The organism is Flavobacterium johnsoniae (genome assembly GCF_030388325.1).
Lineage (GTDB): Bacteria > Bacteroidota > Bacteroidia > Flavobacteriales > Flavobacteriaceae > Flavobacterium > Flavobacterium johnsoniae_C.
Window position 1 is genome coordinate 5,190,434 of sequence record NZ_CP103794.1, and the last position, 115,343, is coordinate 5,305,776.

Consider the following 115,343-nt stretch of genomic DNA (forward strand, 5'->3'; position numbering starts at 1 on the left):
CTTTGGGCAATTGAAAATATAGGTCAAATGCCAGATTATAGTATTTCTATTTTTGATCGCTATGGAAAACTATTAAAACAAATGAATCAAAATAGTTCTGGCTGGAATGGAGTATTCAACGGACAAGAATTACCTTCAGACGATTATTGGTTTACGCTTTTATTTGTAAACGGGAAAATTGTTAAAGGTCATTTCTCATTAAAAAGATAAAAATTTAAACTCTAAAATTTAAATTCCAAATTCTAAAATACGGTAAAAAAAGAATCCCAAACTCCATTCCCGAGGCTTCGGGAGGAATTTGGGATTTTTTATATTGAAAGAAAAACTAATTAGATTTTATATCTTTTTCTATCAGTTTCACTTAAGTAAATCTTTCTTAAACGAAGAGATTTTGGAGTAACTTCAACATACTCATCTTTTTGAATGTACTCTAAAGCTTCTTCTAAAGAGAATTTGATAGCTGGAATAATTCTAGCTTTATCATCAGCTCCAGAAGAACGTACGTTAGAAAGTTTTTTCGTTTTAGTAACGTTAACAGTCATATCGTCGCTACGAGTGTTTTCTCCAATAACCTGACCTTCATAAATATCCTCATTTGGATCAACGAAGAATTTACCACGATCTTGTAATTTATCGATAGAGTAAGGAATAGCTTTTCCGTTTTCCATTGAGATTAATGAACCGTTGTTACGTCCAGGAATTTCTCCTTTGTATGGTTCGTAACCTATGAAACGGTGTGCCATAATAGCCTCACCAGCTGTAGCAGTAAGTAATTGATTTCTTAAACCGATAATTCCACGAGATGGAATATTGAATTTAATAATCATACGCTCACCTTTACCTTCCATAGAAAGCATTTCACCTTTACGGATTGTAACGAATTCAACCGCTCTACCTGAAAGATTTTCTGGTAAGTCGATAGTTAATTCCTCAATTGGCTCACATTTAACGCCATCAACTTCTTTGATGATAACCTGTGGCTGACCAATTTGAAGCTCATATCCTTCTCTTCTCATTGTTTCAATAAGAACAGATAAGTGAAGTACACCACGACCAAAAACCATGAATTTATCAGCAGAATCAGTTTCTCCAACTTTCATTGCTAAGTTTTTTTCAAGCTCTTTCGTTAATCTTTCACGGATATGACGAGAAGTAACAAATTTACCTTCTTTACCAAAGAAAGGAGAATCGTTAATTGTAAACAACATACTCATTGTTGGTTCATCGATAGCAATCGTTTGTAAAGCTTCTGGATTTTCAAAGTCAGCAATTGTATCACCAATTTCAAAACCTTCAACACCTACAACAGCACAAATATCACCAGCAACTACTTCTTCAACTTTTCTACGGCCTAAACCTTCGAAAGTGTGTAATTCTTTAATTCTTGATTTGATAACTTTACCATCTCTTTTTACTAAAGAAATTGGCATTCCTTCTTTTAAAGTTCCTCTTTCAAGACGACCAATAGCGATACGACCTGTAAATGAAGAGAAATCCAAAGATGTAATTAACATTTGAGGAGTACCTTCAGAAACTTTAGGAGCTGGAACATTAGCAATAACCATGTCTAATAATGGCTCAATGTTTTCTGTTTGATTTTTCCAATCATCAGACATCCAGTTGTTTTTAGCAGAACCGTAAACAGCTGGGAAATCTAATTGTTCTTCAGTAGCACCTAACTCAAACATTAAGTCGAAAACTTTTTCGTGAACTTCTTCTGGAGTACAGTTTTCTTTATCAACTTTGTTAATAACCACGCATGGTTTTAAACCTAAGTCAATAGCTTTTTGTAGCACGAAACGCGTTTGTGGCATTGGTCCTTCAAAAGCATCTACTAGTAAGCATACACCATCGGCCATGTTCAATACACGTTCAACTTCACCTCCAAAATCCGCGTGGCCTGGAGTGTCAATAATATTGATTTTTGTTCCTTTATATTGAACTGATACGTTTTTAGAAGTAATTGTAATACCTCTCTCACGCTCTAAATCGTTATTATCTAGGATTAAATCACCTGTGTTCTCGTTTTCACGAAATAATTGACAGTGATACATAATTTTATCAACCAAAGTGGTTTTACCGTGATCGACGTGGGCAATAATTGCAATGTTTCTAATAGATTCCATCTGTGATTTTTAATGGGCGCAAAGGTACACTTTATTTTGATAAAAAAAACGTTTCTAATATAGTTTACGTATATACAATCAATTAGTTAATATAATTCATCAAAATATAGCCCTTAAATTGACATTAACATATGTTTAGTTATAGTTAATTTAACTATATTTGGAGTAATGAAAAGTAAAACTCTCCAAATTACTCTTATTTACACCATCATAACGATAATTATGGCAATTATTTGTCATCAATTACTAACAACCTACTTTTCACTTTCTCAATACCCGCTTTTATCGCTCTTGAAGGATATTTCATTCATTTTAATAACGGGAATAGTTTTTAGCTTCATACTTTCAAAAAACGAAAAAAAGAATATTAGCATTTTCGAAAAGTTAAACAAAACTAATGAAGACATAAAGGAATCTAACGAGAAATATGACATTGTAGCAAAAGCAACAAGCGACACAATTTGGGATTGGAAAATTCAAGAAGACAGCATCAATTGGAACAAAGGAATCGAAAGCGTTTTTGGTTACAACCCAGAAGAAGTGGGCAAAACTTCAAAATGGTGGTTTGATAAAATTCACCCTGAAGACAGCATCCGAATGTCAATAAAACTCTACTCTTTTATTGAACAAAAAACACAAAATTGGCAGGATCAATATCGTTTTAGATGCGCAGATGACACTTACAAATATGTTTTAGACAGGGGTTTTTTATTAAAGGATGAAAAAGGAAGAGCCATCAGAATGATTGGAGCCATTCAGGATATCACTAAACAAAAAGAAGAAGAACAACGTTTAAAACTTCTGGAAACGGTAATTACACAATCTAAAGATTCTATTTTAATTACAGAAGCCAATTCGCCAGACGGTAAAATTCCAAAAATCGTTTATGTTAACCCAGCGTTTTCACAAATGTCAGGTTATCAGTCTAATGAAATAATTGGAAAATCAGCCAATATTTTTAAAGGCCCAAAATCTGATTCTGACGAATTAAAAAAATTATTAAAGGCAATAAAAAACGAAGAAGAATGCCTAATCGAAACTATTACTTATACCAAAAACAAGGAAGAATACTGGGTACGTTTCTCTATGATTCCGATTTTTAATAATGATGAAGTTATTACCCACTGGATTTCTATACAGCGAGATATTACAGACGAAAAAAAATTAGAAACAGAAAAAGAACATCTTATTCGAGAACTTACTCAAAACAACAAAGATCTTAAGCAGTTCTCTTACATAACTTCTCACAACCTTCGAGCTCCATTATCTAATCTAATTGGACTTCTAAACTTAACTGAAGATATTCCGATTGAGAATGAAGAACTCCAAGAAATCTTAGCAGGATTTACAAAATCTACCCATTTGCTTAACGAAACAATTAATGATTTAGTGAAAGTCATTATTATTAAAGACAATCCTTCAATGCAAAAAGAAGAAGTTTCTTTAAAAGAAGTTTTTGAAAATGTTTTTAGCCAATTATCCTTCCAAATTGAATTACACAAACCCATTATCAAACTTAAGTTTGACAAACTGCCACAGCTAATAATAAATAAAGCGTATATTGAAAGCATTTTACTTAATCTGCTAACCAATTCAATAAAATACAAATCTGAAAACAGAAAACTAAAAATAGCTATTATAGCCGAACAAGTAGACAATAAGGCAATAATCACCTTTAAGGACAACGGAATAGGAATCGATTTAGAAAGAAATCGAGATAAAGTTTTTGGGCTATATCAAAGATTCCACAATTATCCAGACAGCAAAGGATTAGGGCTTTATCTTGTAAAATCGCAAGTAGAAACGATGGGAGGAACAATTGCCATAGATAGTGAAGTTAACAAAGGCACCACATTTACAATAACATTTAAAAACTAATTATTATGCTTGAGCAGATTTTATGCATAGACGATGATCCAATCACATTAATGCTATGCAAAAAAGTAATTTCAAAATCTTCATTTTCGCATGAAGTTATTACAGCTCAAAACGGTGAAGAAGCACTTCATCATTTCAACACCTTAAAATACACCAATGATAAAAATAAAAAAAAACCAGAATTAATATTTTTAGATCTAAACATGCCTATCATGGGTGGCTGGGAATTTTTAGATCATTTTACTTCTTCTGCTTATAATGAATTTAATTCTGCTCCAGTAATTGTTTTATCCTCAACGATTGATCCCGAAGATCTTGCTAAAGCAAAAAAATACCCAATTATCATTGATTTTCTTTCAAAACCGGTTACACAACAGATGTTAGAATATCTTAAAAAGAAAATTGATTTATAAAATTTTCAAAACTCCAAATATTTAAAATCCAAATTCCAATCTTTACATAGATTTGAATTTGGATTTTATTTTTTGTTTGAATTTCTATTGGAGTTAAAGCAAAAAAAAGTCCTCTAAAAGAGGACTTTAATATCTTTAGCAAATTGTATTAATTACAATTTAGCAACATGTTTAGTTAATTTAGACTTCAAGTTAGAAGCTTTATTATCATGAATGATGTTCTTTTTAGCTAATTTATCAATCATAGAGATTACAGTAGATAACTTAGCAGCAGCATCAGACTTATCAGTAGCTAATCTTAACGCTTTAATAGCATTACGAGTAGTTTTGTGTTGGTATCTGTTAAGTACTCTTTTCTTTTCGTTACTTCTGATTCTTTTTAATGCTGACTTATGATTTGCCATTTTCTTTCAATTTTAGATGTAATAATTATTATAAATACTAGTTAAAAAAGAAAAACCTCCCACAATTGCAAAGCAATCACTTTGGTTTTAACTAATAAAATAAAAACCGAGACACCAATTCTTATTTTACAAAACTTATTTACAACTAATTTTGTAGTCCGTAGGGGAATCGAACCCCTGTTACCAGGATGAAAACCTGGCGTCCTAACCCCTAGACGAACGGACCTAAATTCTCCTAGTTTGGAAACTTTTCAATATGTAATATAACTTGTAGTCCGTGGGGGAATCGAACCCCCCTTACCAGGATGAAAACCTGGCGTCCTAACCGATAGACGAACGGACCGTGCTTCTCTAATGCGGATGCAAAGATACATCTATTTTTTAGTTGCACAATAGCTGATGCTAATTTTTTTATTTTTTTTTAATAAGCCTTTGCAAACAGCACTCTTTTCGAAGAAGGACCACCAGTAAACACACAGGTTCCCGCCTCTTCAACAGCGTCCAAAGGAATACAACGAATCGTAGCTTTTGTCAAGTCTTTTATCTTTTCTTCGGTAGCCGCAGTTCCATCCCAATGTGCTGAAACAAAACCTCCTTTACCTTCTAAAACCTCTTTAAATTCCTCAAAGCTATTTACTTCTGTAATATGTGTATTACGATAATTCAAAGCTCTATCAAACAAATCTTTCTGAATCTGCTCTAACAAATCATTTACATAATCAACAATTTTCTCTGAAGCCACAACTTCTTTTGACAAATTATCGCGTCTTGCCACTTCAAAAGTTCCGTTTTCTAAATCTTTCGGACCAACAGCAATTCTAACAGGAACACCTTTTAATTCCCATTCAGCAAATTTAAATCCTGGCTTTTGAGTCGTCCTGTCATCATATTTTACAGAAATCTTTAGTTTTTTCAATTTTGCAGTCAATTCATTAACCGCAGCAGTGATTTGCGCTAACTGCTCATCTGTTTTATGAATAGGAACAATTACCACCTGAATTGGCGCCAAATTAGGAGGCAGAACCAAACCTTGATCATCTGAATGCGTCATAATCAAAGCCCCCATCAAACGAGTTGATACTCCCCAAGAAGTTCCCCAAACATGTTCTTGTTTTCCTTCCGCATTAGCAAACTTAACGTCAAATGCTTTTGCAAAATTTTGACCTAAAAAGTGAGAAGTTCCAGCCTGCAAAGCTTTTCCATCCTGCATCAAAGCTTCAATACAATAAGTTTCATCAGCACCTGCAAAACGTTCTGTTTCTGTTTTAAATCCTTTCACTACAGGAATTGCCATAAAGTTTTCAGCAAAATCTGCATATACATTCATCATTTTCTCAGATTCCTCAATAGCTTCTGCTTTTGTAGCGTGAGCTGTATGCCCTTCCTGCCATAAAAACTCTGCAGTTCTTAAAAACAAACGCGTACGCATTTCCCAACGAACCACATTAGCCCATTGATTAATCAACAAAGGCAAATCTCTATATGACTGTACCCATCCTTTATATGTAGACCAAATAATTGCTTCACTTGTCGGACGAACAATAAGCTCTTCTTCTAGTTTTGCATTTGGATCAACCATTAATTTTCCGGGCCTATCTTCATCATTTTTTAATCTATAATGCGTCACAACGGCACATTCTTTTGCAAATCCCTCAGCATTCGTTTCTTCAGCCTCAAACATGCTCTTCGGCACGAATAAAGGAAAATAAGCATTTTGATGTCCTGTTTCTTTAAACATTCGATCTAACTCAGCCTGCATTTTTTCCCAAATAGCATATCCGTACGGTTTAATAACCATACATCCTCTAACTCCTGAATTTTCAGCTAGATCTGCTTTTACAACCAGCTCGTTATACCATTTCGAATAATCTTCTGATCTTGTAGTGAGGTTCTTACTCATATTATATAGTTTGGCACAAATTTTGTTTTAATAATTTTAACTAAATAGTTTGACAAAACTAACTATTTTTGTAATGTGCAACAATAAAAAACACCACAGATATGAAAACTAACATTTCTATTCGCCAAAACTCTAATCATTTTTACTTAATCGGATTATTGAGTTTATTGCTAACTTCGTGTGGTTCTTACCAAAATTCATCTTATCATGATAATGACGGTGTATATGGTAACTCATCAAACAGCTACGTGCAGTCTAATTCAAACGGCACGAACAATCAATACAAAGAATATTTCAGATCTATGCAAGATGACAATCAGCCAACTGAAATATTTACAGACGTAGACAATTACACTAATTACGCAGAAAACGACACCACTCAGACTGCATCTGTAGGCTATCCGGCTTGGGGAAGCAGTAATTCTGAAGTTTCCGTAAATGTATACTCAGATCCAATGTGGTCATTCGGATTCGGAATGGGATATCCATACTACGGATGGGGTTACGGTGGTGGCTGGGGCTGGGGATACCCAGGAGGCTACTGGGGAGGTGGCTGGGGTTATCCAGGCTACTGGGGACCAGGCTGGGGATGGGGTTATCCAGGATATTGGGGCGGCGGTTATTACGGCTACAACAATTACAACTACACCTACGGAAGAAGAGGTTCTGCAGCTTATTATGGCAACAGAAACTACAGCTCAGACAGAGGAGGATATATGTCAAGCAGAGGTTATGCTTCTAACAGAAGTTACAACTCTAATAGAAACTACACCACTAACAGAAGTAGCTATACTACAAATAGAAATTACACAACTAACAGGTCTAGCAACGGTTACACCGATTTCAGAAGAACTTCTACAGTAAACGGAAGAACATCAACTCCAACATTTACAAATAGAAGATCCACTTCAAATGGTTCAGACTACAGCACTTATAGCAACAGAAGATCTTACAACAACAATAATAGTAGCGGAACTACAAACAGAAGTTACACTCCTAGCAGCAACAGCAACTCATCTAGAAGCTACAGCCCTAGCCCATCACGTTCAATGAACAATAGCGGAGGCGGAAGCATGAGATCGTCTGGCGGCGGAGGCGGCGGTGGAGGAATGAGATCTGGCGGCGGTGGAGGAAGAAGATAATTTTTTCTCCCAATAATTTCGAACTAAAACTTATCAAAATGAAAAAAATACTATTCCTATTTATAACAGGACTAACTGTCAGCGCCTCATATTCTCAAGACGTTTCAGACGCGTTACGTTATGCTCAAGACAATATAACAGGAACGGCTAGATATAGAGCAATGAGTGGTGCTTTCGGCGCAGTTGGAGGAGATTTATCTGCTTTAAGCGTAAATCCAGCAGGTTCAGCAATATTCAACACAAACCAAGTTGGTGTATCTTTCAGCAATCAGAATATTAAAAACAATTCTAATTATTTTGGCACTCAGACTTCTGAGAAAGAAAACTCATTTATATTAAACCAAGCTGGAGGTGTTTTTGTTTTTAAAGATCGTAATCCTAATAATGGATGGAATAAAATTGCAATTGGCGCAATGTACGAGAATACAAACAATTTCAACAATAGTGTTTTTTCTGCCGGAACAAATCCAACTAATTCAGTTGACGGTTATTTCTTAGCTTATGCAAATGGCATTCCATTAGGAAGAATCACCAATAATCCTTATGAAGATTTGACTTATAGAGAACAGCAAGCGTTTTTTGGTTTTGATGGGTACGTAATTAATCCCGTTGCAGACAACCCAAATAACACCGCTTATATCTCTAACGTTCCTGCAGGTGGAAATTATCACCAAGAAAACGAAATTTATACGAGAGGCTACAACAGTAAAGCAAGTTTCAATATTTCAACTTCTTACAAAGAGAGACTTTATTTTGGAGCGAATCTTAATGTTCACGTGACAGATTATAGAAGAACTTCAAGTTTTTACGAATACAACAATAATCCTTTAGAAACTTACGAAACAATTTCAAATTTACGTTTCAATAATGAGCTTTACACTTACGGAAACGGATTCTCTTTTCAACTGGGAGCAATAGGAAAAGTAACAGAAGCTCTTAGATTAGGTTTATCTTACGAATCAAATACTTGGTACACTCTTTACGATGAAGTTTCACAAAGCTTATTCACAACAACTGAAACTAGTGCTGGTGACACATTTGACAATCCTGTTAATCCAAATGTTGTAAACGTATACGATTCATACACTTTACAAACTCCTGACAAATGGACTCTTAGTGCAGCTTATGTTTTTGGAAAATCAGGTTTAATAAGCATTGACTATTCTACAAAAAACTACGGAAACAGCAAATTCAAACCAACTAACGATGATGGATTTAGAGGCGTAAACGCTGACATAAGCAGCGCTTTAAAAAGAAACGATGAACTTAGAATTGGTGCAGAATACAAAATCAACCAATTAAGTTTACGCGGCGGATATCGTTTTGAAGGAAGTCCATACAAAAATAAAAATACAATAGGAGATTTAAACAGCTTTTCTGGCGGTTTAGGATATGATTTTGGAGGAACAAAATTAGATCTAGCTTATTCTTACGCTCATAGAAAATCAAATCAAGGATTTTTCTCAACAGGTTTTACAGACGGCGCAAACATTAATTCTAAATTGAACAATGTAACGCTTACCTTATTATTCGCATTGTAATTAAAATTAAATAGATTAATGAAAATTTCCGTCAGGTTTTTTACTTGGCGGATTTTTTTTAATCATTATTAAAGCTTTTTCCACACACTAACTTCATAAAAAACAGCTAAAACAACTTTAAAACTAGTGCTGTTTGAATAAAAAAAGTGTAATTTTGCACTCCAATTTATAAAAGTATGAGAACCAAGTCTTTAAAAAAGAACAAAATTAACGTAATCACTCTTGGGTGTTCAAAAAATGTTTATGACAGTGAAGTCCTTATGGGACAGCTGCGTGCTAATGGAAAAGAAGTTGAACATGAAGCTCCTGCAGAAAAAGAAGGAAACATTATTGTAATCAACACTTGTGGTTTTATTGACAATGCAAAAGCAGAATCAGTAAATATGATTTTGGAATATGCTGACAAAAAAGACAGAGGACTTGTTGACAAAGTTTTCGTTACAGGATGTTTATCTGAACGTTACAGACCAGATTTGGAAAAAGAAATTCCAAATGTGGATCAATATTTTGGAACTACAGAATTACCTCAATTATTAAAAGCACTTGGAGCAGATTATAAACATGAATTACTTGGAGAACGTTTAACAACAACTCCAAAAAATTATGCTTATTTAAAAATTGCTGAAGGTTGCGACAGACCTTGCAGTTTCTGTGCAATTCCTTTAATGAGAGGCTCTCACGTTTCGCAACCTATTGAAAAACTGGTAAAAGAAGCACAAGGTTTAGCAAAAAATGGCGTAAAAGAATTAATCTTAATCGCTCAAGATTTAACTTATTACGGACTTGATCTTTATAAAAAAAGAAATCTTGCCGAACTTTTAGAAGAACTGGCAAAAGTTGAAGGTATTGAATGGATTCGTTTGCATTACGCCTACCCTACTGGTTTCCCGATGGATGTTTTAGAATTAATGAAACGCGAGCCAAAAATCTGTAATTATATTGATATTCCGTTACAGCATATTTCAGATTCTATTTTGAAATCAATGCGTCGTGGAACTACTCAAGCTAAAACGACTCAATTATTGAAAGATTTCCGTGCAGCAGTTCCAGGAATGGCAATTAGAACAACTCTTATTGTTGGTTATCCGGGAGAAACTCAAGAAGACTTTGAAATTTTGAAAGATTTTGTTCAAGAAATGAAATTTGACAGAATGGGATGTTTCGCTTATTCTCATGAAGAAAATACTCATGCTTATTTATTGGAAGATAATGTTCCAGATGACGTAAAACAAGCGAGAGCAAATGAGATTATGGAATTGCAATCTCAAATTTCTTGGGATTTAAATCAGGAAAAAGTTGGCAAAGTATTCAGATGTATTATAGACAGAAAAGAAGGCGCACATTTTGTTGGAAGAACAGAATTTGATAGTCCAGATGTTGATAATGAAGTTTTAATCGATGCCTCTAAACATTACGTAAAAACTGGAGAATTTGTTAATATCAAGATAATAGAAGCAACAGAATTTGATTTATACGGAGAACCTGCTTAAATTTACACTAAACAATTGTTAATCTTAGATAAAATACTTTTATGAAACCAATTCAAACTTTATTTATTTTAGTTTTTAGCTTATTCTGTTTCTCCGCTTCTGCTCAGTATGGAGGTTACAACAATGGCTATGGTAATGGTTATGGAAACGGCTACGGAAGAGGTGGCGGAATGGGAATGGACAGAAGTATGATGGGAGGACAACAGCAAGGTACTCCAAGCAAACCTAAAGAAACTCCTCCTGAAGAAACTGCAGCTATAGTTGTTGAACAAATGAAACCTCAAGTAAATCTTGATGAGCTACAAGCAATTGCAATTACAAATGTTTTAGCAGAAAGCATTAGAGAACAAGGTATTTTACTAAAAAACGAAAGCAGTAGTCAAGATCAAAAAATTGAGCAAATAAAAGCTTTACGAGAAAGTACAGATAAAAAAATTAACGCATTCTTAAATCCAGATCAAGTTGAGAAATACAAGACTTTTATGGATACTTTGAAAGAAGTTAAGAAAACTAAATCTAAAAAGAAAAAAGATAAAGATTCAAAAGACTCAAAAGATTCTAAAGAAGTAAAAGAAATTACAGATACGAAAATCTCTGAATAATCGTTTAAACTTATAAAACAACGTATTATGACAAAAAAGCTTTTTTGTTATCTGCTTTTGGCTGCCATTATCAGCTCTTGCTCTACAAATCCGTATAAAAACACGGAAAAAGCATATGACCAGCAATTAAAGACCTTAGAGAATCAAATTACAAATAAAGAAGCAAAACCAATTCCTGCCACTACAGTTGTGATTGACACTTCATATGCGCAACAGTTGAGAATTGTAAAAGATACTTTATCTAAAACAAACTCAACTTATTTACAAAACGGAATTAACACTGAATGGATCGGAACTGTAAATTTCAACTTAAGAAAACCAAGTTTTGTTATCATTCATCATACTGCTCAAGATTCTCTTCAGCAGACAATTAATACTTTTACAAAAACAAAAACACAAGTAAGCGCACATTATGTGATTTCTGAAAATGGAAAAGTGGTACAAATGCTTAATGATTATCTGAGAGCATGGCATGCAGGAAATTCTACTTGGGGAAAAACAACCGATTTAAACTCTTGCTCTATCGGAATTGAATTGGACAATAACGGTTTTAAGCCTTTTACAGAAGCACAAATTAGCAGTTTAGTTGCTTTGTTAACCAAATTAAAAAAGGATTACAACATTCCGACTCAAAACTTTTTAGGTCATGCTGACATTGCTCCGGGTAGAAAACAAGACCCAAGTGCTTTATTTCCTTGGAAAACACTTGCAGAAAAAGGATTTGGAATTTGGCCAGACGAAGTTTTAGAACCAGCACCATTCGATTTTAAAATTGAACCAGCACTTAGAATTATCGGCTATAACACCAAAAATTTGACCGCAGCAATTCAAGCTTTCAAATTACATTATATTCAAACTGATGCAACGTCAGTTTTAGATAGAAAAACAATTGACACGATTTATTCGATTTACAAAAAACAGGTTCAATAAATAAAATTGATTCAAAATATAAAAACGCATTTCTACAAAAATAGAAATGCGTTTTTTTTAAATCTTATTCTATTTTGCTTTCTATATATCTATTAATAATAAACTATAAATCCTCTTATGATTTTCATTATTTGAAGTAGATGCACTGCGGTGCGCCTCTACAGATAGATATTTGAACTGAAAATACAAGAATAACATCCGAAGCAAATCTTCAATATATATACAATATAACTAGACTTTTATAGCCATTAAAGCCCAAACAACTAACAACTAACAACTAACAACTAACAACTAACAACTAACAACTAACAACTAACAACTAACAACTAACAACTAACAACTAACAACTAACAACTAGAAATAAAAAAGCTGCCAAAACATTAGTATGTTTCGACAGCTCCAAAAAAAAAAAAAATATCAATCTTTATCTCTAGAAAGAGTATGTTGTAGCAATTAATCCGTAGAAGTTTCCTCCTGTTGGCATTACATCTTTATCTACGAAAATATCTTCAGATGCAGCGTCGTATCTTAACTCTGGGATGATTGTCAGTTTTCCAACTTTAAAGTTTAAAGAAACAGTATTTGCAAAAACACTTGATCCAGCTAATGTTCCAAGACTTGGAGCAGCATCTTTAGCATCAAAGTACTCCATTCTGTAAGCCAAAAGCAATGACGGACTGAAAGAGTAGTTTGCATATCCTACGATAGAAAACCATTCTCCATCTAAAGTGCTGTCAAAATCATTTTTAGTTTTAGCGTAAGTTGCATTTAAACCAAGTGCAAAACTATCGCTGATTGTTTTAGATGCTGTTAAATCAAACTGTGTTTTGTTTTCATCTGAAACTGGAATTATACTTCCTGGAATCGGATTAGTACTTCCTGTTGTAAAGTTCAGGTAAGCACTTCCTGTATCTCCAATATACCCAACTTGTCCGATAAATGTTTTTTGATAAGATCCCGCATCCATTGCAGATTTGAAATCTGTTGGATTTGTAAGTCCTAACATCGCAGTAAATTTACCAGAAGTATATTGCGCTTTCAAACCAGTATTAAAAAATGGTCCGTAAGAGAAAGCGTAAGACATACTGTAGTTTTTGTTATCTACTGCATCTAACACTTCATATCCAATATGAGTTCCGAAACTACCTGCTACAAATTTGAATTCGTCTGTCACATTATATGTAAAATATAATTGTTTAATTAAAAATTTTGCACTTGCATCTTTATCCGGTGTTTCATTATATGAAAACTCTGCTGCTCTTTTTCCGAAACCTAAATCTACAAATACAGATGCTTTTCCGAAAGTATGACCTGCTTCAATAGATGCCATTCCTAATTCAAATGAATTCTGAGAGTTGGTAAAGCTCGTTAATCCATTCATTTGTTTTGAAAAATCATATTTATAATACGCATCAGCAGAACCTCCCCAAGTGGTTGCAGGTGGAGCGGCAGCTTCATCTTCTTGGGCAAAGGCAAAAAAACTTGTTAACATGGCGGTTAAAATGTAAAATGCTTTTTTCATGTTTTAAATTGGTTTTTAGTTATTAAATTGATTCTGGTTAGTTAATCTTTTATATATCTATTCAATAGTATAAGTCATTTCTAAGAACTTTCATTCGCCTCAAATCATCATCATTTTCATTAGCGAATTTATTAACTTTTGCATCATCAGAATAATTCAAAACTACTTTTTTGGCGTTTTGAGTAAAGAATTACGGATTACAAAAATTAATCTTCCAATAATCATTATTTCATATTTATCGATAATTGTTTTTGAAAATTCAATAACAAAATTTTAAGAGTTTTTTCAAAAATAACAGGGTAAAAAGCAAATTTTACTACAAAAACAAACATTAAACAACTAAAAAAAGACGACAAAAAATAAATACCCCATAAAAAATAGGGGTACATTAAAAAATAAAAACAAAAACCCAGAAACACAGAATAATCTAATCAAGGAAAAATAAAAAATATTCATCAAACACAATTCTTACAAAAATAGCTTTAGAAACTTACTTTTTTGGCTTGCTTTGAAAGTGCTTTTTCTCTAAAGGAAACACACTTGCAAAACAAAAAAAGCCTACTCAATAACTGAACAGGCTTTTAAAAAAAATTAAACCAACTTTTATTCCTTATTATACTTTCTCAAGTATTCTCGAACTTTAATTCCTGAGTCTTTTAAATCTTCCTCTTTCCATTTTCCTTCAGAATTGGCAGATTTCTTCAAAATAGAACATGTTTCATCTTTATCGGAAACTGACCAAGTTATCCAGCTGAGTTTTTTAGATTCCATCCAATCGATATAATCTTGCCAAGCTTTATAATCTAAAGGACCATCACCAGAAGCTTCCATTCCAGCCGATTCTGAAATAAAAACAGGTAAACCGCTTTTTATGGCTTCGTCTGTTCTATCTCTTAAATATTTCCCGTGAGTTGCTGCATAAAAATGCATCGTATACATTATATTAGTATAGCCAGTTATCGGATCTTCGGCAGGACGATCAATATCCTGATCCCAATGCGGACAGCCGACCAAAATAATGTTCTTAGGATCGTTTTCTCTTATAACTCTAATTATTTCTTCCGAATATGCATTTACCTCCTGCCAAGTTTCATAATCTGGCTCATTAAAAACCTCATATATAATATTAGGATACTTGGCATACTTTTTTGACATCTCGTCGAAAAACTTTTTAGCTTCTTTCAAATTGACATTATGACTGTGCCAATCGATAATTACATATATATCAGATTTAATAGCACCGTTTATAACCGCTTCTATTTTCTGTTTAGAAAATTCTGGATCTTTTATATAAGAATGATCCCCAAGTTCAATTCCCATTGCGGCGCGAACTACATTGCAATTAAAATCCTTTTTCAACCAGCTTACTGCTTTTTCGTTATAAAATCTTGGCCACAAACTATGCCAGCCAAAACTTAATCCGCGAAGAACAATAGGATTGCTATTTTTATCCACCAACTGCGTTCCTTGAACACTTAATTGTCCATGCTTTTTTACGAATTGTGCTTTGCAAACATTCGCAATCAGCAAAAAAGAAAAAGCAGCAAACCAAATTTTTGATTTCATAATGACAACTTTTTAAGGAATTAATTTTAATGTTATAACATCATGTGAAGCAATTTCTGAAGCAAAAACCTTTTTAGTATTTCCGACTTCTTTATTCTTCCACAGATCTTTTATTTTGAAAATTGTTTTAGAAAAATCCGCTTCATAACCAAAATCAACATCTTTAATGGTATTTTTCTTCCAATCAAAATTAATTTTTTTCGAAGTTTCAGTTCTATTTACAAAACTTACTGCCCAAGCTCCATCAGAAAGTGGTTTTACCCAAACTTCTACTCCATCTAAAATAGCATATTTAAAACCTTGAACTCCAAGTTTATCCTGATTTACAGCAAGCAATTCTTTATTTGTTAAAATTGCCAACGTTTCCTTAGACATTTTTCTATAATCATTTCCTGTAAACAAAGGAGAAGAAAGCATACACCACATCGCAAAATGGGTTTTATCTTCTGTATCATTCATTTCGTTTCCAACTTCCATCATATCAAAATCATTCCAATGATCTGGACCTGAATATTTACGAATATCTTTTCTCATATCAGCAATTTTCATAAATCCCCAAGACGACCAATTTTCCGGATGTTTAAATTCACAATCAAAACAAGGATAAATATCGCCTGAAATTCTCCAAAGATTTCCAATAGGTTTTCCCCATTCCCAAGGCTGATTATCTCCCCATTCGCAAAGGCTGAAAACAATTGGTCTTCCAGCAGTTTTTAGCGCATTACTCATTGTTGCGTAAGCTTCTTTTGCTGTAATTCCTTCTGTATTACACCAATCGTATTTTAGAAAATCGATTCCCAATTTCGCATAAAATCTTGCATCTTGATATTCATAACCTCTTGTTCCAGGATAACCAGCGCAAGTTTTTGTTCCTGCACAATTATATAAACCGAATTTTAAACCTTTACTATGAACATAATCAATTACCGCTTTCATTCCGCTAGGAAATTTTTCAGGATCTGGAACCAAATCACCATTTGCGTCGCGTTCGTGTGTCATCCAACCGTCATCTAATACTATATAATTGTAGCCCGCAGCAGCCAAACCAGAAGAAACCATTATATCTGCAGTTTCTTTTACCAGTTTCTCATCAATATTAGTTGCGAAAGTATTCCACGAATTCCATCCCATTGGCGGTGTCATAGCTAGGCCTTCAAATTTTCCAGCTTGCCGTTTATGTGTATTTCCTTGACTGAAACCTAAACTAGACAAACTTAAAGCGAGCAACAAAGCGATTTTTTTCATTTTACAAAAACTTAAATTATTATAAAAAGATGTTCCCTAATTTTTCAACTAGGGAACATCTCACAAACTAACTCAAAACAGAATCTTATTTTAATACAAATCCTAAATCATCAAACATCACAACATTTCCGCCGTCGTTATTAGATTCTTGAAAAGTAATCATACTTAAAGTTGTAGGATTTCCTAATTTATCAAATGGAATTTCCATGTAAACCCACGTTGTTGTTACCGGAATTACATAATTTGCACCTCCATTCATACTGAAATTTACCTGACCATTTTTAGCACCTTTCACTGCAATTCTGAAGGCCTTGTATTTAGACAAATCAACATTAAAGCCCCAGTTACCACCATCCCAAGCACCAAAAGTCCATTGCCAAGATTTTTCTCCTTGATAAGAATCTCCATCAAAATCAAAATTAACTCCTTTTCCTGCCCAAGGTCCACCCCATTGCATTCCATATAATTTATCATCGTATAAGGCAGTTCCAATTGCTTCTTTTGAAACCGCAGTACCAGAAATATTAGTTACGGCAAGATTTCTATAATCAGCATTTGCTGGAATTTTTACCACAATCTGTTCTAAAGTTGAAGAAACAATGGTAACCGGAACTTCTGGCAACGTAGCTGTTTTCGCTAACGTAACAACTGGATTCAAGAAATATTTACCTTTAATAATCACCTCATCGCCTGCTGCACAATTGATATAATTAAATCCTGAAAAAGTTGGAACTGGAGGCGCAACCGTAAAAGGCATTGTAACCGAACCATATTTAGTAACGATTTTTAACTCATTTGATGCATTTGCGTACGGCGTATTTTCGTCAATTAAAACAACTATATCTGTGTCTGTTACAAATGTTGGACGGAAATAAGTATCATAATCATTAAAGTAAATCTTCTCGGTAGTCAAAAAACCTTTTCCGTGAATGATATAATAATTCTTTGGATCTCCCACCGTTACAGGAGTAGACGGAAACATTTTTCCATCTTCATCGTAACCTGAACGTACAACGCTTTCTATAACTGGCGCTCCTCCCGAAGAAGATGCACTATCATCACTAGAGCATGAAGTAAAAAACATTAAAGAAAGCATTAATGCTATGCACGCTGCTAACGAAACAATTTTTAGATTTTTCATATTTATATTTTTAAAAATTATTTAAAAGTATATGGTGCTACTTCTTTTAATTTTGGATTTTTAATTAAATCATCAGCTGGATAAGGCAACAATAAATTTGTGGCAGATATCGTGATGTGTTTCTCATTTTGTTTATCACCTCTATTTTGAGCTTCTAAAATTGCTTTAGCTTGAGCAAACGGAAGACGTCCTAAATCAAAATAATAATCTCCTTCGCAAGCCAATTCCGCACGTCTTTCTTTAAAAATATCATTAAAAGAAATTGATGCTTTTTCAGATAAACCGGCTCTTTTACGAACTGCATTGTATGATTTTAGCGCATTTGCATCTGTTGTGCTTCCTGATTGAGATCCTAGCGTAGCTTCGGCATGAATTAATAATAATTCTGCATAACGCATCATGTAGCTATTCATACTGCTTTCTCCATTAAAAGGCGCGTTGAAAGGACCTGTTATTGGAAGATTTTCTTTTCCGATTACATATTTTTTCAAACCAGCTCCAGAATTTTGAGCTTCATTTGCTAATTCAAAAGTATAGCCTAAAAGCTTTGGCGAATCTACTGCCAAAGTCTGAGCGTAAGTTAAGTTTGGATAATAATCTCCTGGAAGCATAAAAGTTTCAATTCTTCTTCTATCTCCGTTCTCAAAAACATTCTTAATTAAATCTTGAGATGGCGCAATCTGACCAGAATAAGTAGTTTCTACCAATCTGTTTTCTGGAGCAAATAAAGTATTCGAAAAGTTTCCTTCAAAATAAGTTCCTGCACCTGTCCATTGCCAAGAAAAAATAGATTCTTCGTTGTTATTATTCTTTTGAAGCCATAAATCTGCAAATGATTTTGTTGGTAAAGCCTCACCTCCAAGTAATTTAAACTCTCCGCTATTAATTACTTCTTGAGCCATTGCTTTTGCTAAATCGTATTTCTTTTGATACAAATAAACTTTAGCTAAAAATGCTTTTGCAGATCCGCTAGAAACGTGTGCGTTAGCAGCATAATCAGATCCTCTGTTTTTTTGTCTCAAATTTGCAATTGCATATTTTAAGTCGTTTTCAATGAATTTGTAAACGTCTTCAATTGGATTACTAGGAATCACAAAATTCTTAGAATAATCTGCATTGTTCTCGATAATTGGCACATTTCCCCATAATCTTACCAAGAAAAAATAAGAGAAAGCTCTAATAAAATGCGCTTCACCCAAAGCATTATTCAATGCTTCTTTACTCACATTTGGACCAACACTTTGCGGAAGGTTACTAATGTAAGCGTTAGAATTTGCAATTGCTCCAAAACATGATCTCCATGCATCAGAAATAAAAGCTTGCGAATTAGTAAAACTCAAATCGGTAAACTTTCCAAAATCGTTATATTGGCTTGCATACATATTTCCAGAAATCACATCTGTAATACCATAAAAAGCCGATTTGTTCATATTAAACCAAACAATACCGTATAATCCGTTGGCAGCATTGTCTAGTTTTGTGTCCGAATCGTAATAATTACCTACAGTCGGCGCTCCTTCAGCAGGAACATCAAGAAAATCTTGAGAACAAGAAGAAGACATTAACATTAATAATGTCATAAAAACTGCGCTACTTCTTTGTATTATATTTTTCATCTTTAATTCGTATTAAAATTCAACATTAAAACCAAAAGTAATTTGTCTTGGAACAGGATAACGTCCATTATCGACACCAGACAGCAATGCATCTTGGTTAAAAGAACCAACTTCAGGATCGTATCCTTTATACTTTGTAAACGTGTAAAGATTTTGTCCAGAAGCATAAATTCTCAATCTTGATAAACTTAGTTTAGAGATCATTTCTGAAGGAAGTGAATATCCTAAAGTTACGTTTTGAATTCTTAAATATGATCCGTTTTCAATGTTGCGAGTTGATATAGCATTATTAATATGATCATAAGTTGAAGGTCTAGGAAGCGATGCATCTAAATTTGAAGCTGAATAAAAATCGGCAGCTTCAGTTAAATAGTTTGTTCCCATATAACTGTTCATCGTACCAGACAAACGCGTTAAGTTCATTAATTTATTTCCTGCAGTTCCTTGAAGGAAAATAGATAAATCAACATTTTTGTATTTGAAATTATTTGTAAATCCGTAAGTGAATTTTGGGTTTGGATTTCCGATTGGCACTAAGTCATTCAAATCAATAACACCATCATTATTTTGATCTTTATAAATAACATCTCCTTTTTGGAATGCTGGCTGTAAAGAGTTTGTTCCATCTTTTAAAACTACTCTATTTCCAGCTCCATCTGTGTGACCGTATTTTGTCAAATCATCATCAGATCTGTAAATTCCTAAAGCTTCGTAACCAATAAACGAACCAATCGGAAGACCTTCTGTAGTTCTCGAAACTGTAACTGTATTATAAGCAAGTGTATTCATTGTTTTCACAATATTCAAACCTGCCATATTTGTTACTTCGTTTACATATTTTGTAAAGTTCCCGCTAACATTCCAAGAGAAATTATCAGAGAATTTTTCTGTATAACCTAAAGTAATCTCAATACCTTTATTTTGCATACTTCCAAGATTAAAATACGGAGGATTTACACCGCCTTCATAATCTCCACCACCAGAAAGGTAATTGGGAAGCGGCACTTGGTACAAGAAGTTTTTATTTACTTTTTTATAAACATCAACCGTTGCAGTAAGCTTAGAACTGAACATATTAAAATCTAAACCAATGTTTGTTTGATCTTGTGTTTCCCATTTCAAATCTTTGTTTGGCGTATTTGCCGGAAGATAAGAAGTTCCCATTGGGCTATTTACTAAGTGTAAATTAGAATCGTACAAATTATTTCCGATTTGATTATTTCCTGTTTGTCCCCATCCAACTCTAATTTTGATGCCGTCAACGTATTTTCTTGTGCCTTCCATAAATTTTTCGTTAGAAATTTTCCAAGAACCACTTACAGAGCTAAAAACGCCCCATTTATTTCCAACAAAGAATTTAGAAGAACCATCTGTTCTAACAGAAGCTGTTAATCCGTATAAATCTCCATAATCGTAAACAACCCTTCCTAAATAAGAAGACAAAGTTTGCGTTCCAGAATAAACACCGCTTGTAACTGCTTTTGACAAATCTGAAGCCGAAAGTGATTTATCGTTATTGTCTTTATAGCCGTAACCAGTTATAGAATATCCTTCCCAGTGCGATCTGTTTGATTCTTGAACTGCCAAAACTGTGAAATTATGTTTACCAATTGTATTCTTATAAGTAAGCATGTTTTTTAAGTTCCAAGAATTTCCGGTTGATGGATTGTAATACAAGTTAGCATAGCTTTTTACCGCATTTCCTAAAGAATACATCGGATCAAAACGTTGTCCTAAGTTGTCATAGATATATCCACCCGCTTCAAATCGATATTCTAAACCTTTTACAATGTCAATTTGTGTGTAGAAATTACCAGAATAATTCTTTCTAACTAATGTATTTGATCCCAATAAAGAAGTCGCAACAGGATTTACAAAAGAAGTCTGTCCTCCCGCTGGCGGACCTGCAAACGCACCCGACAATTCTCTAACTGCAACATCTGGAGTTGCTAATAAAGAAGTTGCAACTACTCCATTAAATTGTCCGTTTAATGTTAATTTTTCATCTGTAATAGCTCCACTCACGTTTACACCAACTCTGATGAATTTATTTACCCTAGCATCTATATTAGATCTGAAATTATATCTTTTAAATCCAGATTCGATTACAATACCTTCTTGATTTAAAATTCCTCCAGAAATATAATAATTGATTCCGTCTTTACCTCCAGAGAAAGACAATTGATTCGATTTCATAATTCCAGTCTCATAAATCGCATCTTGCCAATCTGTTCCAGCACCTAGAATTTCCGGATGAGCAAATTCAGGACGCTTTGCAGTTGGATCATAAACATCTGCTAAAGCATTTTGATGAATAGCATATTGTTGTAAATTCATCGAATGCAATTTCTTAGGCAGATTACTAATCGAATAAGAATTTTCGAAAGTTAATTTTCCAGTTCCTTTTCTACCAGATTTTGTTGTTACAATTACAACTCCATTTGCTCCTCTTGAACCGTAAATTGCTGTTGCAGAAGCATCTTTTAAAATATCGATAGATTCAATATCATTAGGATTTATTAATGATAATGGACTTAAAGTAATATTTCCTGCATTTGAAAAGTTAGAATCTCCCGCTGCATTTCTTCCAGAAGTTGATGAATTTCTCGCATCTCCAGAAATTGGCACACCGTCAATTACGTACAAAGGCTCATTTGTACCTGTTAAAGAAGAAACTCCACGAATTCTTACCGAAACGTTACTTCCAGGCGCTCCAGAGTTACTATTTACGACTACCCCAGCCGCTTTACCTTGCATCATCTGATCGAAAGATGCCACTTTAAGATTTTCAATATCTTTAGAAGCAATACTAGAAATAGCGCTGTTTACATCTTTACGCTTTTGTGTTCCGTATCCAATTACAACTACGTCTTTTAAGTCTTCTGCATTAGATTTTAAAATTACGTTAATCGTTTTTTTACCTTCTACGGCAACCTTCTGAGTTGTGAATCCGATGAAAGAAAATACTAAAGTAGCATTTGGCGGAACATCAATAGAATATTTACCATCAAAGTCAGTAGAAACTGTTGTTTTAGAACCTGCAATAGAAATGTTTGCACCCGGAATAGATAATCCCTTTTCATCAGAAACAGTTCCTGAAACCTTTACCTGAGCTGTAATAAAATTACTTGTCAGCAACAAAAATAATATCAAAGGAACTGCTCTGTGGTTAGCTTTCCAATGAATAAAGTTAGTCATTAGTTTTTTCATAATAAATGTTTGGTTAGTTTAAAGTGTTTATTGCCAATCCAAAAGATAAAATGAGCCTGGATATATTTTATCTTTCAAATTATTTAACAAATCTATAACACTGGGAATTATCAAATCGATAATATTATATCATTTAATGATAATATTTTTACTGTAATCGATTTAAAAAACATATATGAAAATAAAATCATATAAATTTTGAATTATTCGCAATGACAATCCTCAAAAACAACCTAAAACATGCATAAAAACTAACGAAAAGTCAAAAATCAAACGTTTTCGTTAAAAATAATATTTATTGATGACAAAAAAGTATCAATTAAAGAATACGTTTCAAACCAGAGAAATCTTCTCTATATTGGCTAGGAGTACAATTTTTAGTCGCTTTGAAACTGCGATTAAAATTGGCAATATTATTAAACCCCGATTTAAAAGCCACTTCAGAAACACTCATATCTTTCTCAACCAGCCAACGCGCGGCGTAACCAATTCGAATATCATTTATATAATTGACAAAAGTTTTTCCGGTACGCTTTTTTATAAATCGGTTAAAAGAAATAATCGACATACTCGCCACATTTGCCACATCTTCTAAAGTGATTTTTTCAGCGAAATGTTTTTGCACATATTCGTAAACTAATTTCATTTTGTCATAATCATCGAAAGTATCATAGTCAACTGTATAAGTAGAAAGCAAACGCTGATTTCTAGAATTTGCCAAATCATATAATAAAGAAGTAATTTCCAAAAAATAATCCATACCATCCAATTTCGAGAGCCTAACAAGCCTTGGCGTTAATTCTTCGGCTGTTTTTTTAGAAAAAAGAATTCCGTGAATAGACCTATTAAACATATCTCGAATCGGATTCATGATTCGTCTAGACAATAAAGATTCGTGAAACAAATCATTATGAAACTGAATTGTTATTTCGTGAATTTTTTTACTCGTGCATTTATTTAGCTCCCAACCGTGATATAAATTTGGACCAATCAAAACCAATTCGACATTGTCGATTTCTTCAATATTATCTCCAACAACTCGCTTAACACCTTTTCCATTTAAAATAAAATTAATCTCAAATTCTGGATGATAATGAACCGGAAAATCGAAACTATCTTTTACGCGATCAAAAACCAAAAAGCTATCACTTGGTGCAAGCGGCGCAATTTCTCTATAAAAATTCTTTGTAGTACCCATCTTAAAAACTATTTTCAGGAAATCAATATTCTTTTTTTTGACTGCAATAATATGATATATAATTGATAAAATAATATTAATTACACGATATTCATCCGTTTATCTTTGAAAAATCAAATTATCATTTCTTTAAAAAGAACATTAATAATAAACATTAATCATTTTTAATTAAATAACTTTTTATAGTTTTAATAATTTTAACAAGCTAACGCTAACTATTTTTTGAATAAAAAAACGAAATGCTTTTAAAACTATAATCAACTGTATATTTTGCTTCTGGCAGCAATCAAAAAAACTATTTTCTAATGAAAAACCATTTTATAACCCTTCTGACAACAGCATTTTTAAGTACTTCTTGCTTATCTCAAACAAATTCAAGTAATACTAATTTGTCACTTTCAGACAAAAAAGCAACAACAGAAACGAAAGCACTTTATCAAAAACTAAATATCTTATCTCAAAAAGGTTTTCTTTTCGGGCATCAGGATGATTTAGCATATGGAGTTAAATGGAAATATGAAGCAGGAAGAAGCGATGTAAAAGAAACAGCCGGAGATTATCCTGCGGTTTACGGTTGGGACATTGCTGGTTTAGAAAAAGATAATGTTAATAATATAGACGGAGTTCCATTCGAAAAAATGAAACAATATATTATTGAAGCAAATTCAAGAGGCGGAATTTCAACTATTAGCTGGCATTTTGACAATCCTGCAACAGGAAAAGATGCCTGGAATAATGTTCCGAATTCTTTAAAAACCATTCTGCCTGGCGGCGAAAATCATAAAAAATTCACTTCTTGGCTAGATAAAGCCTCCGTTTTTTTTCTTTCTTTAAAAGATAAAAACGGAAAAAACATTCCGATTCTTTTCAGACCTTTTCATGAACTTACTGGAGGATGGTTTTGGTGGGGAAAAGGAAATTGCACACCAGAAGAATTTAAAACAGCTTGGAAATTTACTGTCGATTATTTACATAAAAAAGGAGTTCACAACTTAATTTACGTATATAACACTGGCGGTTTTGCAAATGAATCAGATTTCTTAACCAATTATCCTGGAGATAATTATGCTGATGTTTTAAGTTTTGACAGTTATCAAAACAATAACGATCCGAATGGAGAAAAGTTTATTCGTGAAGTTCAGAATCAGTTTAAAATATTGAATGAAATCAATTCAAAAAAACATAAATTAATTGCTTTGGCTGAAGCTGGTTATGAAGCGGTTCCAGATCCGAAATGGTGGACAGGAACTTTGTTAAAAGCAATTGGAGATTACAAAATTTCTTATGTGCTTATATGGAGAAATCATGGCTGGCAGGAAAAAGAACAAAAAATGCATTATTACGCACCGTTTAGCGGACAAGTAAGCGAAAAAGATTTTAAAGATTTTTATAATCTTGATCAAACTATCTTTGAAAAAGACATTCCAAAAAAGTTAAAATAATTGCCTCAAATTTAAATCTCAATCATTAAAAAAATTCTAATGCACGATAAAATTAGTTTAAAAGAAAAAGTTGGTTACGGTCTTGGAGACGCTGCTTCCTCAATGTTTTGGAAAATTTTTAGCATGTATCTGCTATTTTTCTATACCGATGTTTTCGGATTGGCGCCTGCCGTAGTAGGAACTATGTTTTTAATTACCAGAATCTGGGATTCATGCTTTGATCCAATTGTCGGGATTCTAGCCGACAGAACCAAAAGCAAATGGGGAAAATTCAGACCATATTTACTTTGGGTTGCGATACCTTTTGCTGTGATTGGAGTTTTAACTTTTTACACACCAGATTTTGACGAAAAAGGAAAAATCATTTACGCTTACGTGACTTATTCTCTAATGATGATGATTTATTCTTTAATCAATGTTCCGTACGCATCACTTTTAGGCGTAATGTCTTCTGATAGAAAAGAACGAAATACACTTTCTTCTTATCGTATGGTTTTTGCTTTCGGCGGAAGTCTTTTAGCGCTTTGGTTAATTGAACCTTTAGTAAATTATTTCGGTGGAAATCTCAATTCTAAAACGGGCTGGTTGGCTACAATTGCCGTTTTCGGATTAATTACAACTGCATTTTTCTGGGCTTGTTTTGCATTCACAAAAGAAAGAATCAAACCCATTGCAGATGAACAAAATAATCTAAAAGAAGATTTAAAAGATCTTCTAAAAAATAAACCTTGGTGGATTTTGCTTGGCGCAGGAATTGGCGCTTTAGTTTTTAATTCAATCCGCGATGGTGCAGCAGTTTATTACTTTAAATATTATGTAAGCAGTTCTGTAAACTTCGATTTTTCGCTTTTCGGAACCGATTTTCATATGACACCGACTTCTATTTATTTAGTTTTAGGTCAAGCTGCAAATATAATCGGAGTAATCGCTGCAACACCAATTGCAAATAAAATCGGTAAAAAGAAAACCTTTTTTGGCGCTATGGCACTGGCAGCAATTCTAAGTTTAGTTTTCTATTTATTTGGAAAAGAAGACATTGTCTTAATTCTAAGTTTTCAGGTTTTAATTAGTATTTGTGCGGGCTGCATTTTCCCTTTAATCTGGTCTATGTATGCAGATAGCGCCGATTATTCAGAATGGAAAGAAGGACGTAGAGCAACAGGTTTAGTTTTCTCAGCTTCCTCTATGTCACAAAAATTTGGATGGACAATCGGAGGCGCTGGAGCTGGATGGCTTTTAGGTTATTATGGCTTTCAAGCCAATGTTGAACAAACTGCAACAGCGCAAAACGGAATTCAATTAATGCTAAGTATTCTTCCAGCAATTGCAGCAGCAATTTCGGTGGCATTTATTTTATTCTACCCTTTATCAGAAGAAAAATTACAGATTATAGAACAGGATTTAAACGAAAAGAGAAATCAAAATCACTAAAAAACACAGACAAAGAAATCAAATCATATGACAACAATAACCTCTTCAGCTACTTTTCAAGAAAGAAAATCGGCATTAGAAAAACAACATAAAACACTAATCGAACAAAAAAACGAACCGCAAGAAATTATCGGAAACGGAATTTACGAACGTTATAAAAATCCTGTTGTTACAGCGGCTCATATTCCGTTAAATTGGCGTTTTGATTTTAATGAAAATACAAATCCATTTTTGCAGGAAAGAATCGGAATCAATGCTGCTTTTAACGCTGGAGCAATGAAATGGAACGGAAAATATCTAATGGCGGTTCGTGTTGAAGGAATCGACAGAAAATCATTTTTCGCTATTGCGGAAAGTCCAAACGGAATTGACAATTTCAAATTTTGGGATAAACCTTGCGTTATTCCACAAACAGAAGAACCTGATACAAACGTTTACGATATGCGTCTTGTACATCACGAAGACGGATTTGTTTACGGAATTTTCTGTACCGAAAGAAAAGATCCAAACGCACCAAAAGGCGACACAAGTTCGGCTGTAGCCAATGCAGGAATTGTTCGTTCTAAAGATTTAGTAAATTGGGAAAGACTCCCTGATTTGATTTCAAATACGGGGCAACAGAGAAATGTAGTCTTACATCCAGAATTTATAAACGGAAAATACGCTTTGTATACGCGTCCGCAAGACGGATTTATTGATGTTGGATCTGGCGGCGGAATTGGTTTAGGTTATGTCGACGACATGAAAAACCCAGTTGTAAAAGAGGAAAAAATCATTTTCGGAAAACAATATCATACGATTTACGAATTAAAAAATGGTCTAGGCCCTGCTCCAATTAAAACTTCAAAAGGTTGGTTACATTTAGCGCACGGCGTTCGAAATACTGCCGCAGGATTACGCTACACATTATACATGTTTATGACCGATTTAAATGATATTGCAAAAGTAACGCACGTTCCAGCCGGACATTTTATGGGACCAGAAGGAATTGAAAGAGTTGGTGACGTTTCTAACGTTTTATTCTCAAACGGATGGATTGAAGACGAAGATGGAACTGTTTACGTTTATTACGCTTCTTCAGATACAAGAATGCATGTTGCTGTTTCATCTGTAGAAAAATTGGTTGATTATGTAACAAATGCTCCAGCAGATACATTTACTTCTGCAGGTTCTGTACAAACAATCATTAATCAAATCGAAAAAAATAACGCAATTTAAAATACCGTGTCACTACAAAGAAAGCTTTTAAAATCTGAGTTAACCGCAGAACTGAATTCCATTTTAAACTATTGGTCAGAACGAACTATAGATAATCAAAATGATGGTTTTGTGGGTCAAATCGATTTTAATGATCATAAAATTGCCAATGCAGAAAAAGGTTCGGTGTTAAATGCCCGAATTCTTTGGACGTTTTCTGCCAGTTATCAAACCACAAAAAACGAAAACCACAAAAATCTGGCAAAAAGAGCATTTGAATATCTAGCTGAAAATTTTTATGACACACAATTTGGAGGTCTTTTTTGGAGTATTAATGAGGATAAAACTCCAAAAGACACCAAAAACCAAATTTACGCTCTAGCATTTGCCATCTACGGATTATCTGAATATTATGTAATTTCTAAAGATGAAAAAGCTTTAGAAATAGCTAAAAATTTACATTCAAAAATTCAAGAACATAGTTACGATAAAGTAAATAAAGGTTATTTTGAAGCTTTTACAAGAGATTGGCAGCCTATTGAAGATTTACGTTTAAGTGCAAAAGACGCCAACGAAAAGAAAACGATGAATACGCATCTTCATATTATTGAAGGTTATGTGAATTTATATAAAGTGTGGAAAGACGAAAAATTGCTTCACGACATTGTTGAATTATTAGAAACCATCGAAAAACATTTCATCAATACAGAAACTGGTCATTTGCATTTGTTTTTTGATGAAAATTGGGTAGAAAAACCAGATGTGATTTCCTACGGTCATGATATCGAAGCCGCTTGGCTTTTACAGCAATGTGCCGAAATTTCAGGAAACGAAACTTTGATTGCCAATTATAAAAAACACGCTATTCAAATTGCCGAAGCTACAAAAGAAGGTTTAGATAGCGATGGCGGTCTATGGTATGAATTTGATCCCGAGAAAAACGAAATGATTCCAGAAAAACATTGGTGGCCACAAGCCGAAGCTTTAATTGGTTTTTACAACGCTTATCAGTTGACTGGAAAAGAAGAATATTTGGATATCGTTTATAAAATCTGGAAATTCACAAAAAAATACATGATTGACCAGCAAAACGGCGAATGGTATTGGGGAGTTTACAGCGATTATTCTATAATGAAAAAAGATAAAGCTGGATTCTGGAAATGCCCATATCACAATGGCCGAGCTTGTCTGGAACTTATTGCCCGAATTCAAGATTAACCTACGCAAGTTTTAATCCTAACATTTCATTATCATGAAACAGCTTTTACTTTTTAGTTTGTTATTTCTTTCTACAATAACAAACGCTCAAATGAATCTCATCAAAAACTCTGGCTTTGAAAGAGATTTGATTAATTGGACTGGTCAGGAAAATGCTGCAATTTCATCATACGATAAAAAAACAGGAAGAAGCTGCGCCTTAATTAATCAATATACGGGAGCAGAATGGAGAGCTTTAGATCAAATTATTTTAATTCCAAAAAACAGTTACGCCATAGAATGCAGTGCTTGGATGAAAACCGATCAAGTCGAAACTCAGAAAGAAGAATATAAAGCGGCTGCAATAATTATAGAATTTATCAACGCAGCCGATAAACCAATAAGCTCAGAAACCATCGGAACAGCTAAAAAAACCACCGATTGGACCAACTACAAAAAAGTTGTAAAAATACCTGCAAATGCAAAAAAAATCAGAATTATGCTTGCGTTGGCACAAACAAACGGAACTGTTTTTTTTGATGATGTAAATGTGATAGCGCTTGGTGAAGAAGAATATGCCAAACTAAGTCCCGAAACAAAATAGCCAAAATGAAAAAACATCTTTTAAAAATAATATATCTGAGTTTAGCGGTTCTAATAGCAACTAGCTGTTCATCAGACAAAGATACTACGGACGAAATTATCGTAGATCCTCCAATGCAAGACGATCCTTTGACGACTTCAAACGCCGCCTCTTATATGGTTGATGCAAGCGCTACAAAAGAAACAGTCGCACTTTTTTATAATTTAAAAAGACTCGCAAAAACCAAAACCGCAATTGGACAGCAAGATGCATTTAATAGTTTTTATCAAAATGCAGGCGGAGATTCCGACATCAAAAAAAATACAGGTTTTGATCCAGCTGTTTTAGGTTCAGATTTTATGTTTATAACAGATAAAAATAATAACGGACAATCTAATAACTGGTTTTATCAGCAAGAACAAAAAATTACTGCCGATGTTAAAGCCGCTTACGCGAAAGGAATAATCAATACCTTTTCTTGGCATTTAAGAGAACCTAATAAAGAAGATTCTTTCTATGCCGCTGATATGACTGCTGAACAAAAATCGACAGCTTTTAGAAGTATTCTGCCAGGCGGATCGAATAATGAATGGTACAAAAAGAAATTAGATAAAGTAGCCAGCGTAATTTCGAATTTAAAAGGTTCTAATGGCGAATTGATTCCCGTAATTTTCAGACCTTTTCATGAATTTGATGGAAGCTGGTTTTGGTGGGGCGCAGATTTTTGTACTCCAGATGAATACAAAAAAGCGTATCAATTTACAGTTGATTATCTAAAAAACACAAAAGGAGTTCACAACATTTTATATGCCTTTTCTCCCGATAATTCATACACAACAGAAACCAATTATTTAAGTCGTTATCCAGGCGATAAATATGTCGATATTATCGGAATGGACAATTACGGAGATTTCAATAATCAAGGGCAAACAGGTTCTGATAGAGCCAATTCTAAATTAAAAATTCTTTCAGATTACGCTAAAGCGAAAGTAAAAATCGCCGCCTTAACCGAAACTGGATATCAAGTTACAAGTACAACTCCAGCTATTTCAGATTGGTTTTCGACTTTTATGTACAGCGCATTAACCAAAAATGATATTCAGATAAGTTATGTGATGTTTTGGAATAATACGAAAGATGGATATTATGTTCCAAATGGAACGGTTTCCAATGCTTTAGACTTTAAAACGTATGCAACAAAAACGAAATCGGCTTTAGTGAATTCGTTGCCGAAAATGTATGAAATGCCGAAATAACACAATATATGTCATTGCGAGGAACGAAGCAACCACACTAACAGTAGGATTTGTTGATAAATACTAAGTGAGATTGCTTCGTTCCTCGCAATGACTAATCAAAAAAAAATTATGAAAAACAGATTTTTTAAAACCCTTTCGATTGCCTTACTTTTCACGACAATTTTTGTTCAGGCACAAGAAAAAATCACTGTAAAAGGAAATCAATTTTACAAAGGCGATAAACCTTACGCTTACATCGGAACCAATTATTGGTACGGAAGTATGCTAGCTTCAAAAAAAATAGGAGATCGTAAAAGGCTTTTGCGCGAATTGGATTTAATGCAGAAAAACGGAATCGATAATTTACGCATTCTTGTTGGTGCTGACGGCGGGAAATATGATTTTACAGTTCGTCCAGCTTTGCAATATGAGCAAGGAAAATACGACGAAGATTTACTGGATGGTTTAGATTTTTTAATCAACGAAATGAGCAAACGTAAAATGTATGCCGTTTTATACTTAACCAATAACTGGGAATGGTCTGGCGGAATGTCGCAATATTTAGAATGGAATGGAAAAGGTCCGGTTCCGGTTCCTGCGATTCCACCAAATACTTGGCCACAATTTATGTCGTATACAGAACAATTTCATAGTTGCGAACCTTGTATGGAAGCCTTAAACAAGCATGTGAAATTTATTATTGGAAGAACAAACGCTTATTCTAAAAAGAAATACAACGAAGATAACACGATTATGGCTTGGCAAGTTGGAAATGAACCAAGAACTTTTACGCCAGAAAACGAAGTAAAATTCACAAAATGGTTAAATAATATTGTGGATTTAATTGACAGCTTAGACAAAAATCATTTGGTTTCTACAGGTTCTGAAGGAAAAAATAGTTCGAACGACAGCATGGAAATCTTCGAAAGAACACATCAAAATCCAAATATTGATTATTTAACGATGCATATTTGGCCTAAAAACTGGAATTGGTTTAAAGCAGACAATGCAGAAGCTACAATGCCTAAAACCATCGAAAACGCTGGAAAATATATTGACGATCATATCAAAGTAGCAAACAATTTAAAAAGACCGATTATTATTGAAGAGTTCGGGCTTCCGAGAGAAAATGAAAATCTGAATGCTGGAGCTTCTTCAATCTATAGAGATAAATTTTACAGCTATATTTTTGGAAGAGTTGTAGAAAGCCATAAAAATGGAGGTCCGTTGCAGGCAGCAAATTTCTGGGGATATGGTGGCGAAGGAAAAGCAATTCATCCAGATGGAAAGTGGAATCCTGGAGAACCTTTAACAACAGATCCACCGCAAGAACCGCAAGGTTTAAATTCGGTTTTTAATGGAGATAAATCGACATTAGAAATCGTTAAGAAATACAATTCAGAATTGAATAAAAAATAAACTAATTTTCTTTCACCATGTAAGTGATATAAGTTCACTTAATAAGTTTGCTTTTAAGCTTTTTACTAAAATGCACTTATATCATTTATATGGTTTAAAACTATCTATATGAAAAATACATTTATTCTTTTTTGTTTTTTATTTCTGAACATCTCTTTTTCACAAAAGAAACAAGACTTTATTCTGAAATCTCCCGACGGAAAAATCGAAGTTAAAGTTGCTGTAAATGATAAAATCTCTTGGACAATTTCACATGAAAACGATGTTATTTTAGCTCCATCAGAAATGTCCTTGACTTTGGATGAAAATATTGTTTTAGGAAAAAATCCTGTTGTTTTAAATTCAAAAAAAGAAACGGTAAATAATTCTTTTGAAACGTCTTTATACAAAAAGAAATCGGTTCAAAATAATTATAACCAATTGACTTTAAATTTTAAAAATGATTTCAGCATAGAATATCGCGTTTTTAACGATGGCGCTGCATATCGTTTTATAACTAAAAAGAAAAAAGATATTACGGTTAAAAATGAAGAAGTTGTATTGAATTTCGATAAAGATTACAACACTTTGATGCCATATGTTCGAGATTTAAGAAATCCGAAAGATCAATTTATTTCTTCATTTGAATCGCATTATGAAAACAAGAAAATAAGCGAATTCTCTAAAGATACTTTAGCATTTCTTCCTTTTTTAATTGATTATAAAAACCATAAAAAAGCCGTTTTTCTGGAAGTAAATCTTGAAGATTATCCTGGATTATTTGTCACAAATAATAATGAAAAATCTGGATTTGAATCTCGTTTTTCTAAATATCCATTAAAAGAAACCAACGGAGGTTTTAATTTTCTAAATAAATTAATTACAGAAAGAGCCGATTATTTAGTTAAAACAAAAGGAACAAGAACTTTTCCGTGGAGAGCGATTGTCATTTCTGAAAATGATTATGCTTTAGCCAATAATGATATGGTTCAGAAATTAGCAGAACCTTCAAAAATAAAAGATGTTTCATGGATAAAACCAGGAAAAGTGGCTTGGGATTGGTGGAACGACTGGAATATTTACAATGTAGATTTTAAAGCAGGAATCAATACACAGACTTATAAATATTATATTGATTTCGCGTCTAAAAATAAGGTTGAATATGTGGTTTTGGATGAAGGTTGGAGCGTTGAAACCGACATTATGAAACACAATCCGAATGTAGATTTGGAAGATTTGATTGCGTACGCGAAAGAAAGAAACGTTGGAATTATTTTGTGGGCTTCTTGGATGGCTTTGAATGAAAATATTGACGGCGTTTTTGATAATTATGCAAAATTGGGAGTAAAAGGTTTTAAAGTTGATTTTATTGATCGCGACGATGCGAAAATGGTAAATTCTGTTTATGATATTGCGCAAAAAGCGGCAAATCATAAATTGATCATTGATTTTCATGGAATGTACAAACCAACTGGAATTCAGAGAACTTTCCCTAATATTTTAAATTTTGAAGGCGTAAAAGGTCTTGAAAACAATAAATGGACACCAAATGATGATGTTCCGCTTTACGATACAACGATTCCATTTATCAGAATGATGGCTGGGCCAATGGATTATACGCCTGGCGCGATGCGAAATGCTACAAAAAGCGAATTCAAACCAAGTCATTCGACACCAATGAGTCAAGGAACGAGATGTCATCAATTGGCACTTTACACGATTTTTGAAGCGCCTTTACAAATGATGGCAGACAGCCCAACTGCTTTTATGAAAGAACAGGAAAGCACCGATTTTATCGCTAAAGTTCCAACTACTTTTGATGAAACTGTTGCTCTTGATGGAGAAGTTGGAAAATATGTTTTAATCGCTAGAAAAAAAGGAAATACTTGGTATTTAGGCGCAATAACAAATTGGGATTCAAGAGATATTACCATTGATTTTTCTTTCCTTGAAAAAGGCAAAAAATTCCAAGCCGAAATTTTTTCAGATGGAATAAACGCAAACAAAGCGGCAACTGATTATAAAAAAGAAATTATTAGCGTTGATTCGACAACTAAATTAAAATATCATTTAGCAAGTGGTGGTGGTTTGGCGATGATTATTAAATAAAAAAAAAGAGAACAATTACACTTGTTCTCCTCTTTTTATTTTAGTTGATAATGAAGTGTAAAACGTTTATTATTTATTTCTAAATAGAACTTCGAATAATCAAAATCCCAAATTCTTCCCTGCCACTCATCATTTTTTATTTGTAAAGTATCATTTTCAGAATAACTTTTGAGATTATACAAATCTCGGCCAAGTGCCCTCACTATTCTATTTGTAATAAGTTCCATTTCTTCAAATGAAGAAAAATTAGAATAATTTTCATATTCTTTATAAAAAGCAAAAATAGGATTTTCATTTTCTACTTTAATAATTTGCATTTCATTAAAATAATCAAAATACGAATCATTTAAACGAAAAAACGTCTGCCCTTCAAAAGAAGTTGACTCCGAAAAATTAATATTATTCTCTAAATTTCTCAATCTATTCATAAAATCTTCAAATTCTAATTCACCATTACAACCAATTTTATTAAGATTATTAAAAAACTCATTTGCATGCAAGACCTTAGTATTTATATTTAATAAATTGTAAAGTGCTTTTGCTTTAAATAAGAGCTGTTCGTCATCTGAAACTAAATATTCACAGTGGGCGGCATAATATGCATGCTGAGCATCATTCTGAAAACTAGAAAAAACTACTTTTTTGTTTTTTTCTTTATCAATTCCTAAAAGATTTAAACATGTATATGCAGTAATAAAAAAATTGTATTGATCTCTGTTCTCTTTTTTCTTAAAGCTACTTAGAGCATTTTCAACAAATTCAATAAATGTTGATTTTAGTTTTGTGTTTTCTAATTGTTTATCAAATTCAATATTCTGAATATCTATTTCAAAATTTGAAAAATTCAAACTCTCAATTGTGTAATTTCTTAATTCTCTCCATAATTTTACATCTGTATTTAAATTATCAAATGTTTTTACAAGCTTTTCTAAGTATTCAAGAATAGAATTTGTTCCATTTGGAGAAATAATATCTACCGCAGAATCTTTCGTTTGAAAGTTTAAGTCTTCCATTCCTAAAGATTTAATTGGAAAAGTAAGGAATATTTTTAATAATTCTTTAGCCTTGTCAATTTCAGGAGTCGAGTTATCTTTTGGAAAAGCGTCATCAATAATATCATGGAAATTTATATCCGAAAAATTGAAATTTGTTAGACTTTCAAAAGCTTTTGTAGGAGAAACTATTTGGACATTGACATATTTTCTATCTGGTTGAAGATTTAAAAAATTTTGATCTACTAAATTTTCCATAAAAATTAGATCATCAAACTTTTTATCAGTCTTATCCCTAGATAAATCAGCTAGATGTGCATAAGAATAGTAAAACATAAAATTATTTATGACATCAAATGTCATCTCTAACAAATCAGGATTCTGTTTTAAGTACCTAAAAACATTACTATCAAGATAAACGCGCTTCATTATTCAGAAAAACAGATTACTTGTCTAAACCAAAATACTCTCAATCGCATTTAATTCATCATGCGAAAAATTAGTATTTTGAAGACAATCAATATTATTGCACAATTGTTTTACCGAGCTCGCGCCAATTAAAACAGATGTAATTCGTTTGTCTTTTTGCAACCAAGCTAAAGCCATTTGTGCCAAAGACTGATTTCTATTTTGAGCAATTTCATTTAGTTGAATTAATTTCTGAATTCTTTCCTGTGTAACCTCATCTTCTTTCAAATGTCCGTTTGGATTATGCGCTCTAGAATTTTCTGGAATTCCCTTTAAATATTTATCCGTTAAAAGTCCTTGCGCTAAAGGCGAAAACGCAATACAACCAACTCCTTTTTCTTCTAAAACATCTAACAAACCATTTTCTACCCAACGCTCTAACATTGAATATTTCGCTTGATGAATCAAACATGGCGTTCCCAATTGTTTTAAAACATCAACCGCAACGCGAGTCTGTTCAGCAGAATAATTACTGATTCCAACATACAAAGCTTTTCCGCTTCTTACGGCGTGATCTAAAGCCATCATGGTTTCTTCAATTGGCGTTTCGGGATCTGGACGATGCGAGTAAAAAATATCTACATAATCAACATTCATTCGTTTCAAACTCTGATCTAAACTCGAAAGTAGGTATTTTCTAGATCCCCAATCTCCATAAGGTCCTTTCCACATGGTATAACCTGCTTTTGTAGAAATTACGATTTCATCGCGCAGATCTCCCTGAAAATTATGCCATAATATTTTACCGAAATTCTCTTCAGCAGAACCTGGAACTGGCCCATAATTATTCGCTAAATCAAAGTGTGTAATTCCTTTATCAAAAGCTTCAATGGCAATACTTTCTGCATTTTCGAAATTATCAACCGAACCGAAGTTATGCCATAATCCTAAAGAAATTTCTGGAAGCAGCAATCCGCTTTTTCCGCATCTGTTATATTTCATTTTTTTAATTTAAAGTTGGAGTTTTTAATAGATTTTAAAGGTAGAAAAATATCAAAAGATATTAATTTAAAAGTTATGCTTTTTTTAATCTCGCAAAGTCGCAGAGTCGCAAAGTTTCTTTTGAATAGCCCCTAGCTGAAGCTAGGGGAATTAGATTTGAATAAGAAAGGGCTTTAGCCAAACCTACAAAGTTTGGATAAAGCCCTTTCAATTGTGTTTATATTTTCATCCAGCTAAAGCTGGACGCTATTCAATCTTATTTTTAAAAACTAAACTTTGCGGCTCTGCGCCTTTGCGAGATTAAAACTTTTAGTCTTTAATTTCAAAACCACTCTGCAAACCTTTATCAGAGCTTCCTCCAACCATGATTTTAAAAGTTCCCGGTTCTACTAAATAAGTTCCTTCGTTGTTATAAAAACCAAGTTCCTTATCTGTCAAAGTAAAGTTTACAGTCTTCGTTTCTCCTTTTTTCAGGTTCACCAATTCAAAACCTTTCAATTCTTTTATCGGACGAACGATGCTTGCATATTCATCATGAATGTATAATTGCACAACTTCTTTTCCATCGTAATTGCCAGAGTTTGTAACCTCAACACTTACTTGAACATTTTCTCCTTTTGCAAAAGCAGTTTTATTTACTTTCAGGTTTTTATAATCGAATTTCGTGTAACTCAAACCAAAACCAAACGGAAATTGAGGCGTTTTCTCCACATCCATATAATGCGACCAGAAAACATTTTTATCGCTATCAATTGGTCTTCCTGTACTGTATTTGTTATAATAAATTGGAACTTGCCCAACATTTCTAGGAAACGACATTGGTAGTTTTCCACTTGGGTTATAATCTCCGTATAAAACCTGCGCAACCGCATTTCCGGTCTGAGTTCCTAAATGCCAAGCTTCTACAATTGCTGGAACATTCTCTGCTGCCCACGGAATACTCAACGGACGTCCGTTATTCAGAACTAAAACTACATTTGGATTTACTTTATAAATTTCCTCTAATAATTCTTGTTGTAAACCTGGCAAATTCAAATCTGTTCTGCTTCTTCCCTCGCCACTTTGGAAACCATATTCGCCTAAAACCATTACGACAACATCGGCATTTTTCGCAGCTGATTTTGCCGCTTCAAATCCGCTTTTGTCTGTTGTGTTGAAAACTGTTTCCGTTAAGAAAGTTGCTTTTTGTTTCAATAAATCAACACCTTTTTCAAAAGTCAACTTATTGTCTTTGTATTGCTGCATTCCTTCTAAAACTGAAACCGCAGTATCATCAGACGCAGCAATTCTCCAACTTCCCAACGGACTGTTTTTATCATTTGCCAAAGCTCCAATTAAAGCGATTTTCTGTCCAGATTTCTTTAGCGGAAGCAAATTCTTTTCATTCTTCAATAAAACGATCGATTTCTTCGCCATATCTAGAACGCCCTCATTATTGGCTTTACTTCCAACCACTTCTTTTTCGCGTTTTTCATCGCAATATCTATATGGATCATCAAATAATCCTAATTCAAATTTCACTCGTAAAATTCTGCGGACAGCATCATCAACCAATGATTCTTTTACTTTTCCAGATTTTACCAAATCAACCAATTTTGCAACGTATAGATATGATTCCATATCCATATCAGAACCCGCAATTACTGCTTTTGCAGTTGCATCAGCTTCGTCTTTTGCATAACCGTGCGCAATCATTTCGCGAATCGAAGCGTAATCTGAAATTACAAATCCATCAAATTTCCATTTTCCTTTTAAAATATCTCTTTGTAAAAAGGCATTTCCAGTTGCAGGAACACCATTCAAGGTATTAAACGAATTCATAAACGTACGGACTCCTGCGTCAACAGTCGCTTTAAAAGGAGGTAAAACCGAGTTATACAATTTAGAATTACTGATATCTACAATATTATATTCCAAACCCGCTTCAACATAACCATACGCAGCAAAGTGTTTTGCACAAGCCGCAATCGTATTTACTTTAGCCAAATCTGCAACCGTTTCTCCCTGAAAACCTTTTACTCTGGCGTACCCAACTTTACTTCCTAAATAAGGATCTTCCCCCGCACCTTCCATCACACGTCCCCAACGCGCATCATTTGCAACGTCAACATTTGGTCCAAAAGTCCAGTTGATTCCAGATGCCGAAGCTTCATCAGCCGCAATTGCCGCCGATTTCTTAATCGCTTCCAAATCCCAACTTGCTGCTTCTGCCAACGGAATCGGGCTTAACGTTTTATAACCATGAATTACGTCAAAACCAATAATCAACGGAATTCCCAAACGGGTTTCCTCAACAGCAATTTTCTGAACGGCGCGAACTTCTTTTACTCCACGAACCGTCAGCATCGATCCGACTAATCCTTTTCTTAAATGTTCGTATTTTAATTCTGCCGATCCGCCTTTTGGCGCTGGTCCTGTAACGTCCCAAAAACCATTATATTGATTCATCTGCCCTACTTTTTCTTCCAACGTCATTAACGGCAAAAGCAAATCAATTCTTTGCTCAACGGTTTTATTCTTATCCAGATACGGCTTTTTTTGTGCATTCATATTTCCAACAGTAAACAGAGCGAAAACTCCAATAATTAGTATTTTTTTATTTTTCATATTTGTGGTTTAGTTAGTTTTTTTCTTTAAAGTTGCTATCCCGAGGCTTCGGGACTAAGATGCTGAGATCCTAAGTTTCTTTTTTTTGGCGTGTCCCTCCGGGCCGGGCTATCCGTTTCAAGTCCTCGCACTTCCTTCGTCAGGCTGTGGGCTTTCCACTTCTATCCCTCACGCGAAAGGTTTCAAAAGAGCGTTTTTGGTTTCTTATTTTTTGACTCACAGTTTTGTCATTCCGAGGAACGAGGAATCTTCGCTAAGAGCTCGACAAAGATTGATGATTTAGCTTGTGGAGTTTCTTGTGGAGATTCCTCGTTCCTCGGAATGACAAAAAATCCGCATAAAATCTAAAATCTATCCCGAAACTTCGGGACTAAAATCTAAAATCATTCCGACGTAAAACAAGAAGCAGGCAGATTGGCTTTATTAAACAAATCCGATTGCGTTGTATTTCCCCATGCAAATCTCACTTTTGCTGGAGAAGAAACTTTTTTGCTTGTCATAATCACTTCGTTATTTTTAATTGAAGCTTCGGCAGGATAGAAGATTCCATCTGTTCCAGCAACTTCAAATTGATTTGATTTTTTTTCTTTGAAATATAGTCCTTCAGCGTAATCGAAAGAAACTATAAGCTTGTTTTTCTCAATTTTAAAACTTTTAAAAAGAGGGCTATTTACCAAATTAGAATTTACTTTATACGTTTCGGCAAGAGCCAAATTAGCCAAACGAATTCCAACTGATTTTTTATTTTTTGGATGAATATCAATCGTATCCGAAATATCGCTGATTACCACCATTCCTGTTTTTGGAACTTCTTTCAATAATTTTCGCTGAGAATCTCTAACCGTTACATTCGAGAAGTTATTCGAACCCGTTTTAAAAGGCGCAATCTGAACATAATAAAATGGAAAATCGTCTTTCCATTCTTTTCTCCAAGATGTAATTAAAGCTCCTAAAGTTTTATCATAAACCAAAGAACCAACATTAGATTCTCCCTGATACCAAATTGTTCCAGCAATTTTAAATCCGATAATTGGATAAATCATCGCGTTGTAAGCGCGTCCAGGTTGTCTTGGTCCATATTCTTGTTCGTTTAGTTTTTTGGCGTTTTCTAATAAAACTGGATCATTGTTTACAACTTCTGCAGGCATCCAGATTTCGGCTGGAGTTCCGCCCCAGTTGGAAGAAATCAATCCGATTGGAACATTTTTTAAATCTTCGCGCAGGCGTTTTGCAAAAAAATAACCAACGGCGCTGAAATATTTCATGGTTTCAGGAGTCGATTCTGTCCAATTTCCCAATAAATTATTTTGCGGATTTTCTGCTGTCAATTTCGGAACGGTAAAAAAACGAATATTCGGATTTGTAGCATTTTTGGCTTCTTCTTCTCCATCGTCAATTCCCCAACTTGCAGACATTTCCATATTCGATTGTCCAGAGCAAAGCCAAACTTCTCCAATTAAAATGTTTTTTAGAATTACTTCATTATAACCTTTAATCGAAATAGTAAAAGGTCCACCCGCTTCTGGAGTTTTAATCGTCAATTCCCACTTCGCCTGATTATTAGCAACCGTTTTATATTCCTGATTATTCCAGCCAGAAACCAATTTAATTTCTTCTTTTGGATTAGCCCAACCCCAAATTTTCACTTCAGAATTGCGTTGTAAAACCATATTATCACTAAAAATATTCGGAAGCGAAACGTTTGCCATCATAGTACTGGAAATCAATAGAAAGAAAACAAACTTAAAAATATTATTTTTCATTTAGCAACTTCTTTAAAAATGGTGCATATTCATCTGCCAAAACCTTGTGATCTGCAACATCTGGATGTCCAGAACATCCATTTGGTGTCATGGGTTTGAATTTGAAAATCTTGATTAGTTTATGTGTTTTATCATCCGCGAAAGCGTTTTTAACTTTATTCAGACATTCTTCAAAAACAACTCCTCTTTCACCACCAACCATCGGACTATTCGTAATTACAATTTGCACATTCGGATTATGCTCGTAAAGCATTTTGATAAAATTGATATAATTCGAAACATACTTTTCAGCATTAAAAGGAAGACGTTCTTTTTTACCATCTCCGCCAGAAAAGTCATTTGTTCCTAAAGCAATACTTATAATGTCTGGTTGAAAAGCAAAATTATATTTTGGTTTAGATGCATCTTTCGTCAAATACAAATTCTGATAAATATCGGGCATTATCGCTTCGTCTTTATGCTCATCATTCCAATTTCTATACATTCCGATTCCCGAAACACAGCTCATTAAATAATCTGTTCCAATTGCTCTAGAAAGCGTTGGTCCGTATGCATAATAACCATTATGATGATCCATATATTCTCCTTTATCACAAGGAATATCAGACGGATCGCTCGCCGCGCCACAAGTAATGGAATCGCCGATAAATTCGATTTTCTTTTTCTTTTTAAATGAAATTGAAGTCAGTTTTGCGGTTGTTCCAGCAAACAAAATATTTCCGCTTTGAGCTTCTGTATTTTTATAAATTTCTAAACGATGTTCTTTTTTGTTTGAAGCTACTTTGATTGGAAAAGATTGAACTGCTCCTTTTTCAACTTTAATCTTTCCGATATATTTTCCATCCAAAACCAATTGAACATAATTATGATGTTCATAAGAATCAACACTTTGAAGTGAAATTGAACATTCATTTCCTGTAAAATTAAAAGCAACCGAAGAAGCCGTTCCAATTAAAATGACTTGATCATTTTGAAGTTGATCTACTCGACCTTGATATAAAAAAGTTTTACTTGAATTTTGAGTTTGTGAAATCGAAACGAACGAAATCATCAAAAACGAAATTAAAAGAGCTATTTTTTTGGGAAACATAATTAATCTGTTAAATATAAATACGATTCACAAATATATTTGAAATGAATTATACAGAAAGATACTAAAATGTCAAAAAGCAATAAAAAAACACCACATAAACACATCATTTAAACCCTAACAAATACTTATTTGTACTTTTTAGGGTGTTTGTGTTCTTTTTAAAATGAAATAACAGTTTATATTTAGCGTTTGAATATATATTATAAGACTTAAAAAATGAAATCACGTCTACTATTATTTTTATTACCTGTTGTTTTACTTTCTTCTTTTTCCGTAAAAAAGAAAGAACCTCAATTAATAGTTCAAAACACTAAAATTCAGAAAGAAATAGATCGTGACTCTGTAATTGTTTTTGCGAAGAAATATTTAGGAACTCCTTATAAATACGCAAGCAGTAATCCGCAAAAAGGCTTTGATTGTTCGGGATTTGTAAGTTACGTTTTCAGTAATTTTGGATTGACTTTGCCAAGAAGTTCCAGCGGATATAAAAATTTGGGAACGCCCTTAAAACCTGAAGATTTTAAAGTTGGTGATGTTTTAGTTTTTTACGGATATAAAGATAGAACCATTATTGGTCATCTTGGAATTATCTGCGAAGCCAACGGAATGAAGTCAAAATTTATTCATGCTTCTTCTGGAAAAGCACAACAAGTTACGATAACAGCGCTTGATACAGAACATTATACCAAACGTTTTTATAAATGTATTGATGTTTTGAGTAAATAGTTTTCTGCCAAGAATTTATTTTTTTGCCACAGATTAAACAGATTAACACAGATTTTTTAATCCTTTTAATCCTTTAATCTGTGGCAATTATTTTTTTAATGCTGATTTATTCTTCAGTCAACAATTTGATTAGACTTTCATCTCTTCCGTAGATATCTTTGTAGAAATTCAGATTTCCTTCGCGGTCAACCCAAGCGGTAAAATAACCAATGTAAACTGGAACTTTTTTCTTCAAAGTGTACCAACTTTCTTTTCCCGCATGCATGGCTTTGTCAATTCTTGCAGGATTCCATTGCGGATCTACTTTTAGTAATTCTATTGCCAATTCACGCGGTTTTGCAACGCGCACGCAACCGTGACTAAATGCTCGGCTTTCTCTTTCGAATAAACTTTTTGAAGGCGTGTCATGCAGATAAATATTACTCGAATTCGGAAACAAAAACTTCACCAAACCTAAAGAATTATTTTTTCCTGGAAGCTGACGAACTGCGCCGTTATTCCATTCTAGATTTTTCTTTTGTAAATAATTTTTATCTCTAGCCATTCCGGGTTTTATTTCCGATTTTATAATGCTCGGCGGAACATTCCAATACGGACTAAAAACAATATTGCTCATCATTCCGCTAAAAATTACGGTCTTTGTCATTGCTTTTCCAACCACAACTGCAGATGTAAAAGCAATTTTACCGTCTTCAATAATATATAATTTAAATTCAGGAATGTTGACTTCAATATATTTTTGACCTTTTTCCAATTCGGGATCAATCCAACGGCAACGTTCCATATTGGCAATAATTGTTTTTATTCGATCAGAAACAGGAATATTTAAGTCAACAATATGTTCTTTTAAAATGTTATTTTTTGGTGCATAACCATGACGCAATTCATAGTTTTTCATGGCTTTTATCAAAACTGTATCACAAATTGCACTTTTAGTATTTTCTTTAATGTCTTTGGTAACAAAAAGTCTTTCTCTAATTTGCGTGATAACATTTGATGAATCTCCAAGCTTTAAAGCTTTATAATCTTCGCCAACTTCTATCGTTTTCCAACCGCCGTTTTTTTCAATTTCTCTATATTCTTTAAGAGCGTCACGAAGCTTGTAATACTGACTAAACATCTTTTTTTTCTTATCATCCAAAATGGTTGATTTTTTAAAAATAGAATCTGAAAGCACTTGATAATTGAACTTTTTTCGAGGCAAAAGCCATTCTAAAGAAATACTAGTTTTTTCATCAAAACCAGCATAAACTTTCTCTGCATAATAGTAATACAAATTTGAAAGCAGCAAATCGGTATCTTCTTTAGATAACTTTTTGGTTGGATTATTTTCGAAAACCGAATTTAGTTCTTCTTTATAAGGATAATTGGCCTTTAATCCTTCCTGATCCAGATTTTTGTATTGATTGAATAATGTATTTCCAAATTCGACAACTCCTTTATTATCTTGCCACAATTGAGTTGATTTATTTTTTTGATATAAAGAAATTACATCTGTTTTAAACTTAGCCAGTTTTGGATAATTTTCGTAAAATTTTGCAATACGTGTCGTATCAATTGTAAGTTTCAATTCTGGAATCTTTTCAACAGTTTTTATTGAGTTTTCTTCCTTTTTATCTGCTTTCGAATTACACGAAAAAACAGCAAAAAAAACAATTGCAATTATAGGCGAATACCAAATTTTCATAGGTTGAATTTTTTATTAAAAGTAGAAAAAATTCTATTAAATTAAAATCTCAAAACTCCAAATAAAAAAACTCCAAACAATTTCTTGTCTGGAGTTTTTGCCATATAACCAACCTATTAAAATTCTAATTAAATAACCGTACCTTTTAGAGTAAGGATTTTTGGTGTAGTTTCTGCACTAGTTGTTACAGTAACTGTTTTTGTAAAAGCACCTTTGTTAGCAGCGTTGTAAGTTGCAGTAACTTTTGCAGATTTACCTGGCTGAATTGGTTCTTTTGTATAATCTGTAGCAGTACAACCGCAAGATCCTTGAACGTTTGTAATTACTACAGCAGTTTTTCCAGTATTTTTAAATTCGTAAACAATTGCTTTTGGAGTTCCTTGCGGAATTTGTCCTACATCAATTGTTTCTGCTTTCCAAACAATTGTAGAAGCTGTAGTTGCCGAAATTGCAGTTTCAGAAACTAAAGATTTTACTGGAGCAATTGCCGAAAAAGACATTAAGCCAAGAGCTAAAGCTAACATCGAAATTTTGATCATTTTCATAACAGTTATATTTAAAATGGTTTATAGTTCAACTTGATATTACAAAGGTAATTCAGACAAATTCAAATCGCTGTTAACTGGTTTCAAACGTTTGTTAATGACTTGTTAACCACTTATTTTTAGGCTAAAATTGATTAATATTACACTCTCAAAATTCTTTATTCTTGAAAATTAACAAACTCAACAGTATCATTCTCTTAGGATTAGTAGCCATTATCAGCATTTTGGTGGCGCAGTTGCTTTGGACAAAAGAGGCTTTTACTATAGAACAAAAAAAACTGAGTCAAAAGGCACACATTGCTTTATTAGAAGTGGCTAAAAAATTATACGAAGGAACAAGCCATGAACTGCCAGCTCAGAATCCAGTTCAAAAAATTTCTAACGATTATTATATCGTAAATGTTGAAAATGAATTTGAACCCGAAATTTTAGAGTTTTATCTAAAAACGGAATTCAAAAAAATGAATATTACGACCGATTTCGAATACGCAATGTACAATTGTCAAAGCGACGAAATGATTTATGGAGATTATATTTCGCTTTCTAAGAAAAAAGCAGAATGCAAGAAAACCGTTTATTTTCCGAAACATAAAAATCTGGTTTATTATTTTGCCGTTCGTTTTCCGAATGAAACTACTTATTTATTTAGTTCGATGCGTTTTTGGTTTATCCTTTCGACCGCTTTAATTCTAATTTTGTTGATTTATGTTTATTCAATTTTTAAATTGCTTCAGCAGAAAAAATATTCAGAATTACAGCGTGACTTTATTAATAATATGACGCATGAATTTAAAACGCCTTTGTCTTCTATTCTGATTGCTTCAAAATATTTAATTGAGCAAAGTCCGATAAAAGATGATAAAAAGCTTTTTACTTACACTGATATTATTATCAATCAGAGCAATAAATTGAATAGTCATATCGAAAAAATTCTAAATATTTCTAAATCTGAATACACGCCTTTAGAATTAAAAAAGGAGAATATTCTAATTATTCCGATTATTGAAGAAGCCATTGCAAATATTAAACTCAAATATCCTGACGCTTCTATTAAAATTGAAACTTCTTCAAACGATTATTTATTAGAAACTGATGCCTTTCATTTTGCCAATTTAGTTTATAATTTACTAGATAATGCGGTAAAATATTGCAACGAAAAACCCGAAATCTCTATTAAATTCACAGAAGAAAATAATTGTTTAAAACTTGAATTTATTGATAACGGAATTGGTATTACTTCTAAAAAAATATCTTTTATCTTTGATAAGTTTTACAGAGTTCAAAACGAAAAAAGCAATGAAGTCAACGGATTTGGTCTCGGTTTATATTATGTAAAAGAAATTTGCAATTTGCAGAACTGGAAAATAAAAGCCGAAAATAATCCTGAAAAAGGTGTTACCATTACGTTATCAATCCCAAATAAAAAATGAGAAATTTCAAAATACTTTATGCCGAAGATGATGAAACTTTAGCGTTTCTAACCAAAGACAATTTGGAGCAAAATAACTATGAAGTTATTCATTGTTCTGATGGAAAATCGGCTTTGAAAATTTTCGAGGAAGAGGAATTTGATATTTGCATTTTTGATATTATGATGCCAAAAATGGATGGTTTTGAATTGGCAGAAGCTATTCGAAAAATTGATCTTGAAGTTCCTATAATTTTTCTTTCGGCAAAAACTTTAAAAGAAGATCGAATTAAAGGTCTGCGTTTAGGCGCCGACGATTATTTGGTAAAACCATTCAGTATTGAAGAGTTACTTTTAAAAATTGAGATTTTTTTAAAACGATCTCAAAAAAATATTCCGACAGCAAAAACTATTTATGAAGTTGGAAAATATCAATTTGACACCAAAAATTTTATTCTTTTTAATGAAGAAGAAAAAGTCGGCTTAACCCAGCGCGAAGCCGAATTATTGAAATTATTCTTAGATCATAAAAATTCAGTTTTAAAAAGAGAACAAATCTTAACTTCTTTATGGGGAACAGACGACTATTTTATGGGAAGAAGTCTGGATGTTTTTATTTCGCGTTTGCGAAAAATTTTAGCAAATGAAGAAGGAATTTCAATCGAAAACCTTCACGGAATTGGTTTTAGGTTTTCTATTGGGTAAAATAACAACATTTTTGCTTAAAACATTCCGTAACCACAAAGATTTGTCATTCCGACGGAGGAGGAATCTCCGCGGCAATATTCCAGAAAGTTATTCCAATCTTTGACGAGTTACTCGTAGAGATTCCTCGTTCCTCGGAATGACAAACTAGACTTGAAAATTAGTATTTAATCATACATAACCGCAAAGACTTGTCATTCCGACGAAGGAGGAATCTCCGTGGCAATATTCCAGAAAGCTATTCCAATCTATGGCGAGCTACTTGCGGAGATTCCTCGTTCCTCGGAATGACATACTGAACTTGAAATTAAGCAATTAAACATAAAGTAACCGCAAAGATTTGTCATTCCGACGGAGGAGGAATCTCCGCGATAATATTCCACAAAGCTATTCCAATCTTTGGCGAGCTACTTGCGGAGATTCCTCGTTCCTCGGAATGACATACTAGACTTTAAAACGGCTTATATTCAATTAATAATCCAAAAATTCTAAATCAGGATTCATCGTTTTAATTAATTCTATTTTCTTCTCTCTTCTCCAGCCTTTTATTTCTTTCTCTCGAGTAATTGCTTCTTGAATCCATGCAAATTTTTCATAATAAAGTAAAAATTCAACTTTATATTTAGATGCAAACGTTTTATTTTCATCTAAAATATTCTCTTTGTGCTTTATTAACCTTTTCTTTAGATTATTTGTAACTCCAACATAGAAAACAGATTTCGCTTTATTTGTAAGAATATAAATAAAATAAGTATGAAAACCCTCTTGTAGACGCATACATTTAATAATAACAATTCTGTTAAAAATAAAGAAAAATCTGTAAACACTTTTTCGAAAAACTTTGTATTTTTAATATCTAATTTTCTTCGATATGAAATTACATCATTTGCGAAATGCCACATTGGTAATTGAAACAGAAAAGCATGTCATTTTAGTTGACCCAATGTTAGGTAAAAGAAAAACGATTCCGCCTTTTACAATTTTCAGATATAAACCCAAAAGAAATCCGCTTGTCGCGTTACCTAAAAACAGCCGAGAAATATTAAGCAAAGTAACTCATTGCTTGATTACGCATTTGCATCCCGATCATATTGATAAAGCAGGTGAAGTTTTTTTACGCAGAAAAAGTATTCCTGTAATTTGCAGTTCTAAAGACGAAAAAGCGCTTGTACAAAGAGGTTTGAGTGTAATTCAAACTCTAGAATATTGGCAGCCTCAATTATTTTTAGACGGAAAAATAACTGGAATTCCTGCCATTCACGGTTATGGTTTTATTGCTAAATTAATGGGAAATGTAATGGGATTTCTTATCGAATTAGCCAATGAAAAATCGATTTATATAAGTTCTGACACTATTTTTACAGAACATGTAGAAAAAGTTTTAACCCAATTAAAACCAGACATTTCTACAGTTGCGTGCGGAACCGCAAGATTAGATTTCGGCCAGCCATTATTAATGCGAATGGATGATATTTTGAAGTTTGTAACACTTGCTCCTGGAAAAGTAATTGCTAATCATTTAGAAGCTTTAAACCATTGTCCGACAACGAGATTGCAATTAAGAACAGCACTTTCAGATCATGGTCTTTTGAGTAAAACTGCCATTCCGAATGATGGAGAATGTTTAGAATATTAGATTATAAAACTAATAATCCGAATTCACGCAAAGTATTGATTGGTTTAGAATACCAAAACAATTCAAAATCTTCTAAAGAAGTTTCGAAATCGTTTTTAACTTCTTGAAAAGTATAATTTTTAGTACCTGAAACTGCTATTTTCGATAAAATTGAAATTAGCCACTCGCCTTCTTCTCGACTAGTTTGAATATCAAAACTTTCTTTTTTATCATGAAAAGTCAAAGCCATCATTTCCCAACTTCTTCCTTTCTTTGATTTTGTAAAAAGTTCTGACGAAGGTTTTCCGCCAAGCCAAACCACTTTTGCATTTGGTTTTGTATTAAAGTCGTTTTGCTCCTGAAGTGCATCGAAAATAAAATCGGGGTGAATTTTAGTTTTTGGAATTTTAAAATCAAACCAATCTTGGAGTTCGTAATCAAAACAAATTCCGTGCATGAAATTGAAAAGCGATTTCTTTAATCCGAAGCTAAATTTATCGTGATTGATTCCTGTAGAATCAGTATATTCAATATCATTATTAGCGAAAGTTCCAATTAATTCGGTTTTCTTTGTAACACCAAATTGCTCTGGATACAATCCAACTGGACTGTGCGCTGTCAACGCAAATTGATGCCAAAAACCAGATTGTAAAACCCCAGCTTCGAACAATTGGCGAACCATTTCGAGACTGTCAACCGTTTCTTGAATTGTTTGCGTTGGATATCCGTACATTAAATAGGCATGAACCATAATTCCCGCTTCGGTAAAATTGCGGGTTACTTTTGCGACTTGTTCCACTGTAACGCCTTTGTCAATTAATTTTAATAATCGATCTGAAGCGACTTCTAAACCGCCAGAAACAGCAATACATCCTGAAGCTTTCAATAACAAACACAAATCTTTAGAAAAACTTTTTTCAAATCGAATATTTGTCCACCAAGTTACAGCGAGTTTTCTTTTTAAAATTTCGAGTGCCAAAGCACGCATTAATGCAGGCGGCGCAGCTTCATCTACAAAATGAAATCCGTTTTGACCAGTTTTTTCTATTAATTCTTCGATTCTGTCACATAAAAGACTTGCCGCAACTGGTTCGTAAACTTTTATATAATCTAAAGAAATATCACAAAAAGTACATTTTCCCCAGTAACATCCGTGTGCCATTGTGAGTTTATTCCAACGTCCATCACTCCACATTCTATGCATCGGATTTACAATTTCGATAACCGAAATATATTTATCCAAAGGCAAATCTGAATAATCTGGCGTTCCGACGTAAGCTTGTTTGTAGTCGTGTTTTAAGGAATTATTTTTATAAACTACTTCTCCATTTTCTAAAAGAAATGTTCTTTTGAAAGAATCTGAATCGGGATTTTCTAAATGAAAAATTAATTCTTCGATTGGAACTTCTCCATCATCTAAAGTAATAAAATCGAAAAATTCAAAAACACGTTTATCTGAAAGCGAACGTAACTCGGTATTTGGAAAACCGCCACCCATTGAAATTTTAATTTCAGGATGATTTTGTTTTACCCATTGCGCAGAACGGAATGAGCTATATAAATTTCCTGGAAAGGGAACAGATATTAAAAATAATGTTGGTTTTACGGCTTCAATTTTAGCTTTCAAAATCGAAATTAAAATCGAATCGATATAAGTTGGCTCTTTTTGAAGCTCATCATATAATTCATCAAAAGAATTGGCGCTTCGTCCTAAACGTTCGGCATATCGGCTAAAACCAAAGTTTTCATCGACACATTCTACAATAAAATCCGAAATGTCTTCGAGATATAAAGTGGCCAAATGTTTTGCTTTATCTTGGGTTCCCATCGTTCCAAAAGCCCAATCAAGTTCTTCCAATTGCGCAAAACGAGAAGCTTCTGGCAGAAAATCTTCTTGACAAATCTGTAATGCCAACGTTGGATTTTTTCCTTGTAAAAACTGAATTACAGAATCAATAGTTTTGATGTATTCATCTTGTAAAGCAAAAATACGTTTTGAGTTATCTGAGATTTCAGAACCTGAAACTTGAAACTCTGAAACTTGAAACAAGTCAATTAATCCTTTTTTCGAAAACAATTCTAAAATCACATCAATGCCCAAATCTGCCTGAACCGATTCGATATTTTTAGTATTTAGAAAACCTTTTATATACGCCGTTGCCGGATACGGTGTATTCAGTTGCGTAAATGGAGGCGTAATTACAAAAAGTTTTGTTTTCAAAAGGATTTATTTTTTTGCAAAAATACGGGTTATTGTGGACTTTTTATCATTTCATTTTTTGATTTGAAATTGTAAACATTTAATTACATTTGAAGCATCTAAATTTTCTTTCATGAAACAAAAATTACTTTTCATTTTTCTATTATATTCTTTTTTTATGCAAAGCCAATGTTTTGATTGCGCTAAAAATTTTGGAGGTTGGACTGATGATGCTGTTGCTGATCTTAAAAAAACAAATGACGCAATTTATCTGATTAAAAATTCATCAAATTTCGGGGTTCATGCTGGCTTATACAAGTTTGACTTAAACTGTAACCTAATATGGAAAAAAGAAATTGATAATTTTAAAATTTATGCTAGTAAAGTAGCTACTGACAGTGAAGATAATATTTATATATTAATTACTTGGACAGATGCTCATAATTCCGTTGGTCCGTTCCCTATAATATTTAATGGTTTTCCTATGTATCCAGGTTTAAATCTTTTTAAATTTGATAAAAATGGACTGTTACTCTGGAACAAATCTTTAGGCAGAGATACTGACTATGGAATGCGTGATGTGTTTGTACATAATGACAATGTATATGTTACTGGTAAATTTTACAATTCTATGAACATTGATAATCAGGTAACACTTACCAATCCAACTAGTAATGGTTATCTTGCTGGTCCTCCGTTATTGTTTATTGCTAAATTTACTAATAGCGGATTGTTTCTAGATGCTAAATATTTTGGAAATGGTGACGAATATTTAAGTAGCGAAATAGATAGTAATGGAAATCTTTATTTTTCAAGATATAAGAATTCTGGACCTTATCGCCATGCAGATATTGACAAAATAGATTCTAACCTAAATGTAATTTGGTCAAAAGAAATTTCTAACAGCAAGATCACCACTCAATCTTCGTTTAAGCCTACTCAACTTCACTATAACCCGAACAATAATAAATTATATTTATGGAGTGCATTTTACAAATTTGCAAACGTATTAGGAACTGTTTATACTGATCCGCAAAATGCATATTATATTACTCAAAGCCTATTATGTGAATTTAATGTTTCAAATGGCAATTTAGAAAGAATCAAACAGTTTAACAATTCATCAACCTTACCAATCCCCGGCATTGATGGTAGTTATCATGGAAATACAGGATATTTAACCGAAAAAGATAATGATTTATATGTTTTTTCAAGTTTTACAAGAAAAATGGACTTTGACAATATAAGTGTTACGAGCTCTCAAAAGGGAAGCTATAACAAAGAAGAATTAGTTTTGTTTAAAGTAAACCTTGATAATTTCAAATCTGAGTTCATTTTGAAATCTTTTGCAGCAGATAATTTTAATAGTATGTCCACTGATGCGGCGGGTCCAATTTTATTTAACGGAAATAATTTATACCTGACATCAACTTTTCAAAGTTCTCCTTTATCAATCAATAATATTTTAATAAATAATAATAGTGGCAATAATAATTCTGACGTTATGCTATATAAGTATAATTTAGATCCTTCACAAATCTCTACAGGTACTATTTTAGCAGAAAAAACATGTTTCAACCAACCAGTTAATTTTGAAGTAAAAGGAACATTCGATTCTATTTTATGGGATTTTGATGATCCAAATTCAACAACAAACAATAGCGCAACAATAAATAACCCGCAACACCAATTTACTGCTGTAGGAACTTACAATGTTTCTGCAGTAATAAAATGTGGAACTGAAACGCAAACTTTAAAAAAGGAAATCGTAATTACAAATGTTCCCAAAAGCATAATTTTAGATCCTGTATATGCATGTGAATCAACTTCTGGGACAGGAATTTCAAACTCTTTTGACACATCAAATCTTAACAGTAAAATCATTGATAATCAAACAAATTTAATAGTCGAATATAGAGATTCAAATGGAAATTTGTTACCAAGTCCTTTACCAAATCCATATACAAATACGGTAAAAAATGAAGAAGTTATCAAAGTTAAAAGCTATTTTGCTTCTAACCCAACATGCTTCTTTGAAACTGATCTAAAATTTATTACAAATAGAAAACCTGAAAACCTTTTAATTAGCTCTCCACAAACTTTCTGCGTTCAGCAAAATGCAAAATTAGATGACATTCAAATTACGGGACAAAATATAAAATGGTACAGCAACTTAACGGGAGGAACACTTGTACCAAACACAACTGTACTTCAGGACAACGCAACCTATTACGCATCGCAAACCGTAAACGGATGTGAAAGTGAAAGAGTTCCGGTTAAAATTAATATTCAGGTTACATTTGCTCCAACAGGAAATGCAAATCAGTCTTTTTGTACGGGACAAAATCCAACAATTGCTAGTATTCAAGTAACAGGAACTTCAATAAAATGGTACGATGCCTTAAATAATGGAAATTTATTACCAGAAACAACAAATCTTGAAAATGGTAAAACTTATTATGCTTCTCAAACCGTAAATAGTTGCGAAGGATCTAGATTTGGAGTTACAGTTTCTATTGTAAATTCTCCTTCGCCTCCTTCTGGAAATCCAGAACAGTCTTTTTGTAAAAAAGAAAACAAAACTCTTAACGACATTCAAATAAACGGACAAAACATAAAATGGTTTGATACCAATTTTTCTGCGGCACCATTACCAAATACAACTTTATTAGAAAACAACAGAACTTATTATGCCTCGCAAACAATTGGATGCGAAGGAGACAGAACTCCAATTTTGGTTCATGTTTACGATACGCCATTGCCAACTGGAAATAACAACCAGCAATTTTGCATTGATGAAATTGCCATTATTGAAAATCTAAACATAAATGGAACTGCTCTAAAATGGTATGACTCAGCTCTGAATGGAAATCTTTTGTCTGAAACGGCTTTGTTACAAAATACTGTTTACTATGTTTCTCAAACTTTAAACAATTGCGAAAGCGAAAGGTTTGCCATAAAAGTTAAAATACAAGATACAGAAATCCCAATTGCAGATTCTCGTCAAATATTCTGCATCCAAAAGAATACTAAAATCAGTGATATTGTAATTTCGGGACAAAATATCAAATGGTATGAAAATCAGTCTTCAAATATTCCTATTTCAGAATCAACACTTCTTGAAAACAGAATAACTTATTATGCTTCACAAACTATCAATAATTGCGAAAGTGACAGAATACCTGTTGCAATAAGTATTCTTGAAGCCACAAATAGTGATTGTATCAATTTTGCTGAAGAACTTCCTTATCCAAAATTCTTTACCCCAAACGGTGATGGTTTCAATGATTTTTGGACAATAGATTCGGCATATTTGGCACCAGGTACAAGAATTAAAATATTCAACCAATATGGAAAACTGCTAAAAGAATTAGGCATTAACACCTCTTGGGATGGAACTTTTATCGGTCAGCTTCAACCTGCCACAGATTATTGGTTTACAGCCATTAGATCAGACGGCAAAGAACTTAGAGGCCATTTTAGTTTAAAAAGATAAAAAGAAAGTCCGCAAAGTAATTTACCTTGCGGACTTTTTTATAAAATCTTACTTTTAAGATCTAAAACTTATGTTCGTCTTTACTAATCACCAAAAATGAAATTAAAGATATAAGTGCCGCTGTCACTAAATAAAAACCTACATAACTCACATCATATGTTTTAGCCAACCAAATTGCAATCATTGGAGCAAAAGCCGCACCAAGAATTCCTGCCATATTGAAGGTTAAAGATGCGCCAGAATAACGAACTGTGGTTGGAAACAATTCTGATAAAAAAGTTCCTAAAGGTCCGTAGGTAAATCCCATTAAAGACATTCCGATACAAGCAAAAATAGTTACTAAAACTATATTTCCTGAACTTAAAAAGTACGAGAAGAAAAATCCAAAAATGGCAATCGCAGCCGTAGCCAGAATAAGCATTTTACGACGTCCAATTTTATCTGCAACTACAGCCGAAATTGGAATAAACAATGCAAAAAACAATACTGAGAACAATTGAATTAATAATCCATCTCTTTTTACGATTCCTAAATCTGAAGTTGCCCAGCTCAAAGTAAATACAGTCATTAAATAAAAAACCAAGAAAGTTGTAATGGCAGCAAATGTCCCAAAAATTAATTGATTTTTGTATGATTTTACTAATTCTAAAAACGGAACTTTTACTTCTTCTTGTTCTTTTTTAGAATTTTCAAATGAAGGCGTTTCTGTAATTTTAGTTCTAATATAAAAACCAACGATAACTAAAAACGCACTAGCAATAAAAGGAATTCTCCAACCGAAATTCATAAAATCTTCATTACTCATAGAATCAGTCAACAATAAGAAAGTTCCTCCAGAAAGCAACAATCCTATTGGAGCTCCCAATTGCGGAAACATTCCGTACCAAGCGCGTTTATGTGGCGGTGCATTCTCGATTGCCAACAAAACGGCTCCGCCCCATTCTCCTCCTAAACCAACTCCTTGCCCGAATCGGCATAACATTAATAATAGAGGCGCGGCAACGCCGATACTTTCATAACTAGGTAAAAATCCGATTGTAACTGTTGAAATTCCCATTGTAAGCAAAGCGGCTACTAAAGTAAATTTACGACCAATTTTATCTCCATAATGTCCAAAAAATGCAGAACCTAACGGTCTAGATAAAAAGGCGATAGAAAAAGTTGCTAAAGATTCCAGCGTTGCCATTGTCGAATCTGAACTCGGAAAAAATAATTGAGGAAAAACCAATACGGCAGCATTGGCATAAATATAAAAATCAAAAAATTCGATTGTGGTACCAATAAGGCTTCCAAAAAGAACATGTTTTAGAGAGTTCTTTTTATTTGGGTTAGTTTTCATGTAAAATAGATATAACTTTTTTTTTGCTTACAAAAATATAGTTTCATTATTAATAATTCATAGTTAGAAGAATTAGTTTTAGAACACTATACATTTTTTAACAAATTTCATGTGTTTTTCATTTTAAAATCAACAATTCCAACCAAAATTAAAAACTTGATTATCGGAGCTTTAAGATAAAAATCAAAATATCAATTCTTAAGCAATTGTTAATAGCGTTTTTAACTGTATATTTTCATTAAATTTACAGCTGTCAAAAATAAATTTAAAATTATGCCTACCGACTGTATCAGCTTTCAATCTTCTGGATATTTTTCTAAACTAATGCAAGATTATTTAGACCAGAAAGCCGAATTAAAAACGCTGTACAATAATTTTCCAACTCTAGAAAATTTCGAAAAACAGATTGCTGAAAAAGCTGCCAATTTTGACCACAGCAACCGAGCTGTATTGGTTGAAAGTTTGCAAAAGCAATATCAAAATATTGAAATTTCTGATTTAACCAGACAAAACATTTCGCTTTTAGCACTCGAGAATACTTTCACAATTACAACTGGACACCAATTAAATCTATTTAGCGGACCGCTGTATTTTTTATATAAAATTATTTCTACGATTAATTTAACTAAAGAATTAAAATCGAAATATCCTTCCTATAATTTTGTTCCAGTTTATTGGATGGCAACTGAGGATCATGATTTTGAAGAGATTAATTATTTTAATTTTAAAGGAAAAAAAATCCGTTGGAATGCCGAAAGTACTGGACCAGTTGGAAGACTTTCTACAAATGGTTTAGAAGATTTATTTGAAGTTTATTCTAAAGAATTAGGTTCAAGCACCAACGCAAACTCACTGAAAAAACTTTTTGAAGATGCTTATTTAAAACACGAAAATCTCGCCGATGCAACTCGTTTTTTAGCCAATAGTTTATTTTCACAATACGGTTTAGTTATTCTAGATGCAGATGAAGCCGATTTGAAACGTGCTTTTATTCCTTTTATTAAAGAAGAATTAGAACATCAAACCTCATTCAAAACGGTTCAAAAATCAATTGAAAAACTCGAAAATTACAATGTTCAGGTAAATCCGCGTGAAATTAATTTATTTTATATTGAAGATAAACTGCGCGAGAGAATTATTTTTGAAAATGATAAATATATCGTCAACAGCACCAAAATTTCATTTTCGAAAGAAGAAATTTTTAAATTGTTAGAAAGCAATCCAGAAAAATTCAGTCCGAATGTAATTATGCGTCCGCTTTATCAGGAAATTGTCTTGCCAAACCTTTGTTACATTGGAGGAGGCGGAGAAATTGCTTATTGGTTAGAATTGAAAGGCTTTTTTGATGCTGTAAATATTACTTTTCCGATTTTGTTAGTTAGAAATTCTGTTCTATTAGCAACCGAAAAACAAGCTAAAAAAGCTGATAATTTAGGTTTAAGCTGGAAAGATTTATTTAGTAAATCAGAAAATTTAATTAATGAAATTACACTTAAGCTTTCTCCATTTTCGATAGATTTAAAGGATCAGAAAGAAGCGCTTGAAAAGCAATTTGCTTATCTTTTTGAATTGGCTGAAAAAACAGATAAATCTTTTTCTGGAGCCGTAAAAGCGCAAGAAATAAAACAAAAGAAAGGTTTAGAAAATTTAGAAAAACGTTTATTAAAAGCTCAAAAAAGAAAATTACAAGATCAGTTACAACGCGTTACAGATTTACAGTGCGAATTGTTTCCAAATTACGGGCTTCAAGAACGTCAGACCAATTTTTCTGAATTTTATTTAGAAAACGGAGAACAATTGATTCCGCTATTAATTCAGAAATTAAAACCTTTAGAACATAATTTTGACATCATAATAATCTAAAATAATTATCTTTAAAAATTCAAAGTAATTATTTCGGAAACAAATAACCAGCTCATCTCCGAAATTATTGCTCTCTCAAACCAAATAGAATTATATTTTATAACCTATTAACTAACTAACCAAATGGTAAGAGAACGCCTAATTTCGCTTGATGTCTTTCGCGGACTGACTATTTTATTGATGACTATTGTAAACAATCCCGGTGACTGGGGAAATGTTTATCCACCGCTTTTACATGCTCATTGGAACGGCTGTACACCAACAGATTTAGTATTCCCTTTTTTTATTTTTATAATGGGAGTTGCTGTGCCATTGGCAATGCCAGAGAAAACTTATGATGGTACTACTTTTAATAAAATACTGATTCGTTCGTTAAGAATGTTCTGTCTTGGAATTTTCTTTAACTTTTTCGGCAAAATTCAATTATTTGGATTAGACGGAATTCCGCTTCTTATTGGGCGTTTAGCCATTACTATTGCCGTTGGTTATGCTTTAATGGGAAATTTCAGCAATCGATTAAAAAACATATTTGCGGTTGGAATACTCTTAATTTATCTAATTCTAGCCTACGGAGGTTTTGAAAATTATCAAGATGTAAGATTGCCTGGAGTTTTGCAACGAATTGCAATTGTTTATTTTGTGGTTTCACTTTTATATTTAAAGACATCTAGAAAAATACAAATCATTACAGGAATTGCTTTGCTTTTAGGATATTGGGGATTAATGACTTTAGTTCCCGTTCCAGGAATTGGAGAAGCTAATTTAGACAGAGGAACCAACTTAGCCGCGTGGTTAGACAGCGTTTTACTAAAAGGACACATGTATCACGAAACCAACACTTGGGATCCTGAAGGTATTTTAAGCACATTACCGTCAATCGTAAACGGAATTATTGGTTTATTTATCGGACAAATTTTATTGCTCAACGTGAGCAAAGTACAAAGAGCACTTACAATGGGAAGAATTGGAACTGTATTGCTTTTTCTTGGAATAATCTGGGATTTAGTTTTTCCTATAAATAAATCAATCTGGACAAGCAGCTACGTTTTATATACAACTGGATTGGCAACAGTTTGTTTAACTGGTTTATATTATTTAATTGATATTAAAGAATATAAAAAAGGTTTCAAACTATTTATAATCTGGGGAGTAAATCCAATGATCGTTTTCTTTGCTTCGCAGATTATTCCACAAGCCTTGGTTATGATTCGTTTTCAAAATCCATCAAATGGAGAACAAACCAATTTATTAGATTATTTATACCGCTTTGGAATTGCTCCATTATTCAGTAATCCAATGACGGCTTCTTTGGCTGGAGCCTTAACTTATGTGGCAATCTGGTCTTTTATTTTATGGATATTTTATCGAAATAAATTAATTTTTAAAGTTTAGACTTTAAAACTAGAATATACTGAGACGCACGGTTGTGCGTCTTTTTTTATTGTAAATTTTGAGATTTTACAGTTTCTTTTTCAAAATAGCATTCGAACGTATTTTAATTAAGAATTTATTAAAATCAATTCATAAAAAAAGTATACTTTTGCACAAAATTTAATAAAATATAAAAATGGCAACAAATAGAACTTTTACAATGATTAAACCAGATGCTGTTGCAAACGGACACATCGGGAATATCTTAGCAATGATTACTAACGGTGGTTTCAAAATCGTTTCATTAAAATTAACTCAATTAACTGTTGCAGATGCAAAAGCATTTTATGCAGTTCACGCAGAAAGACCTTTCTACGGAGAATTAGTTGAATTCATGTCTCGCGGACCAATTGTTGCTGCTATTTTAGAAAAAGACAACGCAGTAGAAGATTTCAGAACTTTAATTGGAGCTACAAATCCAGCTGAAGCTGCTGAAGGAACTATTCGTAAAGCATACGCAACTTCTATCGGAGAAAATGCAGTTCACGGATCTGACAGCGACGAAAACGCTGCTATCGAAAGCGCATTCCACTTTGCAGGAAGAGAGCAATTCTAATAAATTCGTTTTCAGTCACAGTTTTCAGTGATTGTCATTCATAAAAAAATGCTGTTTGGTTTTTACAAACAGCATTTTTTTTATTTTAAGTTAGAACTATTTTCTCTCTCCTAAATCAATTACATTTTCTTTCAAGCGTAACTTTAAAGCATCAAAATTTTTATGATAAAAACTCGAAATACAACCTATTCGTTTTCCTTTTTCAAGAATAAAAATTGATTCATAAGTAATTCCCCTACCAGACTCAAATACATTTACGAAACCATCTAATGCAATACTTTTATACTCGATGGATTTTCCAAGCCCAAAGTAACGTCTCGTCATAATGCTATTTTGAGTAATTTTTATACTGTTCGCTCTAATTCTTAAAGCTTTAAACCAAAAGATGACTATAAGTGTTAAAAGCAAAACTGGAAAAATCGCACTTACACTTGGCGAAACAAAATACAAATAAAAAGCTAATAGAGGAAAAGCACTTAAATAAGCTACCAAAATAATTGGAAAAACTTTGAATTTTGATTCTAGACATACCATAATTAAACTCTCTTATTTAATACAGAAAGATTATCTTAAAACCACCTCTTTTACTACCTCTCGCCCAAGTTCTTCGTTAATCATTTTTACGATTTTAGACTTTCCATGGCTTAATTCTTCACGCAGAACCGCTGAACCTAATTCGACATAAAGTGTGCTTCCTTTTAAGACAACATTTCTGGTATAGGTATTTACTCCACTTCCCATAAGGCTTTTCCAAGCATCACGCACATCAATTTGATCCATCCCTGGCTGTAGTTTATTCACCTGAATAATCTGTTGCAAAACAGCACTAATTGTAGATTCGTTATTTAGTCTTTTCGCCATCGTTCAAAAGATTTATTGGTGCTGCTTTTTTATAATGATATTCTATTTTTTGCGGATTTTTAGTTACAAACTTTTCATCAGAGATTGAAATAATTTCCTCACTCCATTTTGCATAATCTGTTTTATAATCTAAAAAAGCCTGTTCTCCAGCAAAACGAACTGAAACGTTCTCAAACGTATCTGTCGTTAAAAATGTTCCGTCAAATTGAGGCATTACTTTTGTTCGAACTCCTTTATTATTTTTAATTTGAAAAAAGTCAAAAGTTTCGTTCATTTTATATTCTTTTTCTTCACCTTTCTTAAAAACAACTTTTTCAATTTCCCAATAGCCGTTTAATTTAGCAATATCGTCAGGTTTAATCTCCTGTTTGCAGCTCACAAATAAAAGCGACAAAACCAAAATCATAAAAGTGTTTTTCATAAATAATATATATATTTTTTTAGCGGCTACTTAATTCGCTAGCCGACCATAGCGTCTCGCTATTGTTTGCAGAAATTTTTCTCGGACTACAAAGATAGTCTTATAATCATCAAAAGAAATACTTTATATTAATTATTTCATTCAAAAAAAAAAAACCAGCAAAATACCTTATTCTGATTATTTAATAACTTCTAGAGGCAATGATTATTTAAAAAAATTAAGGATTTTTATCCCCAAATGCCCTACTTTAAAACTAAACTAAAAATCAAATTTAAAATACCGATTTTCAATTAAAAATGAAAAAAATATTACTCCTATTTTTTAGCTCTATATTTCTATTTTCAAAATGCAATCAACCAAAAAAAGAGAAAAAAGCACCTATAAAATCTGAAAAATATTCAAAAGAAAATGAGAGCAAAATTGACACTCTTTCTACAAAAAAAAATATCTCAAAAACTGCAAATTCAGAAGATTCTCCAATAAAAATCGTCAAAGCAACACTAATAGACAATAGCTATTCTCATCATAAGGACATCAAAATAGTTTACAAGAATTCTAGCAAAAAATTGATTAAAGCCATAAAACTTAAATGGTTTTGCATCAATGCATTTGAAGAACCCGCAAGCGGCAATTATTTTTATGGTGAAGGAAATTTTAATGGAAACATAACCGGCTTAATAAAATCTGGAGAAACCAAATCAAAAACCTGGGAAGATTTCTCAACTGATGCGGATAAAATCATTAAGGTCACAGTTTATTATATTGTTTATAATGACGGAACCAAATGGGAATTAAACGAAGAAAAAACTCCAATATAATCTATATAAATCTAAAAATAAGTTCGTTAACAGATTAAACTTTTTTGCATATTTTTGGTCAAACCCCAAACCAAAAAACCAAAAACATGACCAAATCAATTTGCTCAATCTTGTTAGGGCTATTTTTTATAGCATGCAGTAAAGATTCATCTGAAACTGATTCAATTTCAACTCCAGATGAAAACATGTATTTCCCTCCCTTAACAGGAAATACTTGGGAAACAAAATCAATTTCTGAACTAAAATGGAATCAAAGTGCCGTACAGCCATTATTAGATTATTTAGAACTAAAAAACTCCAAATCGTTTATCATTTTGATAAATGGCAGAATTGTTTTAGAAAACTATTTCAACAAACATTCAGCAACAACAAGCTGGTATTGGGCTAGCGCGGGAAAAACACTAACTTCTACCATGACCGGAATCGCACAGCAAGAAGGTCTTTTAAACATCAATAATAAAGTATCCGATTATATTGGAACTGGATGGACAAGTGAAACTTTAGCTCAAGAAAATCAAATTACCTGCAAAAATTTACTTTCTATGACCTCAGGACTTGACGATAGCACAGACGATGTTGATCCTGAAGATTTAATATATAAAGCCGATGCAGGAAAAAGATGGGCCTATCACAATGTTTATGTGAAACTTCAAGATGTTGTGGCAAAAGCAAGCAAACAAACTTGGGAGAATTATTTCAACACCAAATTAAGAAACAAAATCGGAATGGACGGAATTTGGGTACAGCTTGGCGTTAACAGCGTTTACACAAGTACTACAAGAAGTATGGCACGTTTCGGATTATTAATGCTTAATAAAGGAAAATGGGAAAATAATATTATTTTAGATGAAGCATTTTTTAATGAAGCTACTTCGACTTCACAAAACATAAATTTAGGATATGGTTATTTATGGTGGCTTAATGGCAAATCGAGTTATCATTTACCTCAATCGCAACTTACATTTCAAGGAAGCATTATTCCAACTGGACCAAACGATATGTTTATGGCTTTAGGAAAAAACGATCAAAAAATTTATGTCGTTCCAAGTAAAAAAATGGTAGTAATCAGAATGGGAGACGCTGCAGACGATGCAAATTTAGCATTATCAGATTTTGACAAAACGTTATGGGAAAAAATTAATGCTTTATACAAATAAAAAACAAAAAAAAGAGCTTTTAAAATTATTTATGATCTTAAAAGCTCTTTTTTTTTGTTATTGAATATAATATATTATCGATTAGTGCGCATTCTTTTAAGAACTCCCATAAAGAAGAAAACTATTCCTAAAACTAATAAAACATAATAAACTGACAGATTACTATCTTTCAAAACATTAGCCAACACAAAACATATAACGCTCGCAAAATAAAAAGCGACAGCAGATATATTTTTTAAAGATTCAAAACTCATTATAATTTTATTTAAAGAAACTGTCTACGAATTCGTATTTATTAAAGACCTGTAAATCTTCAATTCCCTCGCCAACACCAATGTATTTTACAGGAATTTGAAATTGATCTGAAATACCAATTACAACTCCTCCTTTTGCAGTTCCGTCTAATTTTGTTACTGCAAGCGAAGTCACTTCTGTTGCCGCAGTAAATTGTTTAGCTTGCTCAAAAGCATTTTGTCCTGTAGAACCATCCAAAACTAAAAGCACATCGTGAGGCGCATCTTCTACTACTTTTTGCATTACACGTTTTACTTTTGTCAGCTCATTCATCAAATTGATTTTATTATGAAGACGTCCAGCAGTATCAATAATAACAACATCAACATTTTGCGCAACTGCTGATTGCAAAGTATCAAAAGCCACAGAGGCTGGATCGCTTCCCATATTTTGTCTTACAATTGGCACATCAACTCTATCTGCCCAAACTTGCAATTGATCAATTGCAGCGGCACGAAAAGTATCTGCAGCACCTAAAACTACTTTATGTCCTGCTTTTTTAAACTGATAAGCCAATTTACCGATTGTGGTTGTTTTTCCAACACCATTTACTCCAACAACCATTAAAACGTAAGGTTTTTTATCTTTCGGAATTTCAAATTCTGTTGCTTCACCTGTATTGGTTTCTGATAATAAAGCTCCTATTTCATCACGAAGAATTTGATTTAATTCTTCAGTGCCAAGATATTTATCTTCAGCAACACGTTTTTCAATTCTTGAAATGATTTTCAAAGTTGTATTTACACCAACATCTGAAGCTACAAGAACTTCTTCCAGATTATCTAAAACATCGTCATCGACTTTAGATTTTCCGGCTACAGCTTTACTTAACTTTGAAAAAAAAGTAGTTTTTGATTTTTCAAGACCTTTGTCTAAAGTCTCTTTTTTATCAGTAGAGAATAATTTTTTAAAAAAACTCATTTTTTGTAGATTATTTGATTATCTGACTTCTGAATTATCAGAAATCCAAATCTTTAAAGAAAGCCAATTGTTTTAAATCTAGCCCCGATTACTTCACATAATTTTTATTTCAATCGGAGTTCAGTGAACTACGTTTGAAACGAAAATCCTTTTATTTTGGGGTTCAAAATAAAAGATTGCAGTGAAAAGCGGGAATCCATGTTTAAAAAAAGCTAATTGTTGTGCTTCTTTAAATTTTAAGACAAATATAGGTAATAAAAAAGCTACTTCCGAATGAAAGTAGCTTTTCTATATAATGTAATTGTAATTATTTCTTTTTCAAGAATTCATCAACTTCTTCAGGAGCCATAATAGATTCTACGAATGTATATGCACCAGTTTTAGGAGATTTTACCATTTTAATGGCTTTTGACAATCTCTTAGAAGCTGTTTGTAACGATGCTACGGTTTTCTTTGCCATGATTCAAATGTTATTTGAAGTTTTTCATAAAACTCGAAATGGCTAAACCATTTGAGATTTATAAAAATCTCTAATTATTACTTAATTTCTTTGTGAACAGTTACACGTTTCAAGATTGGATTAAATTTTTTAATCTCTAATCTATCTGGAGTATTTTTTTTGTTCTTAGTTGTAATATATCTAGAAGTCCCTGGAACACCAGAAGTCTTGTGCTCAGTACATTCTAAAATTACCTGGATTCTATTACCTTTCTTTGCCATCTTGCTATATATTTATTTAGGAAAAGATTATTTGATAAATCCTTCTGACTGCGCTTTTTTCAAAACTGCAGTGATTCCATTTTTATTAATTGTTTTTATCGTAGATGCTGCTACTCTAAGAGTAATCCATCTATCTTCTTCTGGAAGATAAAAACGCTTTTTAACTAAGTTTACAGAAAACTTTCTCTTAGTTTTGTTCATAGCGTGAGAAACGTTATTTCCTACCATCGCTCTTTTACCTGTAAGGTCACAAACTCTTGACATTATACTTATCTTTTATCGTTATTCAAAATCAGGGTGCAAAGAAAAGAAAAATAAACCATTGTAGCAAAAAATTATTGCACAATTTTTAAAATTTCTTTCTGCAATATTTCCAAACTCTTAACTGATGCCCTATCTATCACTTTTTCACGCGGTTGTCCGAAGTTAAATTCTTCTACAATTACTCCGTTTGGCGTTGCTAAAGCAATAAAAACAGTGCCAATTTCGGCATCAGAATCACCTTTTGACGGGCCTGCATTGCCCGTGGTTGCTATTCCGTAGTCTGTTTTTAGTAAGTTTTTCACATTCAAAGCCATAGCAGACGCAACCTCAGCACTTACTACCGAAAATTCATCAATTAGATTTTGAGAAACACCAAGAAGATTTATTTTTACCTCTGTTGCATATGAAACAATACTTCCTTTAAAATAGCTCGACGATCCCGGAACAGCCGATAAAAGTGACGCAATTCTTCCGCCTGTACAACTTTCTGCTGTTGAGACTGTTTTATTTTCTTTAGAAAGCAATTTACCGATAACGGTTTCAATTGTTTCATTTTCTTCATACCCAACAATTATATCATGAATTATGGCATCCAAAGATTTTACATTAGACTCAATAGTTTCTTCTAACAATTCTTTATCTGTTCCGCGAGCCGTTAGACGCAAACGAACTCTTCCTGGATTTGGCAAATAAGCAAGTTTTATAAATTCTGGAAGATTATTTTCCCATTGCTCAATACGTTCTGCTACTAAACTCTCACCTTGTCCGTATGTCAAAATGGTTTTATGGATAATATAAGGACGTTTGTATTCGCGAACAATTTTTGGAATTATCTGCTCTTCTACCAAATATTTCATTTCATAAGGAACTCCTGGAAGCGAAATAAAAACGGTATTTTCTTTTTTCATCCACATTCCTGGAGCGGTTCCAACTTGATTGTGCAAAACCGTACAAGTTGAAGGCACTAAAGCCTGATCTTTATTTAATTGCGAAATAGGTCTTTTATAAAAACCTTCAATTAATTGCGTTACATGCGCCAGAACTTCTGGATTTACAACCAATTCATCATCAAAATATTCGCAGAAAGTTTTTTTGGTCACATCGTCTTTAGTAGGACCTAATCCGCCCGTTATAATTACGACATCTACTCTATTTTGAAACTGCGCAAAGGTGTCTAAAATATGTTTTTTATCATCGCTGATAGAAAGCATTTCTGCCACCTCAACTCCAATTCTATCTAATGATTTAGCAATAAAAGCTGAATTTGTATCTACGATTTGACCAATTAGAATTTCATCTCCAATTGTTATAATTGCTGCCTTCATATTATTTAAGGAAAGTTTTACCTGAATAAAACAGGTTATTATAAAAGAAGTAAATCAGTATTTGAATCTAATTATATAAAAACAAATACTTTCAAAATTAGAAAACAAAACCCAATCCTTTTTCAATATTAAGAATTGGGTTCTGATTATATATTACAAATCAAAGTCTTTTTTTATCTCTTTGATTGCTTCTTTAACTTGTATTTTAATACTCTTAAAGGTTTCTATAATATCCTTTTTCTTGCCTTCTGCTTTTGTCCAAGCTTCAACCTGAAGAATTTCTTCAAAAGCTACATTTAACCCCATCAAGTCTAAGGTTGGCTTTATTTTATGTGCATACGAATACGCGTATTTATGATCCTTTTTCTTAATTCCTTCTTTAATTTGTTTTAAATCTTCTGGAACTTCTGTAACAAATAAAGTTAAAATCTGATTTACAAATTCAGGATCGTTATCTGAAAGCGCATACACTTTCGAAAGGTTGTACTTTAAAGCCATTATTTTACTTGTATTCTGAATAATTTTTTATCTTCTAAAAAGCCTTCTAAAACATCATTTGGTTTTATAGCCGAAACACCTGCTGGAGTTCCTGTAAAAATAATATCTCCGATTTTTAATGTAAAAAACTGAGATACATGCGAAATCAATTCATCAATTTTCCAAAGCATCATGCTTGAATTTCCTTTCTGAACCGTTTCACCATTTGTTTTCAATTCAAAATTAAGATTTTCCATAGAAACAAAATCAGTTTTTGGTAAAAAATCTCCAATAACTGCCGAACCATCAAACGCTTTGGCTTTTTCCCACGGAAGTCCCTTTTCTTTTAGCTTACTTTGCAGATCTCGCGCTGTAAAATCGATTCCAACACTTATTTCATCATAATATTTATGAGCAAATTTTGGTTCGATGTACTTCCCTACCTTGTTAATCTTTACAATTATTTCAATTTCATGATGCACATCTTCAGAAAACTCTGGAATTACAAACGGATGCTGTTTCAACAAAACCGCAGAATCTGGCTTCATAAAAACAACTGGCTCGCTCGGACGTTCGTTTTTTAATTCTTCTATATGATTGGCATAATTCCTGCCGACACAAATGATTTTCATTCTTTTTAGTTTTCAGTCACAGTTTTCAGTCGCAGTTACATAAATATAGAAATAGTCTCAGTCAAAACTGAATACTGAGACTGCGACCGACAACTTACTTCGTATTTAATTTTCTTAATTTAATCGCTGTCAAAACTTTTTTGGTATACAAAGGAAAATCAGCATTTTGAATCCAGCTGAAATATCCTGGTTCAGATTCTAAAACTTTTTCAACTTTAGCGCCTTTATGTTTTCCAAAAGTAAAAATTTCTTCATCATCTTTATCAAAAGCAATCATTCCGGCAAAATCGGCGATTTTTTTACGTGTTGTAAATTCAGACAAAGATTTCATGTCATTTTCCAATTCTGGATAACGATCTAATTGCGCTTTTAAGATTTCGTAAGTCGCCATTGTATCTGCTTCTGCCGAATGCGCATTTTCAAGACTTTTTCCGCAATAAAATTTCAAAGCCGCACTCAAAGTACGTTCTTCCATTTTATGAAAAATCGTTTGCACGTCTACAGAAACTTTATTTTTCATATCAAAATCAACTCCAGCACGAAGCAATTCTTCTGCTAGAAGCGGAATATCGAAACGATCTGAGTTAAATCCGCCCAAATCGCTATCTTTAATCATGTTATGAATGTGCGAAGCCAGTTCTGCAAAAGTAGGTTCATTAGCCACTTTTTCATCGGTGATACCATGAACTGCAGTAGTTTGCGGAGGAATTGGGATTGTTGGATTAACCAGCCAGGTTTTACTTTCTTTATTTCCGTTAGGAAAAACTTTGAATATTGAAATTTCTACGATTCTATCTTTACCGATATCAATTCCCGTTGTTTCGAGATCAAAAAAGCAAATTGGCTTGTTAAGTTTTAATTCCATTTCTAATTTTTATAAGTTTACAAATGTAATTTTTAAAGCCGAATTTCCTCCTTTATTCTCGTTTTTTTTGTCTAAAAAAGCTTTCATTTCGGTAATTTAACTTTTATAAAATATATCATTAATAAGTTAACTCTTTAAAACCTAACCTTTTCTTACAAAAACAAAAAAATCCGACAAGTTTTAAACTTATCGGATTTGAATTTATTTTTATAATCTATTTTAGAAATCTCTATCTACATCAAAAGCTTCTAAATATTCTGCTACTCTTTTTACAAAACTTCCACCTAAAGCTCCGTCAACAACTCTATGATCGTAAGAGTGCGACAAGAACATTTTCTGACGAATTCCAATGAAATCACCTTCTGGAGTTTCTATTACCGCAGGCACTTTACGAATTGCACCAAGAGCTAGAATTCCCACTTGCGGCTGATTGATAATCGGCGTTCCAAAAACGCTTCCAAAAGTACCAACGTTTGTTACAGTATAAGTTCCGCCTTGCGTGTCGTCTGGTTTTAGTTTTCCAGCTTTTGCACGGTTTCCTAAATCGTTTACCGCTTTTGCCATTCCAACCAAATTCAATTGATCTGCATTTTTAATTACAGGAACAATTAAATTTCCGTTTGGTAAAGCTGCCGCCATTCCTAAATTGATATTTTTCTTTTTAATGATATAATCTCCGTCAACAGAAATATTCATTCCCGGAAAATCTTTCAACGCTTTTGCAACCGCTTCCATCATAATTGGAGTAAAAGTCAACTTTTCGCCTTCTCTTTTTTCGAAAGCGGTTTTTACTTTATCTCTCCATTTTACAATATTAGTCACGTCAACTTCGATGAAAGACTGAACGTGAGCCGAAGTCTGAACTGAAGCTGTCATGTAACCTGAAATCAGTTTACGCATTCTGTCCATTTCGACAATTTCATCCCCTCCGTTTACAGAAACAGGAACTGCCTGCTGGCTTTTTTGAACCGCTGGTTCAACTGCTTTTGGAGCTTCAGCAACAAGTTTTAGAGTTTCTTCAACCGCTTTAGGAGTTTGAACAGCTCCAGATTTACGATCTTCTATATATTTTAAAATATCTTCTTTTGTTACACGTCCGTCTTTTCCTGAACCAGACATATTTTCAAGCTCATTTAAAGAGATACCTTCTTCTTTTGCAATATTTTTTACTAACGGAGAAAAGAATTTATCTGATCCCGAAGTTTCGCGAGAGAAATCCTGAGTAGACGAAACTGTTTCTTTTACTTCTTCAATTGATTTTTCAATTTCAGTAGCTTCTGCAGGAACATCAGCTGTTTCCTGAACTGCATTTACAGCTTCAGGCGCAGTTGTTTCACCGCCTTCAGTTTCAATAATAGCGATTGTTTGACCTACTTGCACCAAATCATCTTTACCAAACAATTGCTCAACTAAAATTCCTGATACTTCACTAGGCACTTCGCTGTCAACTTTATCTGTTGCAATTTCGAGTACAGCTTCATCAGCTTCAATTTTGTCTCCAACTTCTTTCAACCAATTGGTAATGGTTGCTTCAGCGACGCTTTCTCCCATTTTCGGAAGCTTTAATTCAAATCTTGCCATATTGTTAATCTAAAAGATGTTTTTGATTTTCAGATTGCGAATTTAATGAAATTTTTAAACATAAATTACACTTAATATAATTTTTCACTCAATTTTCACGATTTGCCCTCTGTCATTCCTTGAATTACTTCCAATAATAAAACTTGTCTTTTTGGGAAAAATTTTAAAAGTAACCTGCTTATCTTTAAGAGTTTCTATGATTTCGATACATTTTTTGAATGAAATATAGTGATTATCCAAAACGATCTCTGCCTTTTTACCCTTTAAAATCAGGCACGAATTTACCATTTTTTCTCCGTTGAAATCTAAAAATTGAACTTTATTTTCCAAAATCGAAGCCAGTTTTTTAGTGAAATTCTCATTTTCGGAGTATAAAAAATAACTTTCCGGCAATTGGTTTTCTTTTGGTTTTCCTTGAAACATTTTCGCAATCGAAAATAAAAAAGCACCAATTTTAATAAAGATACTAAAGAACCTCGATTTCTTAAAATGTTTTTGATAAAAGAAATTCATGGCTTCCTGAAAATGCATCATGTATTTTTCGTCTTTTATCGTACTTTCTCCTTTATAATGCAAAACTGTCGTTTCGTGAAAATAGTAATTGTTCTTTTTTAACTGCAAAGCACGGTAAGACAAATCTATATCGTCTGCGTACATAAAGCAGTTTTCATCAAAACCATTGAGGTCTTCATATAATTTTCTTTCTAAAAACATAAAAGCGCCAACCAAAATATCAACTTTTCCAGTTTGATTTTCGTCTAAATGCTGTGCGTAATATTGATTAAAAAGTTTTGTTTTTGGAAAGATTTTATACAAACTAAAAATCTTTGTAAAAGCAACCCAAGGCGTTGGAATTCCTCTTTTGCTTTCAGGAAGAAATTCTCCTGTTCCGTCAATTAATTTACAGCCGATAATTCCGAGATTATTTTGCCTTTCGGCGAAAGCCAGAATTTTTATAAATGTATCTTCAGCAACAACGGTGTCAGGATTTAAGATACACACGTACTTTCCTTTCGCTTGACGAAAACCTATATTATTTCCTTTTGGGAAACCAAAATTTTCTTTGTTTTCAATAAGTTTTACATCAGGAAATTTCTCTTTCATCATCAAAACACTTTCGTCTGATGAATTATTATCAATTACAATAATTTCGGCATCGATTCCTTTGATTGCTTCCTGAACACTTAAAACGCATTGTTCCAGAAAGTAACGCACATTGTAATTCAGAATAATAACCGATAACTGCATGAAAAATTGGTTCTGTAAATTTTGCCCGAAAGTTAGAAATTTTCTGATAACCCTAAACGTAAAGACCAATCGTTTTTACTAATTCCGTAATCGAGCGCTAGATTACTGCCATTTCTTTTATTCCATTTGATACGAATTCCAGTTCCAACGGCAGGATTCCATTTTTTAAATTGATAGGTTTCTAATTTTGAAACCGATGAAATATTGGTAAAAAATACAGCACCAAAAAAGCCATTTCGAGTAATATCTGTTCGATATTCGGTTTCAAAATAAATAAGCGCATTACTTCTGTATCTGTTTTTGGTAAATCCGCGTCCAGTTTTTCCGTCACGATCCCAACCAATACTTGGCAAATCTAAATAATGAGGTTTTCCGCCGAAAGTAGACCAATAAAAAGCTCTTGATGCCCAAACTCGATGTTTGGTTTTACTAAAAGAATGATATTTACGCGCATCTATATATAATGATTGCCATTTATCTCCTTCAACGCCGCTTGTATTGATGCGAAAATCGGCTTCAACATATAATCCTTGTTTTGGGTTTATGATATTTTCTCGAGAATCATACAAACCTTGAATTGCAAATCCGAAAGAGGTTTCGTCTGTATAATCTCCTTTCATATATTGATTATAATCTGTTTCTTGATCAATATAAGATTCCTCAGAAATGTTTTGATAATTATCAAGAAGAAATCCCATTCCTAAACGATAATTTCCAACAATTTTTTTTGTTACAAACTGATAAAATCGCCATTGCTGATAATCAAGCGTAGACATTTTTTCTTTAGAATCATGTTCGCCCAAGCCATAAGTATCTTGAGGATAAATCATATAGCGATAATCTCCAATAAAATTCCATTTGTTCTCGCTTGTATAAACATAAGATTGAATAGGAAAAACATATTGCTTGGTAAAACTAAAATAAGGCGAAAAGGTAACTTGAGACATTTTGGTATTTTCATGATCTTCGCTCAAATAAAATGTGGTTAAAAACGAAACGACCAAACCGGTACTTGAATTGACATCTACAGGAACGGGAAGCAAAGAGAACGCGAGCTTTTTTTGACTGTCTTTTTCTATGGTATCGTTCTTATCGAAAATTTTATGAATTACGTCTAGTATATCTCTATTTCCCACGGTTAAGCTATCGTTTTGAGCATTACAAAACGAACTTATTAATAAAACAAGGAAGACATATCTAATTTTTAAACTATTCATTCACAATATTTTAAAAACCACTTCTTACAAATTTAAAATTTTAATTAAGAATTATGTTGAAATTTTTAAGCGAATAAAAAAGATTTTTAAATGCACCATAAAAGCTATATTTGATTTTACTAATTATCCGATTTAAAAAAGTCTTATGCGTCAATTATTAATCTGTCTTTTAGTTTTTGGTTTTCTTTGTTTTTCTCTAAAAGCTCAAGGAAAACGAGAAAATCTGGTAAAATCCAACAAATGGTTCATTGCAGGTCCTTCAAGAGAAAGCGAGAAAACAATAAATGCTATTCGACTTGAAAAAGGAATAATTATAGTAAGTGCAAAAGATAATCCGAAAGGAGAAATTGAGCTGAATGTTATGATTACGCCATCTGAAACTAATGACGGAATTCCGGCAAATCTTTCGAGTGACTCAAAATTTGTAGAAATTACCTATCAATCTTCTCAAATTATAAAATTGCAAGCAAGAGAAGGAAACTCTGAAGGAACGGGTTGCCTGCACGGTGGCTCACATCCGAGAATTAGTTTGCCAGCTTCTCCAAATGAATTTAAAACTGTAAAAATTCCTTGGGCAGATTTTAAACAGGATGAACTTCCTGATGGAAAGCTTTTGAATATTTATAATTTATGCAAATTCAACTTTGTGAATTATAATCCAATTTCTGGATCTGTATTAAGGATAAAGTCTGTACTTATAAATTGATTTTTTAACGCAAAGTTCGCAAAGAATTTTCGCAAAGTGCACAAAGAATTTTTGAAGCAATATTTAAAAATATAAAAGTTCACAAAGCTTATCAAAACAAAGCTTTGTGAACTTGCAGTTTGTAAAAACTCACTCAATAAGCTTTGCGCGCTTTGCGAAAATTCTTTGCGAACTTTGCGTTAAAAACATTCTTTCAAAAAAACTTTGTGACTTTTGCGTTAAAAATCATCTCAACAAAAACTATAAATGCAACTGAATTTTATATCTATTTAAGATTTTCATCACAAAAAGCATAATCGTAGAAAAAACCAAAGACCAAATAATTCCTGGAACACCTTCCCTGAAATACCCTGGAATTATATGAATATTGAATGCTTTACAGAAATAATAAATTACTCCCGGAAGTATATAAATCAAAAGCGGATTTGCTGCAGCTGGCATAAAAAACTCACTCCATTTTGTTTGTTTTTTAACTTCCATAAGCCAATATAAAAAGTAAAATAAGATCGTACAGATTCCTGCTGACAGCATTGTCCACGACGGAGTTCCTTGTATTTTTGAGATTCCGAATAAAGGTCTTAAGCCAAATCCTACTGCAAAAAACAGAGCTATAAAAGCAATCACCGCCCAATTGATTTTATTTTCAATTTTTCGATCGAAAAAGAGAAGCGAAATTATAATTCCAGCAGAAACAAGTGCTGCGTGCGTAAGATGTCCTGCAATAAAACTCAGCCAAGAAGTATTTTGAACAAATGAATTTTCGGTCAAGTTTAGAGAATTCATTATAACACTAAATATCAGAAAACCGATTATTGCCCATAAATTTCCAGAAACCAGCCAATAATAAATAACCGTAAAAAGATAAGCCCAACCGATTAATCCGAGAATTCCCCACCATTTTGGAGTCATTCCTCTTTCTCCAGTATCCTGAATATACAAAAAGTAAAGTGCAATGAGAACTAAAATTCCTCCATATTGCAGCACATTTTTGAGCCAAAGCGGAAAATTTTTAGGATATTTATTCCAAATCGGAATTGGCATTATATAAGCTAAAAGTCCCCAAAAAGCAGGAGCGATAATCATTTTAGATGCATCGTAACCATATTCTGCATTTACCATAAAAACGCCAATAATGATTAGAGCCAAAGCTCTTTTAAAAGTATGAGTCCAAATCGTTTTGGTGCTGTCCGCTTTTATTAATCTGGCATTAAATGCAAAAGGAACAGACATTCCGACAATAAATAAAAAAGCTGGAAAAACAAGATCTACAAAAGTCATGGCATCCGCTTCTGCAGGCATGTGTTTCATCCATTGCGGGACATTTGAAATACTCGCCAATTCGTTTACAAAAATCATTACAAAAATGGTAATTCCACGTAAAGCATCAATAGAAATAATTCTTTGATTAAACAAATTCTCTTTTATTTTCATAATTTTTTACAGTTTTACTAAAAATCAAATATAACATAATTCTAAAACGGCTAATTAGAATTTCTACATTAATTTTGTAAGCTATAAATTTGAGTTATAAAGTTTTGCCCCATGTTATCTTTTTTCAAATCCAAACCTATCTTAAAGGATCTATTAGACGGGAGTTTTGTAGATATCCATTCTCATGTTTTGCCAGGAATTGATGACGGAGCACAAACTATTTCAAATTCTATAGCGCTTGCTTCATCTTTAGAAGAAATAGGCGTTTCTCAAATTATTACAACGCCACACATTAATCATTATGTTTGGAATAATTCTCCAGAAATCATAAAAAACAAACTTCAGCAAACTCAAAATGCATTTTTAGAAAGTAATATTCAAGCACCAATTCAGGCTGCGGCTGAATATTTTATAGACGATTGGTTTGCGAATCATTTTAAAGAAGAAAGATTATTAACCTTAAAAGACAATTATGTTTTGGTTGAAATGTCTTATCTAAATGCGCCTTTAACACTTTATAAAACTATTTTCGAATTGCAAGTTGCAGGTTATATTCCGGTTTTGGCGCATCCTGAACGTTATACTTTTTTTCATACAAAATTTAGCGAATACAAAAAGCTTAAAGATGCAGGCTGTCTTTTTCAATTAAATCTTCTTGCTGCCGTAGAATATTATGGTTCAAAAATTGCCAAAACTGCCGATGAGCTTCTAAAAAAAGGAATGTATGATTTTTGCGGAACTGATGTTCATCATAAAAACCATATTAGAGCTTTCGATCAAAAAATAAAAATTGATAATGTTGATAATTTAAAAGAAATTATAGCCAATAATCATTTTTTCAGCTATTAATCTAATAGGCATTTTCTTCGCCTTTAAGAATATTAATAATTGTTTTAATGACAATTTTTATATCTAGAAGAAAACTCCAATTTTCAATATACCAAATATCGTACTCTACTCTATTTTCCATATCGCTTAAAACTTTTGTTTCTCCTCTAAAACCATTTACCTGCGCCCAGCCCGTAATTCCTGGCTTCGCATATTGGCGAACTAAATAATTACTGATTAAATCGCTGTATTCTTTGGCAAGATTAACCATGTGCGGTCTTGGTCCAACTACCGACATATCTCCCCAAAAGACATTGAAAAATTGTGGAAGTTCATCAATACTGGTTTTACGAATAAATGATCCAAATCTCGTAATTCGGCTATCGCCTTTTTCGGCTTGTTTGTTGTGCGCTAAACCGTTAACATACATACTTCTAAATTTTAAACACATAAAAGAACGATTGTCTCTTCCTGCTCTTTCTTGTTTAAAAAACACTGGCCCAGGCGACTCTAATTTTATAATTAGCATGATTATAGGAAACAACCAAGGAAAAACAAGCAAGATAACTAGACTTGAAAAACAGATATCGAAAACTTTCTTTAAAACCCTATTCGAAGCGTACTCCATTGGTTCTGTACGAAACATCAAAACAGGAATATTTTCATAAAAACTTACCTCAACTTTACTTGCTTTTGTATAAAGCTGAAAATCTGGAATAAATTTGATACGAATCATATTCTGCTCGCAAATTTCAATCAATTCATTAATAACTTCAATATTATCAATATGCAAGGCGACATACATTTCGTCTATTTTTTTATCAATTGAAAATTTTCTTACATTTTCAAAAGAACCTACAATCAATGCTGGATCTACAAATGTTTCACTTTGCTTTTCATCAAAAAAACCTAAAAATTTGTATCCATAAGTTAGATCTTTCGCTAATATTTTGCGGATTTTTTCGCTGCTTTCGTTAGCGCCGACAATAATAAAGGTTTTAAAGTTATATCCTTTGCTTCGAATATATTTTAGAAGTTTCATTGACAAATACCTTGTAATCATCAACAATCCGAAAAAAATCAAATAAAAATATACCATTCGAAGTCTTGAAATATCAGCATATTTCAAATAAACAACCGATACAGAAATTAGAGCAGCATGAATAGAAATCTTTTTTATTGTTCTCCATAAAATAGATTCAATCGGCTCAACGCGAATACTTCTGTTCGAATCATTTTGAAGCAGTAAAGCAATCCATACAAAAATTGCCAAAAGCGAAATGGTCTGCTCTTCTTTTGTCAGCAATTTATCTAAGCTTCCAAATCTTGCCAATGAAGAAAGTACCGTTGCTAAATTTAGCAATATTACGTCGACAATAACAAACAAAAGCTTGAAGTAACGTGAGATTCGGTAATGCGACAGTTTTTGTAAAATCTTCATTCTGGGTTTATTTCTAAAAAATAGAAAAGACTGGTATTTTTAGTGCTGCAAAGTAACATTTAAATTATATTTTTTAATACAATTTTTATTCTATTATTTAAAACTTTACTTTTAAGGTATGCAAATTTAATATTGCAATCATGCTAAAAATTATTTTCTTCTTTCTTACAATAACTACAGCCGCTTACGCACAAATTTCAGGATGCAATGATCCCAAGGCAGAAAATTACAATTCTAAAGCTACATTTAATGACGGAAGCTGCAGTTATAAAGATTTGAAATTGAAACCTGAATATTCCGTTCGCTTAAGCGATTCTATAAAAGAGACTTCTGGATTAATCGCTTTCGACAATTTATTTTGGACTCACAATGATGATCATGACCAAACTATTTACGGATTAGATTCTTTAGGAAAAATTAAAAGAAAAATTATTCTTAATGACATAAAAAACAACGATTGGGAAGAAATTTCACAAGACGATTCACATATTTATATTGGCGATTTTGGCAATAATTATTCTGGAAACCGATCTGATTTAAAAATATTTAAAATCGAAAAAAAATCTTTTTTAGAAGAAAATCCTAAAATCGAAACCATCTCTTTTTCTTATGAAGACCAAAAGGATTTTTCTGCCTCGAAACCCAATAAAACCGATTTTGATTGCGAGGCTTTTATTGTTTTAAAAGACAGTATTTATTTGTTTACCAAACAATGGAAATCTTCTAAAACTAATATTTATGTACTTTCAAATCAAGCTGGAAAGCAAATTGCAAAATTAAAAGCAACATTAGACACTCAAGGTTTGGTTACTTGCGCAACTTTTTTAGAAAACAAAAAACTGATTATTCTTTGTGGCTATACCAAAATCGGAAAACCATTTCTTTATCTTCTTTACGATTTTAAAAATGAAGATTTTTTATCTGGTAATAAAAGAAGAATCGATTTAAAACTTTCTTTTCACCAAATTGAAGGAATTGCAACTAAAGATGGACTTCATTATTTTTTGACGAATGAAAATCTTGTTCGTAAACCTATTATTAATGTTTTGCAACAGATTCATTATTTTGATTTGAGCGCTGTGCTAGATTTGTATCTCCAGAAATAATTCGCAAATCGTAAGATAATAGTTTACTTTTGCAAAAAATTTTATTCTTGTGAATTATTTATCTGTAGAAAATATATCGAAGTCATTTGGCGAAAGAGTCCTTTTTGACAACATTTCTTTTGGAATCAACAAAGACCAAAAAATTGCTTTTATTGCCAAAAACGGTTCTGGAAAAACAACTATTATGAGTATTATTAATGGTTTGGATGAACCAGATACAGGACAAGTTGTTTTAAGAAAAGGCATTAGAATGGCATTTCTTTCTCAAGACAATAATTTACAAGACGAATTGACAATCGAAGAAAGTATTTTTGCATCTGACAACGAAACGCTTAAAATAATTGAAGCCTACGAAAAAGCCCTTGAAAACCCAAATGACGAAGAAGCATATCAAAAAGCTTTCGACGGAATGGATCAGCATAATGCTTGGGATTTTGAGACGCAATACAAACAAATTCTTTTCAAATTGAAATTAGAAGATTTTAAACTTAAAGTAAAAAATCTTTCTGGAGGACAAAAAAAACGTCTTTCATTGGCAATAATTTTAATTAATCGACCAGACTTATTGATTTTGGATGAGCCAACCAACCATTTAGATTTGGAAATGATCGAATGGCTTGAAAGCTATTTTGCCAAAGAAAATATTACGCTGTTTATGGTTACGCACGACCGTTTCTTTTTAGAACGTGTTTGCAACGAAATCATTGAATTGGACAACGGAAAATTATACCAATACAAAGGAAATTACTCTTATTATTTAGAGAAAAAAGAAGAAAGAATTACTTCTGAAAACTCCAGTATTGACAAAGCTAAAAACTTATTTGTAAAAGAATTAGAATGGATGCGCCGCCAGCCAAAAGCGAGAACAACAAAATCTAAATCGCGTCAGGATGATTTTTATGTAATTAAAGAAAAAGCTCAAAGTCGCCGAAAAGAAAACAAGGTTGAGCTTGAAATTAATATGGAAAGAATGGGAAGCAAAATTATTGAGCTTCATAAACTTTCTAAAAAATTCAAAGACCGTGTTATTCTGGATAATTTTAGTTTTGATTTTCAACGTGGCGAAAGAATCGGGATTATTGGTAAAAACGGAACTGGAAAATCGACTTTCTTAAATCTTCTTACAGGAACAATTCCGCCAGACAATGGTCGAGTTGTAAAAGGAGATACTATAAAAATTGGATATTACACACAATCTGGAATTAACCCAAAACCAGGTCAGCGTGTTATTGATATTATTAAGGAATATGGAGAATATATTCCGCTAGCAAAAGGAAAAATTATTTCGGCTTCACAATTGTTAGAGCGTTTTCTTTTTGATGCCAAAAAACAATACGATTATGTAGAAAAACTGAGCGGAGGAGAATTAAAACGTTTGTATTTATGTACGGTTTTAATTCAAAATCCAAACTTTTTGATTCTCGATGAGCCAACAAACGATTTGGACATTGTAACGCTAAACGTTTTGGAAAGTTTTCTTTTGGATTATCCAGGATGTTTATTGGTAGTTTCTCACGACCGTTATTTCATGGATAAAATTGTGGATCATTTATTTGTTTTTAGAGGACAAGGCGAAATCGAGAATTTCCCAGGAAACTATTCTGATTTCCGTGCTTACGAAGACAGCGCCGATGTTGCTCAAAAAGAAGAAAATAAGGCCGAAAAGAAAGACTGGAAACAAAATAATCCAACTGGAAATTTAAGTTTTAACGAGCAAAAAGAATATCAGAAAATAGAAAGAGAAATTAAAGATTTAGAAATCGAAAAAACTAAAATCGAACAATTATTTTCTGACGGAAAAGTTGCCGACGCAGATATTGAGAAAAAAGCGAATGAACTTCAAAATATAATCAATAAAATCGACGCAAAAGAAGAACGCTGGTTTGAGCTTTCTGCTAAGATTGAAGGGTAGTTTTTAGTATTCAGTCGCGGTTTTCAGTTTTTCAGTTTCTTTTTAAAAAAGTAAGTTTTTTCTTTATTTTTTTTTATTATTCTTGCAAAAAAAATAAAAATGGATTATAAAGAATTACTAGCATACAAGAAATCTTTCGAACTTGCGATGGAAATTTTCGAATTATCAAAAACTTTTCCTAAAGAAGAAAAATATTCCTTGACAGATCAGTTAAGACGATCTTCAAGAAGCGTTGTAGCTAATATCGCTGAATCTTATAGAAAAAGAAGATACCCAAATCATTTTATAAGTAAATTGACCGATAGCGATGCTGAAAATTCAGAAACTAATACATGGCTTGAATTTTCATTAGCATGCCAATATATAAGTAGAGAGACATTTGACAAACTCAATAATAAAAATCTTGAAATCGGAAGATTAATAAATTACATGATTAACAATCCTAATAAATTTGGATGCAATTAATAAATAAAAGATTTCTACAAAACTGAAAACTGCGACTGGGACTGTGACTAAAAACTAATTTCCCTATATTTACCAACATAAAAAATAAAATACCACATGAAAAAACTATTAATTGCATTATTAACATTGACACTTTACGTTTCTTGTTCTAGTCCTAATTCTGATGTTGTTATACCTCCACCAAAAGATTACACAGCAGAAAACGAAAAAGAGATTACCGATTATTTAGCTAAAAATAATTTAACTGCTCAAAAAACTGAGTCTGGCCTACATTATATTATTACAGAAGAAGGAACTGGTAAGCGACCTACTTTACAATCGAATATTAGTGTTACTTACAAAGGTTCTCTTCTTACTAACGGAAAAGTATTTGATGAGCGCACTACAGCAACAACATTTCCTTTAAATAGACTAATATTAGGATGGCAGCAAGGGTTACCATTTTTTAAAGAAGGTGGAAGTGGAATTTTGTTCGTACCAGCACATTTAGGTTATGGAAGTTATACTGTTTCAACTATTCCAGGAGGATCTGTTTTGATTTTTGAAATTAAATTAATTTCAACAAATTAATTCGTCTAAACGAACATTATTTAAATGCTTTTTCAAATAAAATCTTATCTAAAGTTCCTTTGGAATTCTAAAAATGAGCACGCCGTTCACTCGCCTTTTGTTTTTAATTTATTAACGAAATGTTTTTACGATAAGAAAAGAAAGCCTGAATATCGTATTTTAGAAAATTACCGAAAATCACTTTTAAAGAATAAAAATTTTATTGAAGTAACAGATTTTGGAGCTGGTTCTAAAGTTTTCAAATCAAACCGAAGACAGATTTCTAAAATTGCACAAACGGCAGGAATTTCGCCAAGACGAGCAGAATTATTGTTTCGTGTAACGAATTATTTTCAGCCAGAAACTATTTTAGAAATCGGAACATCTTTAGGTCTAGCAACTTCTGCCTTAGCTTTAGGATCCCGAAGCCTCGGGACGAAAGCAAAAGTGATTACGCTTGAAGGCTGTCCAAATACAGCTGGAATTGCAAAAAATCAATTAAATGAATTTGATTGCAATAATGTAGAAAATATAATTTCAGAGTTTGAATCATTTCTAGTTTCGGAAAAACTATCCCGAGACTTCGGGACTAAAATCTACAATCTAATATACTTTGACGGAAATCATTCTAAAAAAGCAACTTTAGAATACTTTGAACTTTTATTGCCAACAATTGACAACGATTCGGTTTGGATTTTCGACGATATTCATTGGTCAGAAGAAATGGAAGAAGCTTGGGAAACCATTAAAAATCATCCAAAAGTAAAAGTCACAATTGATACTTTTCAATGGGGATTTGCATTCTTTAGACGAGAACAAGAAAAAGAACATTTTATAATAAGAGCATAAAAAAAGACGATCATTTCTGATCGTCTTTTTTATTTACTAATTCAAAATTTCAAAGCTTATTTTTTAGCTTCTTTATTCTCTTCTGCTTTTGCTCCCATTCTATTTACAGTATACATAGGCGCAAATTTAATTTTTAGACCAGCAATTTTTCTATTGTCTTCAGAAGTTAAACCTTCTTTTTCAACAGTATTTTTTCTGCTGTCTAATGCTTCATACAAAACTTTAATTTCATCCCAGTCTTCTCTAGAATATTTATCTTTATTATTCTCAACTGTATGAACAAACTGTTGGTAAACACTATGAATATTTTGAGCATTTACCCAGTTAAAACTCATATCGTCTCCAATTTTTCCTTCACCAAACAAAGCATTTCTCAATTGTTGTTTAGGACTTGGAGCCGGTGGGGCTAAAAGGGTGGTCATTTCGTTTTTAAAATCCTCGTATTTTGCTTTACTTGTATTTATTTTCTCAGTCTGAGCAGCATTATCTTTAATGTCTGCTAAAGCTAAACTAGCTTCTGCAGATCTTTTATCGTATTCTGCTTCTACAGCTTGCCAATTTTCTTTTAAATCATCGGCTTTTACATTTTTAACCGAATCGACGTAGGCTACATAAGAATCGATTGTTTTCTGTGCTTTTTCTTGTTTTTCATCTTTACATGATGTAAAGCTTAATGCTATTAATGCAATTCCTGTAACTATTTTGATATTCTTCATAATTTTGATTGTTTAATTAATAATATCAAATTTACTCAAAACAAAACGCCTTAAATTACATTATTTCCATCTTTTAAATATTATTTATGCGTTAAAATTATAAAAATCAAAAAATAATGATAATTATACAAAATAAATCAAACATAATATAACAATATTTAAATTATATAGTTGATTAATTATAAACTGGGAGAGTTTTTGTAACAAAAACCAAATATCAGCTACTTATCCTTTTTATTGAAAAGTGTTTCGTACTTTTAAATCCAAAATTGTAAACCAAAATGGCTGAACCATTAATTAAAATAACCGACATCAAACGAAACTTTGTTTTAGGAAACGAAATCGTATATGTTTTAAAAGGAATTAATTTAGAAATAAAAAAAGGCGAATATGTAGCTTTAATGGGACCTTCTGGATCTGGAAAATCTACTTTAATGAATTTATTAGGCTGTTTAGATACACCAACTTCTGGACATTATGTTTTGAACGGAAAAGATGTCAGCCAAATGAAAGATGATGAATTAGCAGAAATCAGAAATAAAGAAATTGGTTTCGTTTTTCAGACTTTCAATCTTTTACCAAGAACTACGGCTTTAGACAATGTTGCGCTTCCTATGATTTATGCTGGTTACGGAAAATCTGACAGAATAGCCCGTGCAACCGAAGTTTTAAAACAAGTAAATCTTGCCGACAGAATGGATCACCAACCGAATCAGCTTTCTGGAGGTCAGCGTCAGCGTGTTGCAGTTGCAAGAGCTTTAGTAAATAAACCTTCGATTATTCTTGCCGATGAACCAACAGGAAACTTAGACAGTAAAACTTCTATAGAAATTATGAAGCTTTTTGGAGATATTCATGCACAAGGAAATACCGTAATTCTAGTAACTCACGAAGAAGATATTGCTGCTTATGCACACAGAGTTATCCGTTTAAGAGACGGTTTAATTGAAAGCGACACAACGAAATAATTTTAGATTTCTGATTTTAGATTTTAGATTAACTCATAAAAGAGAAATCTTAGAATCTTAGCATCTCAGAACCTTAGCATCTTAAAAAAATGAAAGTATATACCAAAACAGGCGATAAAGGAACTACAGCTCTTTTTGGAGGCACGCGCGTTCCTAAAGATCACATTAGAATTGACAGTTACGGAACTGTTGATGAATTAAACTCCTATATAGGATTAATTCGTGATCAAGAAATGGATTCGCATTATAAAACCATTTTAATCGAAATTCAGGATCGTCTTTTTACCGTTGGTGCCATTTTGGCAACTCCGCAAGAAAAAGAAGTTTTAAAAAACGGTAAACTTCGCTTAGAAAATCTCGGAATAATAGAATCTGATATCGAATTATTAGAAAACGAAATAGATAAAATGGAAGAAAGTCTTCCGCAAATGACTCATTTTGTTTTGCCAGGAGGTCATCCAACTGTGTCACATTGTCATATTGCGCGCTGTATTTGTCGTAGAGCGGAGCGTTTAGCTGTTCATTTAAGCCATAATGAACACGTTCCTGAAATCGCAATTATGTACTTAAACCGACTTTCTGACTATCTTTTTGTCTTGGCACGAAAGTTGTCCTCAGACCTTAAAGCGGAGGAAGTAAAATGGATTCCGCGTAAGTAAGCAGTCGCAGTTTTTAGTTTACAAATAACAAAACTCAGACAGAAACTGAATACTTAAAAACATAGTAATTTAGTAGTAAACATCAGTTTTTATACTGCAAACTGCCACTGAAAACTGACCACTAACAAGGACGTTCTTAAATTTTATTAAAATAAATCAAAATTTACTTGTCTTTTTCAGTAAAAAATTTATTTTTGCACAAACTAAACAGATAACAGATGTATTGGACATTAGAATTAGCATCTTATTTAAGTGATGCGCCATGGCCTGCTAACAAAGACGAACTTATTGACTACGCTATTAGAGCAGGCGCTCCATTAGAAGTGGTAGAAAACCTTCAGTCAATCGAAGATGAAGGCGAGATATATGAATCAATGGAAGAAATTTGGCCTGATTATCCAACAGACGAAGATTATCTTTGGAATGAGGATGAATATTAAAAAAATAAACCAAAGAAAAAAGTCTCATCATAGAGGCTTTTTTTTTGGTTCAAATACATATTAAATAATAAAGAAATACAATAAATCATGAGTTTCATAAACAGTATTATTAAAGTCTTTGTAGGTGATAAATCACAGAAAGATGTCAAAGCTTTACAACCTTACTTAAATAAAATTAAAACATTCGAAGCTCCTTTAATGAGTCTATCAAACGACGAATTAAGAGGTAGAACTGTTTATTTTAAAGATAGAATCAAAGAAGCTAGAGCTGACAAAGATGCTAAAATTGCTTCGCTTAAAGCGGAAGTAGAAAACATCGAAGACATCGACAAAAGAGAAGATCTTTATGATGCTATTGATGCTCTTGAAAAAGAAGCTTACGAGATTTCAGAAAAAACTTTATTAGAAATTCTTCCAGAAGCTTTTTCTGTTGTTAAAGAAACAGCTCGCCGTTTCAAAGAAAACTCACATGTTGAAGTTACTGCAACTGCAAAAGACCGTGAATTCTCTGCTACAAAACCTTACATCACAATTGATGGCGAAAAATCTATTTGGGCTAACAAATGGAACGCAGCTGGAAAAGACATTACTTGGGACATGATTCACTATGATGTTCAGTTGATTGGTGGTATGGTTCTGCACGAAGGTAAAGTTGCCGAAATGCAAACGGGAGAAGGTAAAACTTTGGTTGCTACTCTTCCTCTTTACTTAAACGCTTTAACTGGAAACGGAGTTCACTTAGTAACTGTGAATGATTACTTGGCAAAACGTGATAGTACATGGAAAGCGCCTTTATTCGAATTCCACGGTTTATCTGTCGATTGTATTGACAATCACCAGCCAAGTACAGAACAAAGAAAGAAAGCTTACGACGCAGATATCACTTACGGAACTAACAATGAGTTTGGTTTCGATTATTTAAGAGATAACATGGCGCATTCTCCAAGCGATTTAGTTCAGAGAAAACACAATTTCGCAATTGTCGACGAGGTGGATTCTGTATTAATTGATGACGCTAGAACTCCGCTTATCATCTCAGGACCAGTTCCGCAAGGAGATCGTCATGAATTCAACGAATTGAAGCCAAAAATCGAGAACTTAGTTGCACAACAACGTCAGTTAGCAAATGGTTTCTTAGCTGAAGCTAAAAAATTAATTAAAGAAGGAAATACTAAAGAAGGTGGTTTCTTATTATTAAGAGCTTACAGATCTTTACCAAAAAATAAAGCATTAATTAAATTTTTAAGTGAAGAAGGAATTAAACAATTGCTTCAAAAAACTGAAAATCAATATATGCAAGACAACAATCGCGAAATGCATAAAGTAGACGAAGCTTTATATTTTGTGATTGAAGAAAAAAACAATCAAGTTGAATTGACAGATAATGGTATTAAATACCTTTCTGGAGATACAGATGCCGATTTCTTCGTTTTACCAGATATCGGAACAGAAATCGCTGCGATTGAAAAACAAAAACTTGACAAAGATTCTGAAGCAGAAGCTAAAGAAAGATTATTCCAAGATTTTGGAGTAAAAAGCGAGCGTATTCACACTCTTACTCAATTATTAAAAGCATATGCTTTATTCGAAAAAGATGTAGAATACGTTATCATGGACAACAAAATTATGATTGTCGATGAACAAACAGGTCGTATCATGGACGGACGTCGTTATTCAGACGGTTTACACCAAGCGATCGAAGCAAAAGAAAACGTAAAAATCGAAGCTGCAACACAAACATTTGCAACAGTTACATTACAGAATTATTTCAGAATGTACAGCAAATTAGCTGGTATGACAGGTACAGCTGTTACAGAAGCTGGAGAGTTATGGCAGATTTACAAATTAGACGTTGTTGAAATCCCAACTAACCGTGGAATTGCAAGAATTGACAAAGAAGATTACATCTACAAAACAACACGTGAGAAATTCAATGCAGTAATCGAAGACGTTACTGAATTATCACAAGCTGGAAGACCTGTATTAATTGGAACAACTTCTGTAGAGATTTCAGAATTATTAAGCCGTATGCTTAAAATGAGAGGAATCACACACAACGTATTGAATGCTAAAATGCACAAGCAAGAAGCACAAATCGTTGAAGAAGCTGGTAAAGCCGGAGTTGTAACTATTGCAACAAACATGGCCGGTCGTGGTACCGATATTAAATTATCTCCAGAAGTAAAAGCTGCCGGAGGTTTAGCAATCGTTGGTACAGAACGTCATGATTCTCGTCGTGTAGACAGACAGTTACGTGGTCGTTCTGGTCGTCAGGGAGATCCAGGAAGTTCTCAATTCTATGTTTCTCTTGAAGATAACTTAATGCGTTTATTTGGTTCTGAAAGAGTTGCGAAAGTAATGGACAGAATGGGATTGAAAGAAGGTGAAGTTATTCAGCATTCTATGATGACTAAATCTATCGAACGTGCTCAGAAAAAAGTAGAAGAAAACAACTTTGGTGTTCGTAAACGTTTATTAGAATATGATGACGTAATGAACTCTCAGCGTGAAGTAGTTTACAAACGTCGTCGTCATGCTTTATTTGGTGAGCGTTTAAAACTGGATATCGCTAATATGCTTTATGATACTTGCGAAGTAATTGTAAGCAACAATAAAGTAACAAATGATTTCAAAGGATATGAGTTTGATTTAATTCGTTATTTCGGAATCACATCTCCAATTGCAGAAGCTGATTTTGCTAAATTATCTGACATTGAAGTTACAGGAAAAGTATACAAAGAAGCTTTAGCTTTCTATACAGAAAAAACAGAAAGAAGCGCAAGAGAAGCTTTCCCAATTGTAAAAGGAGTTTACGAAGAGCCAAATAATCATTTCGAAAGAATTGTGGTTCCTTTTACTGACGGAATCAAAACTTTGAATGTTGTAACTGATTTGAAAAAAGCTTACGAAAGCGAAGGTGCTCAATTAATTGCTGATTTCGAGAAAAACATCACACTTTCTATTGTAGATGAAGCTTGGAAAAAACACTTACGTAAAATGGACGAATTGAAACAATCTGTTCAATTGGCTGTTCACGAACAAAAAGATCCATTGCTTATCTACAAATTAGAAGCTTTCAATTTGTTTAGAGGAATGTTGGACAACGTTAACAAAGAAGTAATTTCATTCTTATTCAAAGGTGATTTACCTGCTCAAAACGCACCAGAAATTCACGAAGCGAGAGAAGTAGTTCGTCCAAAAGAAAATTTACAATTAAGTAAAGACGAAATTCCAAATAGCGAAAGCATCAACCGTGAAGCTGGAGAAACACAACAACGTCAAGTTACAGAAACTATCGTTAGAGATATGCCAAAAATCAACAGAAATGATACTGTAACGGTTCAAGAAGTTGCAACTGGTAAAACTGAAACGATGAAGTACAAAAAAGCAGAAAGTTTATTAGCTGCTGGAACTTGGGTTTTGGTTAATGAATAATTTTTTAACTATTCAGTCGCAGTTTACAGACTGACACTTTAATAATAAAAAAGACCGATAGTTTAAAACTGTCGGTCTTTTGTTTTTAAGCTATTTTAAAAAAACTAATTTACAGGTTCCAAACTCTGAGACTGTAAACTGTAAACTGAGACTTATTTAGGGTTATCCTGATAATAACGTTCTTCAATCCGTTTAATATCTTTTATAGAATTTTTCGCCCACAACAAACGTTTTACTAAAATTTCTTCATCAGATAATTTCCAATCAATATCAGATCTTCTAAGTCTATTTGTTAAGCTTTGAATAATAATGGCTGCCGAAACCGAAATATTTAAACTTTCAGTAAAACCAACCATTGGAATTTTTAGAAACCCATCGGCGTTATCCATAATTTCTTGCGATAATCCTTCTTTTTCTGTTCCGAAGAATAAAGCGCTGGGTTTTGTAATATCGAAATCTTCTAACATGCAATCTTTTTCATGCGGTGTTGTAGCAATGATTTGATAACCTTTACTTTTTAAATCAGAAAGACAACCTGAAACCGAATCAAATCTATTAATATCAACCCATTTTTGAGCTCCAAGGGCAATTTCTTTATCAATACGTTTTCCAAAACGCTGTTCAATTACATTCAATTCCTGAATTCCAAAAACTTCACAGCTTCTCATTACAGCGCTTGTATTGTGCATTTGATACACATCTTCAACTGCGACTGTGAAATGTTTGGTTCTATTTTCTAATACTTTTAAAAAATTAGCTTTTCTATTATCAGTTAATATATTTTCTAAGAATGCGAGGTAATCTAAATCAATCATTTTAGGCTTATTTTTTTTGCAAAAATACATTTTAAGAAATATTCTGTTTGATTTTATTTTTACTTTTTATTAAAAATACCATCCATAACACCATAAAATACTGCTTCTCCAAATGTTTTCTTTTTTTCTTGATCTGGAAAAATAGGTTCCGGCTCTATATTACTCATTTCTTTCTTTAATAATAATTTAGTGTTTACAAAAGAGTAATATTTTTGTGATTCTATTTTAATCGGATTAAATCCAGGTTTCGGATTATAAATTGAAAATGGTTTAGTAGAATTATTATACTGCTGAAAATTAACCCTTAACGGAGTTTCTTTTAAAAATGAAAATGCAGTTAGATTATCGCTTTGGCTGAACAAACTTTTACTTTTAGAAATTGTTTGCCCAAAAAATGAAATGCTCAATAAAAAACATCCTATTAAAAATAACTTTTTCATCTGATAAAATTAAAACATAAAAGTAAGAAAAAACTATTTTTACAATCAAAAAAGTACATTCCGTTTTATTAAAAAAAATGGACAGAAAACAATTTATAATATGAAAAAGAAACTTGTAGTCTTAACTGGAGCCGGAATAAGTGCAGAAAGCGGAATCAAAACTTTTCGCGACAGCGATGGCTTATGGGAAGGTCATGATGTAATGGAAGTTGCAACTCCAGAAGGATGGCATAAAAATCAGGAACTAGTTTTGGACTTTTACAACAAAAGACGTCAACAACTAAAAGAAGTTAATCCAAATTTGGGGCATATTATTCTAGCTGAACTTGAAAAAGATTTTGATGTTCATATTATTACTCAAAACGTAGATGATTTACACGAGCGTGCCGGAAGCACAAAGGTTTTGCATTTACATGGAGAATTATTAAAAGTAAGAAGTATTCGAGACAAAAATCTGATTTTAGATTGGACCGAAGATTTATTTACAGGAGATTTTGATTTAAATGGACACCAATTACGCCCACACATTGTTTGGTTTGGCGAAGAAGTTCCAGCATTAGAAGAAGCAATTGACATTACAGAAACTGCAGATTATTTTGCCGTAATCGGAACTTCTTTGCAAGTTTATCCTGCCGCTGGCTTAATTGCTTATGCTCCGAGTACAACGCCCGTTTTTTATATTGATCCAAAACCAATTGCGATTCCAAATATTAGAAATAAAGTAGAAACGATTGCTAAATTTGCTTCTGAAGGAGTTGCGGATTTGAGAGAGAAATTAAAATCGATTTAAACACATAATTTATTGAACACGAATTGACACGAATCTTTTACGTTATCTATCAAGTTGCCAAAAAAAAATTCGTGTCAATTCGTGAAATTTGTGTTATGTTCTCTTTTTCTATTTTTAAATTTATTCAATTGACTTTCTGATTACTTTAAATCCGCAAATTCTGTTTATATTTGCACCTTTCGAAAAACAACATAACAATGACTACTCTAAACGAATTGAATGCTATATCGCCAATTGACGGAAGATATAGAAATAAAACTCAAAATTTAGCCCCTTTTTTCTCTGAAGAAGCTTTAATAAAATATCGTGTTTTGGTTGAAGTGGAATACTTCATTGCTTTATGCCAAATTCCATTGCCACAATTGCAAGGTATTGATTCTAGTTTGTTTGAAAGCTTGAGAAATATCTACAAAAACTTCTCAACTGAAGATGCACTTTGGATTAAAGAAACAGAAAAAGTAACCAACCACGACGTAAAAGCGGTTGAATATTTCATAAAAGATGCTTTTGAAAAATTGGGTTTATCTCAATACAAAGAGTTCATTCACTTCGGATTAACATCTCAAGACATTAACAATACTGCTATTCCGCTTTCTACAAAAGAAGCGTTTGAGCAAGTTTATATGCCAACTTTAATTTCTGTAATTTCGAAATTAAAAGAATTAAGTGTCGAATGGAAAGATATTCCGATGTTGGCGCGTACACACGGACAACCAGCCTCTCCTACTCGTTTAGGAAAAGAGATTTTGGTTTTCGTAGAACGTTTAGAAGAGCAAATGCGTTTGTTATTTAACGTTCCGTTTGCTGCTAAATTTGGTGGAGCAACAGGAAACTTCAATGCGCATCACGTAGCATATCCACAAATTGACTGGAAACAATTCGGAAATAAATTTGTTGAAACAGATCTTGGTTTACAACATTCTTTCCCAACAACTCAAATTGAGCATTACGATCATTTTGCTGCATTTTTTGATGCTTTAAAAAGAATCAACACTATCATCATCGATTTAGATCGTGACATTTGGACGTATGTTTCAATGGATTATTTCAAACAAAAAATCAAAGCTGGAGAAATTGGTTCTTCTGCAATGCCGCACAAAGTTAACCCAATTGATTTTGAAAACTCTGAAGGAAACCTAGGTATTGCAAATGCTATTTTTGAACATCTTTCTGCAAAATTACCAATCTCAAGATTACAACGTGATTTAACAGATAGCACTGTTTTACGTAACGTTGGAGTTCCTTTTGGACATACCATTATCGCTTTTGAAGCAACTTTGAAAGGATTAAACAAATTACTTTTAAACGAAAGTAAATTTGCTGAAGATCTAGAAAGAAACTGGGCAGTTGTTGCAGAGGCAATTCAAACAATTTTACGTCGCGAAGCATATCCTAATCCTTATGAAGCGTTAAAAGGTTTAACAAGAACAAACGAAGCTATTGACAAAAATGCGATTCATAATTTTATTGCAACTTTGGAAGTTTCTGATGCAGTTCGAGCAGAATTATTAGCGATAACACCTAGTAATTACACAGGAATTTAAAGAAAAACACCAAATATTTTACTAAAAAAAGCTATCTTTATCGAGATAGCTTTTTTTATTTAAATCCAGAGTTTAGCCCAGATTGAAATGAAAAGCCTTTTGTGAAAAAAGCCATATTTTTTTTGCCGTTACAGACCGTACTCCCGAAGCTTCGGGAGAAGCTCCTGGAACGGCGCCAAAAAATAGGCATTTTTGAACAAAAGCTTGTAATGAAAAGCTGGATCAGCTCCTTAAAAAAATACCACGTTTTTATATGATTGCATTAAATGCCGCAGCCGAAAGTACACACCATTTACAACCTTTAATTAGTGATTTGGGTTTAATCCTGATGACTGCTGGAATTGCCGTTCTATTGTTTAAAAAAATGAAACAACCTTTGGTTTTAGGTTACCTGATTGCAGGATTTTTAGCCGGAAACCATTTCGATTTTTTCCCTTCTATAACCGACATGAAAAGTGTTGAAGTTTGGGCAGAAATCGGAGTTATATTTTTACTTTTTAGTTTAGGACTCGAATTCAGCTTTAAGAAACTAATGAAGGTTGGAGGCACCTCGTCTGTTACCGCCATAACCCAGATTTTATTTATGACATTAGTCGGGTTTTGCGTTGGACAATGGATGGGCTGGGGAAAAATGGACAGTATTTTTCTCGGAGCGACGCTTTCTATTTCTTCAACAACCATTATTATTAGAGCTTTTGATGAATTAGGAGTTAAAGGAAAAAAGTTCGTCGGAATTGTATTTGGGGCTTTAATTGTTGAAGACATTGTTGCGATTTTAATGCTTGTTTTATTATCAACGATTGCAGTAAGTGATCAAGTTTCTGGAACTGAATTATTGCAATCTGTCTTAAAATTAGTTTTCTTTTTAATCATTTGGTTCTTAGGCGGAATCTTTATTATTCCGACAATTTTTAAAAAAGCAAAACATCTTTTGACAGACGAAATGCTACTTATAATATCATTAGCATTATGTTTAATGATGGTGATTTTTGCCGCAAAAGTTGGATTTTCGCCAGCTTTAGGAGCTTTTATCATGGGTTCTATTATTGCTGAAACAACAATGGCAGAAAAAATTGAGCATTTAATTCAGCCTGTAAAAGATTTATTTGGTGCCGTTTTCTTTGTATCTGTGGGAATGTTAATTAATCCGGGAACTTTAGTTTCTTATGCTCTTCCCGTGGCTTTAATTACTTTATTAACTATTTTCGGAAAAGCTTTTAGTTCTTCTATAGGAGCGTTGATTTCTGGTCAGCCATTAAAACAATCCGTTCAAACTGGAATGAGTTTGGCGCAAATTGGAGAATTCTCTTTTATTATTGCAACTCTTGGAATGACGCTAAAAGTAACCAGCGATTTCTTATATCCAATTATTGTTGCAGTATCTGCCATAACTACTTTTACAACTCCTTTTTTAATTAAGTATTCTGAGAGATTTGCTTTGTTTTTAGAATCAAAAATGCCGAAACGATGGGTTAAAAACATCAACCGATATAGTGTAAATGCGCAAGCTATTAAATCTGTCAGCACTTGGCAGATTGTACTTCGTTCGTCTATAACGCAGATTATACTTCATACCATAATTATTACCGCAATTATATTATTGTCAGCTAAATTCGTTGCTCCATTGGTAGCCGATACTCGATTTGGAAATACTTTAGCTGCTTTATTGACATTAGTTATTATTGCTCCATTTTTATGGGCGCTTTCGCTTCGACGCGTAAAAGTTGAAGAAGTAGAAATACTTTGGGAAGAACGTAAATACAGAGGAGCTTTATTAATGCTTATTTTAATCAGAATGAGCCTTGGTTTATTCTTTGTTGGATTTTTATTAAACATTTTCTTTTCTCCTTTAGTCGCTTTTATAGCCTTGATAATTGCAATTGGAGCGTATCAAATTTTCCCTAAAAAGTTAAATGAGCAATATCATAAAATCGAAAATCACTTTCTAAAAAATCTTAATGATCGTGAAAACAAAAAAATCGACAGAAGATATGCCAACTTAATGCCTTGGGACGGTCACATGTCTTTTTTCGAAATTAAAAAAGAATCTAATTTAGTCGGACAAACATTACAAGAACTTAAAATTCGCGAGCAATTAGGCATAAATATCGCTTATATTAAACGTGGAGAAGTTACGATTCCGATTCCAACCAAAAACGAACGTTTATTTCCTGGAGATGAAATCTGTGTAATTGGTACTGATGCCCAAATTGTTGAATTCACAAAATACCTAAACCAAAATGAAACTGAAGCCAGAGGAAAAGTTGAAGAAACGGACATTGTGCTTCGCCAGCTAGAAGTTTCGCAAGAAGAATTTATTCAAAAAAGCATTGGTCAATTCAGAGCCAAAACAGACGGAATGGTTGTCGGTATTGAACGAAACGGAAATAGAATCTTAAACCCAAAATCTAGTTTAATTCTAGAAAAAAACGACATTCTTTGGGTTGTTGGTGACAAAAAAAAGATGAATGCTTTGTTGGCGGTGAAATAAGTTTTTTTTTAAGGGGCAAAGATTCAAAGGGACAGAGGCTCAAAGGTCTCATAAAAAAGCTGAGATTTTTCTGTTTGGAAAAATCTCAGCTTTTTAAACTCTGTCCCTTTGCTACTTTGAACCTTTGTAACTTCAAAAAAATTACTTATTCGGCTGCGGAGTCAAACGCAAGTAAGGTTTTATTGGCGTATGCCCTTTTGGGAATTTTGCTGGAATATCGCTGTCTGGAATTGCTGGCGCAATTACAACATCTTCTCCGTCTTTCCAGTTTGCAGGAGTTGCAACGCTATAATTTGCTGTTAATTGCAAACTGTCGATTACACGAAGCAATTCATCAAAATTTCTTCCTGTTGAAGCTGGATATGTCAAAGTTAATTTGATTTTTTTATCTGGTCCGATAACAAAAACAGAACGAACTGTAAATTTATCACTTGCATTTGGATGAAGCATATCGTATAGATTCGCTACTTTTTTATCCTCGTCTGCAATAATCGGGAAATTAACTTCGGTATTTTGAGTTTCGTTAATGTCTTTAATCCACTCTTTGTGCGAATCTAGACCGTCTACACTTAGTGCAATAACTTTCGTATTTCTTTTAGTAAACTCAGGAACATAATTCGCTACAGTTCCTAATTCAGTTGTACAAACAGGAGTAAAATCTGCTGGATGCGAAAATAAAACACCCCAAGAATCTCCTAACCATTCATGAAAATTGATTGGTCCCTGCGTGGTTTGTGCGCTGAAATCTGGTGCTATATCGCCTAATCTTAATGTTGACATAATTTATCTTTTTTAGTTCCATTAAAATTAATTAAAAAATGCATTTAGAAAACATTCAAAAGGTAAAAAAAAGTTAAAATTCTACTTTCTCTATCTAATTAGTATTTTGAATTAAATAAAACTCAAAACAAAGTACCAAATGGCAAGGGTTAAGAAAGAAATCGGGATACCAAAACCAATCATCATACTGCTTAATTTTGGTTTCAATCCATAAGTTGAAGCCAGAATTGCACCTGTAATCATCGGCGCCATTGCGGTTTCCATTAAAGTGATTTTAATGGCCTCAGAACGTTGATTAAAAATGAAAACATACAATACAAAAATCACAAATGGAACTAAAATTAATTTAAAGAAAAGTCCCAATCGCAAGAATTTCCAATGCTGGCTTTTTCGATCAAAAGTTAATTGCAAACCAACCGAAAGAAGTGCTAAAGGCGTTACTAAACTTCCAATTTTTAATAATGCACTCTGGATATTTTCATGCAAATCATAATTCATAACATTGAAAACACAAGCCAAAACAAACATTAAAAATGGCGGAAACGTAATAATCTTTTTAAATATTCCTAAAAAGTTCGGACTTCCTTTAGAATAAAAAGCTGCGGTAAAAACACCAAGAGTCGAAACCACAACAAAAGTTCCAGGTTGATCTACCAAAACAGCCGTTTCTAAACCTTTTTTCCCAAACAAAGCTTCAATTATTGGGTAACCAAGAAAAGAACTATTACTTAATCCAGCAGTTAAAATTAGACAGCCAATTAATTTGTTTGACCAGCCATTTCTTCTTCCTAAAATATGGAAAAAGAGAAAAGCCAAAATATAAGTAATCCATCCCGCTCCTATCGGAAATAACAATTCGTTGCTCCATTTGATTTTCGGAATATGATATAAAGTAATTGCCGGAAGACAGAAATAAATAACGATTTTATTTAATGTCTTATAGATATGAGTCGGAAATTGTTTTACTCGCTGTAAAACTAAACCAAGTGCAAGGAATAAAAATATTAGAAGAAAGTTGTTCATATCTGTAGCTCATCACAAAAATAAGTATTTAAAATTTGAGGTAAAGAATTAATTTTTAGTTAAATTAGTATTTTGTGTTATAAAAATCTATAAATTTGTAACATATTTTATTACAGTATGATTTCAGGTAAATTTGCCATAACGATTCACATTCTAACTTTGTTGCATAAATTTCCAAATGATTATTTATCATCGGAGTTTATTGCAGGCAGTATGAACGTAAATCCTGTTCTGGTTAGAAAAGAAATTGCCAATTTAAAATCGCATCATATTGTAGAAAGTAAAGAAGGAAAAAATGGCGGAACGAAATTGGCCGTAAACGCTTCTGAATTATCATTAAAAGAAATATTCGAAATGACTTTTGAAACCATTGGTTTAGGTTTTGCTAAAAATCAGCCGAATCCAGATTGTCCTGTTGGAAAAAATATTAATAAGAATCTGGAAGCTTTGTATGCAGAAATGAATCAAAAAGTTAGTGCTCAATTAGAGGGTATTTCATTGGAAGATTTTTCGAATCAATTTTAAAAACTATTTTTTTAATCAAAACTGTAACATTTTTTATTACTAAATAAATTTATATATTATGAAAATCGCAATCATTGGAGCAACTGGATTTGTTGGCTCAGCAATTTTAAACGAATTAGCAGATAGAAAACATGAAATTACTGCTATTGCAAGAACTCCAAAAGAAACTACAAATGCAACTTGGGTTGCTGCAGATATTTTTAACGTTGAGGCGCTAGCTGAAATTTTAAAAGGTCACGATGTTATTATTAACGCTTATAATCCTGGATGGACAAACCCAAATATTTACGATGACTTTTTAGCAGGTTCTAAAGCTATTCAGGAAGCTACTAAAAAATCGGGCGTAAAACGTTTCATTACAATTGGAGGCGCTGGAAGTTTATACGTTGCACCAGATTTACAAGCAGTTGATACTCCAGATTTTCCAAAAGAAATTTTCCCTGGTGCAAACGCTGCAAGACATTATTTGAATATCATCAAAGAAGAAAAAGATTTAGATTGGGCATTTTTTAGTCCAGCTTTCGAAATGCACGCTGGAACTAAAACAGGAAGAACTGGAAAATACCGATTAGGATTAGAAAATCCAGTTTTCAACGACGAGCAAAGAAGCATTTTATCTGTAGAAGATTTGGCGGTTGTTATTGCTGATGAAGTAGAAAATCCAAAACATCACCAAGTTAGATTTACTGCGGGTTATTAATTTTTTTAGATGCTAAGATTCTAAACATCTAAGTTTTTTGTTAGCCACGAATTACACAAATTTTCACAAATTATTTTTATAAACTCTAGATGTAATCCTGAGCGAAGTCGAAGGACTCACAAAGTAATTCCATAATGATATTCAGACCCGACAGGTTTTAAAAACCTGTCGGGTTTCTTTGTATTAAACAATCTTTGTCGAGCTACTTGCGTGTCCTTCGACTTCGCTCAGGATGACAAAAAATTGATAACAAATTCGTGTAAATTCGTGTAATTCGTGGCAAACTAACTTTTTGAAACTGTTTTTGTTTTCTGTACTTTTACATTTCTAAAAAGTGCATTTTGTCAAATTTGAATAAACAAGCTGGAAACATCTCTGAAAAACCTGGGATTTCATCTCCCGAAATCACCAATATTTTGGCTATTAATCAAATTAAAAACAAACGCAAACAACAGCCAACTTCCGAAGAATTAATTAATGGCATTTTAGAAGGAAATAGAACTTTTTTAAGCCGTGCCATTACTTTAATTGAAAGCACAAATTCTGATCATTTTGAAAAGGCTAATGAAGTAGTTCAAGGCTGTTTAGCTCACGCTAATAAATCAATTCGTATTGGAATTACTGGTGTTCCCGGTGTCGGAAAAAGTACTTTTATTGAAGCTTTTGGAAAACATCTGACACAATTAGAAAAAAAAGTAGCTGTTTTGGCAGTTGATCCAAGCAGTTCTCTTTCGCACGGAAGTATTTTGGGCGATAAAACCAGAATGGAAGAATTGGTAAAAGATGAAAATGCTTTTATTAGACCAAGCGCTTCTGGAGAAACTTTGGGAGGTGTGGCACGAAAAACTCGAGAAACTATTATTCTCTGCGAAGCGGCAGGTTTTGATACTATTATTATTGAAACCGTTGGCGTTGGTCAAAGTGAAACCGCTGTTCACAGCATGGTCGATTTCTTTTTACTTTTAAAAATTTCTGGAGCTGGCGATGAACTCCAAGGCATTAAACGCGGAATTATGGAAATGACAGACGCGATCGTAATCAATAAAGCGGATGGAGACAACATTAAAAAAGCCAATCAAGCTAAAGTAGATTTCAACAGAGCTTTGCATTTATTTCCTCCAAAAAAATCAAATTGGCAACCAAAAGTTACAACTTGCAGTTCTGTAACGAAAGATGGAATTCCTGAAGTTTGGAATACTATTTCTGAATATTTTGAAATGACAAAAAAAACAGGATTTTTCCAAGAAAAAAGAAACGAACAAAATCATTTCTGGATGATGGAAACCATCAATGAACAGTTGAAACAAAACTTTTATAATCAACCTGAAATCATTTCGCTTTTAGTAGAAAATAAAAAAGCAGTGCAAAACAATGAAATTTCACCTTTTGCAGCTGCTTCTGAGTTATTAAAATTTTATTTTAAAAAAGATACTAAGTAGCTAAGATACTAAGGTTCTAAGATTTTTTTTAGCTCAAAACTTAACCACAATCTTGTCATTCCGAGGAACGAGGAATCTTCGCGAGAAACTCTACAAAGATTGGTAGCGCACTACACGGAGTTACTTGCGAAGATTCCTCGTTCCTCGGAATGACAAAAAGACACTTATTACTTAGTGTTATTTCTTAATTTGTACTTACTTTCTTTGTATAAATTACCCGCAGTAATAACATGCGCCAAAGCATCTTTTGCTAATTCTTCATTTAATTTCACTGGAATTAAAGTTGTATCATTTTTAACTTCAAATTGAAGAGGTTTCAAATTTGGCTGCATAATCACGACCTGGTTTTCTACTCTAAAAGCATTAATATCATTAAACTGCATAATAGCTCTTCCTTGTACTTTTGCATCTAATTTGGTTAAATTTCTTCCAACCATTGGCGTTTCAAAAGGGATTCCTAAGTATGCTAATAATGTCGGCGGAATATCAATCTGACTTGCTAATCTATCATAAACTGCCGCTTTTGGAACTCCTGGTCCCATAATAAATGCCGGAATGTGGAATTTATTTATCGGAACTAAATTCTTTCCGTAAGTTCTCGTGTTATGGTCAGCAATTACAATGAAAATAGTATTTTTAAAATAAGCTTCTTTTTTCGCCATTTCGAAGAATTTACCAATAGAAAAATCTGCATATTTCATGGCGTTATTTACCGTTGCAGGCTTTTTATCATAGGGTTTTATTCTTCCTGCTGGATATTCAAAAGGTTCATGATTCGAAGTTGAAAACATTAGAGAGAAAAATGGTTTATCTCCTTTTGATTTAAAATACTGATTGGCTTTAGTTACCAAATCTTCATCAGAATAACCCCAAGTTCCTTTGAAAGCATATTTATTCCCATCGGATTCAAAATCGGTTTGGTCTACGATATCCTGAAATCCATTTCCGTTGAAAAAGGAAGCCATGTTATCAAAATTTGCCATTCCGCCATAAATAAAACTAGTGTCGTAACCTTTTTGTTTTAATGCGTCGGCAAGCGTGAAAAAACCTTGCTGAGAATTTCCTAATCTAACCACACTTTCAGATGGCGAAGGTAAAAAACCAGTTACGACCGCTTCAATTCCGCGAACGCTTCTTGTTCCTGTACAGTATAAATTGGTAAATAAAGTTCCTTCTTTAGATAATTTGTCAAATTCGGGAGTTAATGGTTTTCCGCCTAAAATTCCAACATACTCGGCACCTAAACTTTCCTGCAGAAAAATGACCAAATTATAAGGCTTTTTCAAAACAGAATCTGGCTGCTGTACATGCAAAAACGGAATTTCAGCATCTGTAAAATCATTTGGCCCAGCAATCATGTATTTTTTTACACGAGCAATAGCTTCGGCTTCATCCATTTTTCCATACATTTTTGTATTTCCTTCATTTTTGATGGAATACGCCGCAAAAGCAACTGTATAAAACGAATTTAAACCTAAAGTATTCGTTAATTGATCTGTAGAAAAAACAGCATTACTGGCATTGATTGGACGTTTTGAAGTCAAACTCGAACGCGCTCCAAAAAACAATAAAAAAGCCAATAATGGAAACACCATTAATTTGAATTTATAATCGGCGTTAACCGTATAAAAAAACTTTTTCCCTTTTTTGAAAGCAAAATAAAGTACAACTCCCAGAATCATAAATGTTACGATTATAGAAGTCAGATAACTTTTTAAAAGCATTCCGACAACTTCTTTTGGGTAAATCAGATAATCTAAGAAAATCTTATTCGGACGTGTATCGTATTGTTTTATAAAATCTGGCGAAGCTAATTCTACAAAAAGAATTAAAAACAGAAATATAAAGCTGTAGATTACCAAAAACTTATTGGTAAATTTCATCCACTTATTCGGCAGAAAAGTAATTAATAATGCCGGAAGAAATGATAAATAACAAAGTAATATCAAATCCATTCGAAGACCAATCGGAAAAATATACCAAAAATCTGGCGTCTGTTCTACTCTTTCTTTAAAAAGGAAAAATAAAAAAAGACGGCTTAAAGTGGTGATCAATAAACCGATTAATATGAAATTGAAAATCGGTTTTAAAAAACTTAATTTTTTCATTAAAAATAGAATAAGAACGTAAAAAATAAATTTAAAAGTAAAGACGCATCGTTATGCCTCTTTACTCCTCGTAACGATTTATTTCTCTGTCATAAAACTCATTTGCTTTTTCGATCAAAGTTTCCATTTCTGCATTTAATTCTGCTTCATCAAGATCTTCAGGCTCTTCTAAAAATTCTACCTCATCATCTTTCAAATTGATTATAAATCTTGGATAATCAAGGTGAATGATAAAAATATCGTCTGGGAAATCAGTATTGTCTCCAAGTAAAAATTTAGGTAATTCCATATTTATAATTTTTTATTAATGGTTATTTTTTTTTCAAATTTAGTTATTCGAAACTGTTATTTGTAATTAATTTCTTAGTTAAATAATTAAAGCGTAAATACAGCATAACCGCCGCCGCCGTTAAACCTGCCAAAAGTCCGATCCAAACTCCTTGTGCTTTCAATTCGGTATGTTCTCCTAAATAATAAGAAATCGGAAAACCAATTACCCAATAAGCTACAAAGGTAATATACATCGGAATTTTTACATCCTGTAATCCTCTTAATGCGCCTAAAACCACAACCTGAATTCCGTCGGAAATCTGGAAAACAGCCGCAATTAATAATAATTTTGAAGCAATTGCGATTACTTCCGTATTATCTGTAAGCTGAATTGTATTTTCCATATTTAAGAAAATATGCGGCAAAACAGTATGAAAAGCTATAAAAATTAAAGCAAAGAAAACTTCTAAAATAATAGCCAACAGGAAAATAGATCTTGCTACAACAAGCAGTTTTTTATAATCTGTTAAACCTCTCTGATTACTCACACGAATCATTGAAGTTACACTTAATCCCATTGCAAACATAAAAGTAAGCGAAGCCAAACTCAACGCAATTTGATTGGCAGCCTGACTTGTTTTTCCGATATTTCCGCAAAGCCAAATCGACGCTGTAAACAAAACTACTTCAAACAACATTTGCATTGCCGATGGAAAACCGATGCTTATAATCTTTTTTATAGTAGCTTTTTTAATTTCATTAAAACTAAAACCTTTAAAGAAACGTTTTAAATCGTCTCTTCGCGAAAGCATGATATGCATAAACATTACCAAGAATATTCTAGAAATTACGGTACCAAGAGCTGCGCCGATAATTCCCATTTTTGGAAAAAACCAAATTCCATAAATCAAAACATAATTGATTCCAACGTGTAGAACATTCGCCATAACCATTGCATACATCGAATATTTGGTTAATGACATTCCGTCTGCAAATTGCTTATATCCTTGATACATAACTAATGGAATCAACGAAAAAGCAACCCAACCCAAATACGGTTTTGCCAAAACGATAACGTCTTCTGGTTGTTTTAATAATTCCATTATTGGTTTTGCGCACATAATTATGCTAAAAAGTATCAAACCAAGAATTGTACATAGGAATAAACCGTGATGAAATGCCGAACGAATTTTAATATCATTTTTCTCTGCATCTCCTTCAGCAACAATTGGTGTTATGGCTGTTGAGAAACCAATTCCAAGCGACATTGCGATAAAAATCATACTGTTTCCTAAAGAAACTGCAGCCAATTCTGTACTTCCAATTTTTCCGACCATAATATTGTCGACAATACCAATTAAAGTATGCCCAACCATACCCAAAATAACAGGATAAGCCAATCTTAAATTATACGAAAACTCTTTGGTGTACTGCTTTAAATTCACTTCTAATCAATTTTAGTCGGCAAAGATAATCAGAAGCTTCGAATTCTATCCTATTAATAAAATTATATACCAATTTTAAGACAAAAATAAGACGAACTCAATATTATATAAAGATTTTTAAAAATTGTATAACAATCTGCAAATACCTCCGTTTTACTTTTACATTATTAATAATTCAAAATTATAAGCCATGAAAAAATTACAGATTATTTGCCTAGCTGCTTTTGCTTTTTTATTCTCTAACACAACTTTCGCTCAAGAAACAGAAGCAACAAATTACGATCAAGGATTTAGATTAGGTTTTGGAGTTAACGGAGGATTACCAACTGATGGTGATTACGACTGGGCTCTTGGAGGAGATGTTCGTTTACAGTACGATTTATCTAAAAAAACATCATTAACCTTAACAACAGGATTTACTAATTTATTTAATGGCGATAAAGACGCCGCAGGAAATGACATTAAAGATCTAGGATTTATTCCGGCTAAAGCAGGTTTTAAAGCCTTTGTATTAAAAGATCAATTTTATGTATTAGGAGAAGTTGGTGCTGGTTTTGCCGTAACAAACGGTTACAACAACACAACTTTTTTATGGGCTCCAGGAATTGGATATGCTAACAAATATATCGACCTGAGCGTACGTTACGAAGATTACCACGATTTTAGAACCAATCAAGTAGCATTGCGTGTTGCTTATGGTTTTAAACTATAAAAAATAGGTTTAATTTATTATTTTGTTTTTGGATAAAAACCGACAGATCGCATAGTCTGTCGGTTTTTTTATTTTATAAAATTAAAATATCAACCGAATAAAAACCCGACAGATTTGAAAAATCTATCAGGTTTTAAAAATCATCTAATTATCTAATTGTCAAATTCTCTTATTAACTTTTCTCCAAAGTCTTTTTATAAGTATCAAAATTGTCTAGAATTTCTTTATCTAAAGCGGGAACCTGAATATCGGTATATTGTTTCATTTCTTCCCAAATAATCTTTGCTACAATATAACGCGCCATATCTTTATCATCGGCTGGAATAATATACCATGGCGCATGTTGTTTAGAAGTTTGATTAATCGCTTCTTCATAATATTGTTGATATTCATCCCAATGTTCGCGCTCTTTCAAATCTCCTGGCGAAAATTTCCAATTGTGTTTTCCTTCTTCCAAACGTCTTAGCAAACGGCTTTTTTGTTCGTCTTTACTTAAATGCAAAAAGAACTTCATAACGATAGTTCCATTTTCTGCAATATGTTTTTCAAAATTATTGATTTGATCAATTCTCTTTTCCCAGAATTTAGGCTTAATATCGTCAACCGAATTAATTTCTGGTAAATTCTCAGCCAAAATAAATTCAGGATGTACGCGTGTTACCAAAACATTTTCGTAATGCGTTCTGTTAAAAATCGCAAATTTTCCTTTTTCTGGCAATGCGATATAATGACGCCATAAATAATCGTGTTCCAGTTCGGTCGAATTTGGTGTTTTAAAACTATGGACTACTACTCCACGCGGATTAAATTCTTTAAAAACTTCTCGAATCAAACTGTCTTTTCCAGAAGTATCCATTCCTTGAAGGCAAATCAAAACCGAATATTTATTGTGCGCATACATAATATCCTGCAAATCGCTCAGTTTATCTTTTACTTTATCCAGTTTATCTTCCTTTTCGTCATCATCAGCGTCGACATTCAATAAAGTTGGAAGGTTCTTTAATTTTACTTTATCGGTAACTTTAAAATCTTTTGGATCTATTGACTTCATATTTTCAAATTTTATATTATAAATATAGTAATTTTACGAAGCATATTCCTGCTATTCATTGCAATACTTTTCAATAAATTGCTTTTTTCTAAAGCCATAACAAGAGCTTCCGTTGGTCGCTTTGTTCTGTCTAGAAAAAATTCAATTTCTTTTCAAAGTATTTCTCCCGTCCCGAAATTTCGGGATCGGGATTATCAGGGCTAGGCAGTCGTTTTCAAAAGAACTTTTTTAAATTTTAAAATTCATAATGACAAAAAAAATTGTCTTTTTATTTATCCTATTCTTAACTCTTTTTGGAAATGCTCAAACAGGTCAAAAAACAGGCTTAAACGGGCTGGTTTCTAATCACATAAAGGAATTACAAAATCAAAAAATAGATACCATTTGCGTATATAAAAATTATTGTGTTAGTTGTCATTTGGCTTTTGATACAGATGGGAATGAAATTTGCGATGACAACCAAATTAATCCATCAATTTATATCTTTTATAAAAAAGACAGTAAAACTTATTTAACTAAGATAAATTATTGCTGGGAATTTTCAGAAGATATTGCTTCTGATGAATTTTGGAAAATTTATTTTTCAAATCAAAAAAAACTAGAAAAAGAAAAATTTAAAGAATTTGAATACTATCCGTATAAAAATTTTAAAGAAGTAAAATGTACTTTATTGGTTGATCACTCAGGAGTAAAGAATTTTAAATTAATTATTAAAAATAAAATAATTGAAAAAGAATTTAACTCTTTCCAGATGAAAGAGCAAGATGATTCTGGAATATTAAATATAAATTATAAACATAATACTAACTTGAAGAGCAAACAATTAGTTGACATTCTCGAAAAAATAACTTCTGAAGCAGAAAAAAACAATACATTTAAAAAGATAAAGTCACGTCAATAAAAAGACTTTTAAAACAACATTCATGGAAAAATTCACCTTAGAAATATTATTTCAAATCATCGGAATCGGTTCGGCATCAGGATTATTTTATAATAATGATGCACTTTATGTAATTGGCGACAATAGCGGATTCTTATACGAATACAATATGCAAAATCAGCAATTGAACCAACACGCTTTAATTGACAACCCGACGCAAAATATTCCGAAAAACCTAAAACCAGATTTTGAATCGATTACACATCATAACGATACACTTTATGTTTTTGGTTCCGGTTCAACCGAAAACAGAAACAAAATGATTGAGTTTGATTTAAAGTCAAAAACCGTTTCAAAGAAAAATAATCTAGTCGATTTATACGCTTTAATGCAAAGTTTTGGCGAAATAAAACCAGAAGATTTCAATTTGGAAGGCGCAATTTTCGATGGAGAAAACTGGTATTTATTCAATCGCGGAAATGGCGTTTCTAACAAAAACACGATTTTTACCATTCATGCCAAAAAATTAGACGAAGAATTTGCTTTGATTTCTGTCAATTACAAACTGCCAAAAATAAAAGGCGTTCGTTCTAGTTTTACTGATGCCGTTTTAGTAGATGACAAAATCTATTTTCTTTCCACTGCCGAAGATACCAAATCGACTTATGACGATGGCGAAATCTTAGGAAGTTTTATCGGTAGAATTGATCTTAAAACCATGAAAATCGATTTTACGCAAAAAATCACTGCAACCAATAAATTTGAAGGTTTGACTTTCTACAAAAAAGAAAACAATAAAATTGAGTTTTTACTTTGCGAGGATAATGATACGGAAGTTTTAGAAACTAAGATTTATAAGTTAACATTACCTATTAAATAAACCTTTAGTGAATCTTTGTGTTTTCTTTTGAGAATCTTTGCGATAAAGCTATTACACAAAGATTCCCAAAGATTTTCGCAGAGAAACACAAAAGTTTTCGATTACAATATTAACGCAGAAAACCTTTGCAACTTTGAACCTTTGCAACTCTGAACCTTAAAAAAAAATATTTTTTTCACAACCATCCCAACCTTTTTATCTTTTTATCTCTCTATATAAGAAAGACAACAATTGTGATAAACGAGACTCAAATAGCAAACTGTAAAAAAATGCACCGCGACGCCCAGCGCGAGGTGTACGAATACATGGCGCCTAAGTTGTACCGCCTTTGCAAAAGATATTTAAAAAAGGAAGAAGAAATAGAAGAAGCTTTGGCTGATGCTTTCTTCACTATTTTCACCAAACTAGATCAGTTAAAAGAAGCGTATGCTTTTGAAGCTTGGGCAAAAAGAATAACGGTTAATCATTGTTTGGCAACGATTAGAAAAGCAACCAACTTCAATATGTATCTCGACGACGTGAAACTGCTTTCGCAACCTTCTGTCGACGAACTAAATACGTTAGAAGAAGAAGATTTACTTAATTTATTAAACCACATTCCTGACGGCTGTAAAACTGTTTTTAATCTTTTTGTTATTGAAGGTTACGGACATAAAGAAATAGCCGAAATGCTGAAGATCTCCGAAGGCACCTCAAAATCACAATTGAATGCCGCTAAGACCAAACTGAAAGAACTGGTTAATAAACTGTTTTATCAAAAAGCAAAATAGTCATGGACAATCAAGATAAATTATTCGATAAAATAAAACAAGCTTCGCAAAATGCGGAGTTTAAAGACTTTCCCGGAATGGAAAAAGTCTGGTCGCGCGTTGAAGAAAAACTAGACAAAAAAGAAGATAAAAAAACAATCGCTTTATGGAAAAAAATTGCTGTTGCCGCTTCTCTTCTATTATTAATTTCTTTAGGTTTTCAGTTTTTAGATTCCAATAAAGAAGTGACAAATGAAACTCCGAAAGTAGTAATTCAGGAAACAGAGAAAGAACAATTTCAAAAACCGATTTTAGATCAAAAAAATACAATTCCTTCATCAGGTTCTGGAATTGTTTCGAATGAAGAAGCAGTTAAAATTTTAGAAAAAAACAGCAAAAATAAAGATAGAGTCGCTATTCAAGAAACTAGTGCACCAAATGCAGAATTGGTTCAATCAATATCAAATCCAGCAATTGTTTCAGATGCCGTGGTTTCTGCAAATGCACCGCTCAGAAGTGAAAGTTATGATGAAGAAGATAATAACAACATCATTTCCAAAAAAGAAATCGGATCAGAATCGGGTTACTTAAGAAAAGCTGAAAAAGAATCTGCACGTGTTGCTTTTGCTGATAAAAGTGCGCAAAAAGCTAAAAAAAGTACTCCTTTGGTCATTCTTAACGGAAGAGCAATGGCGCATAGCGATGACGCAAAAAGAGATAAAATGATACAAGGTGAAATCTCGAATTTAGAACCTGAAAATGTCGATTCATTAATGGTTTTAGATGAGCCTTTATACATTATTGACGGCATTTATTATTCTGAAAATGATTTATTCGGAAAGAATCCGACGAGTCCGTATGCGCCTTTAGATCGACAAGAAATAAAAACCATAACCATTTTGCAAGACCTTGAAGCTACTGAAAAATATGGCGAAAAAGGAAAAAAAGGAGTTGTAATTATTACCACCAAAAACGGAAAACCAGCTCCGAAAAAATAATCACATCACAACAAAACTTTGTCAAAGTTTAAAACTTTGACAAAGTTAAATCTCAACATTAATCTTAAAACTTATTATCATGAAAAGTCTAAAACTTATTTCATCAGCCATTGCTATGCTTATATGTTTCGTAAGTATGGCGCAAGAAAGAACTATTTCTGGAATCGTTTCAGACGAAACAAAACAACCGCTGCCAGGTGTAAATGTTTTCAATCAGACAGCAAAAACTACAGCTGCTACTAATTTTGATGGACAATACAGCATTCAGGCTAAAAAAGGCGATCTTTTGGTCTTTACTTTTATCGGTTACAATTCCCAAAGACAATATGTACAAGATTCTAATATCATTAATATAAAAATGCATTCCGATCAACAAACTTTAAACGAAGTTGTAGTTGTAGGTTATGGAAGAAGTAATTCTGAATATGAAGACAGAAGTTATGCACGTGCCGAAAGAAGAAAAGAAAAAAAAGAGGCTTCAAAAGCACTTCAAGGAAAAGTAGCGGGAATTCAAGTTTCTAATAATATTGCCTATGCTCCGATGCCAAGTCAGAATATAGCCATACGCGGAATTGCAACTGTTTCGCCAAAAAATGAACCTTTATATATTATTGATGGAGTTCCTGCAAAAGCCAATCAAATGGCAAAAATTAATCCGAATGATATTGATAATGTTTCTGTTTTAAAAGATCAGGCGGCGACTTCGGTATACGGAAATAAAGCTTCAAATGGCGTTGTGGTAATTTCGACTAAAAATGAACTTTACAAAAATCTTTCGGAAAAGGAATTAGACAAAAAATTAAATATTATGCCAATTCCAACAGAACCAACGCAGGAAGATTATGATGCATTTGTAGAAAATGCTTTCGAAAGTCCTAAGACAGCGCCACTTTCTACTTTTTCTATAGATGTTGACAATGCTTCTTACACCAATATAAGACGTTTTTTAAACAACGGACAGCAAGTTCCAAAAGATGCCGTTCGTGTAGAAGAAATGGTGAATTTCTTTAAATACACTTATCCACAGCCAAAAAATGAACATCCGTTTTCTATTAATACAGAAGTGAGCGATTCACCTTGGAATTCAAATAACAAAATTTTGAAAATCGGTTTACAAGGAAAAAACATTCCGACTGAAGATTTACCGGCTTCAAATCTTGTTTTTCTGATTGATGTTTCGGGTTCTATGAGCGATATGAACAAATTGCCTTTATTAAAACAATCTTTGAAAATTTTGGTGAATGAATTACGAGCGAAAGACAAAGTGGCAATTGTAGTGTATGCAGGCGCAGCAGGAATGGTTTTACCTCCAACTTCTGGCGATGAGAAAAAAACAATTATCGATGCTTTAGATAAATTACAATCTGGCGGAAGTACGGCTGGCGGCGCAGGAATAGAATTGGCTTATAAAACAGCTACAGAAAATTTCATCAAAGAAGGAAACAATCGTGTAATTCTTGCAACCGACGGCGATTTTAACGTAGGAAGTTCTTCTAATTCTGATATGGAAAAACTGATTGAAGAAAAAAGAAAAACAGGCGTTTTCTTAACTTGTTTAGGCTACGGAATGGGAAATTACAAAGACAGCAAAATGGAAATCTTAGCCGATAAAGGAAACGGAAATTATGCTTATATCGACAACATTCAAGAAGCGAATCGTTTTTTAGGAAAAGAATTTAAAGGTTCGATGTTTGCTATCGCGAAAGATGTAAAAATCCAGATCGAATTTAATCCAAAACAAGTGCAATCGTATCGTTTAATTGGGTATGAAAACAGAAAATTGCGTCCAGAAGATTTTAAAAATGATGCCATTGATGCGGGAGAATTAGGAAGCAATCATACCGTTACGGCTTTGTATGAAATTATTCCGACTGGCGTAAAAAGCGATTATTTGACTGCACAGCCAGATGATTTAAAATACACTAAAACAGAAACCAATTCTAACAATTACACCAACGAATTGGCAACGATACAATTCCGCTATAAAAAACCTGACGGCGAAAAAAGCATTGAAATGGTTCAGGTTATTGAAAACAAATCGGTTGTTTTAAACAAAGCAAGTGACGACATGAAATTTAGCTCTGCTGTAGCTTGGTTCGGATTGAAATTGAGAGATTCAAAATTAATCGCCGGCAAATCTTCTGAAGAAATTGTGAAATTAGCGAAACAAGGAAATTCAAATGACAGCGAAGGTTATAAAGCGGAGTTTATTCGTTTAGTTGAAACTTCAAAGCAGTACAATTAATAAAAATTATATTACATTTGAAAACCAATTTTAAAAACAATGAAACATCTATTTTTTGCGTTATTAGCATTCATCACTATTAATTCTTTTTCTCAAACAAAAATTTCAACAGACAAACCTTTTATTGATGTTTCTGGACTAGCCGATACATTAGTCGTTCCAAATAAAATCTGGATTAATGTGTTGCTAAGCGAAAAAGACTCAAAAGGAAAAAAATCTGTTGAAGATTTAGAAAACGAGATGATTTTAAAACTAAAAGAAATTGGCATTAACACAGAAAAAGACGTTAGTGTAAATGATATGTCAAGCAATTTCAAAAATTATATATTTAAACAAAATGATATTTTCAAATCAAAATCTTACTTTATTTTGGTTAAAAATGCGTCTGAAACTGCCAAAGTTTTTATTGGATTAGAAAAAATTGGCATTTCGAATGTTCGTATTGATAAAATTGAACATACTGACGAGAGAAAGATTAAACTTTTGATTAATGGAAAAGCGATATTAAATGCAAAAAAAACTGCTGAAAGTTTTACAAAACCATTAAACCAAAAGGTTGGAACCGCTCTTCAAATTACTAATAATGAAAGTATCAGTCCTTCTCGAGCAATGATGAATGAAGTAGTCGTAGTTGGATACGGAAAAAGTAAATCTTCAAATGACAATAATATCGAACCAAGTGTTGAATTTGAAAAAATAAAAATATCCAGTTTCGTTCAGGTAAGATTTCTTATAGAATAAATTTTAATAAACTCATATAAATTAATTACACGCAAAATTCATGAATCCCATTTTAAGCCAAAATCTATTTTTAGTAAAAGAACATGTCGGAATGTTTAAAGCTGCAAACAATTACGACATTTACAATCCAGAAACCAATCAAATTATTATGAATTGCCGAGAAAATAATCTTGGTTTTTTCACCAAAATACTTCGTTTTACCGATTATAAAAGAGCGACTCCATTTAACGTTGAAATTACAACTGCTTCTGGCGAAAAGTTAATTACTGTGAGAAGAGGCGTTGCAATTTTCAGATCGACTGTTGAAGTTTTAGACGAGAAAGATCGTTTGGTTGGAACATTCAAACAAAAATTCTTTTCTATTGGAGGAAAGTTTGACATTCTGGATAAAAATGAAAGACCAGTTGCAACGTTACAAGGAAAATGGACGGGTTGGGATTTTAAATTCTCTCACGAGAACAAACAATTGGCTCAAGTAAGCAAAAAATGGGCTGGATTAGGAAAAGAGTTTTTCACAAGTGCAGACAATTATGTTCTTCAAATTGAAGATACAGTCGCTGCTGATAGTCCGTTGAGACAATTGATTTTAGGAGCCGTAATGTGTATTGACATGGTTCTGAAAGAATAACAAAAAGTTGTTAAACTTAGATTAAGAATATATTTTAAAGCATCATTTTAGTTTTCAAAATCTTATTTTTGTAAGACTTAAAAATGATGCTTTTTGCATTTCTAAAATTACAATCATGACCGACTTAAAAAATAAAAATGCCTTTATTACAGGCGCTGGAAAAGGAATAGGAAAAGCTGTAGCAATTGCTTTGGCAAAAGAGGGAGTAAACCTTATTTTAGTTTCAAGAACTCAAAAAGATATCGAACTATTGGCTGAAGAAACTGCTAAATTTGGTGTAAAAACTTTGGCTTTGTCTGCCGATGTTTCGGACATCAATTCTATAAATTCGGCCACAGAAAAAGCTTTAGCTGAATTTAAACATATCGATATTTTAATCAATAGCGCCGGAATTGCTTCTTTTGGAAAATTCTTAGAACTAGAGCCAGAAGCTTGGGAAAGAATTATTCAGGTAAATTTAATGGGAACGTATTTCACAACTCGCGCGATTATCCCAAATATGATCGAAAGACAAACGGGAGATATTATCAATATTTCTTCAACTGCTGGATTAAACGGAAACGCTTTGACAAGTGCTTACAGCGCTTCAAAATTTGCTGTTTTAGGTTTAACCGATTCTTTGATGCAGGAAATGAGAAAACACAATATTCGTGTTACGGCTTTAACGCCAAGTACAGTAGCAACTGACATGGCAAAAGACTTGAACTTGACTGACGGAAATCCAGAAAAAGTAATGCAGTCTGAAGATATGGCAGATTTAATTATTGCACAATTAAAATTAAACCGAAGAGTTTTTATTAAAAACAGCAGCATTTGGTCTACTAATCCTTAAAACACCTTTAGAAATTTTGTCAAAGCTTAAAACTTTGACAAAATTATATAAACAAAAACACAATAATATGGAACAATATTTAAGACAATTGGTCGAAATAGAGTTTCAGGATAAGAAGCAAATTTTCTCAGGATTTCTTATTGACTATTCTGATGATTGGATTTTACTTCGAAATAATCCTGTAGATTTTGTTTTGGATGGTTTTGTTATTCTACGAAATAAAAATATTGAAGCAGTAAACCGTGATCACGATTTGGCTTTTACAGAAAAAGTAATTCGAATGAAAGGTTTGAAAATAAATTCTGAAGACATTATTCCGATTAAAGATTTAGCATCAATCATTAAATTTATTTCGGAGAAATATGGCATTTTTCAAATTGCTAAAAAATCATCAAAATCTGCTTATTTAGGCAAGTTAATAGAATTGAATAACGAAGAATTGACAATCGATTTTTTAGATACACGCGGTCAATTTGGAGGAGAATTAGCTTTTAATCCAGAAAAAATTCGAGTTATAGAATTTGATACTGATTATATTAATTCTTTGAAATTGGTTGTTTCTGAAGATCAGAAGAAATAGTTATAAAAAAAGCCCTTTTAATAAAGGGCTTTTCTGTTTTTTGTCATTTCGACCGAAGGGAGAAATCACACTAGTAATTCCGTATGCTATAATTGTCAATCTTTGTAGAGTTTCGAGTGAGATTCCTCGTTCCTCGGAATGACAAACTTTACGTTTAAGCTTCCGCCAATTTATTCAAAAACTCCAAACGAACACTTCCGTCTTCCTCGATTTTTGTTAAATTGATTTCTTGCAAAGTGTTTACCAATTCTGGATTCCAAGGTGTTTTTACTTTTACGTAATTTTCTGTAAATCCGTGAATATATCCTTCTTTGTTTTCTCCTTCAAAAAGAACAGTTCTATTTGTTCCTAATTGACTTTCGTAAAAAGCACGACGTTTTTTAACCGATAAACCGCGTAGCATTTTACTTCTTTTTGCTCTTACATTTGAAGGAACAACACCTTCCATATCTGCCGCTTCTGTATTATCTCTTTCTGAATATGTAAAAACGTGTAAATAAGAAATATCTAAATCATTTAAGAAATGATAGGTTTCTAAAAAGTGTTCGTCTGTTTCTCCTGGAAAACCAACAATAACATCAACACCAATACAAGCGTGCGGCATTACTTCGCGAATTTTATTGACACGATCAATATAAACTTCACATAAGTAACGACGTTTCATTAATTTTAAAATATCATTGCTTCCCGATTGTAGCGGAATATGAAAGTGCGGTACAAAAGTGCGACTTTTAGAAACGAATTCGATTGTTTCGTTTTTCAATAAATTAGGTTCGATTGAAGAAATTCTTAAACGCTCAATTCCTTCTACTTTGTCTAAAGCCTGAACTAAATCGAGAAAAGTATGTTCGTGTTTTTTATTTCCGAATTCGCCTTTTCCGTAATCACCGATATTAACACCAGTTAAAACAATTTCACGGATATTTTGAGCTGAAATCTCTTTGGCATTTTTAAGAACATTTTCTAAAGCATCACTTCTAGAAATTCCTCTAGCCAACGGAATTGTACAATACGTACATTTGTAATCGCAACCGTCCTGAACTTTTAGGAATGCTCTTGTACGGTCTCCGATTGAGTAACTTCCAACGTAAAAATCGGCTTCAGCAATTTCGCATGAATGAACTTCACCCATATCATTTTTGCTCAAATCATGAATGTAGTCGGTAATTTTGAATTTTTCTGTAGCACCCAAAACCAAATCAACGCCATCGACAGCGGCTAATTCTTCTGGTTTTAATTGTGCATAACAGCCAACAGCGGCAACAAAAGCTCTATCGTTAAGCTTCATTGCTTTTTTAACAACTTGCTTAAACTGCTTATCTGCATTTTCTGTTACAGAGCAAGTATTGATGACATAAATATCTGCTATTTCTTCAAAATCAACGCGGTCAAAACCTTCGTCGTTAAAATTTCTGGCAATTGTAGAAGTCTCTGAAAAATTCAGTTTACAACCCAGCGTATAAAAGGCAACTTTCTTTCTATTTTCCATAATCTATCTTAAATTAATGAAATCGTTGTCAAAAAATTTAAGGCTGCAAATTTACAAACAATATTCATCAAAAGAAAGAGATTAATCAACTTCGAATCAATAATTTGCGTGAATGTTATTAATAATGCATCAATAGATTAAATTAAAATCCTTAAATTTAATGGTCGAAAATGCACTTTAAACTGTCATTTTTAACATTTCGATAAGAATAAAATGACAAAATAATCGATTAAATGCAAATTTTATCGATTAAATACATTTTTTTCGTTTATAAACTCAAAATTTCTTACATTTACTTTTGTTTTGAATGATGCCCGAAATAATTTCTTATTTAAGAATTTTGATAAGCTTTAATTAATTTAATAATAATTCGGACATAACAATTTTGAATTTTAGCCGTTATGTTGTTGTTTTGTGTTACAAAATGAAATGGGAAAGCCGAAAACCAAAGAGAGTAGGCAAAATTAAATTACAAATACCACGCTTTATGAAAGCATTTTTACCCACGATCTGCTTGATGTTCTTAACCCTTTTTAGTTCGCAAGCGCAAACTAATACACCAGCCGCAAATCCATTTCCTACAATTAGTACATTAACGACTTGGGCGAGCTTTAATTCACAGCAGCAATTTGACGTTGCTATTCGTGCAGTAGGGTTTAAGTTTGAAGTTAAAGAACCAGGTGAAGGATCTACAGCTTATACTTATATTCGTAAAGTAACTGTTAACGAAGTAAATTATACGGATAGAATTGTATACAGAATTACTAATAATAATTCGGCAAGTATTATTTCTTTAGTAACTGCTTCTACTGACTTGGTTAGTTTGTATACTCCACAATTAACAACTTTTAAAAATAACAACTGTAAAACAGAAATGTCTAAAGACAAAAACACAACTTGCAGCTGTTACGAAAGTGCTAATTTTGC

100 protein-coding genes and 2 tRNA genes (2 of these 102 running past the window's edge) are annotated in these 115,343 nt (G+C 32.7%); 54 read left to right on the forward strand and 48 right to left on the reverse strand.

Features of this window, described 5'->3' with window-relative positions; translation table 11 throughout:
• A protein-coding gene (locus NYQ10_RS21910) for a T9SS type B sorting domain-containing protein (RefSeq protein ID WP_289878250.1) crosses the window boundary here: on the forward strand, positions 1 to 210 show its 3' end. 2,139 nt of this gene lie to the left of the window's left edge; 210 of the gene's 2,349 nt are visible here — the last part of the coding sequence; its start codon lies beyond the left edge, outside the window; it ends in the stop codon at positions 208 to 210.
• 119 nt (positions 211 to 329) lie between these two features.
• Here NYQ10_RS21910 and typA read toward each other — a convergent pair whose 3' ends face one another.
• Positions 330 to 2,126 carry a translational GTPase TypA gene (gene typA, locus NYQ10_RS21915; protein WP_289878251.1) on the reverse strand — a complete coding sequence of 599 codons (1,797 nt, stop codon included), beginning with the start codon at positions 2,124 to 2,126 and terminating at the stop codon, positions 330 to 332.
• A 168-nt stretch (positions 2,127 to 2,294) separates the two neighbouring features.
• Between typA and NYQ10_RS21920 the strand changes: the two genes are divergently transcribed.
• Together NYQ10_RS21920 and NYQ10_RS21925 are read left to right on the forward strand one after the other, a co-directional pair.
• Complete coding sequence (locus NYQ10_RS21920; protein ID WP_289878252.1) at positions 2,295 to 4,004, forward strand: PAS domain-containing sensor histidine kinase; 1,710 nt, start codon at positions 2,295 to 2,297, stop codon at positions 4,002 to 4,004.
• 5 nt (positions 4,005 to 4,009) lie between these two features.
• On the forward strand, positions 4,010 to 4,417 hold the full coding sequence (locus NYQ10_RS21925) for a response regulator (RefSeq protein WP_289878253.1): 408 nt from the start codon (positions 4,010 to 4,012) through the stop codon (positions 4,415 to 4,417).
• 152 nt (positions 4,418 to 4,569) lie between these two features.
• Here the strand turns inward: NYQ10_RS21925 and rpsT are convergent, their stop codons facing one another.
• The 4 genes from rpsT to proS form a co-directional block, all read right to left on the reverse strand.
• Complete coding sequence (gene rpsT / locus NYQ10_RS21930; RefSeq protein ID WP_091492106.1) at positions 4,570 to 4,821, reverse strand: 30S ribosomal protein S20; 252 nt, start codon at positions 4,819 to 4,821, stop codon at positions 4,570 to 4,572.
• A 154-nt stretch (positions 4,822 to 4,975) separates the two neighbouring features.
• A tRNA-Glu gene (locus NYQ10_RS21935) sits at positions 4,976 to 5,047 on the reverse strand.
• A gap of 45 nt (positions 5,048 to 5,092) precedes the next feature.
• Positions 5,093 to 5,164, reverse strand: a tRNA-Glu gene (locus NYQ10_RS21940).
• A 78-nt stretch (positions 5,165 to 5,242) separates the two neighbouring features.
• Positions 5,243 to 6,721, reverse strand: a complete 1,479-nt coding sequence (gene proS, locus NYQ10_RS21945; protein WP_289878254.1) for a proline--tRNA ligase — start codon at positions 6,719 to 6,721, stop codon at positions 5,243 to 5,245.
• 101 nt (positions 6,722 to 6,822) lie between these two features.
• Here proS and NYQ10_RS21950 point away from each other — a divergent pair, with 101 nt between their 5' ends.
• From NYQ10_RS21950 to NYQ10_RS21970, 5 genes are all read left to right on the forward strand, one after another.
• The gene (locus NYQ10_RS21950; protein ID WP_289878256.1) at positions 6,823 to 7,863 is read left to right on the forward strand and encodes a hypothetical protein; all 1,041 of its coding nucleotides are present in this window, start codon (positions 6,823 to 6,825) and stop codon (positions 7,861 to 7,863) included.
• Between the two features lie 38 nt (positions 7,864 to 7,901).
• Positions 7,902 to 9,404 (forward strand): OmpP1/FadL family transporter, encoded by a 1,503-nt coding sequence (locus NYQ10_RS21955; protein ID WP_289878257.1) that lies wholly within the window; start codon positions 7,902 to 7,904, stop codon positions 9,402 to 9,404.
• A gap of 176 nt (positions 9,405 to 9,580) precedes the next feature.
• Entirely contained in the window at positions 9,581 to 10,894 is a 1,314-nt protein-coding gene (gene rimO, locus NYQ10_RS21960; RefSeq protein WP_229349212.1) for a 30S ribosomal protein S12 methylthiotransferase RimO, read from the forward strand.
• Between the two features lie 41 nt (positions 10,895 to 10,935).
• Positions 10,936 to 11,496, forward strand: coding sequence for a hypothetical protein (locus NYQ10_RS21965; RefSeq protein ID WP_289878258.1), 561 nt, complete (start codon positions 10,936 to 10,938; stop codon positions 11,494 to 11,496).
• Between the two features lie 27 nt (positions 11,497 to 11,523).
• Positions 11,524 to 12,426 carry an N-acetylmuramoyl-L-alanine amidase gene (locus NYQ10_RS21970; RefSeq protein ID WP_276172504.1) on the forward strand — a complete coding sequence of 301 codons (903 nt, stop codon included), beginning with the start codon at positions 11,524 to 11,526 and terminating at the stop codon, positions 12,424 to 12,426.
• 430 nt (positions 12,427 to 12,856) lie between these two features.
• Here the strand turns inward: NYQ10_RS21970 and NYQ10_RS21975 are convergent, their stop codons facing one another.
• From NYQ10_RS21975 to NYQ10_RS22005, 7 genes are all read right to left on the reverse strand, one after another.
• Positions 12,857 to 13,948: an outer membrane beta-barrel protein gene (locus NYQ10_RS21975; RefSeq protein WP_289878260.1), complete on the reverse strand. Its 1,092-nt coding sequence runs from the start codon at positions 13,946 to 13,948 to the stop codon at positions 12,857 to 12,859.
• A 603-nt stretch (positions 13,949 to 14,551) separates the two neighbouring features.
• Positions 14,552 to 15,514 (reverse strand): glycoside hydrolase family 5 protein, encoded by a 963-nt coding sequence (locus tag NYQ10_RS21980; protein WP_289878261.1) that lies wholly within the window; start codon positions 15,512 to 15,514, stop codon positions 14,552 to 14,554.
• 12 nt (positions 15,515 to 15,526) lie between these two features.
• Positions 15,527 to 16,759, reverse strand: a complete 1,233-nt coding sequence (locus NYQ10_RS21985) for a glycoside hydrolase family 27 protein (RefSeq protein WP_289878262.1) — start codon at positions 16,757 to 16,759, stop codon at positions 15,527 to 15,529.
• A gap of 85 nt (positions 16,760 to 16,844) precedes the next feature.
• Complete coding sequence (locus NYQ10_RS21990) at positions 16,845 to 17,900, reverse strand: hypothetical protein (protein WP_289878263.1); 1,056 nt, start codon at positions 17,898 to 17,900, stop codon at positions 16,845 to 16,847.
• 17 nt (positions 17,901 to 17,917) lie between these two features.
• Positions 17,918 to 19,516, reverse strand: a complete 1,599-nt coding sequence (locus NYQ10_RS21995; RefSeq protein ID WP_289878264.1) for a RagB/SusD family nutrient uptake outer membrane protein — start codon at positions 19,514 to 19,516, stop codon at positions 17,918 to 17,920.
• Positions 19,517 to 19,528: 12 nt separating this feature from the next.
• Positions 19,529 to 22,726, reverse strand: coding sequence for a SusC/RagA family TonB-linked outer membrane protein (locus NYQ10_RS22000; protein ID WP_289878265.1), 3,198 nt, complete (start codon positions 22,724 to 22,726; stop codon positions 19,529 to 19,531).
• A gap of 319 nt (positions 22,727 to 23,045) precedes the next feature.
• A complete protein-coding gene (locus tag NYQ10_RS22005) occupies positions 23,046 to 23,924 on the reverse strand; it encodes an AraC family transcriptional regulator (protein ID WP_276172497.1) in 879 nt (292 codons plus the stop codon).
• Positions 23,925 to 24,229: 305 nt separating this feature from the next.
• Between NYQ10_RS22005 and NYQ10_RS22010 the strand changes: the two genes are divergently transcribed.
• From NYQ10_RS22010 to NYQ10_RS22045, 8 genes are all read left to right on the forward strand, one after another.
• Positions 24,230 to 25,366: a glycoside hydrolase family 26 protein gene (locus NYQ10_RS22010; protein WP_289878267.1), complete on the forward strand. Its 1,137-nt coding sequence runs from the start codon at positions 24,230 to 24,232 to the stop codon at positions 25,364 to 25,366.
• Between the two features lie 39 nt (positions 25,367 to 25,405).
• A complete protein-coding gene (locus NYQ10_RS22015) occupies positions 25,406 to 26,797 on the forward strand; it encodes an MFS transporter (protein WP_289878268.1) in 1,392 nt (463 codons plus the stop codon).
• 27 nt (positions 26,798 to 26,824) lie between these two features.
• On the forward strand, positions 26,825 to 28,015 hold the full coding sequence (locus NYQ10_RS22020) for a glycoside hydrolase family 130 protein (protein WP_289878269.1): 1,191 nt from the start codon (positions 26,825 to 26,827) through the stop codon (positions 28,013 to 28,015).
• Between the two features lie 6 nt (positions 28,016 to 28,021).
• Entirely contained in the window at positions 28,022 to 29,212 is a 1,191-nt protein-coding gene (locus tag NYQ10_RS22025) for an AGE family epimerase/isomerase (protein WP_289878270.1), read from the forward strand.
• A 34-nt stretch (positions 29,213 to 29,246) separates the two neighbouring features.
• Complete coding sequence (locus tag NYQ10_RS22030; RefSeq protein ID WP_289878271.1) at positions 29,247 to 29,795, forward strand: carbohydrate binding domain-containing protein; 549 nt, start codon at positions 29,247 to 29,249, stop codon at positions 29,793 to 29,795.
• Positions 29,796 to 29,800: 5 nt separating this feature from the next.
• A complete protein-coding gene (locus NYQ10_RS22035) occupies positions 29,801 to 31,030 on the forward strand; it encodes a glycoside hydrolase family 26 protein (RefSeq protein ID WP_289878272.1) in 1,230 nt (409 codons plus the stop codon).
• Between the two features lie 111 nt (positions 31,031 to 31,141).
• Complete coding sequence (locus NYQ10_RS22040) at positions 31,142 to 32,431, forward strand: glycoside hydrolase 5 family protein (protein ID WP_289878273.1); 1,290 nt, start codon at positions 31,142 to 31,144, stop codon at positions 32,429 to 32,431.
• A 108-nt stretch (positions 32,432 to 32,539) separates the two neighbouring features.
• On the forward strand, positions 32,540 to 34,519 hold the full coding sequence (locus NYQ10_RS22045) for a glycoside hydrolase family 97 protein (RefSeq protein ID WP_289878274.1): 1,980 nt from the start codon (positions 32,540 to 32,542) through the stop codon (positions 34,517 to 34,519).
• 35 nt (positions 34,520 to 34,554) lie between these two features.
• Here the strand turns inward: NYQ10_RS22045 and NYQ10_RS22050 are convergent, their stop codons facing one another.
• From NYQ10_RS22050 to NYQ10_RS22070, 5 genes are all read right to left on the reverse strand, one after another.
• On the reverse strand, positions 34,555 to 35,940 hold the full coding sequence (locus NYQ10_RS22050) for a hypothetical protein (RefSeq protein WP_289878275.1): 1,386 nt from the start codon (positions 35,938 to 35,940) through the stop codon (positions 34,555 to 34,557).
• A gap of 24 nt (positions 35,941 to 35,964) precedes the next feature.
• Positions 35,965 to 36,921: an L-glyceraldehyde 3-phosphate reductase gene (mgrA, locus tag NYQ10_RS22055; protein WP_289878276.1), complete on the reverse strand. Its 957-nt coding sequence runs from the start codon at positions 36,919 to 36,921 to the stop codon at positions 35,965 to 35,967.
• Between the two features lie 309 nt (positions 36,922 to 37,230).
• A complete protein-coding gene (bglX, locus tag NYQ10_RS22060; RefSeq protein WP_289878277.1) occupies positions 37,231 to 39,528 on the reverse strand; it encodes a beta-glucosidase BglX in 2,298 nt (765 codons plus the stop codon).
• 383 nt (positions 39,529 to 39,911) lie between these two features.
• The gene (locus NYQ10_RS22065; RefSeq protein WP_289878278.1) at positions 39,912 to 41,291 is read right to left on the reverse strand and encodes a sialate O-acetylesterase; all 1,380 of its coding nucleotides are present in this window, start codon (positions 41,289 to 41,291) and stop codon (positions 39,912 to 39,914) included.
• A complete protein-coding gene (locus tag NYQ10_RS22070) occupies positions 41,281 to 42,381 on the reverse strand; it encodes an SGNH/GDSL hydrolase family protein (protein ID WP_289878279.1) in 1,101 nt (366 codons plus the stop codon). The genes NYQ10_RS22065 and NYQ10_RS22070 overlap by 11 nt, the downstream gene beginning before the upstream one ends.
• Positions 42,382 to 42,600: 219 nt before the next feature.
• Between NYQ10_RS22070 and NYQ10_RS22075 the strand changes: the two genes are divergently transcribed.
• Entirely contained in the window at positions 42,601 to 43,110 is a 510-nt protein-coding gene (locus tag NYQ10_RS22075) for a C40 family peptidase (RefSeq protein ID WP_289878280.1), read from the forward strand.
• A 106-nt stretch (positions 43,111 to 43,216) separates the two neighbouring features.
• Here NYQ10_RS22075 and NYQ10_RS22080 read toward each other — a convergent pair whose 3' ends face one another.
• Both NYQ10_RS22080 and NYQ10_RS22085 read right to left on the reverse strand, forming a co-directional pair.
• The gene (locus tag NYQ10_RS22080; protein WP_289878281.1) at positions 43,217 to 44,797 is read right to left on the reverse strand and encodes a L,D-transpeptidase family protein; all 1,581 of its coding nucleotides are present in this window, start codon (positions 44,795 to 44,797) and stop codon (positions 43,217 to 43,219) included.
• A 128-nt stretch (positions 44,798 to 44,925) separates the two neighbouring features.
• A complete protein-coding gene (locus NYQ10_RS22085; protein ID WP_184159913.1) occupies positions 44,926 to 45,342 on the reverse strand; it encodes a DUF1573 domain-containing protein in 417 nt (138 codons plus the stop codon).
• Between the two features lie 164 nt (positions 45,343 to 45,506).
• Here NYQ10_RS22085 and NYQ10_RS22090 point away from each other — a divergent pair, with 164 nt between their 5' ends.
• Both NYQ10_RS22090 and NYQ10_RS22095 read left to right on the forward strand, forming a co-directional pair.
• Positions 45,507 to 46,772: a sensor histidine kinase gene (locus NYQ10_RS22090; RefSeq protein WP_289878282.1), complete on the forward strand. Its 1,266-nt coding sequence runs from the start codon at positions 45,507 to 45,509 to the stop codon at positions 46,770 to 46,772.
• Positions 46,769 to 47,455, forward strand: a complete 687-nt coding sequence (locus NYQ10_RS22095) for a response regulator transcription factor (RefSeq protein ID WP_289878283.1) — start codon at positions 46,769 to 46,771, stop codon at positions 47,453 to 47,455. The genes NYQ10_RS22090 and NYQ10_RS22095 overlap by 4 nt, the downstream gene beginning before the upstream one ends.
• A 471-nt stretch (positions 47,456 to 47,926) precedes the next feature.
• Here NYQ10_RS22095 and NYQ10_RS22100 read toward each other — a convergent pair whose 3' ends face one another.
• Complete coding sequence (locus NYQ10_RS22100; RefSeq protein WP_289878284.1) at positions 47,927 to 48,232, reverse strand: GIY-YIG nuclease family protein; 306 nt, start codon at positions 48,230 to 48,232, stop codon at positions 47,927 to 47,929.
• 94 nt (positions 48,233 to 48,326) lie between these two features.
• Here NYQ10_RS22100 and NYQ10_RS22105 point away from each other — a divergent pair, with 94 nt between their 5' ends.
• Positions 48,327 to 49,091, forward strand: a complete 765-nt coding sequence (locus NYQ10_RS22105) for an MBL fold metallo-hydrolase (protein WP_276172479.1) — start codon at positions 48,327 to 48,329, stop codon at positions 49,089 to 49,091.
• Position 49,092: 1 nt separating this feature from the next.
• On the opposite strand, the gene NYQ10_RS22110 is transcribed toward NYQ10_RS22105, so the two are convergent.
• Positions 49,093 to 51,291, reverse strand: coding sequence for a B12-binding domain-containing radical SAM protein (locus NYQ10_RS22110; protein WP_289878285.1), 2,199 nt, complete (start codon positions 51,289 to 51,291; stop codon positions 49,093 to 49,095).
• 112 nt (positions 51,292 to 51,403) lie between these two features.
• On the opposite strand from NYQ10_RS22110, the gene NYQ10_RS22115 reads away from it, so the two are divergent.
• Positions 51,404 to 54,766 carry a T9SS type B sorting domain-containing protein gene (locus tag NYQ10_RS22115; RefSeq protein ID WP_289878286.1) on the forward strand — a complete coding sequence of 1,121 codons (3,363 nt, stop codon included), beginning with the start codon at positions 51,404 to 51,406 and terminating at the stop codon, positions 54,764 to 54,766.
• Between the two features lie 61 nt (positions 54,767 to 54,827).
• On the opposite strand, the gene NYQ10_RS22120 is transcribed toward NYQ10_RS22115, so the two are convergent.
• Positions 54,828 to 56,105, reverse strand: coding sequence for an MFS transporter (locus NYQ10_RS22120; protein ID WP_289878287.1), 1,278 nt, complete (start codon positions 56,103 to 56,105; stop codon positions 54,828 to 54,830).
• 273 nt (positions 56,106 to 56,378) lie between these two features.
• On the opposite strand from NYQ10_RS22120, the gene bshC reads away from it, so the two are divergent.
• The 3 genes from bshC (at position 56,379) to NYQ10_RS22135 (ending at position 59,955) form a co-directional block, all read left to right on the forward strand.
• Positions 56,379 to 57,968 (forward strand): bacillithiol biosynthesis cysteine-adding enzyme BshC, encoded by a 1,590-nt coding sequence (gene bshC, locus NYQ10_RS22125; RefSeq protein ID WP_289878288.1) that lies wholly within the window; start codon positions 56,379 to 56,381, stop codon positions 57,966 to 57,968.
• Between the two features lie 123 nt (positions 57,969 to 58,091).
• On the forward strand, positions 58,092 to 59,360 hold the full coding sequence (locus NYQ10_RS22130) for an acyltransferase family protein (RefSeq protein WP_289878289.1): 1,269 nt from the start codon (positions 58,092 to 58,094) through the stop codon (positions 59,358 to 59,360).
• Positions 59,361 to 59,535: 175 nt separating this feature from the next.
• Positions 59,536 to 59,955 (forward strand): nucleoside-diphosphate kinase, encoded by a 420-nt coding sequence (locus tag NYQ10_RS22135; RefSeq protein ID WP_012026941.1) that lies wholly within the window; start codon positions 59,536 to 59,538, stop codon positions 59,953 to 59,955.
• Positions 59,956 to 60,051: 96 nt separating this feature from the next.
• Here the strand turns inward: NYQ10_RS22135 and NYQ10_RS22140 are convergent, their stop codons facing one another.
• Genes NYQ10_RS22140 through NYQ10_RS22150 form a run of 3 tightly spaced genes read right to left on the reverse strand, consistent with a single transcriptional unit; the run spans position 60,052 to position 61,237 of the window.
• Complete coding sequence (locus NYQ10_RS22140; RefSeq protein ID WP_289878290.1) at positions 60,052 to 60,489, reverse strand: hypothetical protein; 438 nt, start codon at positions 60,487 to 60,489, stop codon at positions 60,052 to 60,054.
• A gap of 30 nt (positions 60,490 to 60,519) precedes the next feature.
• Entirely contained in the window at positions 60,520 to 60,816 is a 297-nt protein-coding gene (locus tag NYQ10_RS22145) for a DUF721 domain-containing protein (RefSeq protein ID WP_289878291.1), read from the reverse strand.
• Positions 60,797 to 61,237 (reverse strand): lipocalin family protein, encoded by a 441-nt coding sequence (locus NYQ10_RS22150; RefSeq protein ID WP_289878292.1) that lies wholly within the window; start codon positions 61,235 to 61,237, stop codon positions 60,797 to 60,799. The genes NYQ10_RS22145 and NYQ10_RS22150 overlap by 20 nt, the downstream gene beginning before the upstream one ends.
• Before the next feature lie 296 nt (positions 61,238 to 61,533).
• Here NYQ10_RS22150 and NYQ10_RS22155 point away from each other — a divergent pair, with 296 nt between their 5' ends.
• Complete coding sequence (locus NYQ10_RS22155; protein ID WP_289878293.1) at positions 61,534 to 62,055, forward strand: hypothetical protein; 522 nt, start codon at positions 61,534 to 61,536, stop codon at positions 62,053 to 62,055.
• Positions 62,056 to 62,141: 86 nt separating this feature from the next.
• Complete coding sequence (locus tag NYQ10_RS22160) at positions 62,142 to 63,212, forward strand: serine hydrolase domain-containing protein (RefSeq protein WP_289878294.1); 1,071 nt, start codon at positions 62,142 to 62,144, stop codon at positions 63,210 to 63,212.
• 261 nt (positions 63,213 to 63,473) lie between these two features.
• Here the strand turns inward: NYQ10_RS22160 and ftsY are convergent, their stop codons facing one another.
• The 11 genes from ftsY to NYQ10_RS22215 all read right to left on the reverse strand — a co-directional run bounded on the left by ftsY (position 63,474) and on the right by NYQ10_RS22215 (position 72,756).
• Positions 63,474 to 64,427 carry a signal recognition particle-docking protein FtsY gene (gene ftsY / locus NYQ10_RS22165; RefSeq protein ID WP_289878295.1) on the reverse strand — a complete coding sequence of 318 codons (954 nt, stop codon included), beginning with the start codon at positions 64,425 to 64,427 and terminating at the stop codon, positions 63,474 to 63,476.
• Between the two features lie 307 nt (positions 64,428 to 64,734).
• Complete coding sequence (locus NYQ10_RS22170) at positions 64,735 to 64,887, reverse strand: DUF4295 domain-containing protein (RefSeq protein ID WP_070261881.1); 153 nt, start codon at positions 64,885 to 64,887, stop codon at positions 64,735 to 64,737.
• Positions 64,888 to 64,964: 77 nt separating this feature from the next.
• Positions 64,965 to 65,147 (reverse strand): 50S ribosomal protein L33, encoded by a 183-nt coding sequence (rpmG, locus tag NYQ10_RS22175; protein WP_008253902.1) that lies wholly within the window; start codon positions 65,145 to 65,147, stop codon positions 64,965 to 64,967.
• A gap of 27 nt (positions 65,148 to 65,174) precedes the next feature.
• Positions 65,175 to 65,411: a 50S ribosomal protein L28 gene (gene rpmB, locus NYQ10_RS22180; protein WP_008468080.1), complete on the reverse strand. Its 237-nt coding sequence runs from the start codon at positions 65,409 to 65,411 to the stop codon at positions 65,175 to 65,177.
• A 71-nt stretch (positions 65,412 to 65,482) separates the two neighbouring features.
• A complete protein-coding gene (locus tag NYQ10_RS22185; protein WP_289878296.1) occupies positions 65,483 to 66,736 on the reverse strand; it encodes a CinA family nicotinamide mononucleotide deamidase-related protein in 1,254 nt (417 codons plus the stop codon).
• Positions 66,737 to 66,889: 153 nt separating this feature from the next.
• Complete coding sequence (locus NYQ10_RS22190; RefSeq protein ID WP_184159882.1) at positions 66,890 to 67,234, reverse strand: Hpt domain-containing protein; 345 nt, start codon at positions 67,232 to 67,234, stop codon at positions 66,890 to 66,892.
• The gene (locus tag NYQ10_RS22195) at positions 67,234 to 67,845 is read right to left on the reverse strand and encodes a fumarylacetoacetate hydrolase family protein (RefSeq protein ID WP_289878297.1); all 612 of its coding nucleotides are present in this window, start codon (positions 67,843 to 67,845) and stop codon (positions 67,234 to 67,236) included. Before NYQ10_RS22195 ends, NYQ10_RS22190 begins: the two co-directional genes overlap by 1 nt.
• A 94-nt stretch (positions 67,846 to 67,939) precedes the next feature.
• Positions 67,940 to 68,710 carry a 3'-5' exonuclease gene (locus NYQ10_RS22200; RefSeq protein ID WP_289878298.1) on the reverse strand — a complete coding sequence of 257 codons (771 nt, stop codon included), beginning with the start codon at positions 68,708 to 68,710 and terminating at the stop codon, positions 67,940 to 67,942.
• Between the two features lie 219 nt (positions 68,711 to 68,929).
• Complete coding sequence (locus NYQ10_RS22205; protein ID WP_289878299.1) at positions 68,930 to 70,291, reverse strand: dihydrolipoamide acetyltransferase family protein; 1,362 nt, start codon at positions 70,289 to 70,291, stop codon at positions 68,930 to 68,932.
• A gap of 84 nt (positions 70,292 to 70,375) precedes the next feature.
• Positions 70,376 to 71,539, reverse strand: a complete 1,164-nt coding sequence (locus NYQ10_RS22210; protein WP_289878300.1) for a glycosyltransferase family 2 protein — start codon at positions 71,537 to 71,539, stop codon at positions 70,376 to 70,378.
• Positions 71,540 to 71,571: 32 nt separating this feature from the next.
• Positions 71,572 to 72,756, reverse strand: a complete 1,185-nt coding sequence (locus tag NYQ10_RS22215) for a BamA/TamA family outer membrane protein (RefSeq protein WP_289878301.1) — start codon at positions 72,754 to 72,756, stop codon at positions 71,572 to 71,574.
• Positions 72,757 to 72,901: 145 nt separating this feature from the next.
• On the opposite strand from NYQ10_RS22215, the gene NYQ10_RS22220 reads away from it, so the two are divergent.
• Complete coding sequence (locus NYQ10_RS22220) at positions 72,902 to 73,462, forward strand: hypothetical protein (RefSeq protein ID WP_289878302.1); 561 nt, start codon at positions 72,902 to 72,904, stop codon at positions 73,460 to 73,462.
• A 240-nt stretch (positions 73,463 to 73,702) separates the two neighbouring features.
• Here the strand turns inward: NYQ10_RS22220 and NYQ10_RS22225 are convergent, their stop codons facing one another.
• On the reverse strand, positions 73,703 to 74,893 hold the full coding sequence (locus NYQ10_RS22225; RefSeq protein ID WP_289878303.1) for a DUF5009 domain-containing protein: 1,191 nt from the start codon (positions 74,891 to 74,893) through the stop codon (positions 73,703 to 73,705).
• A 111-nt stretch (positions 74,894 to 75,004) separates the two neighbouring features.
• Here NYQ10_RS22225 and NYQ10_RS22230 point away from each other — a divergent pair, with 111 nt between their 5' ends.
• Positions 75,005 to 75,742 carry a tyrosine-protein phosphatase gene (locus NYQ10_RS22230; RefSeq protein ID WP_289878304.1) on the forward strand — a complete coding sequence of 246 codons (738 nt, stop codon included), beginning with the start codon at positions 75,005 to 75,007 and terminating at the stop codon, positions 75,740 to 75,742.
• 1 nt (position 75,743) lies between these two features.
• Here the strand turns inward: NYQ10_RS22230 and NYQ10_RS22235 are convergent, their stop codons facing one another.
• A complete protein-coding gene (locus NYQ10_RS22235; RefSeq protein WP_289878305.1) occupies positions 75,744 to 77,162 on the reverse strand; it encodes an undecaprenyl-phosphate glucose phosphotransferase in 1,419 nt (472 codons plus the stop codon).
• A 140-nt stretch (positions 77,163 to 77,302) separates the two neighbouring features.
• Here NYQ10_RS22235 and NYQ10_RS22240 point away from each other — a divergent pair, with 140 nt between their 5' ends.
• From NYQ10_RS22240 to NYQ10_RS22260, 5 genes are all read left to right on the forward strand, one after another.
• Positions 77,303 to 78,268 (forward strand): T9SS C-terminal target domain-containing protein, encoded by a 966-nt coding sequence (locus tag NYQ10_RS22240; RefSeq protein ID WP_289878306.1) that lies wholly within the window; start codon positions 77,303 to 77,305, stop codon positions 78,266 to 78,268.
• A 49-nt stretch (positions 78,269 to 78,317) separates the two neighbouring features.
• Positions 78,318 to 80,180 (forward strand): ABC-F family ATP-binding cassette domain-containing protein, encoded by a 1,863-nt coding sequence (locus NYQ10_RS22245; protein ID WP_289878307.1) that lies wholly within the window; start codon positions 78,318 to 78,320, stop codon positions 80,178 to 80,180.
• Positions 80,181 to 80,279: 99 nt separating this feature from the next.
• Positions 80,280 to 80,645, forward strand: a complete 366-nt coding sequence (locus NYQ10_RS22250) for a four helix bundle protein (protein WP_289878308.1) — start codon at positions 80,280 to 80,282, stop codon at positions 80,643 to 80,645.
• A gap of 96 nt (positions 80,646 to 80,741) precedes the next feature.
• A complete protein-coding gene (locus NYQ10_RS22255; RefSeq protein ID WP_289878309.1) occupies positions 80,742 to 81,215 on the forward strand; it encodes an FKBP-type peptidyl-prolyl cis-trans isomerase in 474 nt (157 codons plus the stop codon).
• 24 nt (positions 81,216 to 81,239) lie between these two features.
• Positions 81,240 to 82,043 carry an O-methyltransferase gene (locus NYQ10_RS22260; protein WP_289878310.1) on the forward strand — a complete coding sequence of 268 codons (804 nt, stop codon included), beginning with the start codon at positions 81,240 to 81,242 and terminating at the stop codon, positions 82,041 to 82,043.
• Between the two features lie 56 nt (positions 82,044 to 82,099).
• On the opposite strand, the gene NYQ10_RS22265 is transcribed toward NYQ10_RS22260, so the two are convergent.
• Positions 82,100 to 82,759 carry a DUF6565 domain-containing protein gene (locus NYQ10_RS22265; protein ID WP_289878311.1) on the reverse strand — a complete coding sequence of 220 codons (660 nt, stop codon included), beginning with the start codon at positions 82,757 to 82,759 and terminating at the stop codon, positions 82,100 to 82,102.
• A gap of 281 nt (positions 82,760 to 83,040) precedes the next feature.
• Here NYQ10_RS22265 and NYQ10_RS22270 point away from each other — a divergent pair, with 281 nt between their 5' ends.
• The 4 genes from NYQ10_RS22270 to secA all read left to right on the forward strand — a co-directional run bounded on the left by NYQ10_RS22270 (position 83,041) and on the right by secA (position 88,261).
• Positions 83,041 to 83,727: an ABC transporter ATP-binding protein gene (locus NYQ10_RS22270; protein WP_289878312.1), complete on the forward strand. Its 687-nt coding sequence runs from the start codon at positions 83,041 to 83,043 to the stop codon at positions 83,725 to 83,727.
• Positions 83,728 to 83,816: 89 nt separating this feature from the next.
• Complete coding sequence (locus NYQ10_RS22275) at positions 83,817 to 84,386, forward strand: cob(I)yrinic acid a,c-diamide adenosyltransferase (protein WP_289878313.1); 570 nt, start codon at positions 83,817 to 83,819, stop codon at positions 84,384 to 84,386.
• A gap of 218 nt (positions 84,387 to 84,604) precedes the next feature.
• Positions 84,605 to 84,826 (forward strand): DUF2795 domain-containing protein, encoded by a 222-nt coding sequence (locus NYQ10_RS22280; protein WP_007138072.1) that lies wholly within the window; start codon positions 84,605 to 84,607, stop codon positions 84,824 to 84,826.
• Between the two features lie 87 nt (positions 84,827 to 84,913).
• Positions 84,914 to 88,261 (forward strand): preprotein translocase subunit SecA, encoded by a 3,348-nt coding sequence (secA, locus tag NYQ10_RS22285; RefSeq protein WP_289878314.1) that lies wholly within the window; start codon positions 84,914 to 84,916, stop codon positions 88,259 to 88,261.
• A gap of 152 nt (positions 88,262 to 88,413) precedes the next feature.
• Here secA and NYQ10_RS22290 read toward each other — a convergent pair whose 3' ends face one another.
• Both NYQ10_RS22290 and NYQ10_RS22295 read right to left on the reverse strand, forming a co-directional pair.
• Positions 88,414 to 89,076, reverse strand: coding sequence for a TrmH family RNA methyltransferase (locus NYQ10_RS22290; RefSeq protein ID WP_289878315.1), 663 nt, complete (start codon positions 89,074 to 89,076; stop codon positions 88,414 to 88,416).
• A 59-nt stretch (positions 89,077 to 89,135) separates the two neighbouring features.
• On the reverse strand, positions 89,136 to 89,516 hold the full coding sequence (locus tag NYQ10_RS22295; protein ID WP_289878316.1) for a hypothetical protein: 381 nt from the start codon (positions 89,514 to 89,516) through the stop codon (positions 89,136 to 89,138).
• A gap of 100 nt (positions 89,517 to 89,616) precedes the next feature.
• Between NYQ10_RS22295 and NYQ10_RS22300 the strand changes: the two genes are divergently transcribed.
• The 3 genes from NYQ10_RS22300 (at position 89,617) to NYQ10_RS22310 (ending at position 94,341) form a co-directional block, all read left to right on the forward strand.
• Complete coding sequence (locus NYQ10_RS22300) at positions 89,617 to 90,306, forward strand: SIR2 family NAD-dependent protein deacylase (protein ID WP_289878317.1); 690 nt, start codon at positions 89,617 to 89,619, stop codon at positions 90,304 to 90,306.
• 197 nt (positions 90,307 to 90,503) lie between these two features.
• The gene (gene purB, locus NYQ10_RS22305) at positions 90,504 to 91,850 is read left to right on the forward strand and encodes an adenylosuccinate lyase (protein WP_289878318.1); all 1,347 of its coding nucleotides are present in this window, start codon (positions 90,504 to 90,506) and stop codon (positions 91,848 to 91,850) included.
• Between the two features lie 253 nt (positions 91,851 to 92,103).
• Entirely contained in the window at positions 92,104 to 94,341 is a 2,238-nt protein-coding gene (locus NYQ10_RS22310) for a cation:proton antiporter domain-containing protein (RefSeq protein WP_289878320.1), read from the forward strand.
• 141 nt (positions 94,342 to 94,482) lie between these two features.
• Here the strand turns inward: NYQ10_RS22310 and NYQ10_RS22315 are convergent, their stop codons facing one another.
• Together NYQ10_RS22315 and NYQ10_RS22320 are read right to left on the reverse strand one after the other, a co-directional pair.
• A complete protein-coding gene (locus NYQ10_RS22315) occupies positions 94,483 to 95,121 on the reverse strand; it encodes a peroxiredoxin (RefSeq protein ID WP_184159842.1) in 639 nt (212 codons plus the stop codon).
• 111 nt (positions 95,122 to 95,232) lie between these two features.
• Positions 95,233 to 96,144 carry an AEC family transporter gene (locus tag NYQ10_RS22320; RefSeq protein WP_289878321.1) on the reverse strand — a complete coding sequence of 304 codons (912 nt, stop codon included), beginning with the start codon at positions 96,142 to 96,144 and terminating at the stop codon, positions 95,233 to 95,235.
• Between the two features lie 117 nt (positions 96,145 to 96,261).
• Here NYQ10_RS22320 and NYQ10_RS22325 point away from each other — a divergent pair, with 117 nt between their 5' ends.
• The 3 genes from NYQ10_RS22325 (at position 96,262) to meaB (ending at position 98,808) form a co-directional block, all read left to right on the forward strand.
• Positions 96,262 to 96,669, forward strand: coding sequence for an RrF2 family transcriptional regulator (locus tag NYQ10_RS22325; protein ID WP_289878322.1), 408 nt, complete (start codon positions 96,262 to 96,264; stop codon positions 96,667 to 96,669).
• A 58-nt stretch (positions 96,670 to 96,727) separates the two neighbouring features.
• Complete coding sequence (locus NYQ10_RS22330) at positions 96,728 to 97,369, forward strand: NAD(P)-dependent oxidoreductase (RefSeq protein ID WP_289878323.1); 642 nt, start codon at positions 96,728 to 96,730, stop codon at positions 97,367 to 97,369.
• Positions 97,370 to 97,710: 341 nt separating this feature from the next.
• The gene (gene meaB, locus NYQ10_RS22335) at positions 97,711 to 98,808 is read left to right on the forward strand and encodes a methylmalonyl Co-A mutase-associated GTPase MeaB (RefSeq protein WP_289878324.1); all 1,098 of its coding nucleotides are present in this window, start codon (positions 97,711 to 97,713) and stop codon (positions 98,806 to 98,808) included.
• Positions 98,809 to 98,975: 167 nt separating this feature from the next.
• On the opposite strand, the gene NYQ10_RS22340 is transcribed toward meaB, so the two are convergent.
• From NYQ10_RS22340 to NYQ10_RS22350, 3 genes are all read right to left on the reverse strand, one after another.
• On the reverse strand, positions 98,976 to 100,916 hold the full coding sequence (locus NYQ10_RS22340; protein WP_289878325.1) for an LTA synthase family protein: 1,941 nt from the start codon (positions 100,914 to 100,916) through the stop codon (positions 98,976 to 98,978).
• Positions 100,917 to 100,977: 61 nt separating this feature from the next.
• Positions 100,978 to 101,205, reverse strand: a complete 228-nt coding sequence (locus NYQ10_RS22345) for a hypothetical protein (protein WP_276172439.1) — start codon at positions 101,203 to 101,205, stop codon at positions 100,978 to 100,980.
• A gap of 43 nt (positions 101,206 to 101,248) precedes the next feature.
• Complete coding sequence (locus NYQ10_RS22350) at positions 101,249 to 102,631, reverse strand: MATE family efflux transporter (RefSeq protein ID WP_289878326.1); 1,383 nt, start codon at positions 102,629 to 102,631, stop codon at positions 101,249 to 101,251.
• 190 nt (positions 102,632 to 102,821) lie between these two features.
• Here NYQ10_RS22350 and NYQ10_RS22355 point away from each other — a divergent pair, with 190 nt between their 5' ends.
• Positions 102,822 to 103,343: a hypothetical protein gene (locus tag NYQ10_RS22355; protein WP_229349080.1), complete on the forward strand. Its 522-nt coding sequence runs from the start codon at positions 102,822 to 102,824 to the stop codon at positions 103,341 to 103,343.
• A 172-nt stretch (positions 103,344 to 103,515) separates the two neighbouring features.
• Here NYQ10_RS22355 and NYQ10_RS22360 read toward each other — a convergent pair whose 3' ends face one another.
• A complete protein-coding gene (locus NYQ10_RS22360) occupies positions 103,516 to 104,394 on the reverse strand; it encodes a PPK2 family polyphosphate kinase (protein WP_289878327.1) in 879 nt (292 codons plus the stop codon).
• A 247-nt stretch (positions 104,395 to 104,641) separates the two neighbouring features.
• Here NYQ10_RS22360 and NYQ10_RS22365 point away from each other — a divergent pair, with 247 nt between their 5' ends.
• The 9 genes from NYQ10_RS22365 to NYQ10_RS22405 all read left to right on the forward strand — a co-directional run bounded on the left by NYQ10_RS22365 (position 104,642) and on the right by NYQ10_RS22405 (position 112,927).
• Positions 104,642 to 105,295 carry a hypothetical protein gene (locus NYQ10_RS22365; protein ID WP_289878328.1) on the forward strand — a complete coding sequence of 218 codons (654 nt, stop codon included), beginning with the start codon at positions 104,642 to 104,644 and terminating at the stop codon, positions 105,293 to 105,295.
• 22 nt (positions 105,296 to 105,317) lie between these two features.
• Positions 105,318 to 106,154, forward strand: coding sequence for a DUF6929 family protein (locus NYQ10_RS22370; protein ID WP_289878329.1), 837 nt, complete (start codon positions 105,318 to 105,320; stop codon positions 106,152 to 106,154).
• Positions 106,155 to 106,423: 269 nt separating this feature from the next.
• Positions 106,424 to 106,924, forward strand: a complete 501-nt coding sequence (locus NYQ10_RS22375; protein WP_289878330.1) for an RNA polymerase sigma factor — start codon at positions 106,424 to 106,426, stop codon at positions 106,922 to 106,924.
• A gap of 2 nt (positions 106,925 to 106,926) precedes the next feature.
• The gene (locus NYQ10_RS22380) at positions 106,927 to 107,901 is read left to right on the forward strand and encodes a hypothetical protein (protein WP_289878331.1); all 975 of its coding nucleotides are present in this window, start codon (positions 106,927 to 106,929) and stop codon (positions 107,899 to 107,901) included.
• Positions 107,902 to 107,980: 79 nt separating this feature from the next.
• On the forward strand, positions 107,981 to 110,146 hold the full coding sequence (locus tag NYQ10_RS22385) for a YfbK domain-containing protein (RefSeq protein WP_289878332.1): 2,166 nt from the start codon (positions 107,981 to 107,983) through the stop codon (positions 110,144 to 110,146).
• 39 nt (positions 110,147 to 110,185) lie between these two features.
• Entirely contained in the window at positions 110,186 to 110,887 is a 702-nt protein-coding gene (locus NYQ10_RS22390; RefSeq protein WP_289878333.1) for an SIMPL domain-containing protein, read from the forward strand.
• A 40-nt stretch (positions 110,888 to 110,927) separates the two neighbouring features.
• Positions 110,928 to 111,515 (forward strand): LURP-one-related/scramblase family protein, encoded by a 588-nt coding sequence (locus tag NYQ10_RS22395; RefSeq protein ID WP_289878334.1) that lies wholly within the window; start codon positions 110,928 to 110,930, stop codon positions 111,513 to 111,515.
• Positions 111,516 to 111,630: 115 nt separating this feature from the next.
• Positions 111,631 to 112,347, forward strand: a complete 717-nt coding sequence (locus tag NYQ10_RS22400) for a 3-ketoacyl-ACP reductase (protein ID WP_289878335.1) — start codon at positions 111,631 to 111,633, stop codon at positions 112,345 to 112,347.
• A gap of 67 nt (positions 112,348 to 112,414) precedes the next feature.
• Positions 112,415 to 112,927: a hypothetical protein gene (locus tag NYQ10_RS22405; RefSeq protein WP_289878336.1), complete on the forward strand. Its 513-nt coding sequence runs from the start codon at positions 112,415 to 112,417 to the stop codon at positions 112,925 to 112,927.
• Positions 112,928 to 113,081: 154 nt separating this feature from the next.
• On the opposite strand, the gene mtaB is transcribed toward NYQ10_RS22405, so the two are convergent.
• A complete protein-coding gene (gene mtaB / locus NYQ10_RS22410; RefSeq protein ID WP_289878337.1) occupies positions 113,082 to 114,416 on the reverse strand; it encodes a tRNA (N(6)-L-threonylcarbamoyladenosine(37)-C(2))-methylthiotransferase MtaB in 1,335 nt (444 codons plus the stop codon).
• 487 nt (positions 114,417 to 114,903) lie between these two features.
• Here mtaB and NYQ10_RS22415 point away from each other — a divergent pair, with 487 nt between their 5' ends.
• Positions 114,904 to 115,343 carry the 5' portion of a hypothetical protein gene (locus NYQ10_RS22415; protein WP_184159805.1) on the forward strand. It continues 79 nt past the right edge of the window, so the window shows 440 of its 519 coding nt (coding positions 1-440); the start codon lies at positions 114,904 to 114,906; the stop codon falls past the right edge of the window.

What these genes read in the sequence shown, in the direction of transcription:
- bglX (WP_289878277.1), bottom strand. Translation starts at nt 39,528, where the DNA reads ATGAAAAATAAAAAAATACTAATTATTGGAGTTTTCGCTCTGTTTACT.
- NYQ10_RS22065 (WP_289878278.1), bottom strand. Translation starts at nt 41,291, where the DNA reads ATGAAAAATAATATTTTTAAGTTTGTTTTCTTTCTATTGATTTCCAGT.
- NYQ10_RS21985 (WP_289878262.1), bottom strand. Translation starts at nt 16,759, where the DNA reads ATGAAAAAAATCGCTTTGTTGCTCGCTTTAAGTTTGTCTAGTTTAGGT.
- NYQ10_RS22030 (WP_289878271.1), top strand. Translation starts at nt 29,247, where the DNA reads ATGAAACAGCTTTTACTTTTTAGTTTGTTATTTCTTTCTACAATAACA.
- NYQ10_RS22115 (WP_289878286.1), top strand. Translation starts at nt 51,404, where the DNA reads ATGAAACAAAAATTACTTTTCATTTTTCTATTATATTCTTTTTTTATG.
- NYQ10_RS22185 (WP_289878296.1), bottom strand. Translation starts at nt 66,736, where the DNA reads ATGAAGGCAGCAATTATAACAATTGGAGATGAAATTCTAATTGGTCAA.
- NYQ10_RS22330 (WP_289878323.1), top strand. Translation starts at nt 96,728, where the DNA reads ATGAAAATCGCAATCATTGGAGCAACTGGATTTGTTGGCTCAGCAATT.
- rimO (WP_229349212.1), top strand. Translation starts at nt 9,581, where the DNA reads ATGAGAACCAAGTCTTTAAAAAAGAACAAAATTAACGTAATCACTCTT.
- NYQ10_RS21965 (WP_289878258.1), top strand. Translation starts at nt 10,936, where the DNA reads ATGAAACCAATTCAAACTTTATTTATTTTAGTTTTTAGCTTATTCTGT.
- rpmB (WP_008468080.1), bottom strand. Translation starts at nt 65,411, where the DNA reads ATGTCAAGAGTTTGTGACCTTACAGGTAAAAGAGCGATGGTAGGAAAT.
- NYQ10_RS22345 (WP_276172439.1), bottom strand. Translation starts at nt 101,205, where the DNA reads ATGGAATTACCTAAATTTTTACTTGGAGACAATACTGATTTCCCAGAC.
- NYQ10_RS22340 (WP_289878325.1), bottom strand. Translation starts at nt 100,916, where the DNA reads ATGAAAAAATTAAGTTTTTTAAAACCGATTTTCAATTTCATATTAATC.
- NYQ10_RS22035 (WP_289878272.1), top strand. Translation starts at nt 29,801, where the DNA reads ATGAAAAAACATCTTTTAAAAATAATATATCTGAGTTTAGCGGTTCTA.
- proS (WP_289878254.1), bottom strand. Translation starts at nt 6,721, where the DNA reads ATGAGTAAGAACCTCACTACAAGATCAGAAGATTATTCGAAATGGTAT.
- NYQ10_RS22120 (WP_289878287.1), bottom strand. Translation starts at nt 56,105, where the DNA reads ATGAAAACTAACCCAAATAAAAAGAACTCTCTAAAACATGTTCTTTTT.
- NYQ10_RS22215 (WP_289878301.1), bottom strand. Translation starts at nt 72,756, where the DNA reads ATGAATAGTTTAAAAATTAGATATGTCTTCCTTGTTTTATTAATAAGT.
- NYQ10_RS22195 (WP_289878297.1), bottom strand. Translation starts at nt 67,845, where the DNA reads ATGAAAATCATTTGTGTCGGCAGGAATTATGCCAATCATATAGAAGAA.
- NYQ10_RS22205 (WP_289878299.1), bottom strand. Translation starts at nt 70,291, where the DNA reads ATGGCAAGATTTGAATTAAAGCTTCCGAAAATGGGAGAAAGCGTCGCT.
- NYQ10_RS22395 (WP_289878334.1), top strand. Translation starts at nt 110,928, where the DNA reads ATGAATCCCATTTTAAGCCAAAATCTATTTTTAGTAAAAGAACATGTC.
- NYQ10_RS22325 (WP_289878322.1), top strand. Translation starts at nt 96,262, where the DNA reads ATGATTTCAGGTAAATTTGCCATAACGATTCACATTCTAACTTTGTTG.
- NYQ10_RS22300 (WP_289878317.1), top strand. Translation starts at nt 89,617, where the DNA reads ATGAAAAAGAAACTTGTAGTCTTAACTGGAGCCGGAATAAGTGCAGAA.
- NYQ10_RS21970 (WP_276172504.1), top strand. Translation starts at nt 11,524, where the DNA reads ATGACAAAAAAGCTTTTTTGTTATCTGCTTTTGGCTGCCATTATCAGC.
- NYQ10_RS22220 (WP_289878302.1), top strand. Translation starts at nt 72,902, where the DNA reads ATGCGTCAATTATTAATCTGTCTTTTAGTTTTTGGTTTTCTTTGTTTT.
- NYQ10_RS22265 (WP_289878311.1), bottom strand. Translation starts at nt 82,759, where the DNA reads ATGAAGAATATCAAAATAGTTACAGGAATTGCATTAATAGCATTAAGC.
- bshC (WP_289878288.1), top strand. Translation starts at nt 56,379, where the DNA reads ATGCCTACCGACTGTATCAGCTTTCAATCTTCTGGATATTTTTCTAAA.
- NYQ10_RS22135 (WP_012026941.1), top strand. Translation starts at nt 59,536, where the DNA reads ATGGCAACAAATAGAACTTTTACAATGATTAAACCAGATGCTGTTGCA.
- NYQ10_RS21975 (WP_289878260.1), bottom strand. Translation starts at nt 13,948, where the DNA reads ATGAAAAAAGCATTTTACATTTTAACCGCCATGTTAACAAGTTTTTTT.
- NYQ10_RS21950 (WP_289878256.1), top strand. Translation starts at nt 6,823, where the DNA reads ATGAAAACTAACATTTCTATTCGCCAAAACTCTAATCATTTTTACTTA.
- NYQ10_RS22320 (WP_289878321.1), bottom strand. Translation starts at nt 96,144, where the DNA reads ATGAACAACTTTCTTCTAATATTTTTATTCCTTGCACTTGGTTTAGTT.
- NYQ10_RS22255 (WP_289878309.1), top strand. Translation starts at nt 80,742, where the DNA reads ATGAAAAAACTATTAATTGCATTATTAACATTGACACTTTACGTTTCT.
- rpsT (WP_091492106.1), bottom strand. Translation starts at nt 4,821, where the DNA reads ATGGCAAATCATAAGTCAGCATTAAAAAGAATCAGAAGTAACGAAAAG.
- NYQ10_RS22210 (WP_289878300.1), bottom strand. Translation starts at nt 71,539, where the DNA reads ATGCAGTTATCGGTTATTATTCTGAATTACAATGTGCGTTACTTTCTG.
- NYQ10_RS22385 (WP_289878332.1), top strand. Translation starts at nt 107,981, where the DNA reads ATGAAAAGTCTAAAACTTATTTCATCAGCCATTGCTATGCTTATATGT.
- NYQ10_RS22280 (WP_007138072.1), top strand. Translation starts at nt 84,605, where the DNA reads ATGTATTGGACATTAGAATTAGCATCTTATTTAAGTGATGCGCCATGG.
- rpmG (WP_008253902.1), bottom strand. Translation starts at nt 65,147, where the DNA reads ATGGCAAAGAAAGGTAATAGAATCCAGGTAATTTTAGAATGTACTGAG.
- NYQ10_RS21920 (WP_289878252.1), top strand. Translation starts at nt 2,295, where the DNA reads ATGAAAAGTAAAACTCTCCAAATTACTCTTATTTACACCATCATAACG.
- NYQ10_RS22005 (WP_276172497.1), bottom strand. Translation starts at nt 23,924, where the DNA reads ATGGGTACTACAAAGAATTTTTATAGAGAAATTGCGCCGCTTGCACCA.
- NYQ10_RS22080 (WP_289878281.1), bottom strand. Translation starts at nt 44,797, where the DNA reads ATGAAAATTTGGTATTCGCCTATAATTGCAATTGTTTTTTTTGCTGTT.
- NYQ10_RS22250 (WP_289878308.1), top strand. Translation starts at nt 80,280, where the DNA reads ATGGATTATAAAGAATTACTAGCATACAAGAAATCTTTCGAACTTGCG.
- NYQ10_RS22375 (WP_289878330.1), top strand. Translation starts at nt 106,424, where the DNA reads ATGCACCGCGACGCCCAGCGCGAGGTGTACGAATACATGGCGCCTAAG.
- NYQ10_RS22230 (WP_289878304.1), top strand. Translation starts at nt 75,005, where the DNA reads ATGTTATCTTTTTTCAAATCCAAACCTATCTTAAAGGATCTATTAGAC.
- NYQ10_RS22145 (WP_289878291.1), bottom strand. Translation starts at nt 60,816, where the DNA reads ATGGCGAAAAGACTAAATAACGAATCTACAATTAGTGCTGTTTTGCAA.
- NYQ10_RS22225 (WP_289878303.1), bottom strand. Translation starts at nt 74,893, where the DNA reads ATGAAAATAAAAGAGAATTTGTTTAATCAAAGAATTATTTCTATTGAT.
- NYQ10_RS22160 (WP_289878294.1), top strand. Translation starts at nt 62,142, where the DNA reads ATGACCAAATCAATTTGCTCAATCTTGTTAGGGCTATTTTTTATAGCA.
- NYQ10_RS22155 (WP_289878293.1), top strand. Translation starts at nt 61,534, where the DNA reads ATGAAAAAAATATTACTCCTATTTTTTAGCTCTATATTTCTATTTTCA.
- NYQ10_RS22400 (WP_289878335.1), top strand. Translation starts at nt 111,631, where the DNA reads ATGACCGACTTAAAAAATAAAAATGCCTTTATTACAGGCGCTGGAAAA.
- NYQ10_RS22150 (WP_289878292.1), bottom strand. Translation starts at nt 61,237, where the DNA reads ATGAAAAACACTTTTATGATTTTGGTTTTGTCGCTTTTATTTGTGAGC.
- NYQ10_RS22310 (WP_289878320.1), top strand. Translation starts at nt 92,104, where the DNA reads ATGATTGCATTAAATGCCGCAGCCGAAAGTACACACCATTTACAACCT.
- NYQ10_RS21990 (WP_289878263.1), bottom strand. Translation starts at nt 17,900, where the DNA reads ATGAAAAATCTAAAAATTGTTTCGTTAGCAGCGTGCATAGCATTAATG.
- NYQ10_RS22105 (WP_276172479.1), top strand. Translation starts at nt 48,327, where the DNA reads ATGAAATTACATCATTTGCGAAATGCCACATTGGTAATTGAAACAGAA.
- NYQ10_RS22070 (WP_289878279.1), bottom strand. Translation starts at nt 42,381, where the DNA reads ATGTTTCCCAAAAAAATAGCTCTTTTAATTTCGTTTTTGATGATTTCG.
- NYQ10_RS22240 (WP_289878306.1), top strand. Translation starts at nt 77,303, where the DNA reads ATGCTAAAAATTATTTTCTTCTTTCTTACAATAACTACAGCCGCTTAC.
- NYQ10_RS22010 (WP_289878267.1), top strand. Translation starts at nt 24,230, where the DNA reads ATGAAAAACCATTTTATAACCCTTCTGACAACAGCATTTTTAAGTACT.
- NYQ10_RS22190 (WP_184159882.1), bottom strand. Translation starts at nt 67,234, where the DNA reads ATGGCTTTAAAGTACAACCTTTCGAAAGTGTATGCGCTTTCAGATAAC.
- NYQ10_RS22140 (WP_289878290.1), bottom strand. Translation starts at nt 60,489, where the DNA reads ATGGTATGTCTAGAATCAAAATTCAAAGTTTTTCCAATTATTTTGGTA.
- NYQ10_RS22020 (WP_289878269.1), top strand. Translation starts at nt 26,825, where the DNA reads ATGACAACAATAACCTCTTCAGCTACTTTTCAAGAAAGAAAATCGGCA.
- NYQ10_RS22290 (WP_289878315.1), bottom strand. Translation starts at nt 89,076, where the DNA reads ATGATTGATTTAGATTACCTCGCATTCTTAGAAAATATATTAACTGAT.
- NYQ10_RS22315 (WP_184159842.1), bottom strand. Translation starts at nt 95,121, where the DNA reads ATGTCAACATTAAGATTAGGCGATATAGCACCAGATTTCAGCGCACAA.
- typA (WP_289878251.1), bottom strand. Translation starts at nt 2,126, where the DNA reads ATGGAATCTATTAGAAACATTGCAATTATTGCCCACGTCGATCACGGT.
- NYQ10_RS22295 (WP_289878316.1), bottom strand. Translation starts at nt 89,516, where the DNA reads ATGAAAAAGTTATTTTTAATAGGATGTTTTTTATTGAGCATTTCATTT.
- NYQ10_RS21980 (WP_289878261.1), bottom strand. Translation starts at nt 15,514, where the DNA reads ATGAAATCAAAAATTTGGTTTGCTGCTTTTTCTTTTTTGCTGATTGCG.
- NYQ10_RS22000 (WP_289878265.1), bottom strand. Translation starts at nt 22,726, where the DNA reads ATGAAAAAACTAATGACTAACTTTATTCATTGGAAAGCTAACCACAGA.
- NYQ10_RS22235 (WP_289878305.1), bottom strand. Translation starts at nt 77,162, where the DNA reads ATGAAGATTTTACAAAAACTGTCGCATTACCGAATCTCACGTTACTTC.
- purB (WP_289878318.1), top strand. Translation starts at nt 90,504, where the DNA reads ATGACTACTCTAAACGAATTGAATGCTATATCGCCAATTGACGGAAGA.
- NYQ10_RS22270 (WP_289878312.1), top strand. Translation starts at nt 83,041, where the DNA reads ATGGCTGAACCATTAATTAAAATAACCGACATCAAACGAAACTTTGTT.
- NYQ10_RS21925 (WP_289878253.1), top strand. Translation starts at nt 4,010, where the DNA reads ATGCTTGAGCAGATTTTATGCATAGACGATGATCCAATCACATTAATG.
- mtaB (WP_289878337.1), bottom strand. Translation starts at nt 114,416, where the DNA reads ATGGAAAATAGAAAGAAAGTTGCCTTTTATACGCTGGGTTGTAAACTG.
- NYQ10_RS22370 (WP_289878329.1), top strand. Translation starts at nt 105,318, where the DNA reads ATGGAAAAATTCACCTTAGAAATATTATTTCAAATCATCGGAATCGGT.
- secA (WP_289878314.1), top strand. Translation starts at nt 84,914, where the DNA reads ATGAGTTTCATAAACAGTATTATTAAAGTCTTTGTAGGTGATAAATCA.
- NYQ10_RS22360 (WP_289878327.1), bottom strand. Translation starts at nt 104,394, where the DNA reads ATGAAGTCAATAGATCCAAAAGATTTTAAAGTTACCGATAAAGTAAAA.
- NYQ10_RS22200 (WP_289878298.1), bottom strand. Translation starts at nt 68,710, where the DNA reads ATGGAATTAAAACTTAACAAGCCAATTTGCTTTTTTGATCTCGAAACA.
- NYQ10_RS22170 (WP_070261881.1), bottom strand. Translation starts at nt 64,887, where the DNA reads ATGGCAAAGAAAACCGTAGCATCGTTACAAACAGCTTCTAAGAGATTG.
- NYQ10_RS22050 (WP_289878275.1), bottom strand. Translation starts at nt 35,940, where the DNA reads ATGAAGCGCGTTTATCTTGATAGTAATGTTTTTAGGTACTTAAAACAG.
- NYQ10_RS22380 (WP_289878331.1), top strand. Translation starts at nt 106,927, where the DNA reads ATGGACAATCAAGATAAATTATTCGATAAAATAAAACAAGCTTCGCAA.
- NYQ10_RS22100 (WP_289878284.1), bottom strand. Translation starts at nt 48,232, where the DNA reads ATGCGTCTACAAGAGGGTTTTCATACTTATTTTATTTATATTCTTACA.
- NYQ10_RS22075 (WP_289878280.1), top strand. Translation starts at nt 42,601, where the DNA reads ATGAAATCACGTCTACTATTATTTTTATTACCTGTTGTTTTACTTTCT.
- NYQ10_RS22095 (WP_289878283.1), top strand. Translation starts at nt 46,769, where the DNA reads ATGAGAAATTTCAAAATACTTTATGCCGAAGATGATGAAACTTTAGCG.
- NYQ10_RS22275 (WP_289878313.1), top strand. Translation starts at nt 83,817, where the DNA reads ATGAAAGTATATACCAAAACAGGCGATAAAGGAACTACAGCTCTTTTT.
- NYQ10_RS22015 (WP_289878268.1), top strand. Translation starts at nt 25,406, where the DNA reads ATGCACGATAAAATTAGTTTAAAAGAAAAAGTTGGTTACGGTCTTGGA.
- NYQ10_RS22085 (WP_184159913.1), bottom strand. Translation starts at nt 45,342, where the DNA reads ATGAAAATGATCAAAATTTCGATGTTAGCTTTAGCTCTTGGCTTAATG.
- NYQ10_RS22355 (WP_229349080.1), top strand. Translation starts at nt 102,822, where the DNA reads ATGAAAAAATTACAGATTATTTGCCTAGCTGCTTTTGCTTTTTTATTC.
- NYQ10_RS22260 (WP_289878310.1), top strand. Translation starts at nt 81,240, where the DNA reads ATGCTTTTTCAAATAAAATCTTATCTAAAGTTCCTTTGGAATTCTAAA.
- NYQ10_RS22405 (WP_289878336.1), top strand. Translation starts at nt 112,415, where the DNA reads ATGGAACAATATTTAAGACAATTGGTCGAAATAGAGTTTCAGGATAAG.
- NYQ10_RS21955 (WP_289878257.1), top strand. Translation starts at nt 7,902, where the DNA reads ATGAAAAAAATACTATTCCTATTTATAACAGGACTAACTGTCAGCGCC.
- ftsY (WP_289878295.1), bottom strand. Translation starts at nt 64,427, where the DNA reads ATGAGTTTTTTTAAAAAATTATTCTCTACTGATAAAAAAGAGACTTTA.
- NYQ10_RS22130 (WP_289878289.1), top strand. Translation starts at nt 58,092, where the DNA reads ATGGTAAGAGAACGCCTAATTTCGCTTGATGTCTTTCGCGGACTGACT.
- mgrA (WP_289878276.1), bottom strand. Translation starts at nt 36,921, where the DNA reads ATGAAATATAACAGATGCGGAAAAAGCGGATTGCTGCTTCCAGAAATT.
- NYQ10_RS21995 (WP_289878264.1), bottom strand. Translation starts at nt 19,516, where the DNA reads ATGAAAAATATAATACAAAGAAGTAGCGCAGTTTTTATGACATTATTA.
- NYQ10_RS22390 (WP_289878333.1), top strand. Translation starts at nt 110,186, where the DNA reads ATGAAACATCTATTTTTTGCGTTATTAGCATTCATCACTATTAATTCT.
- NYQ10_RS22045 (WP_289878274.1), top strand. Translation starts at nt 32,540, where the DNA reads ATGAAAAATACATTTATTCTTTTTTGTTTTTTATTTCTGAACATCTCT.
- NYQ10_RS22365 (WP_289878328.1), top strand. Translation starts at nt 104,642, where the DNA reads ATGACAAAAAAAATTGTCTTTTTATTTATCCTATTCTTAACTCTTTTT.
- NYQ10_RS22040 (WP_289878273.1), top strand. Translation starts at nt 31,142, where the DNA reads ATGAAAAACAGATTTTTTAAAACCCTTTCGATTGCCTTACTTTTCACG.